At 59.8% G+C, this 115,343-nt stretch carries 99 protein-coding genes (2 of these 99 only partly in view); 65 read left to right on the top strand and 34 right to left on the bottom strand.

The window, feature by feature from the left end:
* Both ASB65_RS17390 and ASB65_RS17385 read left to right on the top strand, forming a co-directional pair.
* Nucleotides 1-591, top strand: partial view of a type I secretion system permease/ATPase gene (locus ASB65_RS17390; protein ID WP_060724828.1) — the 3' portion only. It extends 1,257 nt beyond the left edge of the window; the window shows 591 of its 1,848 coding nt (coding positions 1,258-1,848); its start codon lies off the left edge, out of view; it ends in the stop codon at nt 589-591.
* Nucleotides 578-1,891 carry an HlyD family type I secretion periplasmic adaptor subunit gene (locus ASB65_RS17385; protein WP_003506792.1) on the top strand — a complete coding sequence of 438 codons (1,314 nt, stop codon included), beginning with the start codon at nt 578-580 and terminating at the stop codon, nt 1,889-1,891. Before ASB65_RS17390 ends, ASB65_RS17385 begins: the two co-directional genes overlap by 14 nt.
* A 24-nt stretch (nt 1,892-1,915) precedes the next feature.
* Here ASB65_RS17385 and ASB65_RS17380 read toward each other — a convergent pair whose 3' ends face one another.
* Both ASB65_RS17380 and ASB65_RS17375 read right to left on the bottom strand, forming a co-directional pair.
* Complete coding sequence (locus ASB65_RS17380; protein WP_060724827.1) at nt 1,916-2,836, bottom strand: SMP-30/gluconolactonase/LRE family protein; 921 nt, start codon at nt 2,834-2,836, stop codon at nt 1,916-1,918.
* Between the two features lie 33 nt (nt 2,837-2,869).
* Nucleotides 2,870-3,583: a GntR family transcriptional regulator gene (locus tag ASB65_RS17375; RefSeq protein WP_060724983.1), complete on the bottom strand. Its 714-nt coding sequence runs from the start codon at nt 3,581-3,583 to the stop codon at nt 2,870-2,872.
* Between the two features lie 103 nt (nt 3,584-3,686).
* On the opposite strand from ASB65_RS17375, the gene ASB65_RS17370 reads away from it, so the two are divergent.
* From ASB65_RS17370 to ASB65_RS17325, 10 genes are read left to right on the top strand one after another with little or no spacing between them, the layout of a single operon-like run.
* The gene (locus ASB65_RS17370) at nt 3,687-4,739 is read left to right on the top strand and encodes a Gfo/Idh/MocA family protein (protein ID WP_060724826.1); all 1,053 of its coding nucleotides are present in this window, start codon (nt 3,687-3,689) and stop codon (nt 4,737-4,739) included.
* Nucleotides 4,732-5,748 (top strand): Gfo/Idh/MocA family protein, encoded by a 1,017-nt coding sequence (locus tag ASB65_RS17365; protein WP_060724825.1) that lies wholly within the window; start codon nt 4,732-4,734, stop codon nt 5,746-5,748. The genes ASB65_RS17370 and ASB65_RS17365 overlap by 8 nt, the downstream gene beginning before the upstream one ends.
* Nucleotides 5,745-6,818 carry a Gfo/Idh/MocA family protein gene (locus tag ASB65_RS17360; protein ID WP_060724824.1) on the top strand — a complete coding sequence of 358 codons (1,074 nt, stop codon included), beginning with the start codon at nt 5,745-5,747 and terminating at the stop codon, nt 6,816-6,818. The genes ASB65_RS17365 and ASB65_RS17360 overlap by 4 nt, the downstream gene beginning before the upstream one ends.
* A 22-nt stretch (nt 6,819-6,840) precedes the next feature.
* The gene (locus ASB65_RS17355; RefSeq protein WP_020808679.1) at nt 6,841-8,112 is read left to right on the top strand and encodes an ABC transporter substrate-binding protein; all 1,272 of its coding nucleotides are present in this window, start codon (nt 6,841-6,843) and stop codon (nt 8,110-8,112) included.
* 57 nt (nt 8,113-8,169) lie between these two features.
* Nucleotides 8,170-9,138, top strand: a complete 969-nt coding sequence (locus ASB65_RS17350) for a carbohydrate ABC transporter permease (RefSeq protein ID WP_003506778.1) — start codon at nt 8,170-8,172, stop codon at nt 9,136-9,138.
* On the top strand, nt 9,131-10,174 hold the full coding sequence (locus ASB65_RS17345) for a carbohydrate ABC transporter permease (protein ID WP_060724823.1): 1,044 nt from the start codon (nt 9,131-9,133) through the stop codon (nt 10,172-10,174). Before ASB65_RS17350 ends, ASB65_RS17345 begins: the two co-directional genes overlap by 8 nt.
* Nucleotides 10,175-10,196: 22 nt before the next feature.
* A complete protein-coding gene (locus tag ASB65_RS17340) occupies nt 10,197-11,276 on the top strand; it encodes an ABC transporter ATP-binding protein (RefSeq protein WP_060724822.1) in 1,080 nt (359 codons plus the stop codon).
* Nucleotides 11,277-11,313: 37 nt separating this feature from the next.
* Nucleotides 11,314-13,038, top strand: coding sequence for an L-arabinonate dehydratase (gene araD / locus ASB65_RS17335; RefSeq protein WP_060724821.1), 1,725 nt, complete (start codon nt 11,314-11,316; stop codon nt 13,036-13,038).
* A gap of 11 nt (nt 13,039-13,049) precedes the next feature.
* Nucleotides 13,050-13,847 (top strand): NAD-dependent epimerase/dehydratase family protein, encoded by a 798-nt coding sequence (locus tag ASB65_RS17330; RefSeq protein WP_060724820.1) that lies wholly within the window; start codon nt 13,050-13,052, stop codon nt 13,845-13,847.
* Between the two features lie 34 nt (nt 13,848-13,881).
* Entirely contained in the window at nt 13,882-14,592 is a 711-nt protein-coding gene (locus ASB65_RS17325) for a ribonuclease activity regulator RraA (protein WP_060724819.1), read from the top strand.
* A 3-nt stretch (nt 14,593-14,595) separates the two neighbouring features.
* Here ASB65_RS17325 and ASB65_RS17320 read toward each other — a convergent pair whose 3' ends face one another.
* A complete protein-coding gene (locus ASB65_RS17320) occupies nt 14,596-16,947 on the bottom strand; it encodes a helix-turn-helix transcriptional regulator (RefSeq protein WP_060724818.1) in 2,352 nt (783 codons plus the stop codon).
* A 136-nt stretch (nt 16,948-17,083) separates the two neighbouring features.
* Between ASB65_RS17320 and ASB65_RS17315 the strand changes: the two genes are divergently transcribed.
* The 16 genes from ASB65_RS17315 to ASB65_RS17240 all read left to right on the top strand — a co-directional run bounded on the left by ASB65_RS17315 (nt 17,084) and on the right by ASB65_RS17240 (nt 37,293).
* The gene (locus ASB65_RS17315) at nt 17,084-18,112 is read left to right on the top strand and encodes an ABC transporter permease (protein WP_060724817.1); all 1,029 of its coding nucleotides are present in this window, start codon (nt 17,084-17,086) and stop codon (nt 18,110-18,112) included.
* On the top strand, nt 18,112-18,993 hold the full coding sequence (locus ASB65_RS17310) for an ABC transporter permease (RefSeq protein ID WP_003506763.1): 882 nt from the start codon (nt 18,112-18,114) through the stop codon (nt 18,991-18,993). The genes ASB65_RS17315 and ASB65_RS17310 overlap by 1 nt, the downstream gene beginning before the upstream one ends.
* A 4-nt stretch (nt 18,994-18,997) precedes the next feature.
* Complete coding sequence (locus tag ASB65_RS17305) at nt 18,998-20,644, top strand: ATP-binding cassette domain-containing protein (protein ID WP_060724816.1); 1,647 nt, start codon at nt 18,998-19,000, stop codon at nt 20,642-20,644.
* Nucleotides 20,645-20,661: 17 nt separating this feature from the next.
* Entirely contained in the window at nt 20,662-22,218 is a 1,557-nt protein-coding gene (locus tag ASB65_RS17300) for a hydantoinase/oxoprolinase N-terminal domain-containing protein (RefSeq protein ID WP_060724982.1), read from the top strand.
* Complete coding sequence (locus tag ASB65_RS17295) at nt 22,211-23,344, top strand: DUF917 domain-containing protein (RefSeq protein WP_060724815.1); 1,134 nt, start codon at nt 22,211-22,213, stop codon at nt 23,342-23,344. The genes ASB65_RS17300 and ASB65_RS17295 overlap by 8 nt, the downstream gene beginning before the upstream one ends.
* A gap of 43 nt (nt 23,345-23,387) precedes the next feature.
* Complete coding sequence (locus ASB65_RS17290; RefSeq protein WP_060724814.1) at nt 23,388-24,983, top strand: ABC transporter substrate-binding protein; 1,596 nt, start codon at nt 23,388-23,390, stop codon at nt 24,981-24,983.
* 115 nt (nt 24,984-25,098) lie between these two features.
* Entirely contained in the window at nt 25,099-26,175 is a 1,077-nt protein-coding gene (locus ASB65_RS17285) for a DUF917 domain-containing protein (RefSeq protein WP_060724813.1), read from the top strand.
* Entirely contained in the window at nt 26,172-27,710 is a 1,539-nt protein-coding gene (locus ASB65_RS17280; protein WP_060724812.1) for a hydantoinase/oxoprolinase N-terminal domain-containing protein, read from the top strand. Before ASB65_RS17285 ends, ASB65_RS17280 begins: the two co-directional genes overlap by 4 nt.
* A 45-nt stretch (nt 27,711-27,755) precedes the next feature.
* Nucleotides 27,756-28,700 (top strand): isoaspartyl peptidase/L-asparaginase family protein, encoded by a 945-nt coding sequence (locus ASB65_RS17275; protein WP_060724811.1) that lies wholly within the window; start codon nt 27,756-27,758, stop codon nt 28,698-28,700.
* 116 nt (nt 28,701-28,816) lie between these two features.
* Nucleotides 28,817-29,722 carry a LysR family transcriptional regulator gene (locus ASB65_RS17270; protein WP_060724810.1) on the top strand — a complete coding sequence of 302 codons (906 nt, stop codon included), beginning with the start codon at nt 28,817-28,819 and terminating at the stop codon, nt 29,720-29,722.
* Nucleotides 29,723-29,902: 180 nt separating this feature from the next.
* The gene (locus ASB65_RS17265; RefSeq protein WP_060724809.1) at nt 29,903-30,847 is read left to right on the top strand and encodes an ABC transporter permease; all 945 of its coding nucleotides are present in this window, start codon (nt 29,903-29,905) and stop codon (nt 30,845-30,847) included.
* Nucleotides 30,844-31,662: an ABC transporter permease gene (locus tag ASB65_RS17260; RefSeq protein ID WP_003500526.1), complete on the top strand. Its 819-nt coding sequence runs from the start codon at nt 30,844-30,846 to the stop codon at nt 31,660-31,662. Before ASB65_RS17265 ends, ASB65_RS17260 begins: the two co-directional genes overlap by 4 nt.
* On the top strand, nt 31,659-33,293 hold the full coding sequence (locus ASB65_RS17255) for an ABC transporter ATP-binding protein (protein WP_060724808.1): 1,635 nt from the start codon (nt 31,659-31,661) through the stop codon (nt 33,291-33,293). The genes ASB65_RS17260 and ASB65_RS17255 overlap by 4 nt, the downstream gene beginning before the upstream one ends.
* Before the next feature lie 13 nt (nt 33,294-33,306).
* Nucleotides 33,307-34,143 (top strand): serine hydrolase, encoded by an 837-nt coding sequence (locus ASB65_RS17250; RefSeq protein ID WP_060724807.1) that lies wholly within the window; start codon nt 33,307-33,309, stop codon nt 34,141-34,143.
* A 36-nt stretch (nt 34,144-34,179) separates the two neighbouring features.
* Nucleotides 34,180-35,724 (top strand): ABC transporter substrate-binding protein, encoded by a 1,545-nt coding sequence (locus tag ASB65_RS17245; protein ID WP_060724806.1) that lies wholly within the window; start codon nt 34,180-34,182, stop codon nt 35,722-35,724.
* 126 nt (nt 35,725-35,850) lie between these two features.
* The gene (locus tag ASB65_RS17240) at nt 35,851-37,293 is read left to right on the top strand and encodes a M20 family metallopeptidase (protein ID WP_060724805.1); all 1,443 of its coding nucleotides are present in this window, start codon (nt 35,851-35,853) and stop codon (nt 37,291-37,293) included.
* Nucleotides 37,294-37,516: 223 nt separating this feature from the next.
* Here ASB65_RS17240 and ASB65_RS17235 read toward each other — a convergent pair whose 3' ends face one another.
* Nucleotides 37,517-37,828 (bottom strand): hypothetical protein, encoded by a 312-nt coding sequence (locus ASB65_RS17235; protein ID WP_060724981.1) that lies wholly within the window; start codon nt 37,826-37,828, stop codon nt 37,517-37,519.
* Here ASB65_RS17235 and ASB65_RS17230 point away from each other — a divergent pair.
* The 3 genes from ASB65_RS17230 to ASB65_RS17220 all read left to right on the top strand — a co-directional run bounded on the left by ASB65_RS17230 (nt 37,800) and on the right by ASB65_RS17220 (nt 41,575).
* Nucleotides 37,800-38,729 carry a sugar ABC transporter substrate-binding protein gene (locus tag ASB65_RS17230; protein WP_003506747.1) on the top strand — a complete coding sequence of 310 codons (930 nt, stop codon included), beginning with the start codon at nt 37,800-37,802 and terminating at the stop codon, nt 38,727-38,729. The genes ASB65_RS17235 and ASB65_RS17230 overlap by 29 nt on opposite strands.
* 240 nt (nt 38,730-38,969) lie before the next feature.
* Nucleotides 38,970-40,511 (top strand): sugar ABC transporter ATP-binding protein, encoded by a 1,542-nt coding sequence (locus ASB65_RS17225; RefSeq protein WP_060724804.1) that lies wholly within the window; start codon nt 38,970-38,972, stop codon nt 40,509-40,511.
* A gap of 32 nt (nt 40,512-40,543) precedes the next feature.
* Nucleotides 40,544-41,575: an ABC transporter permease gene (locus ASB65_RS17220; protein WP_003510336.1), complete on the top strand. Its 1,032-nt coding sequence runs from the start codon at nt 40,544-40,546 to the stop codon at nt 41,573-41,575.
* Between the two features lie 80 nt (nt 41,576-41,655).
* On the opposite strand, the gene ASB65_RS17215 is transcribed toward ASB65_RS17220, so the two are convergent.
* Complete coding sequence (locus ASB65_RS17215; protein WP_060724803.1) at nt 41,656-42,411, bottom strand: gamma-glutamyl-gamma-aminobutyrate hydrolase family protein; 756 nt, start codon at nt 42,409-42,411, stop codon at nt 41,656-41,658.
* Between the two features lie 305 nt (nt 42,412-42,716).
* On the opposite strand from ASB65_RS17215, the gene ASB65_RS17210 reads away from it, so the two are divergent.
* Entirely contained in the window at nt 42,717-43,814 is a 1,098-nt protein-coding gene (locus tag ASB65_RS17210) for a TRAP transporter substrate-binding protein (RefSeq protein ID WP_003510333.1), read from the top strand.
* A 387-nt stretch (nt 43,815-44,201) separates the two neighbouring features.
* Here ASB65_RS17210 and ASB65_RS17205 read toward each other — a convergent pair whose 3' ends face one another.
* Nucleotides 44,202-45,671, bottom strand: coding sequence for a TRAP transporter large permease (locus ASB65_RS17205; RefSeq protein WP_060724802.1), 1,470 nt, complete (start codon nt 45,669-45,671; stop codon nt 44,202-44,204).
* A 32-nt stretch (nt 45,672-45,703) separates the two neighbouring features.
* The gene (locus tag ASB65_RS17200; protein WP_003510329.1) at nt 45,704-46,243 is read right to left on the bottom strand and encodes a TRAP transporter small permease subunit; all 540 of its coding nucleotides are present in this window, start codon (nt 46,241-46,243) and stop codon (nt 45,704-45,706) included.
* Nucleotides 46,244-46,659: 416 nt separating this feature from the next.
* Between ASB65_RS17200 and ASB65_RS17195 the strand changes: the two genes are divergently transcribed.
* Nucleotides 46,660-46,884 (top strand): aa3-type cytochrome c oxidase subunit IV, encoded by a 225-nt coding sequence (locus tag ASB65_RS17195; RefSeq protein ID WP_060724801.1) that lies wholly within the window; start codon nt 46,660-46,662, stop codon nt 46,882-46,884.
* Between the two features lie 69 nt (nt 46,885-46,953).
* Nucleotides 46,954-47,487: a hypothetical protein gene (locus tag ASB65_RS17190; protein WP_174014769.1), complete on the top strand. Its 534-nt coding sequence runs from the start codon at nt 46,954-46,956 to the stop codon at nt 47,485-47,487.
* Nucleotides 47,488-47,502: 15 nt separating this feature from the next.
* Here ASB65_RS17190 and ASB65_RS17185 read toward each other — a convergent pair whose 3' ends face one another.
* The gene (locus tag ASB65_RS17185; RefSeq protein WP_060724799.1) at nt 47,503-48,756 is read right to left on the bottom strand and encodes an NAD(P)/FAD-dependent oxidoreductase; all 1,254 of its coding nucleotides are present in this window, start codon (nt 48,754-48,756) and stop codon (nt 47,503-47,505) included.
* A gap of 318 nt (nt 48,757-49,074) precedes the next feature.
* Between ASB65_RS17185 and ASB65_RS17180 the strand changes: the two genes are divergently transcribed.
* Nucleotides 49,075-50,808, top strand: coding sequence for a methyl-accepting chemotaxis protein (locus ASB65_RS17180; protein WP_060724980.1), 1,734 nt, complete (start codon nt 49,075-49,077; stop codon nt 50,806-50,808).
* A gap of 78 nt (nt 50,809-50,886) precedes the next feature.
* Here ASB65_RS17180 and ASB65_RS17175 read toward each other — a convergent pair whose 3' ends face one another.
* The 8 genes from ASB65_RS17175 to ASB65_RS17140 form a co-directional block, all read right to left on the bottom strand.
* The gene (locus ASB65_RS17175) at nt 50,887-52,206 is read right to left on the bottom strand and encodes an LLM class flavin-dependent oxidoreductase (RefSeq protein WP_060724798.1); all 1,320 of its coding nucleotides are present in this window, start codon (nt 52,204-52,206) and stop codon (nt 50,887-50,889) included.
* An 18-nt stretch (nt 52,207-52,224) separates the two neighbouring features.
* Nucleotides 52,225-53,571: an MmgE/PrpD family protein gene (locus ASB65_RS17170; RefSeq protein ID WP_060724797.1), complete on the bottom strand. Its 1,347-nt coding sequence runs from the start codon at nt 53,569-53,571 to the stop codon at nt 52,225-52,227.
* Between the two features lie 4 nt (nt 53,572-53,575).
* Entirely contained in the window at nt 53,576-54,376 is an 801-nt protein-coding gene (locus tag ASB65_RS17165; RefSeq protein ID WP_003510314.1) for an amino acid ABC transporter ATP-binding protein, read from the bottom strand.
* Nucleotides 54,377-54,388: 12 nt separating this feature from the next.
* On the bottom strand, nt 54,389-55,171 hold the full coding sequence (locus ASB65_RS17160; protein ID WP_020811963.1) for an amino acid ABC transporter permease: 783 nt from the start codon (nt 55,169-55,171) through the stop codon (nt 54,389-54,391).
* On the bottom strand, nt 55,168-55,911 hold the full coding sequence (locus ASB65_RS17155; RefSeq protein WP_060724796.1) for an amino acid ABC transporter permease: 744 nt from the start codon (nt 55,909-55,911) through the stop codon (nt 55,168-55,170). Before ASB65_RS17155 ends, ASB65_RS17160 begins: the two co-directional genes overlap by 4 nt.
* 279 nt (nt 55,912-56,190) lie before the next feature.
* Nucleotides 56,191-57,030 carry a transporter substrate-binding domain-containing protein gene (locus tag ASB65_RS17150; RefSeq protein ID WP_003510308.1) on the bottom strand — a complete coding sequence of 280 codons (840 nt, stop codon included), beginning with the start codon at nt 57,028-57,030 and terminating at the stop codon, nt 56,191-56,193.
* 306 nt (nt 57,031-57,336) lie between these two features.
* Complete coding sequence (locus tag ASB65_RS17145) at nt 57,337-59,625, bottom strand: NADP-dependent malic enzyme (protein WP_060724795.1); 2,289 nt, start codon at nt 59,623-59,625, stop codon at nt 57,337-57,339.
* Nucleotides 59,626-59,784: 159 nt separating this feature from the next.
* Nucleotides 59,785-60,759, bottom strand: coding sequence for a LysR family transcriptional regulator (locus ASB65_RS17140; protein ID WP_060724979.1), 975 nt, complete (start codon nt 60,757-60,759; stop codon nt 59,785-59,787).
* Nucleotides 60,760-61,084: 325 nt separating this feature from the next.
* Between ASB65_RS17140 and ASB65_RS17135 the strand changes: the two genes are divergently transcribed.
* Both ASB65_RS17135 and ASB65_RS17130 read left to right on the top strand, forming a co-directional pair.
* A complete protein-coding gene (locus tag ASB65_RS17135; RefSeq protein WP_060724794.1) occupies nt 61,085-63,514 on the top strand; it encodes a glucose/quinate/shikimate family membrane-bound PQQ-dependent dehydrogenase in 2,430 nt (809 codons plus the stop codon).
* Between the two features lie 281 nt (nt 63,515-63,795).
* Nucleotides 63,796-65,226 (top strand): mannose-1-phosphate guanylyltransferase/mannose-6-phosphate isomerase, encoded by a 1,431-nt coding sequence (locus tag ASB65_RS17130; protein ID WP_020811966.1) that lies wholly within the window; start codon nt 63,796-63,798, stop codon nt 65,224-65,226.
* A 65-nt stretch (nt 65,227-65,291) separates the two neighbouring features.
* On the opposite strand, the gene ASB65_RS17125 is transcribed toward ASB65_RS17130, so the two are convergent.
* On the bottom strand, nt 65,292-66,014 hold the full coding sequence (locus ASB65_RS17125) for a type II CAAX prenyl endopeptidase Rce1 family protein (RefSeq protein WP_060724793.1): 723 nt from the start codon (nt 66,012-66,014) through the stop codon (nt 65,292-65,294).
* Nucleotides 66,015-66,236: 222 nt separating this feature from the next.
* On the opposite strand from ASB65_RS17125, the gene ASB65_RS17120 reads away from it, so the two are divergent.
* The 6 genes from ASB65_RS17120 to ASB65_RS17095 all read left to right on the top strand — a co-directional run bounded on the left by ASB65_RS17120 (nt 66,237) and on the right by ASB65_RS17095 (nt 72,524).
* Nucleotides 66,237-67,469 (top strand): ABC transporter substrate-binding protein, encoded by a 1,233-nt coding sequence (locus tag ASB65_RS17120; RefSeq protein ID WP_020811968.1) that lies wholly within the window; start codon nt 66,237-66,239, stop codon nt 67,467-67,469.
* A gap of 144 nt (nt 67,470-67,613) precedes the next feature.
* Nucleotides 67,614-68,516, top strand: coding sequence for a carbohydrate ABC transporter permease (locus ASB65_RS17115; RefSeq protein ID WP_003506291.1), 903 nt, complete (start codon nt 67,614-67,616; stop codon nt 68,514-68,516).
* The gene (locus ASB65_RS17110) at nt 68,509-69,450 is read left to right on the top strand and encodes a carbohydrate ABC transporter permease (RefSeq protein ID WP_060724792.1); all 942 of its coding nucleotides are present in this window, start codon (nt 68,509-68,511) and stop codon (nt 69,448-69,450) included. The genes ASB65_RS17115 and ASB65_RS17110 overlap by 8 nt, the downstream gene beginning before the upstream one ends.
* A gap of 5 nt (nt 69,451-69,455) precedes the next feature.
* On the top strand, nt 69,456-70,544 hold the full coding sequence (locus ASB65_RS17105) for an ABC transporter ATP-binding protein (protein ID WP_060724791.1): 1,089 nt from the start codon (nt 69,456-69,458) through the stop codon (nt 70,542-70,544).
* Between the two features lie 57 nt (nt 70,545-70,601).
* Complete coding sequence (locus tag ASB65_RS17100) at nt 70,602-71,366, top strand: sugar phosphate isomerase/epimerase family protein (protein WP_003506296.1); 765 nt, start codon at nt 70,602-70,604, stop codon at nt 71,364-71,366.
* Nucleotides 71,367-71,390: 24 nt separating this feature from the next.
* Nucleotides 71,391-72,524, top strand: a complete 1,134-nt coding sequence (locus ASB65_RS17095; protein WP_003506298.1) for a Gfo/Idh/MocA family protein — start codon at nt 71,391-71,393, stop codon at nt 72,522-72,524.
* Nucleotides 72,525-72,627: 103 nt separating this feature from the next.
* On the opposite strand, the gene ASB65_RS28750 is transcribed toward ASB65_RS17095, so the two are convergent.
* Nucleotides 72,628-72,798, bottom strand: a complete 171-nt coding sequence (locus ASB65_RS28750; RefSeq protein ID WP_174014767.1) for a hypothetical protein — start codon at nt 72,796-72,798, stop codon at nt 72,628-72,630.
* Between the two features lie 353 nt (nt 72,799-73,151).
* Here ASB65_RS28750 and queC point away from each other — a divergent pair, with 353 nt between their 5' ends.
* The 3 genes from queC to queE are packed head-to-tail and all read left to right on the top strand — an operon-like array spanning nt 73,152 to nt 74,970.
* Entirely contained in the window at nt 73,152-73,862 is a 711-nt protein-coding gene (gene queC / locus ASB65_RS17090) for a 7-cyano-7-deazaguanine synthase QueC (protein ID WP_003506302.1), read from the top strand.
* Complete coding sequence (gene queD, locus ASB65_RS17085; protein WP_003506304.1) at nt 73,862-74,218, top strand: 6-carboxytetrahydropterin synthase QueD; 357 nt, start codon at nt 73,862-73,864, stop codon at nt 74,216-74,218. Before queC ends, queD begins: the two co-directional genes overlap by 1 nt.
* Nucleotides 74,215-74,970, top strand: a complete 756-nt coding sequence (queE, locus tag ASB65_RS17080) for a 7-carboxy-7-deazaguanine synthase QueE (protein ID WP_060724790.1) — start codon at nt 74,215-74,217, stop codon at nt 74,968-74,970. Before queD ends, queE begins: the two co-directional genes overlap by 4 nt.
* Before the next feature lie 180 nt (nt 74,971-75,150).
* On the opposite strand, the gene ASB65_RS17075 is transcribed toward queE, so the two are convergent.
* The 6 genes from ASB65_RS17075 to ASB65_RS17050 form a co-directional block, all read right to left on the bottom strand.
* Nucleotides 75,151-76,200, bottom strand: a complete 1,050-nt coding sequence (locus ASB65_RS17075) for a Gfo/Idh/MocA family protein (protein ID WP_060724789.1) — start codon at nt 76,198-76,200, stop codon at nt 75,151-75,153.
* 6 nt (nt 76,201-76,206) lie between these two features.
* On the bottom strand, nt 76,207-76,992 hold the full coding sequence (locus ASB65_RS17070; protein ID WP_060724788.1) for a ThuA domain-containing protein: 786 nt from the start codon (nt 76,990-76,992) through the stop codon (nt 76,207-76,209).
* 57 nt (nt 76,993-77,049) lie between these two features.
* Nucleotides 77,050-78,078 (bottom strand): ABC transporter ATP-binding protein, encoded by a 1,029-nt coding sequence (locus tag ASB65_RS17065; protein ID WP_060724787.1) that lies wholly within the window; start codon nt 78,076-78,078, stop codon nt 77,050-77,052.
* A gap of 11 nt (nt 78,079-78,089) precedes the next feature.
* Entirely contained in the window at nt 78,090-78,923 is an 834-nt protein-coding gene (locus ASB65_RS17060; RefSeq protein WP_003510927.1) for a carbohydrate ABC transporter permease, read from the bottom strand.
* Nucleotides 78,920-79,894, bottom strand: a complete 975-nt coding sequence (locus ASB65_RS17055; RefSeq protein ID WP_060724786.1) for a carbohydrate ABC transporter permease — start codon at nt 79,892-79,894, stop codon at nt 78,920-78,922. The genes ASB65_RS17060 and ASB65_RS17055 overlap by 4 nt, the downstream gene beginning before the upstream one ends.
* Nucleotides 79,895-79,958: 64 nt before the next feature.
* Nucleotides 79,959-81,224 (bottom strand): ABC transporter substrate-binding protein, encoded by a 1,266-nt coding sequence (locus ASB65_RS17050; protein ID WP_060724785.1) that lies wholly within the window; start codon nt 81,222-81,224, stop codon nt 79,959-79,961.
* Between the two features lie 268 nt (nt 81,225-81,492).
* On the opposite strand from ASB65_RS17050, the gene ASB65_RS17045 reads away from it, so the two are divergent.
* The 3 genes from ASB65_RS17045 (at nt 81,493) to ASB65_RS28835 (ending at nt 83,300) form a co-directional block, all read left to right on the top strand.
* Entirely contained in the window at nt 81,493-82,506 is a 1,014-nt protein-coding gene (locus ASB65_RS17045; RefSeq protein ID WP_060724784.1) for a substrate-binding domain-containing protein, read from the top strand.
* A 174-nt stretch (nt 82,507-82,680) separates the two neighbouring features.
* The gene (locus tag ASB65_RS17040; RefSeq protein WP_003506320.1) at nt 82,681-82,878 is read left to right on the top strand and encodes a hypothetical protein; all 198 of its coding nucleotides are present in this window, start codon (nt 82,681-82,683) and stop codon (nt 82,876-82,878) included.
* A gap of 227 nt (nt 82,879-83,105) precedes the next feature.
* Entirely contained in the window at nt 83,106-83,300 is a 195-nt protein-coding gene (locus tag ASB65_RS28835) for a hypothetical protein (protein ID WP_003506322.1), read from the top strand.
* Here the strand turns inward: ASB65_RS28835 and ASB65_RS17035 are convergent.
* Nucleotides 83,269-83,850, bottom strand: coding sequence for a DNA-3-methyladenine glycosylase (locus ASB65_RS17035; protein ID WP_003506323.1), 582 nt, complete (start codon nt 83,848-83,850; stop codon nt 83,269-83,271). The two genes, ASB65_RS28835 and ASB65_RS17035, sit on opposite strands and share 32 nt — an antisense overlap.
* 93 nt (nt 83,851-83,943) lie before the next feature.
* On the opposite strand from ASB65_RS17035, the gene ASB65_RS28545 reads away from it, so the two are divergent.
* The 4 genes from ASB65_RS28545 (at nt 83,944) to ASB65_RS17015 (ending at nt 87,145) form a co-directional block, all read left to right on the top strand.
* A complete protein-coding gene (locus ASB65_RS28545; RefSeq protein WP_003506325.1) occupies nt 83,944-84,327 on the top strand; it encodes a hypothetical protein in 384 nt (127 codons plus the stop codon).
* A gap of 2 nt (nt 84,328-84,329) precedes the next feature.
* Entirely contained in the window at nt 84,330-85,109 is a 780-nt protein-coding gene (locus ASB65_RS17025) for an SDR family oxidoreductase (RefSeq protein WP_060724783.1), read from the top strand.
* A 175-nt stretch (nt 85,110-85,284) separates the two neighbouring features.
* Nucleotides 85,285-86,340, top strand: a complete 1,056-nt coding sequence (locus tag ASB65_RS17020) for a L,D-transpeptidase family protein (RefSeq protein ID WP_060724782.1) — start codon at nt 85,285-85,287, stop codon at nt 86,338-86,340.
* A 19-nt stretch (nt 86,341-86,359) separates the two neighbouring features.
* Nucleotides 86,360-87,145, top strand: coding sequence for a L,D-transpeptidase (locus ASB65_RS17015; RefSeq protein WP_003506330.1), 786 nt, complete (start codon nt 86,360-86,362; stop codon nt 87,143-87,145).
* Between the two features lie 98 nt (nt 87,146-87,243).
* On the opposite strand, the gene ASB65_RS17010 is transcribed toward ASB65_RS17015, so the two are convergent.
* Nucleotides 87,244-89,064: a methyl-accepting chemotaxis protein gene (locus ASB65_RS17010; protein ID WP_060724781.1), complete on the bottom strand. Its 1,821-nt coding sequence runs from the start codon at nt 89,062-89,064 to the stop codon at nt 87,244-87,246.
* Between the two features lie 143 nt (nt 89,065-89,207).
* Nucleotides 89,208-90,542 (bottom strand): aspartate aminotransferase family protein, encoded by a 1,335-nt coding sequence (locus ASB65_RS17005; RefSeq protein ID WP_060724780.1) that lies wholly within the window; start codon nt 90,540-90,542, stop codon nt 89,208-89,210.
* A 145-nt stretch (nt 90,543-90,687) separates the two neighbouring features.
* On the opposite strand from ASB65_RS17005, the gene ASB65_RS17000 reads away from it, so the two are divergent.
* From ASB65_RS17000 to ASB65_RS16985, 4 genes are all read left to right on the top strand, one after another.
* Nucleotides 90,688-91,236: a cupin domain-containing protein gene (locus ASB65_RS17000; protein ID WP_060724779.1), complete on the top strand. Its 549-nt coding sequence runs from the start codon at nt 90,688-90,690 to the stop codon at nt 91,234-91,236.
* A 618-nt stretch (nt 91,237-91,854) separates the two neighbouring features.
* On the top strand, nt 91,855-92,535 hold the full coding sequence (locus ASB65_RS16995) for a sugar transferase (RefSeq protein WP_003506336.1): 681 nt from the start codon (nt 91,855-91,857) through the stop codon (nt 92,533-92,535).
* Nucleotides 92,536-92,729: 194 nt separating this feature from the next.
* Nucleotides 92,730-93,989, top strand: a complete 1,260-nt coding sequence (locus ASB65_RS16990) for a polysaccharide biosynthesis/export family protein (protein ID WP_003506340.1) — start codon at nt 92,730-92,732, stop codon at nt 93,987-93,989.
* Between the two features lie 7 nt (nt 93,990-93,996).
* The gene (locus ASB65_RS16985; RefSeq protein WP_060724778.1) at nt 93,997-95,265 is read left to right on the top strand and encodes an O-antigen ligase family protein; all 1,269 of its coding nucleotides are present in this window, start codon (nt 93,997-93,999) and stop codon (nt 95,263-95,265) included.
* Here the strand turns inward: ASB65_RS16985 and ASB65_RS16980 are convergent.
* The 5 genes from ASB65_RS16980 to ASB65_RS16960 form a co-directional block, all read right to left on the bottom strand.
* Nucleotides 95,262-95,756: a hypothetical protein gene (locus ASB65_RS16980; protein ID WP_003506345.1), complete on the bottom strand. Its 495-nt coding sequence runs from the start codon at nt 95,754-95,756 to the stop codon at nt 95,262-95,264. The genes ASB65_RS16985 and ASB65_RS16980 overlap by 4 nt on opposite strands.
* An 85-nt stretch (nt 95,757-95,841) precedes the next feature.
* Nucleotides 95,842-97,200 carry an HlyD family type I secretion periplasmic adaptor subunit gene (locus ASB65_RS16975; protein WP_003506347.1) on the bottom strand — a complete coding sequence of 453 codons (1,359 nt, stop codon included), beginning with the start codon at nt 97,198-97,200 and terminating at the stop codon, nt 95,842-95,844.
* Between the two features lie 8 nt (nt 97,201-97,208).
* Nucleotides 97,209-99,413, bottom strand: coding sequence for a type I secretion system permease/ATPase (locus ASB65_RS16970; protein WP_060724777.1), 2,205 nt, complete (start codon nt 99,411-99,413; stop codon nt 97,209-97,211).
* A gap of 81 nt (nt 99,414-99,494) precedes the next feature.
* Nucleotides 99,495-101,513 (bottom strand): hypothetical protein, encoded by a 2,019-nt coding sequence (locus ASB65_RS16965; protein ID WP_060724776.1) that lies wholly within the window; start codon nt 101,511-101,513, stop codon nt 99,495-99,497.
* A gap of 151 nt (nt 101,514-101,664) precedes the next feature.
* A complete protein-coding gene (locus ASB65_RS16960) occupies nt 101,665-102,621 on the bottom strand; it encodes a hypothetical protein (protein ID WP_003506352.1) in 957 nt (318 codons plus the stop codon).
* Nucleotides 102,622-103,532: 911 nt separating this feature from the next.
* Here ASB65_RS16960 and ASB65_RS16955 point away from each other — a divergent pair.
* Entirely contained in the window at nt 103,533-104,306 is a 774-nt protein-coding gene (locus ASB65_RS16955) for a helix-turn-helix domain-containing protein (RefSeq protein ID WP_020809646.1), read from the top strand.
* Nucleotides 104,307-104,365: 59 nt separating this feature from the next.
* Here ASB65_RS16955 and ASB65_RS16950 read toward each other — a convergent pair whose 3' ends face one another.
* Nucleotides 104,366-104,716 (bottom strand): hypothetical protein, encoded by a 351-nt coding sequence (locus tag ASB65_RS16950; protein ID WP_020011870.1) that lies wholly within the window; start codon nt 104,714-104,716, stop codon nt 104,366-104,368.
* Between the two features lie 394 nt (nt 104,717-105,110).
* On the opposite strand from ASB65_RS16950, the gene ASB65_RS16945 reads away from it, so the two are divergent.
* From ASB65_RS16945 to ASB65_RS16925, 5 genes are read left to right on the top strand one after another with little or no spacing between them, the layout of a single operon-like run.
* Entirely contained in the window at nt 105,111-106,133 is a 1,023-nt protein-coding gene (locus ASB65_RS16945; protein WP_060724775.1) for a UDP-glucuronic acid decarboxylase family protein, read from the top strand.
* A gap of 1 nt (nt 106,134) precedes the next feature.
* Nucleotides 106,135-107,118, top strand: a complete 984-nt coding sequence (galE, locus tag ASB65_RS16940; protein WP_003506360.1) for a UDP-glucose 4-epimerase GalE — start codon at nt 106,135-106,137, stop codon at nt 107,116-107,118.
* Nucleotides 107,115-109,052: a glycosyltransferase family 2 protein gene (locus ASB65_RS16935; RefSeq protein WP_060724774.1), complete on the top strand. Its 1,938-nt coding sequence runs from the start codon at nt 107,115-107,117 to the stop codon at nt 109,050-109,052. The genes galE and ASB65_RS16935 overlap by 4 nt, the downstream gene beginning before the upstream one ends.
* 14 nt (nt 109,053-109,066) lie before the next feature.
* On the top strand, nt 109,067-109,570 hold the full coding sequence (locus tag ASB65_RS16930; protein ID WP_003506364.1) for a DUF995 domain-containing protein: 504 nt from the start codon (nt 109,067-109,069) through the stop codon (nt 109,568-109,570).
* A gap of 13 nt (nt 109,571-109,583) precedes the next feature.
* Nucleotides 109,584-110,546: a glycoside hydrolase family 26 protein gene (locus ASB65_RS16925; RefSeq protein ID WP_060724773.1), complete on the top strand. Its 963-nt coding sequence runs from the start codon at nt 109,584-109,586 to the stop codon at nt 110,544-110,546.
* Between the two features lie 51 nt (nt 110,547-110,597).
* Here the strand turns inward: ASB65_RS16925 and ASB65_RS16920 are convergent, their stop codons facing one another.
* Nucleotides 110,598-111,782, bottom strand: a complete 1,185-nt coding sequence (locus ASB65_RS16920; protein WP_060724772.1) for an AGE family epimerase/isomerase — start codon at nt 111,780-111,782, stop codon at nt 110,598-110,600.
* Nucleotides 111,783-112,214: 432 nt separating this feature from the next.
* Between ASB65_RS16920 and bcsN the strand changes: the two genes are divergently transcribed.
* Complete coding sequence (bcsN, locus tag ASB65_RS16915) at nt 112,215-113,114, top strand: cellulose biosynthesis protein BcsN (RefSeq protein WP_060724978.1); 900 nt, start codon at nt 112,215-112,217, stop codon at nt 113,112-113,114.
* A gap of 94 nt (nt 113,115-113,208) precedes the next feature.
* Nucleotides 113,209-115,343, top strand: the 5' portion of a protein-coding gene (gene bcsA, locus ASB65_RS16910) for a UDP-forming cellulose synthase catalytic subunit (protein ID WP_060724771.1). It continues 55 nt past the right edge of the window; 2,135 of the gene's 2,190 nt are visible here — the first part of the coding sequence; it begins with the start codon at nt 113,209-113,211; the stop codon falls past the right edge of the window.

The following is a 115,343-nucleotide window of genomic DNA, read 5'->3' as shown; positions in this document are numbered from 1 at the left end:
GTTGAACTGTTCGACGGCACGATCGGTGAAAATATCTCCCGTTTCGAGGATAATCCCGATCCCGAGGCCATCATCGCGGCGGCCAGGGCTGCCGGCGCGCATGAGCTGATCCTGCGTTTCGAAAAGGGTTATGACAGCGATATCGGCGAGGCGGGTTCGGCGCTTTCCGCCGGGCAGCGCCAGCGCATCGGTCTTGCCCGGGCTCTTTATGGTGATCCCTTCATCGTCGTGCTGGACGAGCCGAACGCCAATCTCGACGCGGAAGGCGAAGCCGCCGTGGTGAAGTCGATTTCTTCGGTCAAGGCGCGGGGCGGTATCGCCGTCGTCGTCGCCCACCGGCCGAGCGCCATCGGTGCCGTCGATTTCATTCTGATGATGGAAGAGGGACGGATGAAGGCCTTCGGCCCGCGCGACGAGGTGTTGTCGAAGGTGCTGCGCGCTCCGCAGGCGCAGACAGCCAAGGGATTTACCGCATCCGCCCAGACGGTCTCGCCGCTGCGCGTCGTCGCCAATACCCAGCCTCAGGTTGCTGTGTTGGAAGAGGTCCGTGAAGAAAGCAGCCAGGAAGGAGATGCGGATGTCAAACATTGATCAGCGCAGCCATGTGTCCCACTCCATCCGCAAACATCTTCTTGCCGGTCTTGCCACTGGCGTTGTGCTGCTGGGTGGTGTCGGCGGGTGGGCCGCGACGACCAATCTTGCCGGCGCGGTGGTTGCCTCCGGCCATCTGGTGGTGGATTCCTACAGCAAGAAGGTGCAGCACCCGAGCGGCGGTGTCGTCGGTGAAATTCTGGTGAACGAGGGCGACAGGGTGAAGGCCGGCGATGTGGTCATGCGCCTCGACGCGACCCAGACCCGCGCCAATCTCGCCATCGTCACCAAACGTCTGGATGAGTTGAATGCGAGGATGGCAAGGCTGGAGGCCGAGCGTGACGATCTGCCGGAACTCGTCTTTCCGCAGACTCTCATCGTGCGAAAGGACGATCCCGATGTCGCCTCCGCCATGCGCAGTGAAACCAAGTTGTTCGAATTCCGCAAATCTTACCGCGAAGGGCGGAAAGCGCAGCTTTCGGAACGCATCACCCAGTTCGAACATGAGATCGAAGGGCTGAAGGCGCAGGAAGTCGCCTATGATAACGGCCTCGCCGTGCTGGAGGCGGAAATTACCTCGCAGAAATCCCTGCGCGAACAGGGTGTCGTGTCCGTGCAGCGGCTGAACAGCCTGCAGACACAGGCCGCGACATTCGGCGGTGAGCGCGGCGAAAAAATCGCTTATCAGGCGCAGACGGCGGGCCGCATCACCGAAACCAGACTGCAAATCCTGCAGATCGATCAGGAATTACGAACCGAGGTCGGTCGGGAACTGCGCGAGATACAGGCCCAGATGGGGGAATTCGTCGAGCGCAAGGTCGCCGCCGAAGACCAGCTGAAGCGCATCGATATCGTCGCGCCGCAATCCGGCATGGTGCATGAAATGGCCGTGCATACCGTGGGCGGCGTGGTGACCCCGGCCGATCCGATCATGCTCATCGTCCCTGACGGCGACGAGCTGGCGCTGGAGGTGCAGATCGTTCCGAAGGATATTGATCAGCTGCAGGTGGGGCAAAAGGCGATGTTGCGCATGACTGCCTTCAACCAGCGGGTCACGCCGGAACTGGAAGGCCATGTCAGCCGCATTGCGGCTGACATCACCACCGATCAGCGTAGCGGCCTCTCCTATTATCTGGCACGAATTTCCGTGCCGGTCTCCGAGCGGCAGAAGCTGAACAATGCGCCGCTGGTGCCGGGCATGCCGGCCGAGGCCTTCATTCAGACCAGCGAAAGGACGGCGCTGTCCTATATCGCCAAGCCGCTGACGGACCAGATCAGCCGCGCCTTCCGGGAGGAATAGGAGGCCGAACCCGGCTTCCGGGCTTTATCCATCGTCGCCAAAACGGAAGCCAGCGAACCCTTTTGTCTGTGTCGGGATCGCCCAGACGCCGCCCGAAAATGGTGCTTTGTTCAGCCGGTCCTCGGACATGTTGTGGCGGTGTGATGTCAGGAACAGGATATTGAAATCGGGCCCTCCGAAGCAGGGCATGGTGGGGTGCGGGACAGGGGCCGCGATGACCTCCGCCTGTTTGCCGTCGGGCGTGAAAACGTTCAGCAGGCCGGCGGAAACGCCTGCGCTGTAATAAGTGCCGTTGTTATCGAGACAGCCGCCATCGGGTCTTCCTGTCTCTTCCGTCATCTGGGCCACCAGCACGCCTTCATCGAACCTGCCGTTACTGCTGTCGAATTTTCGCCGTCGTATCCATTTCTGGACGGAATCGCTCTGCCACATGATCGATCCGTCCTGGGAGAAGGCCAGCCCATTGGGGCATGTCAGCCCGGTCTGCATGCGTTCGGCGCTCTTTTCGGTGATCCGCCAAAGTTCGCCATATGGCTGCATGTCCGGGAGCGGCACATTGTGCATGGTTCCAACCCAGAAAGCGCCGTCGGGGCCGATCCGGCCGTCGTTCAGCCGGCAGGGGATGCCTTCCGGTGCCGGAACGGAATGGAGGAAACGCGTTTTGCCGCTATCCGGATCGAGGATGATAATATCCATGCCGCAGGCGACGATAAGATCGCCGTTCTGACAAAGCCCGAGGCTTGATACCGTGTGCGGGAACGACCATTCGCGATAGAAGCCCGGCTCAAGCGCTGCAGATCGCACCGTTCTGCCGAGGATGTCACACCAGAAAAGCACCTGTCGCCGTTCGTCCCAAACAGGGGATTCCGCAAGTGTGCTCATCGTGTCGCAAAGAAGTTTCGCCTGCGACATGGCAAGCGTTTGTGCGGGATTTGCCGTATTCATGATGCTCGAACCGTTGAAAAAGATGCCGCAGAATTATTCGAAATAGTCCTGATGGTTCTCGAAAACCTGCGAAAGAATGCCGAGGACGCGCCTTAAGTGCTTGCGCAAATCGTCGGCCGCACGGGCTTCGTCCCCGGCCTTGATCGCGTCGTAAACCGCCTCGTGTTCGGAGAGCAGGCGTGCCATATGCGCCTCGTCGGTGATGGCGAGTGCACGCAGGCGATCCAGCCCCGCCTTTTCGCGGATCAATAGCGTTTCCAGTCTCTCGAGACCCGTCGCAGCAGCAAGCGCGCTGTGGAACTGGTCGTCATGTACGCGGAAAGCCTTTCTGTCTCCGCGGCGCATGGCTGCACGCTGGCCATTCAGGGCGTGTTCGATCTCCAGCTCGGCTTCCGCCGTCAGGCCGATCTGACACAGCCTGCTAACCGCTGCAACCTCCAAGGCCTCGCGGATGAATTGCGCGCTGCGAATGTTCTTTTCCGATAATCTCGAAACATAGGTCCCGCGGCTTGGCAGGGTGGCGATCAGGCCGTCATCCCGCAGGCGGCTCAGCGCTTCGCGCACCGGCGTTCGGCTGGAACTGAAGGATTGCCCGATTTCGTTTTCCGAAACCGCCTGGCCGGGAAAAAGCTCCCGCGAAAGGATGGCCGATTTCAGCGCGGAATAGATCTGGTCAACGACCGGACGGTGAAGGTCCAGTCGTTCCATCGTCGGCACGGTGCCACCTGTTACGGGAATTTTCGGCATATACCCTCCAGCGTTTTCATAACCGGTATACCGGAACACAAGTGTGTTGACAACCGGCATACCGGTATGCAAATGATTGCGCATTGGGAAGGAGGCTCCCGAAATGCAAAATATCAAGACCTGCGTCATCGTCGGTGCCGGAATGGTAGCGAAGACGCATGTGCTTGCCTGTGCGGCAAGCCCAGAGAAAATTCGCCTGAAGGGAATCGTTGATGGTGGTTCCGGCCGCGCCAGGGCGCTGGCCACGGAAGCGTCGAAACACACCGGATACGATGTCGTCGTTTATTCCTCTGTCGAGGAAGCGGCGCGCGATGCGGATGTCGATTTCGCCATCATCGCGACGCCACCGAATGCCCGCATCGATATCGTCGGACAGCTCGCGAAAGCGGGCAAACACATCCTGATGGAAAAGCCCGTCGCCCGGAATACGCAGGAAGCCAATGGTCTTGTGGCTCTCTGTCGTGACGCTGGCGTCACACTCGGCATCATCTTCCAGCACCGCATGCGGGCTGCATCGCAGAAAGCCCGTGAGCTTGTCGATGGCGGCACGCTCGGAGCGCTGGGGCTCTGCGAAATTTCTGTGCCGTGGTGGCGTGCGCAATCCTATTATGATGAACCGGGCCGCGGCACCCTGGCGCGCGATGGCGGCGGCGTTCTGATCTCCCAGGCAATTCATACGATCGATCTGGCATTGAGCCTCACGGGGCCGGTCGCCCGTGTTCAGGCCATGGCGGCGACGACGCGTTTCCATCGCATGGAAACCGAAGATTACGTTTCTGCCGGTCTGCGCTTCAAGAACGGCGCTGTCGGTTCGCTCGTCGCAAGCACCGCAAGTTTCCCCGGCGCTGCGGAATCGATCCTCCTGCATTTCGACAATGCCAGTATGCGGCTCGCCTCCGGCCTGTTGCATGTCGACTGGCGTGATGGCCGGCACGAGACTTTCGGCGGCGCGGCCGCCGGCACGGGCGGCGGCGCCGATCCCATGGCTTTCACGCATGAATGGCATCAGGGCGTCTTCGAGGATTTCGCAGACGCCATCTCTTCAGGACGCCCGCCGGTCGTCACCGGTGACGCGGCTCTTTTGTCTCACAGATTGATCGACGCGATCATCAACTCGGCCGACACCGGCAAGGAAGTGGAACTGCAGGATGACTAAAGCAATCAAGTTCGTCGCTCTTGGCATAGAGCACCGGCATATTTTCGGCATGGCCCAGAATCTGCTGGACGCCGGTGCGGAATTTGCCGGCTGGTGGACCGAAGGCGAGCCCGATGTCGTGGAGGGCTTCGTCAAACGCTTTCCGAATGTGCCGCGTGCCGCTTCCAAGGAAGCCCTGCTTGCAGATGGCACCATCGACCTCGTGGTGATTGCCGATATCCCCTCCAAGCGTGCCGATCTTGCCATCGCCGCCATGGAAGCCGGCAAGGATGTCATGTCCGACAAGCCCGGCTGCACCACCTTCGAACAGCTCGATCGCCTTCGCCAGACCGTGGCCAAGACCAAGCGCATCTGGACAGTCGATTTCTCCGAGCGTTTTGAAGTTCCGAGCGTGACCAAGGCGGCTGAACTCGTCGCGCAGGGCGCCATCGGCCGCGTTATCCAGACCGTCGGCCTCGGCCCGCATCGTCTGAACCGCCAGATCCGTCCGAAGTGGTTCTTCGAGCGTGAAGCTTACGGTGGCATCATCACCGATATCGCCAGCCACCAGATCGACCAGTTCATGTTCTTCACCGGCTCGACCGAAGTGGAGATCGTGGCTGCCACCGTTGCCAATTATGCCAACCCTGATGATCCGGGCCTGCAGGATTTCGGCGAAGTCGTGCTGCGCGGTGACAAGGGCCACGGTTATATCCGCGTCGACTGGTACACGCCCGATGCGCTGCCGACCTGGGGTGACGGCCGCCTGACGATCCTCGGCACCGAGGGTTACATCGAGCTGCGTAAATATGTCGATGTCGGCAATACGGAAGGCACCGACCGCCTCATTCTCGTGAATGGCGACCGCTGCGAGTATATTGATGCTTCCGGTGCTGGTCTGCCCTATTTCGCCCGTATCTGCGACGATATCCGCAACCGCACGGAAACGGCAATGACGCAGGAACACGTCTTCAAGGTCTGCGACCTCTCGCTTCAGGCACAGGCCAAGGCTGAGGGAGTCTCGAAATGATCGGTGTTGCCATCATTGGCGCCGGCATCGGCGCCCAGCATCTGAGCGGCTATCGCGCACTGCCCAAACGCTTTGTCGTCAAGGCGATCTGCGATCTCGATCTGGAGCGCGCCCGCTCTGTCGCCGGCGATGATACCTCCATTCGTCTGACCACCGATCTCGATGAGGTTCTGGTCGACGAGAGCATCCAGCTCATCGACGTCTGCCTGCCGCCGCACCTGCATTTCCCTGTCACGCTGAAGGCGCATGCTGCGGGCAAGGATGTGGTCTGCGAAAAGCCGCTGGTCCGCTCGCTGGAAGAGGCCAACGCGCTGATCGACTCCGTCAAGAAGACCGGTCGCGGTGTGTTTCCGGTCTTCCAGTACCGTTTCGGACACGCCATGCGGCAGCTGCGCGCGCTGATCGATGCCGGTCTTGCGGGCAAGGCCTTTGTCGCAAGCTCGGAAGTCCATTGGAACCGGGGCGCCAGCTATTACGACATTCCGTGGCGCGGTACGTGGAAGGGCGAGTGCGGCGGCGCGATCCTCGGCCACGCCATTCACGCCCATGATCTTCTCTGCCACGTTCTCGGCCCGGTCGACGAAGTTTTCGCCATGGCCGACACGCGCGTCAACAAGATCGAAACCGAAGATTGCGCGGCGCTCAGCTTCCGCATGAAAAGCGGTGCGCTGGCGACGAGCTCGGTCACGCTCGGTGCGGCCGAAGATACCTCGCGTCTGCGCTTCTGCTTTGAAGGGTTCACTGCCGAGAGCGGCACGCTGCCCTACCGCCCGGCTGAAGACACATGGCGTTTCATCGCCCGTGCACCGACGACGCAGGATCAGATCGACGCCGTTCTGGCAACGGTGGCCGATGGCGAAAACGGCTTTGCCGGTTTTGTCGAAGCCATTGCCGACGCGATGGAAGGACGCGGCGGCAAGGAAGTGACGGTTCATGACGGCTTGCAGTCCATCGAACTCGTCACCGCCATCTATCGCTCGGTCAGGGAAGGAAAGCCGGTTCGCCTGTCCGACGCCGCTGAAGGCGAGTGGATCAAGGGCTGGGCACCGCGCGCATCCGCCAACGCATAATCATCTAAAGGGAGGAAACCAGATGACCAGAAAATACAGCATGGCACTGGCGCTCGCCATTGGCGCAGCGTCCTTTGCTGGCGCCGCCCAGGCGGCGCAGGAAGTGCGCTTCACCTGTGCTTATGACGGAAACGGCTGTGAGATCCTCAAGGACATTCTCGCCCGTTACGAAAAGCAGCATACGGACGTCAAGATCGTCACTGACGTCGTGCCTTACAAGGCGCTTCTGGAAGGCCTGCCCGTGCAACTCGCCGGTGGCAGCGGCCCGGATTTCGCAACCGTAACCGACCTTGGCGGTCTCAACCGCTATTATCTCGATCTCACGCCCTATGTGGACGCGAAATATTGGGAAGACAATTTCTCGAACGTGCTGAAATGGTACCGCAGCGGCCCTGACGACAAGGGCATCTACGGCATGCACACCCAGCTCACCATCACCGGCGCTTTCATCAACCGCACCCTGTTCGATCAGGCCAATGTGGCCGTACCCGGCAAGGATGCAACGCTGGACGATTGGGCGAAGGCTGCTAGTGCCGTCGCCAAGGCAACCGGTACGCCCTATCCGATGGCCATCGACCGTTCCGGCCACCGCATTGCCGGTCCGGCCATTTCCTATGGCGCAAAGATTTTCGACGCCGATGGTAAGCCCATTCTCGTCGATGAAGGCTTCACGACCTTCGTGAAGAAATTCGTCGAATGGAACAAGGACGGCACCATGGCGCGCGACGTCTGGGCCGGACAGGGCGGTAACACCTATCGTGACGCCGCGCAGGAATTCATCAACGGCCAGCTGGTCTATTATTATTCCGGCAGCTGGCAGACCGCGCGTTTCGACAGCCAGGTCGGCGATGCGTTTGACTGGGAAGTCGTGCCGCAGCCCTGTGGTGGCGCTGCCTGCACCGGCATGCCTGGTGGTACCGGTGTTGTCGGCTTCAAGCAGACCAAGAACCCGAAAATCGTTGCCGACATCCTGAACTTCCTCGCTCAGGACGAGAATTATCTCGACTTCACCGTTCGCACCCGCAACGTTCCGGCCCACAAGGCCGTGGCCGACAAGGGCGTGACCTATACCGGTGCGACGCCTGCGACGCAGAAGGCCATGAACGCCTGGCTGGACCAGATCCCCGGCCTCAGCCCGATTGCCTACACCTATCAGGGTTACAAGAACAATCGCGCCATGTTCAACATCTCCGTCCAGCGCATCACGCAGGCCATCGTCGGTGAAAGCACCGTTGATGAGGCCATGGCCCGCGCGAAGACGGACCTCGAGGAAGCGTTGAAACAGGCAAAGTGATCCATCGCCTTCCGGCGCGGTGCATTCCGCGCCGCGCCGGATCGAAGGAGGACCCTCATGTATAAATTTCTTGCGCCCGTGATGGGCATCGTCGAACTGCCCTTTGCCTTCCTGCAGAAGGTTCTCGGCCATCGGCGGATCGCGTGGGTGTTTCTCACACCCAATCTGATCCTGTTCGCGGTCTTCGCCTTTCTGCCGATCGTGCTGAACATGGCCTATTCCGTGACCGGCAGCGAACACATATTGCTTTCCGAACGCCCTGCCGTGGGCGGCGAAAATTTCTCGGTCCTTCTTTCCTGTCAGAACTACCTCGACCCCAATTCCTGTGAGCGTGACCTGTTCTGGCGCTCCGTCTGGAACACGGTTTTCTTCGTGGTGCTGCAGGTGGGTTTCATGGTTGGCTTTTCGCTGATCACGGCCATCGTGCTCAACCGCGATATCCGGGCGCGGGGGTTCTTCCGTGCTGTCTTCTTCTTCCCCGTGCTGTTGTCGCCCGTCGTTGTGGCCTTGATCTGGAAGTGGATTCTCCAGCGTTTCGGCGTTCTCAACGCCGCGATGGAGGGCCTCGGCCTCGGTTCGGTCGACTGGTTGCTCGAAGCCAATCTTGCCTTCGGCTGGTCGGTCTTCCTCTCAGTCTGGGCGCATATGGGCTTCTACACGCTAATTCTTCTGGCCGGCCTGCAGGCGATCCCGCGCGATGTCTATGAGGCGGCGCAGCTCGACAAGGCAAGCCCTTGGCGCATCTTCCGGCGCATTACGCTGCCGCTGCTTGCACCCACCATGCTCGTCGTTCTCGTCCTGTCGCTCATCAAGGGCGTGCAGACCTTCGATGAAGTCTTTGCCTTCACGGGTGGCGGCCCGGGTTCGGCGACCACCTTCATCATTCAGTTTATCTATCAGACCGGCTTTGCCGGGACGCCCCGCAATTTCGGCCTTGCGGCTGCCGCTTCGCTGCTGCTCGCCGTGGTGCTCGTGGTGCTGACCGCCCTGCAATTCCGGGCAAACAGGAGCAAGGTCGATGGCTAGGATTGGCGCATTTCTGACCCGTACCCGCGGCCGCAACGGCAAGCTGCACTGGACCGACTGGCTGTCCTACGCCTATCTCGGCGTGGCCGTGCTGATGATGTTCGGCCCCGTCGTCTGGCTGGTGCTCTCCTCGTTCAAGACGGAAGCCGATCTGCAGCGTTTCCCGCCGCGCCTCCTGCCCTATACGCAGGAAACCGTGGTGGTGGACGGGCAGGCAGCGCCGCTGCCGGCCTATGTCGACAAGGATGGCCGCAAGTTCGGCATGATCAGGCGCATCGGCCTCGTTGCCCAGGTGGTTGACCCGGCAAAGCCCACTGAAGTCCTGAAGATGCAGTTCAACGAGCTGAAGCCTGCTGAAAAGGTGGCGCTCGCCACGGAAAACTACACCGAGCTTTTCCAGCGCTTCAATTTTCCGCTCTATTTCTGGAACTCGACCTTCATCACGGTGACGTCAACCCTCATCATGCTAATCGTCAATTCCATGGCGGCCTTTGCGCTCTCGAAATACCAGTTCAAGGGCAGGGGTGTGGTGCTGGCGCTGGTTGTCGGCACGCTGATGATCCCGCAGACCGTCGTGCTGGTGCCGCTGTTTCTCATCACCAGCCAGCTGGGCATGATCAACAGTCTCTGGGGCGTCATCATTCCCGGTGCCGCCACCCCGACGGGTGTCTTTCTGCTGCGGCAATATATGCTGACGATCCCGGATGAAATCCTCGATGCCGCCCGCATGGACAAGGCGAGCGAATGGAAGATCTACTGGCGCATCATCCTGCCGCTCTCGGCGCCGGCGCTTGCCGTTCTGGCGATCCTAGCGATCATGTGGCGCTGGAACGATTTCCTCTGGCCGCTGATCGTGCTGACCCGCAATGACAACTTCACCCTGCAGCTGGCGCTCAACTCCTTCCAGGGGGAGATGACGACGGAATGGAGCAATCTTCTGGCCATGACGGTGCTGACGCTTGCGCCGATCGCGCTGGTCTTCATGTTCCTGCAAAAATACATCGCCACCGGCATTGCATCGACGGGCGGCAAATAATCCTCAGGGAGGAAATACGACAATGGCAAGTATTCAGCTTCGTCAGGTCAAAAAGACATATGGTGCCCTCGATGTGATCAAGGGTGTCGATCTCGATATCAAGCACGGCGAATTCTGTGTTTTCGTTGGCCCTTCCGGCTGCGGCAAGTCGACCCTGCTGCGCATGATCTCGGGCCTTGAGGAATTGAGCGGCGGCGATATCGTCATCGGCGGCGATGTGGTCAACACGGTGCCGGCCGCAGATCGCGGCCTTGCCATGGTGTTCCAGTCTTACGCCCTTTATCCGCATATGACAGTTCGCGAAAACCTGTCCTTCGGGCTTGAGAATATCGGCACACCCAAGAAGGACATCGTTGAAAAGATCAACCAGGTGGCCAAGATGCTGCAGATCGACCAGCTTCTGGAGCGTCGTCCGAAGGATCTGTCCGGCGGTCAGCGCCAGCGCGTCGCCATTGGCCGCGCCGTCGTGCGCGAACCGCGCGTGTTCCTTTTCGATGAGCCGCTTTCCAACCTCGATGCGGAACTGCGCGTCGATATGCGCGGCGAGATTTCCAGCCTGCACCGGCGTCTCGGCAATACCATGATCTATGTGACGCATGATCAGGTGGAAGCCATGACCATGGCCGACAAGATCGCCGTTCTGCGCGCCGGCAAGCTCGAACAGTTCGGCGTGCCGCTCGATCTCTATAACCGCCCGGCCAATCTCTTCGTGGCGGGCTTCATCGGCTCGCCGAAGATGAACTTCTTCGCCGGCGAAGTGACTTCGGATGCAACGCCGTCCCTGAAGATCGCCACCGGCGAACTGATCCCCCTGCCGCAGAGCGGTTTTGCCTACAAGCCCGGTCAGAAAGTGACGCTCGGTGTCCGTCCGAACCATGTGCAGGCGGGTGGCGAAGGCGCACTGACCATGTCTGTGCGCACCGCCGAACAGCTGGGCGGAGAGTCCTATCTTTACGGCACTCTCGGTGATGGCACCCGGGTGACGCTGCATCTTTCCGGCCAGACCTCGACATCGGCTGACGAAGTCATCCGTCTGTCGGCGCCGCTGGAATACATCCATCTTTTCGATACGACGAGCGGGCTGACGCTCCGGCAGGACTGACAGCTCCAGGCGCAACCCGCAACGCAGGACCATTGAGATGACCGATAAAAAACTCCGTTCCGACCGCTGGTTCGCGCCCGACGACCTGCGCAGCTTCGGCCACCGCTCGCGCATGATGCAGCTTGGTTATGCGGAGGAGGATTTCGTCGGCAAACCCGTCATCGGCATCCTGAACACATGGTCGGAGCTCAACACCTGTCATTCGCATTTCCCAGAGCGGGTGAAGGATGTGAAGCGTGGTGTCCTGCAAGCGGGCGGCTTCCCCGTCGAAATGCCATCGCTCTCCGTCGATGAGAGCTTCACCAAGCCGACATCGATGCTTTACCGCAACATGCTGGCGATGGAGACGGAAGAAATGATCCGCTCGCATCCGCTTGACGGCGTGGTGCTGATGGGCGGTTGCGACAAGACGACACCCGGCCTCGTCATGGGCGCGATTTCGGCCGGCGTGCCGATGATCTATCTGCCTGCAGGCCCGATGTTGCGCGGCAATTATGCCGGCAAGGTTCTGGGTTCCGGTTCGGATGCCTGGAAATACTGGGACGAGCGACGTGCCGGTAACGTCACGGACGAGGAATGGCGCGGCGTGCAGGGCGGTATCGCCCGCTCCGCCGGTGTCTGCATGACCATGGGCACAGCTTCGACCATGACCGCCATCACCGATGCGCTTGGCCTCACCCTGCCGGGAGCCTCCTCCATTCCGGCGGTAGATGCCGAACACCAGCGCATGTCGGCAGGTTGCGGCCGACGTATCGTGGAGATGGTGGGCGAGGAGCTGACGCCGGACCGTATTCTGACCGCGACGGCGTTTCGCAATGCCGCCATCGTCGCCATGGCGACCGGTTGCTCCACCAATGCCGTCGTGCATCTGATCGCGATGGCGCGCCGCGCCGGCGTGCCGATGACGCTGGACGAGCTGGACGAACTTGGCCGGGTCACGCCGCTCATCGCCAATGTCCGCCCCTCCGGCAAAGACTATCTGATGGAGGATTTCTATTACGCTGGCGGTCTGCGGGCACTGATGAAGCAGCTGGAAAGCCGCCTCGACTGTTCGGCGCTGACCGTAACCGGCCGCAGCATGGGTGAAAATCTCGAAGGCGCGAAGGTCTACAACGACGACGTCATTCGCTCGCTCGACAATCCGGTTTATGCGGAAGGCTCGCTTGCGGTGTTGCGCGGCAATCTTTGCCCTGACGGCGCCGTCATCAAGCCCGCTGCCTGCGATCCGAAATATCATGTGCACGAAGGCCCGGCGCTGGTCTTCGACAGCTATCCGGAGATGAAGAAGGCGATCGACGACGAGAACCTTGATGTCACGCCGGATCATGTTCTGGTGCTGCGCAATGCCGGTCCGCTCGGCGGTCCCGGCTTTCCCGAATGGGGTATGCTGCCCATCCCGAAGGCGTTGATCAAGAAGGGCCACCGCGACATGGTGCGCATTTCCGATGCCCGCATGTCCGGCACGTCCTATGGCGCCTGCGTGCTGCATGTCGCGCCGGAAAGCTTCGTCGGCGGCCCGCTCGCGCTCCTGAAAACAGGCGATATCGTGCGCCTCGACCTGCCGCAGCGTCGTCTCGACATGCTGGTCAGCGAAGAGGAGATCGCCAGCCGCCGTGCCGCCTGGCAGGCACCTGCGCCGCGTTATGAGCGCGGTTATGGTTATCTCTTCTCAAAGCACGTCACGCAGGCCGATCAAGGTTGCGATTTCGACTTCCTGCAGACGGATTTCGGCCGCACCGCCGGCGAGCCCGATATTTTCTAAGGGGCACCATCATGTTGAAGCGATTGCTCATCACCGGTGCCGGCGGCAAGCTGGGCAGCATGCTGCGCGGGCGGCTTGGCCATGTCGCCGAAATCATTCGTCTTTCTGACGTCGTTGATCTCGGTTCACCAGCATCTCACGAAGAGCTCGTTCGTTGCGCGCTTGAGGACGAGCAGGCGGTCCATGATCTCGTGAGGGGCTGCGACGGCATCGTTCATCTCGGCGGAGTTTCCGTCGAGAGGGCCTTCGACCCGATTGAGTCTGCCAATTTGCGCGGGGTCTACAATCTCTACGAGGCGGCGAGGCTTAACGGCATGCCGCGCATTCTATTCGCCTCCAGCAACCACACGATCGGTTATTACCCGCAGGGCAAACAGCTTGCTCCCGACACGCCCTTTCTGCCAGACGGCCTTTACGGCGTCTCAAAGATTTTCGGCGAGGCGATGGCGAGCCTCTACCATTCCAAATTCGGCCAGGAGACTGCTATCGTCCGGATTGGCTCTTGCGAAGAAAAGCCCTCCAACTGGCGGATGCTGTCGACCTGGCTGAGCTACGGCGACTTCGTTTCGCTGATCGAGGCCACCTTCTGCGTGCCGAAGCTTGGATGCCCGGTCATCTGGGGCGTTTCCGCCAATGATGACAGCTGGTGGGATAATTCCCATGTCGATTTTCTCTGTTGGCAGCGGCGCGATAATGCCGCGCGCTACCGCGCAGAAATCGAACGCGATGTGCCGCGCCCCGATCCCGAGGCTGCGATCGCAAAATATCAGGGCGGCGTCTTCATAGACGAGCCCATTCACAGGACTTGAAACACATCCATCCGCCCATTGCGAGGAGACAGACATGAACAATGAAACGCGCGAAAAACTGATGACGATTTCCGTCGCTACCCTGGCGACGGCGCTTTACAAGCGCGGCCTGCGCAACCAGGTCATCCAGGGCGTGCGCCCGCTGGGCTACAAGGGCAAGAACATGGTCGGCCCGGCCTTTACCCTGCGCTACATGCCGGCCCGCGAAGACCGTAACCAGCTCATCGAATTCCGCAATCCCGCCCATCCGCAGCGCGTCGCCATCGAAACCTGCCCGCCGGGCCACGTGCTTGTCATGGACAGCCGCAAGGATGCCAGCGCCGCCTCGGCCGGCGATATTCTGGTGACCCGCCTGATGGTTCGCGGCGGTGCGGGCATCGTTTCCGATGGCGGTTTCCGTGATGCGGCCACCATTGCCGAGCTGGATATTCCGGCTTACCACACCCGTCCTTCCAGCCCCACCAACCTGACCAAACACGAAGCGATCGAAATCAACGGCCCGATCGGCTGCGGCGATGCGCCGGTCTTTCCCGGCGACATCATCGTTGGTGACGCGGATTGCGTCATCGTCATCCCCGCCGGCATTGCCGACGAAGTGGCGACCGAGGCGGTGGAAATGACGGCCTATGAGGATTTCGTGGTGGAGCAGGTCAAGGCCGGCCAGACGATCATCGGGCTTTACCCCTGCACCAAGGAAGAACACCAGACGGCTTTTGCCGAATGGCGCAAGAAGAACAACCGCTGAACCTTATAGCCAGCCCAGTGCTTTCGCCGCGCGGATCGCCTCCGCGCGGCGTTTGCAATCCAGCTTGCGGAACAGGTTGCCGAGGTGAAACTTCACCGTCACTTCGGAAATGTTAAGCGTCTGGGCGATCTTCTTGTTCGACATGCCGCTGGCCAGAAGTTGCAGCATCTGCGCTTCCCGCTGCGAAAGCCCGCCATGCAGGGCGCGTGCCTGCGGTGAATTCACCGAGGCGGCGAAAATCGACAGCGCGATGCGGACATCGGAAGAGGTTTCGATGAAACTGCGGATGCGGCGATTGTTGAGAAGCGGCGACAGGAAGACGCGCTCTTCCGACAGGACGCCGCTGCAGCCAAGGCGGGTTGCCGATTCAAGCGCGGTCAGAATATGGGCACGGGCGGCGGCATTGTCGCGACGCTGGTGCGCGGCATAGCTCTGCCATATTCTGAGCGCGACTTTCTCGCGGTTGGTGACCTTGGGGTTGGCGATCATCGCGTCGATCTGGCGGGAGAGATAGGCGCGCGGCGTGAAAAGATGCACCGCATCGCGCAGCCAGGCCATGACATAGGCGATTTCATCGCGCCGCGTCAGCCGGGAGAGGTCGTCATGTGCGCTCTCCACCCAGTTGCGGCCCATCGGCATGCGGATCGCGGAAAGGGTTGCAGCGGCATCCGCCCAGCGGTTGGCGTTCTGATAGGCGATGGCCGTCCTGATTTCCATCATCGCATGGAATTGCAGCCCTTCCGACAGATGAATCCACAGACCGTCTAGAAAACCCGGGCGAACGGTCATCGGAAAATGGTCGATCAGCACCTGCGAAGCATAATGCAGGGCGAACTGCATGAGGCTCGGCCATATCTCGGCCGCAGCAAAATGATCGAATTCATGTTCGACGAAATGCAGGAGATCGCGGGGCTTTCCGGCCTCATAGGCAAGGCAGGCTTCCGCCAGTCGCAGCATCCGGAACTCCTGCACCGCATCATGCGGCACCTGTTCCAGCCGCGCGCGGGCCTCCTGTGCTGCGTGACGCGCCAGAAGCACATCACCGCTCATCAGCCGCAACACGATCTGGTGCAGGTGGATGAAGAATTCGAGCAGGGGCTGCCCGCCCATCTTGCGCAGATAGATCAGCGCACGGGCAGCAGCCGCCTCCGCCTCGCGGAAATTGCGGCGGCGAATTTCAAATTCCAGCAGTGCATTGTAATAGGCCGCCCACTTGCCGTGATCGTCCATGGGATAATCGGCCATGAACTCGGCGAGACGCGTTATCACCGCGTCATTGGGCGTCAGATCTTCGGCAATCATCAGGTTCAGCCGGAAGGTGCGGGCGGCAAAGGAAAAACGCGAACCACGGGCGAGCACCTTCAGCGGATCGAGATAATCCGATCCGAGGCTTTTGCCGAGCAGATGGCGCACGCGCTGCAATTCACCCTGTTTCAGCAATGCGCGGGTAACGGCAAAGAGCACGGTTTCATTCGTTGCGATCATGTCCTGCGAAAACCGCATGATGATCTCGCGAAACCTGTCGACGCTGCTTCGGTAGATCAGTTCGCGGCCATGGGCGCGTTCAAGAATTTGCGCGGCATGGGTCTCATAACCGCGGTCGAGCAGCATCGCCATGGCCGGGAGCGCATGTCCAGCCTTTTCAAAAGCCGATGCGACCTCCACCACGGCGCTGCCGGCCTGCAAGGTGGAGAGACGTTCTCGCGCAGCCAGGGTGAGAAGCCGTATTAGGGTGGGGTGATTTTCGGGGGTTCCAGTCAGGAAGGGCGGCAGCAGGTCTGTCCATTCCGCCTCGGGTTCTGCGGAGGGGTTTTCGAGCCAGAATGAAAGCTCAACCGTCTGGGCGGGTGAAAGATGCGGCAGGTAGGTTTCCCGAAGATAGTCGGCACACAGCTTTTCGTCCGGATGCCGGGCGAGCGATAGAAAGGCCGGCCATCCTGCATAATCCTCCAGTACCAGACGCCGCTGTTGAGGGGGGAGGCTTTCGGTTTCATCTTGCCCTAGCGCCAGTTCATCTGGTCCGATGGTAAGCGAACCGCGATGCAGGATCTGCCGGGCCAGTCCGCTTATCCGTTGATCCGGGCGGCAGGCAATGACCATAAAACGCACCGTTTCCAGAATGGCGGCGGGCATGCGCACTGCCCGTGCGAAAACCGGCACGTCCCATAGAAGGCAGTCATTTGCTGCATCATCGCTTCGCGGCTGGTGCGTGCGGCATATCTGTGTTCCCAACTCCTTTGCGAGCATTTCCAGCAGCACGCTTTTTCCCGCGCCCGCCGGGGCGCGCAGAAAGATTATGCCGGCGGTTTCGCTGGCGATTCGGCGGCAAAGGCGGGTGCGGGGCAGGAGTGTCATTCACAACGGGATAGGGCGTTTAAGCATAAAAACCTATACTCATCTTTCAAAAAACTATACCTTTCAGAGATTGTTCAAAAGGGATGGTGGTGAAAACTTGTGCTCAGGCAACTGATGCACAAGGAACGCTCCAACGATGCAGCAACATCCGCTGGTCGCGATTTTGAACAGGCTCGGCGCTTTCGTGCTGGTCATGATCGCCCTGTCCATCATGATTTTCGTCCTGGCTCGCGTGGTGCCGGGTGATCCCGCCCGCATGGCGCTCGGCCCTGCGGCGACGCAGGAACAGGTGGATGCGCTGCGTGGTGAGATGGGTCTCGACAGGCCGCTCGCCGCCCAATATCTCGATTACATCAGCAACGCCCTGCACGGCGATCTCGGTTTCTCGCTGGTTTCCCAGCGCCCCGTCACCACTGATCTGGCGCAGACTGTTCCCGCGACCGTCGAACTGGTTCTGGTCTCGGTCATCTTCATGTTTGCCGTCGCCATCCCGCTCGGCGTCATCACCGCGCATTACCGCGACCGTCCGCTTGACCATATCGGCCGCATCCTGTCGCTCACCGGCGTGACAATCCCGAGCTTTCTTTTCGCCATCACGCTGCAATTGCTGGCCGCCCGCTTTGTCTCCGGCTGGCCGATTATCGGCAGGATCGATCATGCGCTCGGCTGGCAGGGTGGCCCGACGGATTTCCTCCTGATCGACGGTACGCTGGCCGGACGGTTCGATGTGGTGCTGGATGCGCTGAAGCACCTTGCACTGCCGGCTTTTGCGCTCTCCATGGCCGGCGTCGGCCAGATCACCCGCATCACGCGTTCCTCGATGATCGAGAACCAGCGCAAGGATCACGTGCTTACCCTGCAAAGCTTCGGCGTGCCGGAGCGGGTCATCATCTTCCGTTATCTCCTGAAGCTCTCTTCCATAGCGCCGCTGACGATCATGGGGCTCGAATTCGCCTCGCTGATCGGCAATGCCTTCGTGATCGAAATGGTCTTCGCCTGGGGCGGCTTCGCTTCCTACGGGCTGAACGCCATCCTGCAGAAAGACCTCAATGCCGTGACCGCCGTGGTGCTGGTGGCCGGCCTGTTCTTCATCGTTGCGAACCTGATCGTTGATGTCCTGATCTCGATCATCGACCCGCGCCTGCGCCGCAAGGAGGCTCGCTGATGGCTGATATGAAAATGCTCGAACCCACCGATCGCGGTTTAAGCGCCGGTTACATGATGTGGTACCGCTTCAGCCGCAATCCGGCGGCGGTCATCGGTTCGCTGATCCTGTTGTCGGTGCTGGTTCTGGCAATCTTTGCGCCCTGGCTCACACCCTATCCCAAACATATCGGCGCTGTCGTCGATTTCCGGGCGCGTCACATGCCGCCGGATCTGGAGCACTGGTTCGGCACCGACAAGGCCGGACGCGACATCTTTTCCCGTACCGTCTTCGGGCTCAGGGTTTCGCTTCTTCTTGTCATCGGTGTGCTCGGCATTTCGGTTCCCGTCGGCACGGTGCTTGGTCTGATGGCCGGTTATTTCGGCGGCTGGACTGAAAAAATCATCAGCGGCCTGACGAATGTGATGCTGGCCATGCCGCCGCTCGTCATGGCGCTGGCGGTCTCCAACCTTTTGGAACCGACGCTGATGAACGCCATGATCGCGATCACGCTTCTGTGGTGGACCTGGCATGCGCGACTGATTTATTCGGTATCGAAGTCCATCGCGTCAGAGGATTATATCGAAGCCGCGCGTCTTGCCGGTGCCGGGCCACTCCACATCCTCTTTCGCGAAATCCTGCCCAATTGTGTCTCGGTCATATCAGTCAAGACGACGCTGGATGCGGCTTTCGTCATCCTCTTCGGCGCGACGCTGAGTTTCCTCGGTTTCGGCGTCAAGCCGCCAACCCCCGATCTCGGCTCGATGGTTGCCGATGGGCGCCAGTTCATGCCGGATTTCTGGTGGGAAGTCCTCTGCCCCGGCGCGGCCGTGCTTTACGTGACGCTGGGTTTCAATCTGCTGGGCGACGGCCTGCGTGACATGTTCGACGTGGAAAGCTAAAACCATGACTGAACCGCTTCTCAAGGTCGAAAACCTCAACGTCACATTCACCAATTATGGCCGCACGCGGCAGGTGCTGCGCAATGTTGCCTTCACGGTTGCCGCCGGCGAGCGCGTGGCGCTGATCGGCGAAACCGGATCTGGCAAGTCGGTCACCGCCAAGGCGATCATCGGCACCCTGCCGAAGAATGCCGCAATCACGTCCGGCGCCGTCGTCATCGATGGCCGGGATGTGCTTGCCATGCCGAGAAGGGAGCGCGAAGCGCTGAAGGGAACGGCGTTTTCGCTGATCATGCAGGACCCGCTGTCGTCCTTCAATCCGGTCTTCAAGATCGGCACGCATCTCGACGATGTCATGCGCTTTGCCGACAAGCGTGACGGCATCAACTCGTCCAAGGCAGAGCGCCGTACTCGCATCGCGGCGGTTCTGCGCCGCGTGCAGCTTGCCGATACCGAGCGGGTCATGAATGCCTACCCGTCCGAGCTTTCGGGAGGCATGCGCCAACGCGTACTGATCGGGCTTGCGCTGTTGCATCAGCCGAAGCTCCTGATCGCGGATGAGCCCGGTACGGCGCTCGACGTGACCACACAAGATGAAATCCTCAATCTCATCAACCAGCTGGTTGCCGAAGAAAACATGGCGCTGTTGATGATCACCCACAATCTCGGCGTCGTGCGCAAGGTAGCCGACAGGGTCGTGGTCATGCACCATGGCGATATTGTCGAAACCGGTCCCTGCACGCAAATCCTTCATGCACCCGCTGCGGATTACACACGTTCGCTGCTGGATGCGGTGCCGCCGCTCTATGGCCCGCGTGTGACCGATCTGGCGCAAAGCACGCGCCCGCCGATCGTCACCATCGAAGGGCTGAACAAGATTTACGGCAGGCGTAACGGTTACCACGCCGTGCGCGACGTGAACATAACACTGAAGGATGGCGAGATTTTCGGCCTTGCGGGTGAATCCGGTTCGGGAAAAACCTCGGTTGCGCGCATGATCATGGGCCTTTCGCGCCCGACCTCCGGCAATCTCGTCATCGACGCCCCATCTCCGGGGCGTGGCAAACGGCTGACTCAGATCGTCTATCAAAACCCGGGCACTTCCCTCAATCCGAAGCGCACCGTCAGGCAGACGCTTACCCTACCGCTGAAATCCATCGGCATGGATGGGCAGGCGCGCGAAAACCGGATGCAGGAACTGATGGGGCTGGTGCGGCTGCCGCAATCCTATCTCGGTAAATATCCGCATGAACTTTCCGGCGGACAGAAGCAGCGTGTCGCCATTGCCCGTGCACTCGCGGCTGAACCGAAGATCCTCATCCTCGACGAGCCGACGGCGGCGCTTGATGTCTCCGTGCAGAAGACCGTTATCGACCTTCTGCTGCAGCTGCGGGAAGAGCTTGGCCTGACCTATCTGATGATCTCGCACGACCTGTCGCTGATGCGCAATTTCTGTTCGCGCATCGCCATCATGCTGCGCGGCGAGATCGTCGAGGAAGGGGTGACGTCTGCGGTTTTTGCCGAGCCGGAGCATCCCTATACCCGCGCGTTAATCGCGGCGATCCCCGTCGTCACCGACGAGGAAGAGCGTCTGAAACCCACCGTGACCGAGGAAGAGCGCATGCGCTTCCTCGTAAAAACGACCGATTGATAAAAGAGGAGCCTGACGTGTATCGCGTTGGAATTGACGTCGGCGGCACAAATACCGATGCCGTTGTGTTACAGGAAAAGACTGTTCTGGCGGGGGTGAAAGCCTCCACCACCGAAGATGTGACGTCCGGTGTCATCGAAGCCCTTGAAAAGGTGATCGAGGCGTCGGGCATCGACAGGGCACACATCGGTGCCGTGATGATCGGCACCACGCATTTCACCAATGCGGTGATCGAGCGGCGGCATATGGACGAGGTCGCCGCCATCCGGCTCGGCCTGCCTTCCGGTGCCGGCCTGCCGCCCATGGTCGACTGGCCGGATGATCTCAGGGAAATCGTCGGCAACCACGGTTATCAGGTGCGTGGCGGTTACGAATTCGACGGCCGCGAAATATCAGCCCTCGATGAGGACGAGATCGTCCGTATCGCCGCCGACATTCGCGCCAAGGGTCTGAAGGCCGCAGCCGTCACATGCGTTTTCAGCGGCATCAACGATGCGATGGAGTTGAGGGCGAAGGAAATCCTGCAGGAGCGTTGCCCCGGCCTGCCGGTGGTGATGTCCAAGGATATTGGCCGGCACGGCCTGCTCGCCCGCGAGAGTGCTGCGATCATGAATGCCAGCCTCCTGTCGCTTGCCGACCGAACCGTCGCCGCTTTCGGCGAGGCGCTGAAGGCAGCGGGCATAACTTGCCCGTTCTATATCACCCAGAACGACGGCACGCTGATGGCGGCGGATGTGGTACGCGGCTTTCCTGTGCTCACCTTTGCCTCCGGTCCGACGAATTCCATGCGTGGTGCGGCCTTCCTCACCGGCCTCAAGGATGCAGTTGTGGTCGATGTCGGCGGCACCACCTCCGATGTCGGTTCGCTGTCGCACGGCTTTCCACGACAGGCTTCCACGACGGTGGATATTGGCGGCGTGCGCACCAATTTCCGCATGCCGGATGTGTTTTCCATCGGTCTCGGCGGCGGCTCGCTGGTGGTCAATGGCGACCATGGCCTGACCGTCGGCCCGAAATCCGTCGGTTACCGGGTCCGCCGTGAGGCGCTCTGCTTCGGTGGCACGACCCTGACCGCGACGGATATCGCGGTCGCGTCCGGCAAGGCGGATGTGGGCGAAAAGGCGCTGGTTTCCACTCTCGACAAGCGGCTTGTGGATGCTGCGGTCGAAAAGATCAACGCCATGCTCGAGTCCTGTGTGGAACGCAGCCGCATCTCGTCCTCGCCGGTGCCTGTCATCGCGGTTGGCGGCGGCTCCATTCTCATGCCGGACCGTATCGGTGAACTGGAAGTCATCCGCCCCGAAAATTTCGCGGTGGCGAATGCCGTCGGTGCGGCGATCGCGCAGATCAGCGGCGAGACGGACCGCGTCTTCTCGCTGATCGAAGGGCGCACGCGTGAGAGTGCGCTTGCCGAAGCCGAGGCCGAGGCGCGCGAGAAGGCGCTTGCGGCAGGCGGGCTTGCCGAGACGCTGGAAGTGATCGAGCGCGAGGACATGCCGCTTGCCTATCTGCCCGGCAATGCCACCCGCATTCATGTGAAAGTTGTTGGAGAAATGGGAGCCAATCATGGCTGAAACACGCAAGCTGAAATATGACGAAGCGGTATTGCGTACGCTGACGCGGGAGGATCTCGACGCGCTGGAAATCGGTGCAGGCATTCTTGGCACGGGCGGCGGCGGCAATCCCTATCTGGGCAAGCTGCTCGCACTGGAAGCCATGAAGGCCGGTTACGAGATGAAGATCCTTGCGACCGACGCCATCGAGCCGGACGCGCTTTGCATGTCCATCGGCGGCATCGGCGCCCCCGTGGTCGGCGTGGAGCGCATTCGCGAAGGCCGCGAAGGCCTGCGTTGCCTGCGGGGGATGGAAGAACTGATCCGCACGCCCGTAGACGCGAGCGTCTGCGAAGAAATCGGCGGCGCGAACTCGATGAACCCGCTGGTGACGGCCGCACTTGGCGGCCTGCCGATCCTCGATTGCGACGGCATGGGCCGGGCCTTCCCCGAGATGCAGATGACGACCTTCTCCATCTACGGTCACAGTTCCACGCCATCGGTGATGTGCGACCTGCACGGCAATGCCGTCATCTTCAGTCACGCCGTTTCTGAGGTCTGGCACGAGCGCATGGCCCGCGCCTGCGTCGTTTCGCAAGGCGGTGGTGCAATGCTGGCGACCGCGCCGATGCAGGCCCACTACGTGCACCAGTACGGCATTCCGAAAACCTATACCAAGGCGATTGCCATCGGTGAGGCGGTTATCCGCGCCCGCAAGCAGCAGGAAGACCCGATTGCGGCTGTCTGCGCGCTCGAAGGCGGACGGCGCATTTTCAACGGCAAGATCACCGATCTGAAGCGCCATCTGCGCGGCGGTTTTGCGGTCGGCGATCTCACACTCTCCGGCTTCGATGATTGCGCGGGCCAGACGGCGGGCGTCGCCATCCAGAACGAGTTCCTGCTGTTTACCCGTGACGGCAAGGTGGAAGTGACGGTACCCGACCTGATCGTCCTGCTCGATGTCGACACCGGTTATCCGATCACCACTGAAGTGCTGCGCTACGGCCAGCGCGTGGCCGTCATCGCCATCCCCTGCCACGATCTGTTGCGCAGCGCCCGCGCGCTCGAGGTCGTCGGGCCGGCGGCCTTCGGTTACCCGGACATTCCTTTCTCACCGCTGCCCGTCCCGGTCAGCAAGGCTGCCTAACCATAAGCGGGGCAAATGACCCGCAATAAAGAGGAGAACGACAATGAAAATGCCAGGACTTTCTTCCCGCCTTGCCCTGCTTGCGCTCGGCACGGCAATCGCGTTGCCGCTTGGTCCTTCTGCTGCCTTTGCGGAAGACAAGGTGTCGGTCGCGGTCAATACCATGCAGATATTCAGCTCGCTCGACCCGGCGAAAGTGACTGATTATACCGGCTACATGGCCATCGTGAACATGTATGACGGCCTGACGACGGTGAACGCCAAGGGCGAAATCGTGCCGCATCTGGCGAAGTCCTGGGATGTTTCGGAAGACGGCCTGACCTACACCTTCCACCTGCGCGACGATGCGGAGTTTCAGGACGGCACGGCGGTAAAGGCTGCCGATCTCGTCTGGTCGATCCAGCGCCTGCTCGGCATCAACAAGGGCCCGTCGAACCTCATCGTCGGCGTCCTGAAGCCCGAAAACGTCACCGCGCCTGACGATGCGACGCTGGTCATGAAGATCGAACGCCAGTTCTCGCCATTCATGGCGGCCACGCCGCTGATGATGGCGATGAACAAGACGCTGATCGAAGCCAGTGCCAAGCCCGAAGACAAATGGGGCGAGGCCTATGTGGGCGAACATTCCGCCGGTTCCGGCCCTTACAAGCTCGTCAGCTACAACCGTTCTGCCGATATGGTCATCGCCCGCAATGCGGACTATTTCCTTGGCTGGACCAAGGGCAAGCCGATTGACGAAGTGCGCTTCGTTCAGACGAGCGACGACGCCACCGTCAAGGCGCTTGCGGAAAAGGGTGAACTTGGCCTTTCCTCGCACGGTCTTGGCAACGACACCTATGAATCCATCGGCCGGATGAAGGGTTACAAGCTGATCCAGACCCGCACCGCCGGCGGTTTCGTCATCAAGCTGAACACCAAGGTTTACCCGACCGACGACGTTCACGTTCGTCGCGCCATTGCCTATGCAACGGATTACAAGACGATCCAGGAAGTGATCTATCCCGGTTTCGACATGCAGGGACCGCTCTCCGACGCTTTCAAGGACGCGCATAACGGCGATATCCAGCCCGGCGTCTACGATCTGGAAAAGGCGAAGGAAGAGCTGGCGAAGTCGAAATATGCCGGCCAGAAGATCACGCTCGTCAACAGCTATGTCGCTTCGCTGGCCTTCGAGGCGGAAGTGGCGCTGCTTTTGCAGTCCAGCCTCGAGCAGATCGGCATCACGCTCGATATCAAGCCGGAGCCGTGGAACCGCATCGTGGAACTTTCCTCCAAGCCCGATACGACGCCCGCATCGACGCAGGTGAACATCTCGCCGACCTACCCGTCGCCGGATGCGATGTTCTACAACCAGTATCATTCCAAGGCTTCCGGCACATGGATGTCGATGGAATGGCTGCAGAACGCGGAAATCGACGGGCTGATCGACAAGGTTCGCGCCACCACCGATGTCGGCGAGCAGAACGCCACCTACAAGGAACTCCAGACGAAGATCGCCGATCTTCAGCCGGATGTCTGGGCGGTTGCACCGAACCGCCGTTATGCGGCGAACAAGTGCCTTCAGGGTTACGAGTTCATTCCCATGCAGAGCTGGGACCTGAACTTCTCCAACTTCCATTGGGACTGCAAGGCGGAGTGATCTCCGCCGTATGAAAACCGGTCCCGCCTGAGGGCGGGGCCGATGAGACTTGGAACGACAAAGGGAAGGAGCATCGCTTGCGCCGGAAAGGCTGCGGCATGCCCGAGGATGACGCATGATCCAGGAATTTTCCGAAGACGATATCGAACCTCTGGCCACCGGTGCCTGGATTCTGGGAACCGGCGGCGGAGGCAATCCCTATATCTCGACGCTCAATCTGCGCCGTCTTTATGCCGAGGGCAAACGAGTGAAGGTCATGGACCCGATGGCGCTCGCCGATGACGACATGGTCGCCGTCGTCTCCAAGATGGGAGCGCCGCTCGTTGGTCAGGAGCGGTTGGGAGACCCCGTTCATCTCGCCCGTGCTGTCGAGGTGATGGAGGATTATCTCGGTAAGCCGTTCCGGGCGATCATGAGCGTTGAGATCGGCGGTTCGAACGCGCTGTCTTCTTTCCTCGCTGCCGCCATGCTCGACCGGCCCGTCGTCAATGCGGATGCGATGGGACGTGCTTATCCCGAAGCGCAGATGACCTCATTCGCCATCGGCAACCTGCCGATGTTTCCGCTGTCGCTCGTCGATGTACGCGACAATGAGGTGATCGTGACGCGCGCTGCATCGTGGAAATGGATGGAGCGCATCTCGCGCAAGGTCTGCACCGAAGTCGGCTCTACCGCCGCCACCTGCAAGGCGCCGCGCACCGGCAAGGAAGTGAAGGAATGGGGCATTCATTACACCGTCACAAAGGCGACCGAACTCGGGCGCGCGGTGATGGAGGCGCGTGCACGCCATGATGACCCGGTTCAGGCGGTTCTCAACCATGAGGGTGGCAAACAGCTGTTCCGCGGCAAGGTGGTGGATGTCGCCCGCGAGACCACCGGTGGCTTTCTGCGCGGCAGTACGACCATTGAAGGCATCGATGCCGATCGCGGCTCACGCATGGAACTTGCCTTCCAGAACGAGTGGGCAGTCGCCTTCCGCGACGGCCAGCCGGTCGCCATGACGCCGGATTTGATCTGCCTTCTCGACAGTGTTTCGGGCAGCGCCATCGGCACGGAATCGGTGCGCTATGGCCAGCGTGTCACGGTTATCGCCCTGCCGGCGCCGGAACTCTTGACGACGCCTGCCGGCATTGCTGCCGTTGGCCCGCGTGCCTTCGGTTATGACATTGATTTCAGATCGGTATTCCCATGAAACGCATCGGTATTGACGTTGGCGGCACCAATACGGATGCCGTTCTGATCGATGGAGACGCCATCGTTGCCTCGATCAAGGTTCCGACCACGCAGGATGTCCTGTCCGGCGTGAAGGCGGCCCTCGCTCACGTGTCTGGCCATTTCGGCGCGGCAGATCGCCCGATCGATGCGGTCATGATCGGCACCACCCATTTCACCAATGCTGTCGTGGAGCGCGCCCGGCTGGAGCGAGTTGCGGCCATCCGCATAGCGCTGCCGACCGGTTCTTCACTGCCGCCCATGTGCGACTGGCCGAAGGATCTCTACGAGGCCGTCGATCCGCTGATCTTCATGGTTCATGGTGGCCATGAATACGATGGCAGTCCGCTGGTGCCGATGATCCCGGATGAAGTCCGTGAAGCGGCGATGAAAATCCGCGATGCAGGCATTACCTCGATCGCCATTTCGGCAACCTTCTCGCCGCTGACCACGGAGTGCGAGGTGAGGGCGGCAGAGATTGTCCATTCGGTGATCCCCGACGCACGCATCACGCTTTCCCATACGCTGGGCCGTATCGGGCTTCTGGAGCGCGAAAACGTCGCACTTCTGAATGCCGCCTTGCAGACGCTTGGCAGGACCACGGTACAGGCATTTTCGGATGCGCTGCGCGAAGCAGGTGTAAAGGCGCCGTTTTATCTTACACAGAATGACGGCACCGTGGCGCTTGCGGATGTGGCTGCCGCAAACCCCGTGCACAGCTTCGCTTCCGGCCCGACCAATTCGATGCGTGGTGCGGCTTTTCTCACCGGGCTTTCCGATGCCATGGTGGTGGATGTCGGCGGCACCACCTCCGATATTGGTTGCCTTGTCGGTGGTTTTCCGCGTGAGGCAAATAATATTGTCCATATTGGCGGGGTCCGCACCCTGTTCCGCATGCCCGATCTTCTACCTGTAGCACTGGGCGGCGGCACCATTGTCGACCCGCAGACAGGCAAGATCGGCCCGCGCTCGGTTGGGTATCGCATCCTGACCGAAGCCCGCGTTTTCGGCGGCGAGACACTGACGGCATCGGATATCGCCGTTGCGGCAGGCCTGATCGAGATGGGTGACAGGGATCGTGTGAAGGGCCTCGATCCGGCATTCGTGCAGGCGACGCTCGGCCGTATCCGCGACATGGTGGCCGACAGTTTCGACCAGATGAAGACATCAGCCGAAGACGTGCCGCTGGTTGCGGTCGGCGGCGGCGCATTCCTGATACCGGAGCAGGTGCCGGGCGCATCCGAGGTGCTGCGTGTGGAAAATGCGGGCGTTGCCAATGCGCTCGGCGCAGCGATGGCGCAGGTGTCCGGTGAGGTGGATCAGGTCTTTTCCGGGTTGAGCCGCGACGAGGCCCTTGCGAAAGCCGAGACCGAAGCGCAGAACGCAGCGGTCGCTTCGGGAGCGGAGCGCGCGAGCCTCAAGACGCTTGAGGTGGAGGATATTCCCATCGCCTATTTGCCAGGCGGCGCTCGCAGGGTCCGCGTGCGTGTTATCGGCGATATAGCCTTTCATTGATGGTAAGAGGCCCTGCCTGCGGCGGGGCAACAGTGGAGTGAGGATATGACGAAGATCGCACTGGCCATTCACGGTGGTTGCGGGGTTATGCCGGAAGACAGCATGACTCCGGAGGAATGGGAAGCGGCGCGCCACGATCTGGCGGCGGCACTGCGCGCCGGTTATGGTGTGCTCAAGGCTGGCGGAACTGCGCTGGAAGCGGTTGAGGCGGCAGTCGTCGTTATGGAGGACAGCCCGCATTTCAACGCAGGCCATGGGGCGGCGCTCAACGAGAATGGCATTCACGAACTCGACGCGTCGATCATGGATGGCAAGACCCTTGCGGCAGGCGCAATCAGCGCCTCCCGCGCCATCCGCAACCCGGTGAAGGCGGCCCGGGCGCTGATGGAGGATGAACGCGCAGTCTATCTCACCGGTGAAGCGGCTGACCGGTTTGCGAAGGAGAGAGGGCTTGCCACGGAGCCTCAATCCTACTTCACCACTCAAAAGCGTGTCGAGGCGCTGGCGGCCATGAAGGCCCATGCCACCGCAGGTACGGAAGCGACGGAAAACGAAAAACACGGAACCGTCGGTGCCGTGGCACTCGATGCTGCTGGGCATCTCGCAGCCGCGACATCCACCGGCGGCTACACCAACAAGCCTGACGGCCGGGTGGGTGACAGCCCGGTGATCGGGGCGGGCACCTATGCACGCGACGGCGCCTGCGCCGTTTCCGGCACCGGCAAGGGAGAAGTTTTCATCCGTTACGTCGTCGGCCATGAGATCGCGTCCCGTGTCGCCTATCTCGGGCAGGATCTGGAAACCGCCGCCGGCAACCTCGTCCACAAGGATCTGGCGCCCTACGATATCGGTGCGGGTCTTGTCGCCATCGATGCCGAAGGCGGCATTGCCGCACCCTATAATACGCCCGGCATGTTCCGGGGCTGGGTGACCCCATCAGGAGAGGCCCGCGTTGCCACCCACGACAGGGTCTATGAGGTGGAATTGTAACCGGCGACCGAGCGGACCGCATGACAATGCTAAAAAAACCGGTGACATGAAGGCTTATCGGCGGCAAAAGGTCTGAACCGAAACCGGCTCGTCTTTTCATCCATGGTGCTGGCCTCATGAATATCAAGCAGCTCGAAGTCCTGCGCACGCTTCTGTCCACCGGCTCGACCATCGCCACGGCCAAGGCCATGGGGCTCAGCCAGTCCGGTATCAGCCGGCTTCTGGCGCAGCTCGAGGCGGACCTGTCGCTGACGCTGTTTGCCCGCGACAAGGGGCGGCTGATCCCGACACCGGAGGCGGTGCTTCTCGCTCGCGACGCGGAAAATGTGCTGCTCGCTGTCGATCGCATGTCCGGCCACGCCGAGGATCTGCGCAATGGTGCGGCTGGCCCGGAAATCGTCCGCATCGGCCTGCCAAGCAGCATGTGGGAAAATTTCGCGCCCGCCATGCTGATCGATTATGTCAGGGATTTTCCCGGCGTCCGTATCGAGACCTTTTTCGAAACGACGACCGCCATCAACAAGCTCGTTGGCGAGCGGGTGATCGATCTTGGTTTCCTGCGGATGGAGGGCGAGATTGGCCCGGGCATCGATGTCGAGCGTGTCGCGACCGGCAAAAGCGTCTGCGTGGTCCGTGAGGATCATCCGCTGGCCGAGCTTGACGAAATCACCGTCAAGGACCTGCGCAACATTCCACTCATTCTGATCGGCCGCCAGCGGCCGAACCGCATGGCGCTCGATCAGGTTTTCAAAAAGGCCGGCGTCAAGCCGATGGTGAAGATCGAGACCCACACCAACAGTTCCGCCTGCGCCTATGTGGCGCATGGGTTGGGAGTAACGATCATCAGCAGTTTTTATGCTAACCTCTACCGGCATCTTCCCGTTGTTGCCCGACCATTCGCTCCCCAGGCGACGCAGGAGTTCGGTCTTGCCCGCGCTTCCGGCGCACCTTTGTCCATCGCCGCGCAGGCGCTGAGTGATGCCTTGAAGCGGGAAATCCAGCTTTCACAAAAAATCGACTGAAAACGGGATTTTGGACGGAAAATCTCATTGTCCTCATCAGAATCAAACGCGCCGGCATTCTGCATAGATATATGACGTTTATGCATAATATTGCGCCTTATTTATCAATCCGTCATAGTCACCAGCAACGAAACCGATAGAGGCGGGATACCATTCCCCGCCATCAATCGTGGGGAACCGATGATAAGATTCATACTGAGTCGTCTTTTGATGGCGCTGCCGACGATCGCATTCGTGTCGATCACGGTCTTCGCGCTCATCCGCTTTATTCCAGGTGATCCGGCTGCCCTGATGCTGGGCGACATGGCGCAACCGGAACAGATCGAAGCGATGAGGACCGAACTCGGCCTCGACAAGTCCATGCCGCAACAGTTCTTCATCTGGGCCGGCAATGTGGTGCAGGGCGATTTTGGCCGCTCCATCGTCAATGACGAGGCGGTGCTGCCATTGGTCGTCTCGCGCTTTCTCGTCAGCGCCGAGATCGTCGTGGTCGCCGTGCTCCTCGCCAGCATGATTGCGGTTCCGGCGGGCGTGATCGCCGCCTGGAAACAGAACAGCCTGACCGATCTTGCGCTGGTGGGAACGGCAACCCTGCTGCTGTCCATTCCGACATTCTGGCTGGGTCTTCTGCTTCTTCTGTTTTTCGGCCTCAAGCTCGGCTGGCTGCCGGTGCTGGGATATGTGTCGATCGGCGACAATCTGGTCGGCGGCATGCTTTATCTGGTCCTGCCTGTCATGACGCTGGTGATCCATGAAATGGGTGTTCTGATCCGCATGGCGCGCGCCTCGACGCTGGAAGTGCTGCGGCTGGATTACATCACCCATGCCCGCGCCAAGGGGCTTTCGGAAAGTGCGGTTCTCTGGCGGCACGCGTTCAAGAACGCCTTCGGCCCGACCTGGACGATGATCGGCCTCATTCTCGGCAATCTTCTTGGCGGCATCGCCGTCATCGAGACGGTGTTCACCATTCCCGGCCTCGGACGGCTGATGGTCGACAGTATTTTTGCCCGCGACTATCCGGTCATACAGGGCTGCCTGTTGTTCGTCTCGCTGTCCTATGTGCTGGTCAACCTGTTCGTCGACCTTCTTTATCCCCTCTTCGATCCGCGTGTGGTTGCCGAATGAAAAAGTTCACACTTAACGGGCTTATCGGCGGCTTTCTCATCGCCCTCCTGCTCATCACTGCCGTGACCGGCCTGTTCTGGACGCCCTATGACCCGATGAAGCTCGGCTTCGCCTCGCGTCTGGCCGCACCCGGTCCAAGCCATCTTCTCGGCACCGACGAATTCGGGCGCGACGTTTTGAGCCGGCTGATGGTCGGCGCGCGCGCCAGTGTCTGGATCGGTTTCCTGACGGTCAGCTTCGCGACGATCTGCGGCACGCTGATCGGTCTCGTCAGCGGTTATGCACGCGGCTGGGTGGATGGCGTTATCATGGCGATCAACAATGCGCTTCTGGCCTTTCCGGGCATTCTACTGGCGCTTGGCCTTCTCGCGGTTTTTGGCGCCAACCAGTACGGCATCATCTTCGCACTCGGCATCGCCTACACGCCATCCATGGCCCGCGTGGTGCGCGGTGCCGTGCTTTCTCTGCGTGAGCGGGAATTCATCGAGGCGTCGCTGGTCATGGGCAATGGCGAGATCTACACCATGTTCCGCCATATCCTGCCCAATTGCATCGCGCCGATCACGGTTCTCGCCACCTCCATGTTCGGCTGGGCCATCCTCTCGGAAAGCGCGCTGTCCTTCCTCGGCCTCGGCGTGCCGCCACCGGCGCCCACCTGGGGCAACATGCTGGCCGCCGGCCGGCCCTTCATCCAGCAGGCCGTCTGGCTCGGACTTTTCCCCGGTCTCTGCATCGCGCTGACACTGCTCGGCATCAATCTTCTGGGCGATGCCCTGCGTGACAGGCTTGACCCGCGCATGAGAGGTCTCAAATGACGGACAATACTCTTCTTACCGTTCGCGGCCTTTCGCTGGAGGTCGCCAGAAGCGGCCACCCAGTCGTCAAGGATGTCTCATTCGATATTGCCGCGGGCGAAATCTTCGGCATCGTCGGCGAAAGCGGCTCGGGAAAGACGCTCGCAACCCGCGCGCTTATCTCGCTTTTGCCGCCGGCCATCGCCGTCACCGGCGGGTCGATCATCTACAAGGGGCAGGATGTCATGTCCTTGCCGGTGAAGGAGCTTCGGCGTCTCCGCGGCGCGGAGATCGGCGTGGTGTTTCAGGAGCCGATGACCTCCCTCAACCCATCGATGACGATTGGCCGGCAGCTGGAGGAGGGGCTGATCCTTCACACGAAGTTGTCGCCCGAAGAGCGTCGCGAGAAAATTCTCGACATGCTGCGACGGGTGGGCATCCGCGACCCCGAAGGTGCGCTGGCGGCCTATCCGCACGAGTTTTCCGGCGGCATGCGCCAGCGCATCATGCTGGCCTCGGTCATGCTGTTGAAACCCGCTTTGCTGATCGCCGATGAACCGACGACGGCGCTTGATGCGGTCATCCAGCGCGATGTCATGGAACTGATGGTCGAGCTGACGCGGGCGGAAGGCACTGCCGTTCTCCTCATCAGCCACGACCTGCCCATGGTGGCGCGTTATACCAGCCGCATCGTGGTGATGGAAAAAGGCGCGATCGTCGAGCAGGGCCGCACCGAGGACCTGCTGGATGCGCCGCAGCACCCCTATACGAAAAAGCTGCTTTCCTCCCTGCCATTTCGTGGCGAGCCGCGCGCCGTCGACACGAGCAAGGCGCCGATGGTTTCGGCCCGGAATATCGTCGTTGATTATGCCGGTCGCAAGTCGCTGCTCAAGAAAGCCAAATCGAAGCGGGCGCTGCATGGCGTCAGCATCGATATTCATGAAGGCGAGGTCGTGGCGCTGGTCGGTGGCTCCGGTTCTGGCAAGACCACGCTTGGCCGCACCATCGCCGGTCTCGTCAAGGAAAGCGAAGGGCAAATCCGCTTTCAGGGCCGGGAGCGCAACGAGGACTGGAAAGACTACCGTCTGAATTGCCAGATGGTGTTTCAAGATCCCTATTCCTCTCTCGATCCGCGCATGACCATTCAGGCGCTCGTGGAGGAGGCTCTGCGCCTCGTGCCCGGTCTCGACCAGGCCGCCAAGCGCAAGCGGGCACTGGAAACGCTTGAGGAGGTGGGGCTTGGCGCTGACTATGCCGCGCGTTACCCGCACGAGCTTTCCGGCGGCCAGCGCCAGCGTGTGGCGATTGCCCGCGCCATTGCCCGCCGTCCGCGTTTCCTGATCGCTGACGAACCTGTCTCCGCGCTCGACGTGACGGTGAGGGCGCAGGTGCTCGATCTCTTTTCCGATCTGCAGAAACGTTACGGTTTTTCCTGCCTGTTCATCAGCCACGATCTCGGTGTGGTCGAGCAGGTGGCCGACCGTGTCGTCGTCATGCAGGACGGCCGCATCATCGAAGAGGGCGACCGCGATACGATTTTCGACAGCCCGAGAGAGGCCTATACGCGCCGGCTCCTCTCGGCCATTCCCGCCCTCGACCAGAATGAAAAGGGCGGTGTGACACTGAAATGGCGTCTGGAAGATGAAGTTTAACAGGAAGATGACAATGACTGTGGCTGCCCAACTGAATGCTATCTGTGATGCACAGCCTTTCGTGACACGTTTCATGGTGCGCAATCTCCTCACCGGCGAAGAGATCGGACGGGGAGAAAACGAGGAGACGCCATCGGGCAGCACCCGCAAGACGTCGATCATGATGGCCGTGCTCAAGGCCGCCAGCGAAGGGCGGATCGATCTCGACCAGCCCGTCACCTATGAAAAGAGGCTGGCGGAAGAAGTGGCGAGCGGCATGTTCCGCTATCTGACGCCGGGCATTGTCATTTCCCTGCGCGATGCGCTCGCCGGCATGATGGTGCTGAGCGACAATGTCTGCACCAAGATGGTGCTGGAGAGGCTGACGCTGGAAGAGGTGGATGGTTATTGCAAATCACTCGGCATGGCCAATACCCATCATCGTTTCCTCATTCCGCCGCTGACGCTGGCGGCCGATCATCCGCTGAAAACCGTCACCACCACCTCGGCGGCGGACCAGGTTCTGCTGCTTCAGACTATTCTCGATGCGCAATCCTCGCCGGAGGCACAGGCAAAACTCGGTTGCAGCCCGCAATTGTGCGAGTGGGCCATGCAGACGCTGAAGAACCAGATTTTGCGCTATGGAATTCGCTCCCGCCTGCCTTTCGAGGCCGTGGTGGCGAGCAAGAGCGGCCGCGGCAAACGTGGGCGCATGGATGCCGGCATCGTCTACAGAAATGGCGCGCCAGCCTTCATCATCACCGCCTATACGGATGACGTGCCGCAAACCATGCCTGACGGCACGCCGGGCTATACCATCGCGCTCGAAACGATCGGCCGGCTGGCGCAGGCCTGCTGGGGTGGCTTTTAATCACTCACAATCAACGACAACAATGAGGGTAGAACAGTGAAAAAACTTCTTCTTGCAGGCGTTGCCCTGCTCGTAACGGCCAATATCGCGGCGGCCCGCGACATCACCATCGCGCAAAGCTCGGATCTGCGCAGCAACAATCCGGGCGTGAACCGCGACGGCAATACGGACGGGGTTATCCTGCACATCGTTGAGGGCCTCGTCGGTTACAACAATGCCGGCGAGGTGAAGCCGCTTCTTGCCGAAAGCGTCGAGGTTGCGTCTGACGGCCTGACTTATTCGTTCAAGCTGCGCAAGGATGTGAAATTCCACAATGGCAAGCCTCTCACCGCGGAGGATGTCGTCTGGAACTGGATACGTTATCTGAAACCGGAGACCAAGTGGACCTGCCTCAACGATTTCGCGGAAGGCGGAGCCGCACACGTCACCGGCGTCAAGGCCACGGATGCATCCACGGTCGAGATCACGCTTGAAAAGCCGTCAGGCGTTTTCCTTGGCCTCATGTCGCGACCGGAATGCGGTTATACCGGCATGATCTCGCCGGAATCGGTTGCTGCCGATGGCAGCTTCGTCAAGCCGATCGGGACCGGGCCGTTCCAGTGGGACGAGTGGAAGAAAGGCGAATATATCCGCCTTGCCAAATTTGCCGATTATGTTTCGCCGGCAAATGACGGCAAGCCGGATGGTATGGTCGGCTCCAAGCGGCCGCTGGCCGACGGCATCAAGTTCATGGTTATTCCAGATGCTTCGACGGTGAAGGCGGGTCTTGAATCCGGCGTGCTCGATACGGCCGAGATTTCTCCCGATCTCATTCCGGAGTTCAAGACCAACGAAAAGATGCAGCTCATCGTCGCCCGCAACAACGGCAAGAACCTGTTCTATATCCAGACCCGTGACAAGGTGCTGAGCAATCCCGGTGTGCGCCGCGCCATGGCGATGGCGCTCGATCTCGATGAACTGGTTGCAGCCGCATCGAACGGCACGGGTGAGGCTAACGGTTCGATGGTCTCGCAGGATTCGGTCTATTACGACGAGGCCCAGAAGAAGCGTCCGGCCTATGACATCGAAGCGGCCAAGAAGGAGCTGGCCGCCGCCGGTTACAAGGGCGAGCCGATCTCGATCATCGCCAACAAGCGCGGCAACGTGCCGAGTTTCCCGGCCGCCGTCATGGCGCAGGCGATGATGCAGCAGGCGGGTCTAAACGTGCAGATCGAGGTGCTGGATTATGCGACGCAGGTGGATCGCCGCCGTTCCGGCAATTATCAGGTGATCTCGCAGTCGGTCGCTCCGCGTCTCGACCCGGCACTGATGTACGCCTTCTATGTCGGCAACAAGGATAAGAACGCCTCCCTGATGTGGGATGATCCGAAGGCGATCGAACTGATGAAGGCGGCCTATGTCGAGGCTGACCAGACGAAGCGCCAGAAGATTTTCGACGAATTTCACGAACTGATGCTGAGGGAAATGCCGGGCATCTTCCTTTACGACATGGTCGATGTCTGGGGCGCGACGAAAAAGCTGAAGGGCCAGCCGGTCTGGCAGTCGAACGCCCGTCTCTGGGAAGTCTCGGTCGACAACTGATCTACTATGACCGCGCCGGAGGCGGACTCTGGCGCGGTCTTTCCATCATAGAGCGTAAGGATTTGGCGGAGTTTCCGCCGAAGCGCTTGCGCGTGCCCGCAAAGGGCGGAAATGCGAGGACAAGCCATGAACCGTGATGCCGTGATGTCGATTGCCGCCGAAGTCGAGGCGATGAAGCCCGATTTCACCACCCTGAGCGACAGTATCTGGGATTTTGCCGAGCTGAAATTCGAAGAACGGCAATCTGCCGGCGTTCTGGCTGCAGCGCTTGAGGAAAATGGCTTTGCGGTTCGCCGCGGCGTGGCAGGCATGGAAACGGCCTTCATCGGCGAATTCGGCAGCGGCAAGCCGGTCATCGCCTTCCTCGGCGAATTCGATGCGCTGGCCGGCATGAGTCAGTTGGCCGATGTGGCGCAGGTGCAGCCGCGCGAGGCAGGCGCCACCGGCCATGGCTGCGGCCACAACCTGCTTGGCGTCGGCTCATTGATGGCCGCTATTGCTCTCGCCCGGCATCTGAATGCCAATCATCTTCCCGGCACAGTGCGTTATTACGGTTGCCCCGGCGAAGAAGGTGGTTCCGGCAAGACCTTCATGGTGCGCGCCGGCCTGTTCGATGATGTCGACGCGGCGCTGACCTGGCATCCGGCACCGTTCAACGGCGTACGCTCAACCAATAATCTTGCCGTGCTGGAATATTTCTACCGTTTCAAGGGTGTTGCAGCCCACGCCTCCAACGCCGCCCATCTCGGGCGTTCGGCGCTCGATGCCGTCGAACTCATGAATGTCGGTGTCAACTTCCTGCGCGAACATATGCCGCAGGATTGCCGGGTGCATTATGCGATCACCGATACCGGCGGCAAGGCGGCGAATGTGGTGCAGGCGAAGGCCGAAGTACTTTACCTGATCCGCGCCCCGGAAATGCGCCAGGCGCTCGATCTTGCCGCACGGGTGGACAAGGTGGCGCGCGGCGCGGCGATGATGACCGAAACGGAAGTGGAGATCGTCTTCGATACCGCTTCCACCAACCTTCTGCCCAACATCACGCTGGAAACGGCGATGCATGAAAACATGGTTGCGCTTGGCCCTGTCGCCTTCGACGAGGCGGATATCGATTTCGCCAAACGCATTCAGGATACTTTCACCGACGAGGCGATCAAAAGCAGCATCCGGCTCTACCAGATAAAGGGCGATGTTTTTTCCAACCGGAAGATCGACGGTTCGACGCCGCTGCATCTCGGCCTGCGGGATTTTGAGGGCCAGTCGCATTTCCGGGCGGGTTCCACCGATGTCGGTGACGTTAGCTGGGTCACGCCAACGGCGCAGTGCTGGACGCCGGCCTGGGCGATTGGGACCAATCCGCATACCTGGCAGGTGGTGGCGCAGGGCAAAAGCCCTGCCGCCCACAAAGCCATGGCGCATGCCGCCAAGGCAATGGCGTCGACAGGCCTTGCGCTGATGACCTCGCCGGAACTGCTCGCCAATGCCAGGAAGGAGTGGCAGGAAAAGACCGAAGGCAGCAACTATGTCTGCCCGATTCCCGCCGATGTCATGCCTGGCTCCCACCCGTAAGGCGCTACGCACTTCCATTTGCCGCCGTCCGTCTGCCGCCAGATTTCCACAGGCGGCATGGTGAATCGCATGAACGTTCCAAGGTGAAGAAATCCGATGCTCCGCCGGCCTTCTGAAGAGAGGGCCGGCGGATTCCGGTTTGGAATAAATCTTCCATCTCAGCCGAGTTCATCCTGGCTCCGAACCGGGAGCCGTAATTTCAACGGCTTATGGCTTCCCTGCCTCAAGGGCAGGACGAGGCAAACGGAGCTTCAGTACCTTCATCGGCAATCCCGTCTGGAACGCTCGTCCGCTTGAATGCCCAATCATCACAGCCTTGTGCGCCGCTCCACAGCTGGGCTGCGAAGAAAGCATTGACGTTCGAACCAAAAATGGAATAAATATATCGAACAGGCAGAAAATCGGTTTCATTATTCCGTTTTCTGAATGTGAGGAGGTTGCGGCGGGCTTTCGGGTTCGCCTCCGGCTGGGAGAGGCGGCGCCGGACGCCATGGAGGAGAAAAACAATGAGGAAATTTATCATCGGCGCAGCCATGTCTGTGCTTCTCGGCACTGCGGCCCATGCGGAGACAGTCGGTGTCTCGATGGCGCTGTTCGACGACAACTTCCTGACCGTGCTGCGCAACGGCATGCAGGATTATTCCAAGGAACTGAAGGGCGTCACCCTGCAGGTCGAGGACGCGCAGAACGACGTCGCCAAGCAGCAGAGCCAGATTCAGAATTTCATCGCATCCAAGGTCGATGCGATCATCGTTAACCCGGTTGATACGGATGCTACGGCGGCCATGTCGAAGCTTGCCGCCGATGCCAAAATTCCGCTTGTTTACGTCAACCGCCAACCGGTGAACGTCGACAGCCTGCCTGATGGCCAGGCATTCGTCGCTTCCGACGAAACCGTTGCCGGCACGCTTGAGGCCAAAGAGGTTTGCCGCCTTCTCGGTGGCAAGGGCAATGCGGTCATCATGATGGGCGAGCTTTCCAACCAGGCTGCGCGCATGCGCACACAGTCTGCGAAGGATGTTTTGAAGACCGACGAGTGCAAGGGCATTTCCGTGGTTGAAGAGCAGACCGCGAACTGGCAGCGCACGCAGGGTTCCGACCTGGTGACCAACTGGCTCTCCAGCGGCATCGAGTTCAACGCCGTCATCGCCAACAACGATGAAATGGCGATTGGTGCTCTCCAGGCGCTGAAGGCCGCGGGCAAGGACATGAAAGACTATGTCGTCGCCGGCGTTGACGCCACGCAGGATGCTCTCGCGGCCATGCAGGCGGGCGATCTCGACGTCACGGTCTTCCAGGATGCGGCAGGGCAGGGCAAGGGTGCTCTCGATGCCGCGCTGAAACTCGTCAAGGGCGACAAGGTCGAGAAGAAGGTCTACATTCCTTTCCAGCTCGTCACGCCTGAAAACGTCAAGGACTACGTGGCCAAGAACTAACGGCCCCTTCCGGCATCTGCGCCTGTTTCAGGTGATCCCGGATGCAGATGCCGGTTCCCGATAGCACTGAGGAGCAAGCTTCGGTGTGTGAGCGGATTGCGATGGGATTTCAGTGAATTCAAAGTGTTACAGCGCCCTTGTGTCGTGATCGGCACGGCGCTGTAAGCCTCCCCGGAGGCAAGGGTGCGCCCTCTGGCAAAACCCTATCTCCGGTCATTTTTGTCTATTGTGGAGGGTGAGATGGTTGTCAGTCCATCGACAATGGCCGCCGTGCGCGCCAGCGGAGCCGTGCCGAATGCGGAGTTTCTTCTCGCAGCGGATGGCGTACGCAAGGAATTTCCCGGCGTCGTGGCGCTCGATGATGTGCAGTTCCACCTCAAGCGCGGCACCGTGCATGCGCTGATGGGCGAGAATGGCGCCGGCAAATCGACGCTGATGAAGATTCTCGCCGGCATCTACCAGCCGGACAAAGGCGAAATCCGCCTGAAAGGCGCGCCGATCCGTCTCGATTCCCCGCTCGATGCGCTGGAGAACGGCATCGCCATGATCCATCAGGAACTGAACCTGATGGCTTACATGACGGTTGCGGAAAACATCTGGATCCGCCGCGAGCCGAAAAACCGGCTGGGCTTCATTGATCACGGCGAAATGTATCGCCGCACCCAGACCCTGCTTGAGAGGCTGGGTATCGATCTCGATCCGGAAACCCGTGTTGGTGAGCTTTCGGTGGCAAGCCGTCAGATGGTCGAGATCGCCAGGGCGGTTTCCTACGATTCTGACGTTCTCATCATGGACGAGCCGACATCTGCGCTGACGGAGCGCGAGGTCGAGCATCTCTTCCGCATCATTCGTGATCTCAGGGAGCGCGGCATCGGCATCGTCTACATCACCCATAAGATGAACGAGCTGTTCGAGATCGCCGACGAGTTCTCGGTTTTCCGCGACGGCAAATATATCGGCACTCACGCTTCCACCGATGTGACGCGTGATGACATCATCCGCATGATGGTGGGCCGGGAAATCACCCAGATGTTCCCCAAGGAAGAGGTTCCGATCGGCGACGTCGTTCTGTCGGTCAAGAACCTGAACCTTGATGGCGTGTTCCATGACGTCTCCTTTGATGTCCGCGCCGGTGAAATTCTCGGCGTTGCAGGTCTTGTCGGCTCGGGCCGCTCCAATGTGGCGGAAACCGTGTTCGGTGTGACGCCCGCTTCCTCAGGGACGATAACGATCAACGGCAAGCCGGTTTCGATCGACAGCCCGACGAAGGCTATCAGTCACCGCATGGCGTTTCTGACGGAGGACCGCAAGGATACGGGGTGCCTGCTGATCCTCAATATTCTTGAGAACATGCAGATCGCCGTCCTGCAGGACAAATATGTCGCCAATGGTTTCGTGCAGGAAAACGCGCTTTCGGAAGCCTGCGAGGAGATGTGCCGCAAGCTCCGGGTTAAGACGCCGCATCTTTACGAACGTATCGAAAACCTGTCCGGCGGCAACCAGCAAAAGGTTCTGATCGGTCGTTGGATGCTGACCAAACCGCGCATTCTCATTCTGGATGAGCCGACGCGCGGCATCGATGTCGGGGCGAAGGCCGAAATTCACAAGCTGGTTTGCGAGATGGCGCGCCAGGGCGTCGCCGTCATCATGATTTCCTCCGAAATGCCGGAGGTTCTGGGTATGAGCGACCGTGTCATGGTCATGCATGAAGGTCGGGTGACGGGCTTCCTTGATAGAAGTGAAGCCACGCAGGTGAAAGTGATGGATCTCGCATCGCGGTGAGGCGCGCCGGGATTTCTCGAGGAGGAACGATTATGAATACGAACGCCGCCGCCAACACGGAGTTGGATGCAAAATCCGGACGCAAGCCGCACCGGCGCATCCCGCCCGAGGCCAATATATTTTTCGTGCTGATCGGCATTGCGCTGGTTTATGAAATTCTCGGCTGGATTTTCATCGGCCAGAGCTTCCTCATGAACCAGCAGCGCCTGACGATCATGATCCTGCAGGTTTCTGTCATCGGCATCATCGCGGTTGGCGTGACCCAGGTCATCATCACCGGCGGTATCGATCTCTCCTCCGGCTCCGTCGTAGGCCTGACGGCGATGTTGTCCGCCAGCGTGGCGCAATCCTCCACATGGCCGCGAGCTCTCTATCCGGGGCTGACCGATCTGCCTTTCTTCATACCGCTCGCGGTCGGCATATTGGCCGGTACCCTGGCGGGTTTCATCAACGGACAACTCATCGCGCGTACCAAAATTCCGCCCTTCATCGCAACACTCGGCATGATGGTGACGGCGCGCGGTCTTTCCAAATGGTATACGAAGGGCCAGCCGATCTCGGGGCTCACCGACGGTTTCAACTTCATCGGCACGGGTATCTGGCCGGTCGTGGTTTTCCTCGTCGTCGCCGTCATTTTCCATGTGGCGCTGCGTTATACGCGCTACGGCAAGTTCACCTATGCCATCGGCGCCAACCAGCAGGCGGCCCGCGTTTCCGGTATCAATATCGAGGCGCATCTGATCAAGGTCTATGCGATTGCCGGCATGCTGGCCGGTCTCGCCGGCGTCGTTACCGCTGCCCGCGCGCAGACGGCGCAGGCCGGCATGGGCGTGATGTATGAACTTGATGCCATCGCCGCGGCCGTTATCGGCGGCACGTCGCTCGCCGGCGGTGCCGGGCGCATCACCGGAACGGTGATCGGCACCATCATTCTCGGTGTCATGACGTCGGGCTTCACCTTCCTCAGGGTGGATGCCTATTACCAGGAAATCGTCAAAGGCCTCATCATCGTGGCCGCGGTCGTTGCTGACGTCTACCGGCAGAAGAAACGCGCAAAGCGCTAAATCCTCCTCCCAGACTTGGGGCAGGCCTTCAGGCTTGCCCCTTTTTTGTGTTCTTGTGGGCCGAGGGGATCAGCGGCGGTTCAGACCTTGCTGTTTCGATAGTCGTGGACGGCCTTGCCGAAGGCCTCGAACAATGCCCGTGAGGGTGCGTCTGTCTCGGCCCAATATTCCGGATGCCACTGCACACCAACGGCGAAGCCCTTGGCGTCGATGACGGAAACGGCCTCGATCGTGCCGTCCGCCGCCGTTGCTTCCACCTGCAGGCGTGGTGCGGTCTCGGCAATCGCCTGCCGGTGCAGCGAATTGATCTGGATTTCGCCTGATATGCCAAGATGCTGCGCAATGCAGGAGCCTTCGCGCACATGTACCGGCTGGCGGATGGCGAAGGCCACGTCGCGGTCGTCATGTTCCGGCTTGCGGTGGTCCCATATGCCGGGCTGCTCCTGAATTTCCGAAGCAAGCGTACCGCCCAGTGCGACGTTCAGTTCCTGAATGCCGCGGCAGATGGCCAGCATCGGAATACCGCGCTCGATGGCGCGGCGGATGAGCGGCAGGCTGGTGGCGTCGCGAGCCTGATCGAACGGGCCGTCGCTCTCCTGCGCTTCTTTTCCGTAAAGGGAAGGGTGCACATTGGTGGCGGAGCCGGACACGAGCAGGCCGTCCACCCGGTCGAGAATGGCGTCAACCTCGTTTCCGTCCTCGAAGGCCGGGATGATGAAGGACATGACACCAGCCACTTTCAATGCGGCGGAAACATACTGGTTCTGCGCGGCGTGCCAGTCGGCCCCGGTGAAATGCCTTATGTCGGCGGGTACGGCGATAATTGGTTTTGGCATGGTGGCTCCGGGACGAATCTTCGAAATTTGTGCGACTGCCGGCTGGCCAAGTCAAGCACGCGTTTTGCGTTCTGACGATCCTGTATGCGCCTAAAGTATAAGGCGGTGCCGGGATATTTCAGTTGCAAATAAAAATGCGAAGCAGAGTTTCGGAAAATTCCCGGAAAGGCCGGTTTTTCCGTGATTAATTCTTGGCGCGGGTGCTTGTCAGCCGGGCGGTAACCGTGCTTACTTTGCTGCGATGCCTGAACAGCAACGAGGGGAATTCAAAGCTGCGGGCAGCGTTCATATCTGGGAGGATATAGATGGATCGCCGTTCCTTTATGAAAAAAGGTGCGCTTGCGGGAGCTGCCACTGCAGCTCTGGCTGCGCCCGCCATTGCACAGCAGAATACCAAGATCAACTGGCGTCTGACGTCGTCGTTTCCGAAATCGCTCGACACGATCTATGGCGGCGCCGAGGATATCGCCAAACACGTCGCCGCTGCCACCGACGGCAATTTCACCATCCAGCCCTTTGCTGCGGGCGAGATCGTGCCCGGCCTGCAGGCGGCCGATGCCGTGTCATCAGGCACGGTGGAAATGTGCCACACCTGCTCCTATTATTACGTCGGCAAGGATCCGACCTTCGCCATCGGCACGGCGATACCCTTCGGCCTCAACGCCCGTCTGACGAACTCATGGTTCTATGAAGGCAACGGCAACAAGCTACTCAATGAGTTTTACGCCAAACACAATCTCTACGGCATGATTTCGGGCAATACCGGCGCGCAGATGGGCGGCTGGTTCCGCAAGGAAATCAATACCGTCGACGATTTCAAGGGCGTGAAGATGCGCATTGCCGGTCTCGCCGGCAAGGTAGTGGAAAAGCTCGGCGTCGTACCGCAGCAGATCGCCGGCGGCGACATCTATCCGGCGCTGGAAAAAGGCACCATCGACGCGGCGGAGTGGGTCGGTCCTTACGACGACCACAAGCTCGGCTTCCAGAAGGTGGCGAAATATTACTATTATCCCGCTTTCTGGGAAGGTGGCCCGGTCATCCATTCCTTCGTCAATCTGGACAAGTGGAACAGCCTGCCGAAAAACTACCAGACGGCGCTGCAGGATGCCTGCGCTTTCGCCAACACCAGTATGATGGCGAAATACGACGCGAAAAACCCGATCGCCATCAAGCAGTTGGTGTCGGAAGGTGCGGTACTGCGGCCGTTCAGCCAGGAAATCCTCGAGGCCTGCTACAAGGCCGCACTGGAAGTGTACGCCAATATTTCGGCGTCCAATCCGGACTTCAAGAAGATCTACGAGGACCAGGTTGCCTTCAAGCGCGAAGGTTATTTGTGGATGCAGCTTGCGGAATACACTTTCGATACTTTCATGATGATCCAGCAGCGTAACGGCAAGCTCTGATTATTCGGTGACGGCGGACCGAGCAAAGGCCCTGGGGATTTCGATCTCCGGGGTTTTTGTTGTGCGCGCATGCCTTCACGTGTCCGACAACAAAGGATGATTTACGATCAAATCCGTTGTGAGCAAAAGCAGCAGGCTCCGCGACCAGCCGGAGTGTCGGCGGGGATTTGCCACGCCGACCTCGGCAAAGGCCCTGCTCTCAACTGTGGAGGTGATGCGATGTGGAAACCACTGAGCATTGCGTTTGCCGTTAGAAAAAAACCGAACAGGCTGGTCACTGACTGTCCGGCTTCATTTCAAACGATAAGCAAAACGGAAGGCAGGGCTGCAACCCTGTCTTCCACTCCGCAATCATAAGCGTTTCGCCAGGTCCTTACAAGACAGCTCTTACGGTCCGATCTTCGGTGGTTCGCCGAGATTAGGCATGCCTGGCAATCCACCCGGCTGACCGAAATTAGGCATGGTGTTGCCGCCCTGATTGCCAAATGAGGGTATCTCGATCTTGATGGAATTCAGATCGACTTCGGGTGCCTTGTCCAGCCAGTAGGTAACGGATTCCGGCCAGAAGATCACGATGGCGACGAGGATGAGCTGCATGCCGAGCCATGGAATGGCACCCATGTAGATATCCGACGTCTTGACCGTGCGCGGTGCGATGGAGCGCAGGTAGAACAGCGCAAATCCGAAGGGTGGATGCATGAAGCTCGTCTGCATGTTGATGCAGATCAGCACGCCGAACCAGATCAGGTCGATACCGAGCGCCTGTGCGATCGGGGCCAGCATCGGGATGACGATGAAGGCGATCTCGAAGAAATCGAGGAAGAAGGCGAGGAAGAAGATGAAGATGTTGACGAAGATCAGGAAGCCGATGGGGCCGCCCGGAATGCCCGACAGCATATGTTCGATCCACAGCGAGCCGTCCATGCCCTGGAAAACGAGCGAAAAGCAGGTGGCGCCGACCAGAATGAACACCACCATGGAGGTGATATGCATGGTGGAATGCATGCCCTGCTTGACGAGATCCCAGCTGAGGCGGCGGTGCGCGGCTGCCAAGGCCATTGCACCGACGACGCCGAGCGCACCGGCTTCGGTGGGCGTTGCGAGGCCGAGGAAGATGGTGCCGAGCACGAGGAAGATCAGCACGATGGAAGGGACCATGCCCGCCAGCACGCGGAACACCAGCTTGCGGTCGAGTTCGCCGCGCGCTTCCGGCGGCAGCGCCGGCAGGTCCTTCGGCCGTACGATCGACATGAACAGGATGAAGAGCATGAAGATGGCGACTTGCAGGATCGACGGGCCGATGGCGCCGAGATACATGTCGCCCACGGATTTGCCGAGCTGGTCGGCAAGAACGATCAGAACCAGCGAAGGCGGGATGACCTGCGTGATTGTTCCCGATGCGGCGATGACGCCGGTGGCAAGCCGCGGATTGTAGCCGTATTTCAGCATGATCGGCAGGGAGATGACGCCCATGGTGATGACCGAGGCGGCAACCGTGCCGGTAATCGCGCCGAGAATTGCGCCGACGATGATGACGGCATAGGCGAGACCGCCGGGAATGGCGCCGAACAGTTTGCCGGTCCCTTCAAGCAGATCTTCCGCAAGCCCACATCGCTCGAGGATCGCGCCCATGAAGGTGAAGAAGGGGATGGCCAGCAGAAGGTCGTTCGAGACGATGCCGAAGATGCGCAGCGGCAGCGCCTGAAGAAAAGCCGGTGAAAAATGCTCGGTGAAGATGCCGATGATGCCGAAAACGAGACCGACGGTGGCGAGCGAGAAAGCAACCGGAAATCCGTAAAGCATGAAGATGATCATGCCGAGGAACATCAGTGGCGGAAGAATACCATATTCGAACATGGGAAATATCCTGAAGGTTCAGATCGGTGTGATCATTGCAGGGGTTTTTCGTACTTCGTATCGAGCGCATAAAGCCCGTTAAGGGCCCCTATGCGCTTGATGAGTTCGGAAAAACCCTGAAGAACCAGAAGAGCGAAACCGGCGAAAATGATGAATTTCACCGGCCAGCGGATAAGACCGCCGGCATTGGAGGACATTTCGTTCTGATGCCAGGACAGGGTGAACATGGGCCAGGAAAGCCAGGCGAGGTAAAAGCAGCCGGGCAACAGAAACAGCACGATGCCGATAATATCCACCCAGATGCGGCTGCGCGGCGAAATCGCGCCATAAATGATGTCCACTCGCACATGTTCGTTCATGCGCAGCGTATAGGATGCGCCTATCAGCACGATGAAGGCGAACATGTACCACTGGATTTCCAGCCAGCCGTTTGAACTGTAGTTCAGGGCGTAGCGGACCATGGCGTTGCCGGCGCTGACGAGGCAGCAGATGAGCACGAGATAACCGGCGACCTTGCCCAGTGCTTCGCTTGCAAGGTCTATCAGCGCACTTAATTTTAAAAGCGACTTCATATAACTTTCCCCTCTTCCCTTTTCGGGCCCTTTGCGGGTTTATGGCGGAGAGCAAAGCCCGGTATCCCTGCTGCAGCCACGCCTCCACGTGCTTCCGCTGCCACAGGCTCCAGAGTTCCTCCCCACAGAATCCCGTGTATGGTCAGGCGGTTCGAAAAGCAACCAAAACCGCCATGAAACAGCTCGACCGAGTGCCCTTTTCAACCGTTTGCGAAAGAATGTTGCCCTATGGCATGTTTCGCCCGGTTGAGCGGTCGTGCTGCATGCCGTTGCCGCTCTTTCACGCAGAACGCATTGCGCTTTTCGGCGACTTCATGTTACCTCTGGCTACGGAGAATCCGGCATGGGTCCGTGATCGTCCGCGGGCAGATTTCCCCGTACGACGGGCATGACGGATGGAGCAAAGGGGAAGCGGAATGAGCGAACACCACACGGGTCCGGTCGAAGTTGGCGCCGAGATGAATTACGCCGAGCACGAAAAGACCTATAACGGTTTTCTGGCCCTGACGAAGTATGGCACCATGTTGCTGTGCGTGCTGATGCTGGCCATGGTCGCGGGGTTCTTCGCCGCCGCCGGCTTCCTTGGCGGTGTGGTCGTCTTCGCCGTGCTGTCGGCCGCGGGTTTCTTTCTGCTGCGCTGAACAATCCCGTTCATGAGCGGTTTCCGTTCGGGGAACCGGGCGATGCCGGATAACCGGAGAGGCCAAGCCATGAAGCGCCTGTTTTATTGTTTGTTTCTGCTGGTGGCGATTGCGCATCCCGCTTTGTCGCGTGATCTTTCGCCTGCCGAGCAGGATAGCCTTCGCACACGGATAGAGCGGTTCAGCACGGCTTTGAATGCACAGGATTTCGAGCTTGTCGGCACGACCGTGCCGCCGAAAATCTTTGAGTTCATCGCACGTGACGCGGGTGTTAGCGTGGAACAATTGCGCGGCGCCTTGACCACGCAGATGCAGATGGCGCTTGCGGCGGTCAAGATAACCGAATTCACCATGGATACGCAGGCAATCACCCTTGCGCAAACGCCTGATGGAACGCCCTATGCGCTCGTTCCGACGAAGACGGTGATGGAAACCGGCGGCCAGACGATCGAGGCGAAATCCCACACGCTGGCGCTGATGGATGGTGCGGACTGGTACCTGCTGAGGGTCAGCGACCAGCAGCAGGTAACTATCCTGCGCAAGGTCTACCCGTCCTTTGCCGAGGTGGAATTTCCTGATGATTCCATGCAGCCGGTAAAATAGACCGGCCTCTTTCGTTCAGGAGAAGCGTCCCGGACGGAATGGGTCGACCGAAATTGCCGTTTCCTCGCCGCTGGCCAGCTGCGTCACCAGACGGGCGGTGGCTGCGGATTGTGTCAGCCCCAGATGGCCATGGCCGAAAGCATAGATCACGGAGGGCGTGGCACGGGCCGTGCCGATGACGGGAAGACAGTCCGGCATCGACGGGCGGAAACCCATCCATTGTTTTCCATCCTCCAGCTTCAGTCCGGGCAGGAAACGCCCAGCCTTCTTCAGCATCGCCTCTGCACGGCGGAAATTCGGCTTCAGTTCCAGCCCGCCAAGTTCGACCGCGCCGCCGACACGGATGCCCGTTGCCAGCGGGGTGACGACAAAGCCATGATCGTTGAAGTAAAGCTGACGCGTCAGGTTGAAAGCGCCGGCGGGAAGGGTGGTGTTGTAGCCACGTTCGGTTTCCAGCGGCACGATGTTGCCGAGCGTCGCGGCAAGCTTTCTCGACCAGGCGCCGCAGGCAATCACCACCTTGTCGGCATCGATCTTGTCGCCGTTTTCGAGCGTCACGATCGTGCTTTCGCCAACGGCATCGATGCGTTCGGCTTCGCCCTTGCGCAGGCTTGCGCCACGGGCAATCACCAGATCGAAAATAGCGCGGGTGAAATCATAGGGGTCGGAGACCTGCAGGCCATCGGTAGAGAATATGGCGTGGCGAAACTGCGGCGCGAGACCGGGTTGCAGCTCTTCGATTTCGTTGCGGCCGACGCGCTCAAAGGTGAAGCCCGCGTTTTCCTTTTCGTCCCAGTCCTTGCGGGCAGCGTTGAGGCTTGCCTCACTGTCGTAAAGATCGAGCGTCCCGGTTTTTGAAACGAGGTGCGAAAGTTCCGGAATGGCGGTGATATGGGCCATTTCCATGGCCGCCAGCCGGTTGATTTCCGTCAGCGATTTCAGCCCGTGGCGGAAGTTGCGCTCGGCGCTGGCGCGCCAGAAACGCCACAGCCAGGGTGCGATCTTCGCCGCATAGGCAGGCGGCACGCTGAGCGGGCCGAGCGGATCGAACAACCAGCGCGGTGCTTTTTTTATGATGCCGGGAGCGGGAATGGGTATGATTTCGGGGAAAGCCAGAATGCCGGCATTGCCGGAACTCGCCCCCCGGGCAACCTCGCCGCGCTCCAGAAGCACTACCTCGCGTCCGGCATTCTGCAGATAAAGCGCCGCCATGGAACCGATAATGCCGGTGCCGATCACCAGCACATCGCATTTCAGGGTTTTGGTCATCGGCGCTCCTGCAACACAAATCTTTCAACCCCGCCATAACAATGAATGCCGCCCGGATGAAAGGCCGCATCGTGTCGCTGACGCAGAAATATCAGCACTGTGGCAAATAAGCGGTCCCAAATAGACAAGACGAATATAGTCGCGGTGAAGCATACCGGCAGTCGATTTAGGCTCAGGATCGATAGTTATGGAACATCATTAATCGCTATTTAACGGTGTCCGGCTAGTTTCGCGCCCAGGCGGACCGACCGTTTTTCATCTTTATATTTCGGGGATGGAGGAGGTCTGCACATGGATTACAGTCGGGGTTCAAAAAAGATGTCTCACCTTTCTAAACTCGGTCTGGACGCTTATGCGGTGCTTGATGCGCTCAGCCGCTCGCAGGCCATCATCGAGTTCGATCTGACCGGCAAGATTTTGAAAGCGAACGATAATTTCTCCAAGGCTGTGGGTTATCAGCAGTCTGAAATCGTTGGGCGCTCCCACAGCATGTTCCTTTCTTCCGAAGATGCGACTTCGCCTGAATACAAGGCCTTCTGGGCAAAGTTGTCGCGCGGCGAATACGATCAGGGCCAGTACCGGCGTCAGGCCAAGAATGGCGACGAAATCTGGATTGAGGCCTCTTACAATCCGGTGTTTCGTTTCGGTAAACCTTACAAGGTGATCAAGATTGCAACCGACATCACCGCGATCAAGCGCAAGAGCGCCGAGGATGAGGGCAAGCTGGCAGCGCTTTCCCGCGCGCAGGCCATGATCGAATTTACGCCCGACGGGAAAATCCTCAGCGCCAACGAGAATTTCCTCGCGACGCTCGGTTACACGGCGGAAGAGTTGATCGGTAAGCATCATCAGATGTTCTGCGAGCCGGCCTATGCCCAGTCTCAGGACTATCGAGATTTCTGGAAGGAACTCGGAAAGGGCCACTTCTCGACCGGGCAGTTCATGCGCCTTGGCAAGGATGGCAAACGCGTTTTCATTCAGGCTTCCTATAATCCGATCATTGATGATCGGGGCCGCGTCTTCAAGGTGGTGAAATTTGCTTTCGATGTGACGGACCGGATGCGCGCAGTCGAAGAACTTGGTGCTGCGCTCGAGCGGCTTTCTCAATGCAATATCCGTATTACGCTGGACAAACCTTTTGTCGGCGAGTTCGAAAGGCTGCGTTGCGATTTCAATAAATCCATCGCGGAATTCCAGAAGACGCTGGAAAATGTTCTCGGCCAGACCGGAGACCTGACCCGCAGCAGCCAGGAGGTCAGCGAAGCCTCGGTCAATCTTGCCGAACGCTCGCGCGAGCAGGCGGTGGCGCTTGAGGAAACGTCGGCAGCGCTCGAAGAAATCACCGCGACGGTCCGATCTTCGACTGAGAATATGAAAGAGACGCGCAAGCTTGTTCAGAGCGCGCGGGCATCCACCGTGGCCTCCACCGAGGTCGTGGAGCGGACAGTCGATGCGATGCAGCGTATCGAGACGGCATCGCGGGAAATCAGCCAGATCATCGGCGTGATTGACGAAATCGCCTTCCAGACCAACCTGCTGGCGCTGAATGCCGGCGTGGAAGCTGCGCGTGCGGGCGACGCGGGCAAAGGTTTTGCCGTGGTGGCGCAGGAAGTGCGCGAACTGGCGCAGCGTTCCGCCAATGCCGCAAAGGAAATCAAGGCGCTGATCAACAATTCCGGCACCGAGGTTCTTGAAGGCGTCCGGTTGGTGGGCGAGACCGGCACGGCGCTGAAGCAGATCGACGCGCTGGTCAGGCACATTGACGGCAACGTCGACATGATCGCCAAGGCGGCGGACGAACAGGCTGTCGGCATCAGTGAGATCAACAAGGCGGTCAATCGGCTGGATCGGATGACGCAGGAGAATGCGGCGATGAGCGCCCGCACCACCGTGATCAGCACCACGCTGGCGCAGGGTGCCGATGCGCTGGCGCAGCTTGTCAGCCTGTTCAAGTTGAACCGCCGCACGACGCAGCGCGAAGACGGATCTTCCGTCCGGTCGGAGTCTCCGAATACCGCCCGGCGGGATCGGACGTCGGCGCGGGCGGCATAAAGATCGGGCCCAGGTCCTCTTAGGGGCACTAACCAGATTTGGCGGATGCGGATGCCTTTGATCGGGCATCCGCAAAGGTTATCCCCGCAGAACCGGTCGTGCGATACCGAGATGGTCGCGCAGGGTCGAGCCTTCGTAGTCCTTGCGGAACAGGCCGCGTTCCTGCAGGAGCGGCACGACCTCGCGGTTGAATTCCTCCAGCCCGCCGGGGAAGAAGGGCGGCATGACGTTGAAACCGTCGGCGGCGCCGTTTTCGAACCATTGCTGCATGCGGTCGGCCACGTCTTTCGCCGTGCCCATGACGATGTGGTGGCCGCGGCCGGCGGCGACACGCAGCGCCAGTTCCCGGATCGTCAGCTTTTCGCGGCGCGCCAGTTCTGTCAGAAGTTCGGCGCGGCTGCGCAGCTGGTCGGAGATCGGCAGATCGGGCAGCGGGCCGTCGAGATCGTAATCGGCAAGGCTGTGGCCGATGCGTTCTTCAAGCAGCGGCATGGCGCTCTTGATATCCGTCCACCGGTTCAGTTCCTTCAGCTTTTCACCGGCCTCTTCAAAGCTTCTGCCGATGATCGGCATGAAGCCGGGCATCACGGCGACGCTGGCCGGATCGCGGCCGAATTTTTCCACGCGCGCCTTGAGGCTGGTATAGAAAGCCTGCGCTTCGGAAATCGCCTGCTGGGCGGTGAAGACGATATCGGCGGTGCGGGGGGCGGGATCCTGTCCCGGGGCGGGGGGGCCGGCCTGGGTGGGAACCGGGGGGGCCCGCGGCGGGCGCGGGATATTGAGCGGTCCCTTGACCGTGAAATATTTGCCTTCGTGGTTGAGGATATGGACCTTTTCCGGATCGACGTAACGGCCCGCCTGCTTGTCCTTGACGAAAGCATCGTCATCCCAGCTGTCCCAGAGGCCGCGCACCACATTCACATATTCTTCCGCCACGGCATAACGCTCGTCATGCTCAGGATGGTCCTTGGAAAAATTCGCCGCCGTGCGGGCGTATGAGGTGGTGACGATGTTCCACGCCGCGCGGCCGTGGCTCAGATGGTCGATGGAAGCGAAGGCGCGGGCGGTGTGGTACGGCTCGCCATAGGTGGTGGAGGCTGTGGCGGCCAGCCCGATCTTGTCGGTGACCATGGCAAGCGCGGCAAGCAGGGTCAGCGGCTCGAAACGCGCGATCATTGACGGATGGGCGTCGACGCCGCTGGTGAGGCCGTCGGCGAGGAATACCATGTCGAATTTCGCCGCCTCGGCCATTTTCGTAACACGGGTGAGCAGATCGAAATTCTCGCTGCCGGCCTCCGCGTCGGGGTGACGCCAGCCGGAAACGTGGTGCCCGGCGCCCTGCAGGAAAAGGCCGAGATGCATCTGTCTTTTGCGTGTCGTGGTGGTCATGGGGATCATGCCCTCATGTCAGTCGAGTTATATTTGCGATACCAGAAGCGTTTCAAGCTTCCTGAGGTCGGCTGCGGTTTTCATGGACCGCACCAGTGCCGGAATGCTGGCGAATTTTTCATTGCCGCCGGTCGCGTCGGCAAATTTTTCGGTCGGGTCATCAATGCCGGGGAGGCCGTCGACACGGCGCGAGAGCACCGTGCCGTCCTTCTTCGTTACGTCGATGACCACGAAACGGGTGGTGGGATCGGGCGAGAGGCGGCGGGCGGTCTCATCATGCCGGCGTGAGATCTTGGCGGAAAGGGCAAGCAGGTCGGCGCGTGTCGGGTGCTCGTTGAAATGGCCGATCCCGAGTGCTCCATCTGTCAGTGCTGCGGCAAAGACATATTCGGCGCTGAAGCGCGCATCGATGCCGGTGGTGGGCGTGGCCGGTCCAACGAGCGCGGCATCGCCACCGGGCGGGAAGGTGATGGTGACCGCCTCGACCTCATCCGGTGTCAGACCATTGCTGTTGCGGAGCGCCAGCGCACCGACGGCAACGGGATGGCTCGCGGTGCAGCAGGGAAAGGCCTTGAGGGTGAGGCCGGGCGAGACGATCTGCCAGGGTGCGCCCCAGCCGGAGAGAACGCGTTTCGGCTGTTCTGCACCGAAGGCGAAAGCGGAATAAAAGCCGATGGGATTTTCCAGAAAATCCGGCGCGCCCTGAAAACCGGATCGCGCCAGCCGCGCGGCGGTGAGGCCGGCACGCGTGGCAAGCCCGGCATGCAGCGGCTTGGCTTCATAACCGAATTGCAGGCGAAGTCCGGCCGATTGCGTGGCGGCAAGGCCGAGCGCCACGGCCGTGGTCTGAGGATCGAATTTCAGGATATGCGCAATTGCTGCCGCAGCGCCGATGGGGCCGAGTGTGGCGGTGGCGTGGAAGCCGTTTTCGTAGTGTTTGGTTCCGAGCGACAGGCCGAGACGCGCCATGGTTTCCAGCCCGACGATATAGGCCGCGATGAAGGCGTCCGCCGTGGAGCCTTCCTCGACCGCGATAGCCAGCAAAGCGGGAATGATGGCGACGGTCGGGTGGCCGCGCACGCTGCCATGGACGTCGTCATAGTCAAGCACATGCCCCGCATGGCCGTTGATGAGGGCTGCGGTAAAGGCATCCGTGCGCAGATCATGGCCGATAATACCCGCCGTGCCTGACGCGCCCGGTGTAAAGCTGTCGATCAGGATTTTCGTGCTTCTATCCGCAGCGCCGCCCAGTACGCAGGCGAAAAAGTCGATCAGCGCCGTGCGGGCGATGGCAACCGCCTCGTCGTCGCGCAACGGATCGGAGGCAGCGATGGCCTCGGCCAGATGAAGCGTGAGTTTCTCGTCGGCGGTCATGACATCAGATCCCTTCGCCGTCAGCGACCCGCGCTACCTGTCCTCCGAGACCCTTGACGAAGGCGTTGATGCGGGGATTGGTCGACCTGTAGAAGATGTGCTCCGGCGTGCCCTGATCGACGATCAGGCCGTTTTCGGTGAAGACGATATTATCACTGATTTCTTCGGCAAAACGCATTTCGTGGGTGACGAGAATGCTGGTCATACCGTCATTGACGAGATCACGGATGACGGCGAGCACCTCGCCCACGGTTTCCGGGTCGAGCGCGGAGGTGACCTCATCGAAGAGCACCAGTTCCGGCCGCATGGCCAGCGCCCGGGCAATCGCCACGCGCTGCTGCTGGCCGCCGGAAAGCTGGCCGGGATAGGCATCGACTTTTTGGGAGAGGCGCACTTTTTCCAGCAATTCGCGGGCATGGCGCTCGGCTTCAGCCTTCGGCGTGCCGAGAATCTTGATTGGTGCGATGGTGATGTTTTCCATGACAGTCAGATGCGGGAAGAGATTGAACTGCTGGAAAACGATGCCGATACGCTTGCGCAGTGCGATGCGTTCAGCCTCGGTCTTCAGCTGGTCGACACGGGTGCCGCCGACGGTGATCTTGCCCGATTGCGGAATGAGCAGGCCGTTGATGCAGCGCAGGATGGTGGACTTGCCGGAGCCGGAAGGGCCGATGATGGAGACGGCGTCGCCTTTGTTGACCGTGAGGTCGATGCCCTTCAGGACCTGATTGTCACCGAAGGACAGGTGTATGCCTTCCAGTTCGACCAGAGCTTTTGCGGCGGTTTGTGGTGCGGGTGCGGACATGGCTTGTTCCAATCAGCGGGAGGCGAAGCGCCGCTCGAGGCGCTGCGTGAAACGGGAGACGGGATAGCAGAACAGGAAGAACGCCATCAGGACAGTGAGATAGACCACGACGGTAAAATCGTTGCGCTGCACGGCGGTGCTGGCGTCTGTCGCGGCATGCAGAAGCTCATGCACGCCGACCAGCGAGGCGAGCGCCGTACCCATGGTGATCGACGCATAGAGGTTCATCCATGGCGGCAGCGAGCGCTTCACGCATTGCGGCAGGATGATCCAGCGCAGTGTCTGGTTGCGCGAGAAGCCGAGCCCCTGCGCCGCTTCCCATTGTGCGGTCGGAATGGACTGGATGGCGCCGCGGGTGATTTCGGCGATATGGGCGCTGGCCGGAATAGCAAGGCCGACCACGGCCTTGATCCAGTCCGGAAACGGGATGTAATTGCCGAAAGCGACGATCTCGAAGGGGAAGATGTAGGTCGCGGCAAAGATCAGCACCAGATGCGGGGCGTTGCGGAAGATCTGAACATAGGTCAGCGCCGGCGCGCGCACGAGACGGTAGGGCGCAAGCTCCATGATGCCGAGCAGGACGCCGATGAAGGTGCCGATGGCGATCGCCAGGATGCTGATCAGCACGTTCATGGCAAAACCCTTGGCCAGATAGGGCAGCCATTGCAGCAGCACCTGGCCGAGCGAGGGATCGAGGATCAGCCACAGGATGACTGATATCGCCACGCCGAGCAGCAGAATGGTGCCGAAGGGCGGCTTCTTTACCGCCTGTGTTGGAGAAACCACCGCACTCATTGACCGAACCCCGGAACCGCAAGACGCCGTTCAAGCCACAGACCGGCCTTTGCGACGATAAAATTGATGACGCTGAAGAAGATGAGGATGACGATCATCAGCTCGACCACATTGTCGCGCTGCGTCCAGATCAGGATCGAGGCATAGGTGATTTCACCCACTGCAATTGCCGAGCCGACAGTGGTGAGCTTCACCAGATTGACGAGGTTATTGATGATGGAGGGCAGCGCTGTACGGATCGCCAGCGGAAACTCCACATAGCGTAAAATCTCGAAGGAGCTGAAACCAATCGCGCGGGCCGCCTCGATGGTAGTGGCCGGCACCGCCTCGATACCGCCGCGCAAGGCTTCCGCGTGGAAAGCGGCAATGTGCAGGCCGGTAATGGCAACGACCCAGAAGAAGGGTGTCAGCGGATTGTTCTGTGCGCCGCCGAGTACGTTGGAAATCAGCATGTTAAGCACGAGAAAGCCGCACATCAGCTGCACCAGCGTCGGCGTGTTGCGCGTCAGTTCCACATAGGCGCGGACGGGGCCGGCAAGCCAGGTTTTGCCTGATGTCAGCATGGCTGCGAAAATGAAACCGAAGACGAGGCTGAGCGGCAAGGTGACGGCGACGAGGATCAACGTCATCTTCATGCCGTCGAGCCAGATCTGAACCTCGTAACCGCTGTTCAGAAAGTCATAGTTAAGGCCGAGATGCGCGGCCAGTTCTATGAAGCGCGCTGTAAATGAATCCTGCATCGGAAATCCATGCTGTTATTGCGGGTGCCGTCCGGCGGGCGGCGCCAGAATGGCCTGCCTTGTTATAAAGCAGAAAAGAACGGCAGGCGAAACCGGCCGTTCTTGATGGTTGGGGGAAATCGCGATGATAGCCGCCGCCCTTTCCGTCATGCCGGTCCCCGGAACAAGCCCGGGGATGATCCGGCATCCAGCCGCGGCACGTCCGCGCCGCGAAGGAGACTCTCGTGGTCAAGGACTAGATCGCGCTGGACCCAGACCCGAGCGGGGTTGCCCCGGTCCTTATTGCGCGGCGGAGAGCTTCTTCTTCTGCTCTTCCATATAACCGATGCTGGGCAGGCGGTTGGCCTTGGCGAATTCGATCATCTTGCCGGAAGCGTGCAGTTCCTTGACAATCTTGTCGAGAGCGGCCTGCGTGTCGGCCTCGCCCTTGCGCAGCCAGATGACGGAATCCGACGGGATGAGGTCGGTCGGGATCAGGATGCCGTAATCTTTCCACTCGTCGGCGCGGTCCTGAAGCATCAGGCTCAGCGTACCGTTGACGTGTACGGAAACATCGCAATTGCCGCCCTTCAGCGCCAGAAGCGATTCTGGCTGGCTCGGCAGCGCCTTTACCTGTGCGCCATATTGTTCGATCAGCGGCTGCGTGTAGTTGGAACCTTGCGAAACGCAGGCGATCTTGCCCTTCAGGTCCGGCCAGTCCTTGATGCCACTGTCCTTGCGGCCGATTGCGGCGCCGCCCTGGCGGTCATAGGGGGTGGGCACATAATCGAGCGTTTTGGCGCGCTCTTCGGTGTACTGCATGTTGGCGATCAGAATATCGACCTTGCCCTGCTGCAGGAACTGCACGCGGTTGGGCGGCGTCACGGTCTCAGTCACCAGTTCGACGCCGAGACCGGCGGCCAGCGCCTTGGCGACGTCGATGTTGAGACCCTTCTGCTCCTGCGTCTTCGGATCGATAAAGCCGAAAGGCGCGCCGGAGAGGATGACGCCGACGGTGAGCTTGCCGCGACCCTTGATCCGGTCGAGCGTTGCATCCGCGTGAGCGGCGGTTGCCATCGAAGCGATGACGACGGTTCCGGCGATGAGTTTTGCGGCAAATCTGGAGAAAGAAAGGGCCATGGGTATTTCCTTTTGATTGTAGGTGGAAACTACATGAGGCACCCGCCAAGAGCGAGAATTGGCATTGCGCAAAAAATACTATGAATAGAAACGGGTTCCAAGAAAGTCTTTCAGCGGAAAAAATATCCTAATAACCGGAAATCGTAGAATCCTGTTCTTTGTCCCGCCGCTTCGTGTCCTGCCATGGGGCGGGAGAGTAATCCAGATGTTGCTGAGGACCGGATGGCCATATGCGGAGCGAGCGCATCCGGCTTGTTTCTTCTCCCCGCCGGGGAGAAGAAACGTGCTGCAACGTCCCAGCCTGTCTCAACGACCGGCGTTATAGGCCGCGATTGCCGCCATGTTGACGATATCGCTGTCCTTCGCGCCCATCGAGGTGATCTGCACCGACTTGTCGAGGCCGACAAGAAGCGGGCCGATGACGGTCGCGCCGCCCAGTTCCTGCAGCATCTTGGTGGAGATGGAGGCGGAATGGATGGCGGGCATGACCAGCACGTTGGCCGGACCGGAAAGCCGGGCGAAGGGATACTGGCTCTGCATGCGGTGATGGGTGAGCGCCACATCGGCCGACATTTCGCCATCGACCTCGAAATTGACATTGCGCTTGTCGAGGATTTTCACGGCCTCGCGCACTTTGTCTGAGCGCTCGCCGGTCGGCTGGCCGAAGGTGGAATAGGCAAGCATGGCAACGCGCGGCTCGTAGCCGAAACGGCGCGCAAGGTGGGCTGCTTCTTCGGCGATGTCGGCAAGGTCCTCCGCATTCGGCATGTCATGCACGGCGGTATCGGCCACGAAGACGGTGCGGTTGCGCGAAACGACCAGCGAAACGCCGATGACGCGGTGGCCGGGCTTGGTGTTGATGCAGCGGCGGATATCCTCGAGCGCCGTCGAATAATTGCGGGTAACGCCCGTCACCACTGCGTCCGCATCACCCATCGCCACCATGCAGGCCGCGAAATGGTTGCGGTCGTTGTGGACCAGGCGCTGCACGTCACGCAGCAGGAAACCGCCGCGTTGCAGCCGCGCATAGAGATAATCGACATAGGCATCGACACGGGTGGAGAGGCGGGCGTTGGTGATCTCGATATTGGCGCGGTCGAGATCGATGCCGGCGCGTTCCGCGTTGGCCTTGATGATGTCGTCGCGGCCGAGCAGGATGGCGGTGCCAAGCCCCTGCGCGGTAAACGAAATCGCCGCGCGCATGACCTGTTCTTCCTCTGCCTCCGCAAAGACGACGCGCTTCGGCGAGCGGCGCACGCGCTCGTAAAGGCGCTGCGTGGTCGATGCCATCGGGTCGCGGCGGGCGGAAAGCTCGCGGGCATAGGCGTCGAGATCGGGCAGCTCCCGGCGGGCGGCGCCGGTTTCGATGGCGGCCTTCGCCCCGGCCACCGGGATGGCCGGGGTCAGGCGCGGGTCGGAGGGAACCGGAATGATATATTGCGATCCGAAACGCGGACGGTTGCCCTGATAGGCGGCGGCCACATCATCAGGCACGTCTTCGCGGGCCAGATCGGCGAGCGCCTGTGCAGCGGCGATCTTCATCGCGTCGTTGATCTGGCTGGCGCGAACATCGAGTGCGCCGCGGAAGATATAGGGAAAGCCGAGGACATTGTTGACCTGGTTCGGGTAATCCGAACGGCCGGTCGCCATGATGGCGTCGTCGCGAATGCGCGTGACTTCTTCCGGCGTGATTTCCGGATCCGGGTTGGCCATGGCGAAAATGATCGGCTTCGGCGCCATGGAGCGGATCATCTCTTCGCTGAAAGCGCCCTTCTGCGACAGGCCGAACACCACATCCGCACCCTTCATGGCTTCGGCCAGCGTGCGGTTGTTGGTTTTTACCGCGTGCGCGGATTTCCACTGGTTCATGCCTTCGGTGCGACCCTGGTAGATCACGCCCTTGGTATCGCAGAGCGTGATGTTTTCAGGGTTGAACCCCATCGCCTTGATGAGGTCCATGCAGGCGATTGCCGCAGCACCCGCGCCGTTGCAGACGAGCTTCGTGGTCTTGAAGTCACGCCCGGTCAGTTCGATGGCGTTGATGAGGCCGGCGGCGGCGATGATGGCGGTGCCGTGCTGGTCGTCATGGAAAACAGGAATATCCATCAGCTCGCGCAGGCGGCTTTCGATGATGAAACATTCCGGCGCCTTGATGTCTTCCAGATTGATGCCGCCGAAGGAGGGGCCGAGGTAACGCACGCAATTGATAAATTCATCAGCGTCTTCGGTGTCGACCTCGAGATCGATGGAGTCGACGTCGGCGAAGCGCTTGAAGAGAACGGACTTGCCCTCCATGACCGGCTTGGAGGCGAGCGCGCCGAGATTGCCGAGACCGAGGATGGCGGTGCCGTTGGAGATGACCGCCACCATGTTGCCGCGCGTGGTGTAGTCGTAAGCGGTCGCCGGATTTTCGGCGATGGCTTTCACCGGTACGGCCACGCCAGGCGAATAGGCAAGCGACAGATCCCGCTGCGTCGCCATCGGTTTGGTCGGGGTGATTTCCAGTTTCCCCGGTCTGCCTTCCGCGTGGAAATCCAGGGCTTCCTGATCCGTAACCGATGTTCTTGTGCTGGCGGGTTTCGTCGTGTCGGACATGGGCTGAGCGTGCTTTCCTGTCGATAATAGTGTAAAAATATCCGCCGTTGTTATTGTATTTTTCGCGCGCCTGCCAAGCCTTGAATGTTGTTCAGTGCAGCAAATTTAAGCGTGATGAAATTTGTGGCCGATTCAATCGATTAATTCCTGTCTTTCGTGTCAGAGGCTCGGCCGATAGGCCTGACGTGCCATGTTCACAAAGGCTTCGACATGCAGGGCGAGGGCGCCGCGCCTGACGACCAGCACACAATCGGACCACGCATCCGCGCTCTCCAGTGGCACGCCGGCAATGCCCCTTGCGGAACGCACGGTGGTTTCCGGCAGGATGGAAATGCCCGCACCCGCCTCCACGAGTGCGAGGATCGTATTGACGTTGGCGATACGCATGCCGATTTCCGGCGTGCAGCCGGCATCCTCAAAAAGCGAAAGCGCGCTGCTGCTGAGGCCAAGGCCAATCTCGTCAACCGGCAACAGCAGTTTTTCGCGCACGATATCGCCGACCGAAATCCGCGAGCGGTGGGCGAGTGCGTGCCGTTCCGGCAAGGCGACGCAAAGTTTCGAGCGATCAAAGGGCATGGCGCGCAAGGTCTGCGGCAGCGAGGGAAGAGGGGCGCGAATGAAGGCAACGTCGGTCTTGCGGGTCGCCACCTGCTCGATCAGTTGTTCCATCGTCATGCCGGGCAACAGTTCAAGCGTCACATCAGGGTGTTCGTCGCCATAGCGGGTAATCAGCGCCGGCAGTTTGCGCTCCGCCATTACACTGGTGCCGTAACCGATGCGCAACGTTCCGAGCTGGCCGCGCCTGATCTGCTGCGCCTTTTCCAGCGCGCCTTTGGTGCGGGCAAGGATTTCCTCCGCCTCGATGAGCATGGATTGGCCGGCAGGCGTGAGTTCCACACCGCGATTGATGCGGTGAAAGAGCTTGAAGCCCAGATTTTCCTCCAGCTGCCGGATACGCTGGGTCACGGCAGGCTGGGCGATGCCGAGCTGCAGGGCGGCGGCGCGAAAGTTTCTGGCCCTTGCGGCTTCCACGAATATTGTGAGTTGGCGAATATCCATCGGCGGACAGGTCTTTGTGTTGTCGGGCTTGGGGTGGTATAAGTATAGCTTATCAAAATTGCCCGTCTTGCGCATTGTCATCTTGTCGCAGGCGACGTTATACCGCAGCCAGTGTTTCGGTCGTCTTTGCCGCTTATGCGGGCATTGGCGATACGAACCGGGGAGGATTTGTTCAAGCACCTTGTCCGCCGTCCATGGGGCCGGCGGTTACCTGCAGTGAATGGGTCAAAATGACAGTCACGACGGAAGTCTTCCCCACCATTGTTCCCCGTTCAGCCGCGCCGCCTCCGGCGCATCTTCGCCTGGCCGCAATGGCCGCGAACTGTCCCGGCTTTGCCGGACACTGAACGATCATCGGGCTTCAGCCTTTTTGGCGGCTCTTCTAACCGGACATTCTTTCATGGGTAATCCAGCAACTTCACTATCGCTCCCAGCCAGATTATGGCTGTTGGTGCTCGGCGCGGTCATCATTGCCGCAGGCCTGTTCTTCGCCATTGGCGGCGGCCAGCTCGCGGCCCTCGGCGGCAGCCTTTACTTCATTGTGGCGGGCATCGCGTTGATCGTCTCCGGCCTGCTCATCCTGTTGCGCAAGCCTGCCGGCGCGCTTCTCTTCGGCCTTGTCGTCGTCCTCACCGGCGCCTGGGCGGTGTGGGAAGCCGGATTGCACTTCTGGCCGCTCATTTCCCGCCTTCTGGCGATAGGTGTCGGCGCCACGGTCGTTGCGCTCTCCTATCCGCTTTTGCGCCGTGCGGCAGGCAAGGCCCCGGCATATGGCACTTCCTTTGCCATTGCCGCCATTCTCGCCATCGCTTCCGGTGCAGGTTTTGCCGGCATGTTCGTGCCGCATCCGACCGTCGCCTTCAATGGTGAGGCGGCCGCGCTGACGCCGGTAACCCCGGAAACCGAGCAGAAGAACTGGGAGCATTACGGCAATACATCCGGCGGCAGCCGCTTTGTCGCGCTCGACGAAATCACCCGTGACAACGTCAAGAACCTCGAAGTCGCATGGACTTACCATACCGGCGACACCCCGATCAGCCCCGGCGCGAATGGTGCGGAAGATCAGGAAACGCCGCTGCAGGTTGGCGACACCGTGTTCCTTTGCACGCCGCACAACAATGTCATCGCTCTCGATGCCGATACCGGCGCTGAGAAATGGAAGACGGAAATCAACGCGAAATCCTCCGTCTGGATGCGCTGCCGCGGTCTTGCCTATTTCGATGCCAAGGCGCCGCTGAAGCAGCCGACCGCACCGGGCTCAACGCCTGTCACGCCGGCGGTGGTTGCCGAAGGCGCGCTTTGCCAGCGCCGTATTCTGATGAACACCATCAATGCGGAACTGATTGCGCTTGATGCCGACACCGGCGCGTTTTGCCCTGACTTCGGCAACAATGGCCGTGTCGATCTGAAGATCGGTCTCGGCAATGCGCCGGACCCGCAATATGTGCTGACCTCGGCGCCTACACTGGCGGGAACGACCGTCGTTGTCGGCGGCCGTATCGCCGACAACGTACAGGTGGATATGCCTGGTGGTGTCATGCGCGGTTTCGATGTGGTGACCGGCGCGCTCCGCTGGGCCTTCGATCCCGGCAACCCCGAGATCACCGGACTGCCGCCCGAAGGGCAGACCTACACGCGTTCCACGCCCAACGTCTGGGCGTCCATGTCTTACGATCCGGAGCTGAACACGGTCTTCATGCCGGTCGGCAGCCCTTCGGTGGACTTGTATGGCGCGACGCGCACGCCGCTCGACCATAAATATGGTGCTTCGATGCTGGCGCTCGATGCCACTACCGGCCGGGAAAAATGGGTCTATCAGACGGTTCATAACGACCTCTGGGACTTCGACGTGCCGATGCAGCCAAGCTTCATCGATTTCCCAAAAGCGGATGGAACGACTGTTCCGGCACTGGTCTTCGGCACCAAGGCGGCGCAGATCTATGTTCTCGACCGGGCGACCGGCCAGCCGCTGACGAAGGTTGAAGAAGTTCCGGTCAAACCCGCCAATATTCCGAACGAGCCCTATGCGCCGACACAGCCGCGCTCGGTCGGCATGCCCGAGATCGGTGCGCAGACCCTGACGGAAGCGGATATGTGGGGCGCCACTCCGTTTGACCAGCTTCTTTGCCGTATTGCCTTCAAGGGAATGCGCTACGAGGGGCTTTATACGGCGCCGGGTACGGACCTCTCCCTGTCATTCCCGGGTTCGCTCGGCGGCATGAACTGGGGCGGTCTTTCGACTGACCCGACGACGAACACCATTTTCGTCAATGACATGCGCCTCGGTCTCTGGATTCAGATGAAGGAAGCCGCACCCAGCAAGGCAACGGCAAGCGGCGGCGAAAGCGTTAATACCGGCATGGGCCTCGTGCCTATGAAGGGTACGCCCTATGCCGTCGACAAGAACCGTTTCCTTTCGGCTCTCGGCATTCCCTGCCAGGCTCCGCCCTATGGCACGATGACCGCGATCGACATGAAGACCCAGAAGATCAAGTGGCAGGTGCCTGTTGGTACCGTCGAGGATACCGGGCCGCTCGGCATCAAGATGGGCCTGCCAATCCCGATCGGCATGCCGACGCTTGGCGGCACGCTTGCCACACAGGGCGGTCTCGTCTTCATCGCCGGCACGCAGGATTATTATCTGCGCGCCTTCGATACGGCGACCGGCAAGGAAGTCTGGAAGACCCGCCTTCCGGTCGGCAGCCAAGGGGGTCCGATGAGCTACAAGTCTCCGAAGACCGGCAAGCAATATGTCGTCATCTCGGCCGGTGGTGCGCGCCAGTCGCCCGATCGCGGCGACTATGTGATCGCCTATGCGCTGCCGGATTGATCTTGGCGGTTTATCACTCTGAAAAAGGAACCCCGGGGCATGGTCCCCGGGGTTTTTCTTTGCCTTTGGCCGGAGTGCGAGGCCATTCCGTGCGGAACCTCGCGCTCGCCCTTGCGTTAGGAAAACGGTCCTGCCGGCAAACACCCCGCCGTTCACCAAGCTTTCACAAGGCGAATTTATGAGCTTGCGCTTATCCGCCCGTGAACCGATGATGGCGGCATTTCGAAATATGTATATTGTCCGGCGCGCCGGGAAATTTTTAGAGTTGGAAAGGTTTTGTTGTGAAGGAACAATCTCGAAAGATCACGCCGGTTCTTCTTGCCGGCGGTGCTGGTTCCCGGCTTTGGCCGGTATCGCGCGATCAGTTGCCCAAGCAGTTCCAGCCGCTGGTCGGCAATCTTTCGACCTATCAGCAGACGCTGCAGCGGGTGGGCGACAAGAGCCTTTATGCCGAACCGCTTGTGATCACCAACGAGGATTTCCGTTTCTTCGCTCGGCGCCAGGCGGAAGAGATCGATCTGCCGGCAACGGTGGTGCTTGAGCCCGCCCGCCGCGACAGCGCCGCCGCGATGGCCGCCGCCGCCGTGCTTGCCGAGCGCCGCGAGCCCGGATGCCTGGTGCTGGCGCTTGCCGCCGACCATGTGGTGCTCGATGCCCAAAAGTTTTCCGATGCCGTGAAGCTCGGCGCAAAAGCCGCCGATCAGGGCAATATCGTCGTCTTCGGCCTCGTGCCGACCGAGCCGCGTACCTCCTACGGTTATATCAAACCGGGCGAGGCGATCGACGGCGAGGAAGACCTCAGCACCGTCGATGCTTTTGTCGAGAAGCCGGATGTGAAGACGGCGATCTCCTACTTGGAAAAAGGTTATCTCTGGAACTCCGGTAACTTCCTGTTCCGTTCCGATGTGATGATCGCCGAACTGAAGGCCTTCGCGCCGGAGATCCTTGCCGCGGTGACGCAGGCGGTCGAGCAATATGAAAGCGACCTCGGTTTCGTGCGCCTGCATCAGGAAAGCTTCGAGGCTTCCCCGAAAAACTCCATCGACTATGCGGTGATCGAGAAGACCAAGCGTATGGCGGTGGTGCACGGCCATTTCCGCTGGTCGGATATCGGCAGCTGGGATGCGATCTGGGAGATTGCCGACAAGCGCGGCAACGACAACGCACTGGAAGGTAACGGCGTCTTCATCGATTCCGAAGGCTGCCTCATCCACTCCACGCAATTGCTGACGACGGTGGTGGGCGCGAAGGACATGGTGGTGGTGGCCACCAAGGATGCGGTTCTGGTGGTGCCGAAAAACCGGGTGCAGGATGTGAAGGGTCTGGTGGAAAAGCTGAAGGACAGCGAGCACGCGCCACAGACGCAGACCCACAAGCGCGTCTATCGCCCCTGGGGTTATATCGAACACATGTATGTGGACGAGCGTTACCGGGTGGGCCACATCACGGTCGATCCCGGCCACCGCATTTCGTTCCAGAAACACTATCACCGCTCGGAACACTGGATCGTCGTGAAGGGAACCGCGACTGTCACGATCGGCGAGGAAACCCGGCTGCTGACGGAAAACCAGTCGGTTTATATCCCGATCGGCCAGCCGCACCGGCTGGCAAATGAGGGGCAGATTCCGCTCGAACTGGTCGAAATCCAGACCGGGGCCTATATCGGCGAGGACGATGTCATCCGCATCGAGGATGATTACAAGAGGCAATAGGGGCGCTGCCTACGCAAAGGGAACATAAGGCGAGGTGGACATAAGTCCGCTTCGCCTTTTTTGGTTCAGGCAGCCAGCGCGTTCACGCAATGGGCAAAGCCATGGGACAGTATCGCCGCTTCCAGTCCCCGACGCCAGAATAGCCACCCGAAGATGAGGCCGGGAATAAAGTTGCCGAGCAGCACCGCAAGGACGAGCGCCGGTTGCGGCTGAGCGGCGATCGTGAACAGAAACGGCAGATGGCCGGCGGCGAAGAGAGCTGCGGCGATTATGATGGCAGCCCATACAAGAGATGATCGGATTTCCCCGCTTCCTGTCATGCGCCAGAGGGCCCATGCGAAAAACGACATCAGGCCCCACCGGGTCAGCAGCTCTTCCGTGATGCCGCCATATAAAATCCGGGTCGCCAGCGGGACGTCAAATCTGGTCATTTTTGCCAGGGTTGCCGCATCCGTGATCAGGGGCAGGATCACCGACGAATAGATGATCATCAACACGGCGACGGCAATGCCCGCCGCAAGCGCAGGCGGCAACTGTCTTCGCAGCACTGCGCGCGTATTGTCACCCTGCAACCAGCTATCGATCAACGGGGCGCCAAGCCCGAGTTTCGCGGCAAGAGCCTGACCGGTTGCCACCGCTGTAACGGTCAGGATTGCCGGCTGGACGAGGATCAGCAGGCGCATAGCCAATGAAGCTTGCTGCCCCGGTATAAGCTGCTCAAACGTTGCCAGTAAAAGCGATGCGACACCGGTCAGTCCGATGATCAAAAGAATATGCCAGCGTTTCATGGTCTCTTTCGCCTGTTTTCCTCACCATGGGGTCTGTAAATGACCGGCATTGCGTTTGGATTACGCGGTCCAATCCCCTGCGTCGCCTGGCTGTTCGGCATATTTCCTGCCCGTTCGAAATGCCTCCTGACGGTGGTGGCGAGATTCGTATTTTAGGCGGTTGCCTAATCAAAAATCTTCGCATACGTTCCAACTGCAACGTTTCAGTGAGGGAGGAGACTCATGCGAATGCGTGTTATTTCTGCGGCTTTTCTGGCCAGCGTCATGATTCCGGCGGGTATTGCCGGGGCCACCGATCTTGAGGTGACCCATTGGTGGACATCGGGCGGCGAAGCCGCTGCCGTCGCCGAACTGGCCAAGGCTTTCGACGCGACCGGCAATAAATGGGTGGACGGCGCGATTGCCGGTTCGGGCGGCACGGCCCGGCCGATCATGATCAGCCGCATCACCGGTGGCGACCCGATGGGTGCCACCCAGTTCAACCACGGCCGGCAGGCGGAAGAGCTTGTCCAGGCAGGCCTGATGCGCGATCTTTCCGATGTTGCCGCAAAGGGTAACTGGAAAGATGTGATCAAGCCGGCAAGCCTGCTCGACAGCTGCACCATCGACGGCAAGATTTATTGTGCGCCGGTCAATATCCATTCCTGGCAATGGCTGTGGCTTTCCAATGCGGCCTTCAAAAAGGCGGGCGTAGAGGTTCCGAAGAACTGGACGGAATTCGTCGCAGCCGCACCGGCGCTGAAAAAGGCGGGCATCCAGCCGCTCGCGCTTGGCGGCCAGGCATGGCAGGCGAACGGCCTGTTCGACACGCTGACGCTTTCGATTGGCGGCAAGGACCTTTATCAGAAGGTCTATGGCGACAAGGATGCCGAAGCGGCAGCCGGTCCTGATATGGCGAAGATTTTCGCAGCTGCCGTCGAGGCCCGCGACATGGCCAAGGGCACCAATGTTCAGGACTGGAATCAGGCCACGAATATGGTGATAACGGGCAAGGCCGGCGGCCAGATCATGGGCGACTGGGCACAGGGCGAATTCCAGCTTGCCAATCAGAAAGCCGGCACGGACTATTCCTGCCTTCCCGGTCTGGGTCTCAGTGAATACCTCACCACGGGTGGCGACGCCTTTTATTTCCCTGTTTTGAAAGACGAGGCGAAAACCAAGGCGCAGGACGTTCTTGCCGCAACCATTGTTGATCCGAAAACGCAGGTGGCCTTTAACCTGAAAAAAGGCTCGCTGCCGATCCGCGGCGACGTCGACCTCAATGCAGCCAATGACTGCATGAAAAAGGGTCTGGCAATTCTGGCCAAAGGCAATGCGCTGACCAGCACCGACCAGCTGATTTCTGCCGATACGCAGAAACAGAAGGAAGACCTGATGGCGGAGTTCTTCGCGGGCTCGATGTCGGCGGAAGACGGGCAGAAGCGCTTCGCGGACATTATCGGTTCGGCTGACTGATTGTAATCTCTCCGGATCGGGGAGCGGTTCGCTGCTCCCCTTTCCAACGTCCGGCTTGCGCCAGAACAGTTGGCACTGGTCGGGGTTTCACGCGGCGGGGCTTTTTGCTCGGTCGTTGACTGTAACGTTACAGGAGGAGGTAACATGGCAGGTCAAACGCGCTCAGGGCGTCCCAACCAGCTTTTCCGCAATCTCAATTCCAAGATTGCCTCCATTCCCATGATCCTAACCGCCATGGTGATCTTCCTCGGCGGAACGATCTGGACGGTGATTTATTCCTTCACCAATTCCAAGCTTCTGCCGCGGGCAAGCTTCATCGGTTTTGACCAATATGAGCGTCTGTGGGCCGCGCCGCGCTGGATCGTGTCCATCCAGAATCTCGCGATATACGGCGTGCTGTCGCTGATCTTCAGTCTCGTCATCGGCTTCGTGCTGGCGGCGCTGATGGATCAGAAAATCCGGTTTGAAAACACCTTCCGCACGATATTTCTTTATCCCTTCGCCTTGTCCTTCATCGTCACCGGCCTCGTCTGGCAATGGCTGTTGAACCCGGAATTCGGCATCCAGTCCGTGGTCCGCTCGATGGGTTGGGAAAGCTTCACCTTCGATCCGCTCTATAATTCCCAGATCGTCATTTATGGCATCTTGATTGCAGCGCTCTGGCAGGGCACGGGGCTCGTCATGTGCCTGATGCTTGCCGGTCTTCGCGGTATCGATGAGGATATCTGGAAAGCTGCACGCGTCGACGGCATTCCGATGTGGAAGACCTATATTCTCATCATCATTCCCATGATGCGGCCCGTCTTCATCACCACGCTCGTCATCATCGCCAGCGGCATCGTCAAGGTTTACGATCTGGTGGTGGCGCAGACCAGCGGTGGGCCGGGCATCGCCTCCGAAGTGCCGGCGAAATATGTCTATGACTATATGTTTCAGGCGCAGAACCTGGGGCAGGGCTTCGCCGCCTCGACCATGATGCTTCTGACCGTCGCCATCATCGTCATCCCATGGGCCTACCTCGAATTCGGAGGCAAGAAGCGTGGCTAATATCAGCACACTGAACACGGTCGCCGCCGCAACCGATGCGGTTGCCCAGGACCTTTCCGGCCCGCGCGGCAAGAAGCCAAGGAAAACCTTTTCCCGCCGCAACATCATTCTTTACGGCACGCTGTTCGTTGCCGCCGCCTATTACCTGCTGCCGCTATACGTGATGGTTGTCACCTCGCTGAAGGGCATGCCGGAAATCCGGCTGGGCAACATCTTTGCGCCGCCGGTGGAAATCACCTTTGAGCCCTGGGTGAAGGCCTGGGCCAATGCCTGCACGGGATTGAACTGTGACGGGCTTTCGCGCGGATTCTGGAACTCGGTGCGCATCCTCGTGCCGTCGGTCGTCATCTCGATCATCGTCGCTTCCGTCAGCGGTTACGCCATCGCGAACTGGAAGTTCAAAGGGTCAGAACTGTTCTTCTCCATCCTCATCATCGGCGCCTTCATTCCCTATCAGGTGATGATCTATCCGATCGTTATCGTGCTGCGCGAAATGGGCGTCTATGGCACGCTGACCGGCCTCGTCATCGTTCACACCATCTTCGGCATGCCGATCCTGACGCTGCTGTTCCGCAACTATTTCGCCTCGCTGCCGGAAGAGTTGTTTAAGGCGGCGCGTATCGATGGCGCCAATTTCTGGCAGATCTATCTCCGTATCATGCTGCCCATGTCGCTGCCGATCTTCGTTGTGGCGATGATCCTGCAGGTGACCGGCATCTGGAACGACTTCCTGTTCGGCGTGGTGTTCACGCGGCCGGAATATTATCCGATGACCGTGCAGCTCAATAACATCGTCAACTCCGTGCAGGGCGTGAAGGAATACAACGTCAACATGGCCGCAACCCTTCTGACCGGGGCCGTGCCGCTGATCGTCTATTTCGTCTCCGGCAGGCTTTTCGTCCGCGGCATTGCTGCAGGCGCAGTAAAAGGTTGAGTTATATGAACAAAAGCGTTTCCATTCGCGATCTTTCCCTGTCGTTCGGTGCCGTCACCGTGCTGAAAGACCTCAATCTCGATATTTACGACGGCGAATTCCTCGTGCTGCTCGGCTCGTCCGGCTGCGGCAAGTCGACCCTTCTCAACTGCATTGCCGGCCTTCTGGAACCGACCGACGGGCAGATATTCATCAAGGACCGCAACGTCACCTGGGAGGAACCGAAGGATCGCGGCATCGGCATGGTGTTCCAGTCCTATGCGCTTTATCCGCAGATGACGGTGGAGAAAAACCTGTCCTTCGGCCTTCAGGTCGCAAAGGTGCCGAAAGAGGAAATCGACCGGCGCGTGAAACGGGCGGCGGGCATCTTGCAGATCGAGCCGCTGCTGAAACGCAAGCCTGCCGAACTGTCCGGCGGCCAGCGTCAGCGCGTGGCGATCGGCCGGGCGCTGGTGCGGGATGTGGATGTGTTCCTGTTCGACGAGCCGCTTTCCAACCTCGACGCCAAGCTGCGCTCGGAACTGCGCGTCGAAATCAAGCGGCTGCACCAGTCGCTGAAAAACACCATGATCTATGTGACGCACGACCAGATCGAGGCGCTGACGCTGGCGGATCGCATCGCCATCATGAAAAGCGGTGTCATCCAGCAGCTGGCCGATCCCGTCACCATCTATAACAAACCGCGGAACCTCTTCGTCGCCGGCTTCATCGGCTCGCCCTCGATGAATTTCCTGCGCGGCGAGTTGATCGAAAAGGACGGCAAGGTGGTCTTCACCACCAATGGCGTGACTTTCGCGCTGGACGGTTATCATCCGGAGAGGTTGCTTGCCGCCGGCCGTGCCGTGGTTCTGGGTGTCCGCCCGGAACATGTGCGCGTCGATGCCGATATTGTTGGCGGTGAGGTGCACGAGGCGATCGTCGATATCGAGGAGCCGATGGGCGCCGACAATCTGATCTGGCTGAAACATGCCGGGCATACCATGTCCGTGCGTGTCGGCGGCCATAGGCGGTTTTCACCGGGCACCAAGGTGCGCCTCGGCCTCGACATGACGATGGCCTCGCTTTTCGATGCGCAAAGCGAGGAACGGCTCTAGAACAGCTTCGATTTCCCCCCACACAATCCCAAGACCCAGATCTCTATGGAGGAGACAATGACAGAACTCGGTTTCCAGCTTTACAGCGCCCGCAATTTTCAGCCTTTTTCCGATATTCTGAAAAAGCTTTCGGCGGCGGGTTATAAACATGTCGAAGGCTACGGCGCGATGTATGCGTCGCTGGATGAAGCTGGTCTGAAAGGTCTGCGCGCCGAACTCGATGCCAACGGCTTGACCATGCCAACTGGCCATTTCGGTCTCGATCTTCTTGAGGGCGATCCGAAAAAGGCGCTGAACATCGCGAGAGTTCTGGGCGTGGAGGCGATCTATTGCCCTTACCTGATGCCTGACCAGCGCCCGACAGATGCCGCAGGCTGGTTCGCCTTCGGCAAGCGCCTGCAGGAGGCGGGTAAGCCCTTCGTGGATGCCGGGCTGATCTTCGGCTGGCATAACCACGATTTCGAGTTCAAGACGCTTGACGATGGCTCGACGCCGCAGGAGCAGATTTTTGCCGGCGGCCCGGACCTGAAATGGGAAGCGGATATAGCCTGGATTATCAGAGGCAATGCCGATCCGCTCGCCTGGATCGAAAGCTACGGCAAGCGCATCACAGCCGTGCATGTCAAGGATATCGCGCCTGCGGGAGAGAATGCGGATGAGGATGGCTGGGCCGATGTCGGCCATGGTACAGTGGACTGGAAGGGCCTCGTTGCTGCGTTGAAGGCGAAATCCGCCACGAAACATTTCGTGGTCGAGCACGACAACCCGAAAGACATCGACCGGCTCATCACCCGCTCGATCGCATCGTTCAAAACCTATTGAGTTTCAATTTTTCGGAGTTTCATCATGGCCAGAGATCTTGGCGTCGGCATCATCGGATGCGGCAATATCTCGTCTGCTTATTTCTCGTTGGCGCCGCTCTTCAAGGGCATCAAGGTGCTTGCCTGCGCCGACCTCAACCGCAATGCAGCGGAGCTGAGGGCGGAAGAATTCGGCGTTGTCGCGCAGTCCATCGAGGACCTGCTCGCCAATAAGGATATCGATGTGGTGGTGAACCTCACCATTCCCGCAGCGCATTTTCCGGTGTCGAAAGCCGCACTTGAAGCGGGCAAGCACGTCTATTCGGAAAAGCCGCTGGTGCTTTCGCTGGAAGAGGGTGAAGAACTGCGGCGTATCGCCCGGGAGAAGAACCTCTCCGTTGGTTGCGCGCCGGACACCTTCCTCGGCGGCGCACATCAGCTTGCCCGGCAATATATCGATGAGGGCAAGGTCGGGCGTATCACGTCAGGCACCTGCCATGTGATGAGCCCCGGCATGGAGATGTGGCACCCCAATCCGGGCTTCTTCTTCCTGAAGGGCGGCGGGCCGATCCTCGATCTCGGCCCCTACTACGTCGCCAATCTCATCAACCTCATCGGCCCGGTCAAGCGTGTCGGCGCATTGACGTCAATGGCGAACCCCACCCGCACAGTGACCAGCCAGCCGCTGAACGGTGAGATCATCCCGGTCGAAACGCCGACCAACATCCATGCGCTGCTGGAATTCGTGAACGGAGCAACGATCACGCTTTCGGCGAGCTGGGACGTGTGGTCGCATCGCCACGCCAATATGGAGCTTTACGGCACGGAAGGCTCCATCTACGTGCCGGACCCCAACTTCTTCGGCGGCGTGGTGGAGGCGAGCGGGCGCGACAAGAATATCCAGCCGCTGGAAGACTGGGCGCATCCCTTCGGCATCGCCAATCAGGAAAGCCCGAACGGCCCGCGCGCTAATTACCGCACTGCCGGCCTTGCTGATATGGCGATTGCCATTCTGGAAGGCCGCGATGCCCGCTGCTCGCTGGATCGTTCCCTGCACGGCATCGACGTGATGACCTCAATCCTCAAATCCGGGGAAGAAGGGCGCTTCATCGAGATGAGAACCACCTGCACCCAGCCGGCAGCACTCGGCATCGAGGAGGCGCAGGCGCTGCTGCGCTGAGCGTATAGTCAAAGAAAAAAGGCCCGGCGCACTGCCAGTTCGCCGGGCCTTTTCCGCTCATCAGCCTTTTGAATGACGAGCGTCGCGTGTTCATAGCCGATTTTTAACGGCCGATAAAAAGACCGAGCCAGCGTGTAACCGTCCTGACCATCCAGATCAGAAAGACGAACGGGGCGATGCCGATTGCGGCGACGAGCGCTGCCGATGCGACGACGAGGCCAGTCGCGAGATAGCGTCTGAGCCGGTGACGTTTCGGCTTAAGAGCCTCATCCATGTCGTAGAGCGGCGATCAGCCCGCGAACGGTGAGTGTGACATAAAACATACCCGCAACAACTATTAGGATACCGGTGCCAAGCGAGCTGAGATTGTTCAGCGAAAACAGAAACGTATCAGCCGCCATCATTGGCACGACCCTTCAAGAACAGTGAATTCGTCATCGTTCTAGATCGCGCCGGTTTCCGGCATATGTCCCGATTGTTTCGTCTTGTTTCTGCGGCGGGGCGATTTCGTGATGGAGCGGATTTCCCGCGAATTCGGTAAAGCCCTTCACAAGACGGCCCGTTTGGTTTAAAGCCGCGCCGTAATCCGGTCGCAGCCCACCCGGTCAAAACAAGGGATCCCAACTTATGAAAACCATCGTCATCTGCTCCGGCGGATTGGACTCCGTTTCGCTTGCGCATAAAATCGCGGCGGAACATGAACTTCTCGCTCTCGTCTCCTTCGATTACGGCCAGCGCCACAAGAAGGAACTGGATTTCGCCGCCGATTGCGCAAGGCGTCTCGGCGTGCCGCATCATGTCATCGACATCAGAGCCATCGGTGCGCATCTCACCGGCTCGGCGCTGACGGACGACATTGCGGTGCCGGACGGACATTATGCGGAGGAGACCATGCGCTCCACCGTGGTGCCGAACCGCAACGCCATCATGCTCACCATCGCCTTCGGCCTTGCCGCCGCCCAGCAGGCGGATGCGGTGGCAATCGCCGTGCATGGCGGCGACCATTTCATCTATCCCGATTGCCGGCCGGGCTTCATCGACAGTTTCAACGCCATGCAGGCGCATGCGCTGGAAGGTTACGCCGACGTCAAGCTCTTTGCGCCTTACGTCACGGTCTCCAAGGCGGCGATCGTTACCGATGGCGTGAAATACGGCACGCCCTTCGGCGAAACATGGTCCTGCTACAAGGGGGGGCTACGCCATTGCGGCCGCTGCGGCACCTGCGTGGAACGGCGCGAGGCCTTTCATCTGGCGGGCGTCACCGACCCGACCGACTATGAGGACCCCGATTTCTGGGTGGCGGCGACCCATGCCTATGCGGCGCAGGAGGTGCGCTGATGTTCCGCATCACCAAGGAGTTTCATTTCTCCGCCTCGCACCAGCTGAAAAGCCTGCCGTCTGATCACCAGTGCGCCCGTCTGCATGGGCACAATTACATCGTCGAGGTCGAGCTTACTGGTGAAGAGCTGAACGAGCACGGTTTCGTGCGCGACTATCATGAGCTTGCGCCACTGAAGCACTATATCGACAGCCATTTCGATCATCGCCACCTGAACGACGTTCTCGGCCATGACCGGGTGACGGCGGAATGTCTGGCGAAGCATTTTTATGACTGGTGCAAGATAAGCCTGCCGGAAACCAGCGCCGTGCGGGTGAGCGAAACCGCCAAGACCTGGGCGGAATACCGGCCATGACGGCGGCTGCACGGAAGGTTGCAGCGAAGGAAACGGCGATCCGCATCAGCGAAATCTTCGGCCCGACCATTCAGGGCGAGGGGCCGCTGATTGGCCTGCCGACCGTATTCGTGCGCACCGGCGGCTGCGATTACCGCTGTTCCTGGTGCGATACGCTGCATGCCGTCGACAGCGAGTACCGCGACACATGGAAACCGATGCCTGTCGAGGCGATCTGGCAGGAGGTGCGTCGGCTTTCCGGCGGCGTACCGCTGACGGTCTCACTGTCAGGCGGCAATCCCGCCATCCAGCCCCTCGGGGCCTTGATCGCGAAGGGGCAGGGCGAGGGCTATCGTTTCGCGCTGGAAACGCAGGGCAGCATCGCGAAAGACTGGTTCGCCGATCTCGATCATCTGGTGCTGAGCCCGAAACCGCCATCGAGTGGTATGGAAACGGACTGGCAGGCATTCGAAAACTGTCTTACCGCCGCCGGCGACGGACCGCAGGTGGCGCTGAAGATCGTGGTTTTCGACGATGCGGATTATGCCTATGCCAAAGCGGCATCCGCGCGTTTCCCACGTCTGCCGGTCTACCTCCAGCCCGGAAACCACACCCCGCCGCCGCCCGATGATGACGACGCGCGCGTGGATATCGAGGGGGTCATGGACCGGATGTTGTGGCTGGTGGACAAGGTGAGCGAAGACCGCTGGTTTTCCGCTCGTGTTCTGCCGCAGCTGCATGTGCTGTTGTGGGGAAATAAGCGGGGCGTTTGAAGGGATGCGGATTGGCACATGCCTTTCCCCATCATCCTCGCCTTTGAGGTGAGAATCCACGCGCCGTTGAAGGATATGCATCCTCGGGTCAAAGCCCGAGGATGACGTCGATTGGGAGGAGCGATGTGGAGGAACATCACTCCTCCCTACCAGCGACTTGCGCCGCCGCTCTTCTGCAAATCAGGCCGAAACGGCCAGCTCGCGCCGTTCACGGTCGGCGATGATCGAGAGATCAAGCACCTTCTGCAGATTGGCGGCATGGCGGAAATCGGGGTCGGCAACGCCGCCTTCCATCACCGCCTTGGCGAATTTTTCGTAGTTCGTCGGCACCGGCTCCACATTAATCGTCTTCCAGATTGCCTTCTCCACATCCTCGCCAATGCAGACCCGCAGGCTGGAATAGTCAGGCGTGTGGATGACTTCGAGCGCGCCCTTGTCGCCATGGATGCGCAGACGAAGTTCATTCAGATGCCCCGTTGCCCAGCGGCTGGCATGGATGACGCCCATGGCGCCGTTTTCCAACTCGGCGGTCATGGTGAAGCTGTCATTGGCGTCGAGATCGTAGGCGCCGATCTTGTTGCCCTCATATTTGTCAAAGGTCTTCAGGCGCGTGAAGATGCGCTCCACATCACTGCCCGCGCCATAGGAGGCGAAGTCGAGAATGTGGATGCCGACATCACCCAGAACACCGTTTGAGCCGTGCTTGGTGGAAAGCCGCCACAGCCACTTGCTCTCCGTCATCCAGTCGCCCCAGGCCTTGGAAACGAGCCAGCTCTGGAGATAGGAGGCTTCCAGATGGCGCACCTTGCCGATCTTGCCGGCCAGCACCATTTCGCGTGCCGCCTGCAAGGGGGCGACATTGCGATAGGTGAGGTTGACCATGGCCACGAGGCCCGCTTTCTCTGCGGCATCGGCCATTTCGGCGGCCTTGGCGTAGTTTTCCGCCAGCGGCTTTTCGCAGAAGACATGCTTGCCCGCCGCCAGCAGTTTAAGGCTGGTCGGGTGGTGGATGGCGTCAGGCGTGACGTTTGCCGCCGCGTCGAACTCGCCCCAGGCAATCGCGTCATCCAGCGAGGTGAAGGAGAGCGGAATGTTGTGGCGCAGCGCGAAGCCCCGCACCACCACATCGTCCACATCCACCGCAGCCACCAGTTCGACGCCGGGGATTTGGGAGAAATATGTGGCATGGTTGTTGGCCATGCCGCCGGTTCCGAGAATGAGAAGTCTCATGGCTTTTTACCTGTAACCTGCTTCGCCAGCCTTGTGCAGCTTGGGGCCGCGTTCTTCGATCGGCTCCAGCGCCTTGTCGACGGGAACATTGGGGGCAGCGTGGATGCTCGTCAGTGCGCCGGCCGGATTATAGGCCCATTTCACCGAGTTGCTGATGACCTTTTGCACATTGGCGTCGTGATAGGTCGGATAGGTCTCGTGGCCGGGGCGGAAATAGAAGATGTTGCCCGCGCCGCGACGCCAGGTGAGGCCGGAACGGAAGACTTCGCCGCCCTGGAACCAGGAGATGAAGACGGTTTCCAGAGGTTCCGGCACGGAGAACCGCTCGCCATACATTTCCTCGTTTTCCAGCTCGAAATGCTCGGGCAGGCCGGCTGCGATCGGGTGGCGCGGATTGATCGTCCACAGACGCTCGCGTTCACCGGCCTCGCGCCATTTCAGTGCGCAGGGCGTGCCCATCAGTCGCTTGAAAGGTTTGGAGAAGTGGCCGGAATGCAGGACGATGAGGCCCATGCCTTCCCAGACGCGCTTGGCGACGCGCTCGACGATCTCGTCCTGAACCGCGCCATGGTCCTTGTGGCCCCACCAGACGAGAACGTCGGTCTTGTCTAGACGCTCCTGCGAAAGACCGTGTTCTGGCTCCTGAAGCGTCGCGGTGGTGGCGTTGATCTCAGGGTTCTGGTTCAGCGCATCGGCAATGGTGTTGTGCATGCCGTTTGGATAGATCGAACGCACTGTCTCATTGATGTGTTCGTGGATATTTTCGCCCCATACAACGGTGTTGATGGTCATTTTCATGCTCCTCGGTGAAAGCCGGTATCTTGGGTGATCCCGGCGAAAGTTGAATGTTCAGGCAGCACCCCGGGCGGGGTTGCGGGCTAATGCCCGGCCTTGCGCGTCAAAACGGTGGATCTGCACCGCATCCGGTATAATGGCGATGCGTTCGCCCGCCTTGCGATCAGTCACACCCTCTTCGCGAACGACGATGGGCTCGCCGGCACCAATCTCGACATAGATGTAGCTGTCCGATCCGAGCATTTCCGAATGCACGATCTCGCCGGCCCAACCATTTTCACTGGTGGTGATGGTAATGTGTTCGGGACGGATGCCGATGGTGGCGGCACCTTCCGTCTCGGCATATTTGCCGGTGAGGATGTTCATCTTCGGCGAGCCGATGAAGCCGGCGACGAAGGTGTTGACTGGGCTTTCGTAAAGTTCGAGCGGCGTGCCGATCTGCTCGACGCGGCCGTCGCGCAGAACGCAGATGCGGTCGGCGAGCGTCATCGCCTCCACCTGGTCGTGGGTGACGTAGATCATCGTCGTGTCATGCATCGAGCGATGCAGCTTGGCGATTTCCAGACGGGTGGCGACGCGCAGCGCCGCATCGAGGTTGGAAAGCGGCTCGTCGAACAGGAAGACCTTCGGATCGCGCACGATGGCGCGGCCGATGGCGACGCGCTGGCGCTGGCCGCCGGAAAGCTGCTTCGGCAGGCGTTCCAGATAGGGCGTGAGCTGCAGCATCTCGGCCGCGGCTTCCACGCGCTTGCGGCGCTGTTCCTTGTCAGCACCTGACAGCTTCATGCCGAAGGCCATGTTTTCGAACACGGTCATGTGCGGATAAAGCGCATAGGACTGGAAGACCATGGCGACGCCGCGCTTGGCGGGCGGCAGGCGGTTGACCGTCTCACCGCCGAAGGAAAGCGTGCCACTGGAAATTTCCTCCAGCCCGCAGATGAGGCGCAGAAGCGTGGACTTGCCGCAACCGGAAGGACCGACGAAGACCATGAATTCGCCGGAGCGGATGTCCATGTCGATGCCCTTGATGACATCGAAAGCGCCGAAGGATTTGCGAAGATCGCGCAGTTGGATGGTGGTCATTTGGTTTTCTCCTAGCCTTTGACGCCGCCGGCGGTGAGGCCGGAGATGATGCGTCGCTGGAAGATCAGAACGAGGACGACGAGCGGGGCGGTGACGATGACGGACGCGGCCATGATCGTTCCCCAGGGGATTTCAAACTGCGAACCGCCCGAAAGAAGTGCGATGGCGACGGGCACCGTGCGCTGTTCGTTCGATGAGGTGAAGGTGAGCGCGAAGAGGAACTCGTTCCACGCCGCAATGAAGGCGAGGAGCCCTGTGGTGACGAGCGCCGGCCACATCAGCGGCATGAAGACCTGGGTGATGATGACCCATGGCGTTGCGCCATCGACGATTGCCGCTTCCTCGATTTCGATCGGCAGGTCGCGCATGAATGTCGTCAGCACCCAGACAGTGAAGGGCAGGGTGAAGATCATGTAGGAAAAGATCAGCGCGAGCGGCGTGTTGAAGATGCCAGCCCAGCGGATAAGTTCGAACAGGCCGGCGAGAACGGCGATCTGTGGAAACATCGAGACCGAGAGGATGGTGAGCAGAAGCAGCGAGCGGCCCCGGAAACGGACACGGGCCAGGGCATAGGACGCCGTTACCGCAAGGAACAGCGACAGTACCACGACTGAAGATGCAACGAACAGCGAATTGCCGAGATTGCGCAGGAACGTGCCGTTGCCGATGACGAAGTTGTAATTGGTCAACGAGAATTCACGCGGCCAGTAATTCACCTGGAACAGCGCTGAGCCGGATTTCAGGCTGGTCAGTATCGCGTAATAGAACGGGAATACCGAAATCACCATGATGACGGCGACCAGCGCATAAAAGGCGGTGGTTTTCAGGATGCTTGGCAGGGTCATCGCGAAGCTCCATCTGTGTTGACGCGCCCGAGCCACATATAAACGACTGTTATCGAGGCGATGATGAGGAACAGCATGGTGGAAGCGGCTGCGCCATAGGCGAACTTGTCGAAATCGAACAGGTTCTCACGCGCCAGCACCGACATCGTGCGGGTCTGGGCGTTATTCGGCGTCAGAATGTAGATGAGGTCGAAAACGCGCATCGCATCCAGCATACGGAAGATGACGGCAACCATGAGCGCTGGCCGGATCATTGGCAGGGTGACGCGGAAGAACACCTTGACGGGGTGGATACCGTCCACCTTCGCCGCCTCATACATGTCCTTCGGCACCATTTGCAGGCCGGCGAGAATGAGCAGCGCCATGAAGGGCGTCGTCTTCCAGATATCGACAATAAGAACGGCGACCATTGCGGTGTCCGGATTGGCGGTCCATGCGATCTTGTGGGAGATCAGGCCGAGACTGAGGAAGAGGTCGTTCAATATGCCGAACTGGTCGTTCAACATCCACGCCCACATCTGCGCCGAGACGATGGTGGGAATGGCCCATGGCACGAGGATGGCGGCGCGCACGAGGCCGCGTCCCTTGAATTCGGCATTCAGCACCAGCGCGACGATGAGGCCGAGCACGGTTTCGAAGCTGACCGAGAGGATGGTGAATTTCAGGGTGTTGAGAACCGCACCCCACCAGGCGGGATCGGCCAGCAGGCCACGATAGATGGTGCGGCCGCTGCTGAGCGTGATCCAGGTGAGGTAGTTCTTGAGGCCGACGAATTGTGCGCCGTCGAGATTGGTCAGCGACGCGTCGGTGAGGCTGAACCAGACGGTGCGCACCAGCGGCCAGCCGGCCACCAGTGCCAGCACCAGAAATGTGGGGGCAAGAAACAGCCAGGCGGATTTCAGTCGTTCCGATTGAAGGTCGGAGCCGGTGCCGGATGCCGCAACCGGTCTTTGAAGGGTGGTGTCATTCATGGGGACATCTCGCGGTTGGGGCGCGGGAAACGATCGGGCAAGACCGCCTCCCGCGCGAGCCGGATTACCAGCCGTTGCCTTTGAGATCGGTCAGTTCGACCTCGAGCAGCTCGAGATTTTCCGCTGCCGAGCCGTTGCCGGAGAGCGTGTTGTGCACGGCGCCCCAGAACTTGGCTGAAACCTCGTTATATTTCACCTTGGCCGAAGCGGAAGGACGCGGAACGGCGGTCTGGAAGATCGGCTTCCATGTCGGCATGAAGGGCTGGGCGGCGGCGACATCATTGTCGTCATAAAGCGAGGCGATCGTCGGCATGTTGGAGAGCTGGATCGCGCGCATCTTCTGGGTGTCTTTCGATGCCAGGAATTTCACGAGCTGGATGGCCGCGTCCTTGTCGTCGGAATATTTCGAAACGGCGAGGTTCCAGCCGCCGAGCGTCGAGGCAGAGGCCGCACCTTCTTCGCCGGCCGGCAGCGGGGTGACGCCGAACTTGCCCTTGATGGCGCTGTCGGCGCCATTTCCAAGTGCATAGGCATAGGGCCAGTTGCGCATGAAGACGGAATTACCAGTCTGCCACACGCCACGCGCTTCCTCTTCCTTGTAAGCGAGCACACCCTGCGGCGCGATTGTGCCGACCCAGCCCTTGGCGGCTTCGATCGCGGCTGCGGCTTTCTCGTTATTGATGGAGATGTCGCCGTTGGTCTCGACGATATGGCCGCCCCCGGCGGATGCGATCCATTCGAGCGCGTTGCAGGTCAGGCCTTCATAGGCGCTGCCCTGGAAAACGAAGCCCCAGAGGTCCTTCTGCCCGCCTTCGCGTTCCTTGTCCTGAATTTCCTTGGCGGTCTCGCCCAGCTCCTTCCAGGTTTTCGGCGGCTGCTTGCCGTATTTTTCCAGAAGGTCCTTGCGGTAGAACAGAGCGGGTGCGTCGGTGAACATCGGCATGGCGACAAGTTTGCCGTCCACGGTCTGCGACGCAACGATGGAGGGGAAATGATCGCCGATGACGTCCTTGGTCGCTTCGGTCAAATCCACGAACTGGTCGGAGAGCTGCGGTGCCCAGATCACGTCCGTCTGGTAGACGTCAACGTCCTTGTTACCGGCGGCAAGCCACAGCCGGTACTGGCTGAACTGTTCACTGGACGACGATGGCATGGTGACGAGATTGACCTTGTGGCCGGTCTCTTTCTCGAAGGCGGCGATCCGCTCGCGGAAGAACGCGATGTTCTTGCCGGTGGAATTGGCGGCGATGGAAAGTTCGGCCGCCTGCGCTGAAACGGCGGCAGAAAGTACGCTGCCGCACAGGAACAAAGTCTTCATGGAAATATTCATTGTCAAACTCCTCCGTTGACGCTTCCGATTGTCCTCAAAATTGAAAGCGCTTTTGACTGATGCGAGGCTCTCAAAAGCGGACCAATCTGTCAATACTCTTTCTAATTGTGTGAAAATTCGGCATTTCCGACGGCAGTTTTGTGGTGTTTGCATTTCGAAATGACCAACTGTAAGGTTTCAGTTGGATAAAAATTGAAATCGTTTTCAATTATTGTCCGCTTGAAAAATCTGCGGCGGCAACGCATGCAGGGGCAAATTGGCGAAAAACATGAAACTCAAGGAATTCGCAGAAAAGGTCGGGCTGTCGCCCACCACCGTCAGCCGGGCGCTTGGCGGCTATCCCGAGGTGCGCGAGGAAACGCGGCAACGGGTGATGGATGCTGCGCTGAAATACGGCTACCGGCCGAATGCTAACGCCGTCAGGCTGGCAACCGGCAGGGCGGGTGCCATCGGCGTCGTCATGGGCCGTTCGGGCGGCGGACATTTCTTTTCGGAATTCATGGGGGGCATGGCGACCCGTCTGGAACAGGAAGAAACCGACATTCTCGTCAGCGTCACCGTCGACAATAATCTCGATGAGGAGCTGGCGATTTTCAGCCGGCTGGCGGCGAGCGGCCGGGTGGATGGCATCATCGTGCATTCGCCGCGCCCCGAGGATGAGCGCATCGCGCTGCTTCACCGGCTGGGCGTGCCCTTCATCGTGCATGGCCGCTCCAAGACGCCGTTCGAACATGCCTGGCTTGATATCGACAACCACGATGTAACCTATCGACCAACGATCCATTTTCTGGAGCGCGGCCATCGCCGCATCGCCCTGATCAACGGTCCCGTCGGCCGCACCTTCGTTCAGGACCGCGAGCAGGGGTTCAGGGATGCGCTGGCCACTCATGGCATCACGCCCGATCCGCGTTTCATGATGAACGCGCATTTCAGCGAAGATACCGCCTTCCGCTTTGCCCGCTCGCTGCTGGAACAGACGCCGCGCCCGACGGCCTTCGTCGCGGGCGCGATGATGACGGCGCAGGGTGTCTATCGCGCCGCCACGCAGATGGGGCTGGTGATCGGCAAGGACGTTTCCGTCATCGCCCATGACGACGTGTTTCCCTATCTGACGCCGGAAAGCATGATGCCGCCGCTTTCCACCACCCGCTCGCCCATGCGCATGGCGGGCATTCGGGTGACGGATCTGTTGTTGCAGATCATCGGCGGTCGTCCCGTGCGCGAGGTTCAGGAATTGTGGCCGGTCGAACTGATCCTGCGGGAATCGGTCGGCCCTGCCTGAGCTTCTCGTCATAGCTCACTGATTCCACTCCGTTTTGTGAACGTCAGTTGATAACGTTCGCCTTTCGTCATCTATACGTCCGCGCCGTCTCATGTATAATCGGAACAGTTACGGGTGTTATGGAACAGGACCCGGGCCGGCGCGTTGAGGGGACGTGTCGAAGGAGGTGGACGGATGTTTGAATTTTTAAAACCGCAACAGCAGACTGTGATCGATGACGTCGAGGCAACCGGCACCTATGCCGATGCGCTGCTCAACGTTCCGAGCCCGGAACTTTCCCGTTCGACCGCGCGCGAGCATGGTCACGAGGCTCATTCCCGCGATTATTGCGAAAACCGCGATATTTCCCGCAGCGCGCTCGGTTTCGCCTGAGCGTCGCAAAAACCTCCTTAAAAAACGGAACGGACAGGCCGTGCCCGCGTTTCCCTGTACGACCCGCTGGGCGGCGCAACCGGACCGAGGGGACCTGACCGGCATTTGACCGATGGGCGAATTGGGTGTCGCGCCGCCCGATTGGCGACGGCGCGAAGGCGTTGTCCCGAGAGATAAAAACGCAGCTTGTGTCCATTGCGGCAAAGCGTGTTTATCAGGAGGCCGCGATGCCAGCCGTTCCCGTCGAACCCTATCCCGAACCGCCGATGCCCGTGCCGCCGCAGCCGGACATACCGCCGGTGGAAGAGCCGGAACCCGATAGGTTGCCGGACGAGGTGCCGGTACCCAACCCCGACGAAAATGACGGGCCGCCGAAGGTGCTCTCGTCTTTCACGGGTCTCCAGTCTGGAATTTCTTGCTAACGAAAGCCGAGCCCTTGAGCCCGAAGCGCCACGGGTATTCCGTCGCGCGGCTGATGCCGATTCGCCTGCCGCTGGCGATGGCGGCGGCTTCTTTCGGCAACCGCAGGAAAAACGGCGGTGCGTTCAACGGCGCGCCATCCATCTCTCCCGTAATCGCGAGCGCCTGGCAAAGTCGGCCCGGGCCTGAACATAGAAGTTTCGGCTTGTCAGTTCCCCGGCGCAGTTTCATCATGTCTATACCGGTGATCGGTTCGATGGCGCGCAGAAGCACGGCGGAGCCCGGAGCGCAGACAAAGTTGGCGCACCAGTGAATGCCGTAGGACCGGTAGACATAAAGACGGCCGGCCGGGCCGAACATCGCCCTGTTGCGCGGGGTCTGCCCGTTGAAACTGTGGGATGCCGGGTCGTCCGGATGATAGGCTTCGGTTTCCACGATGATGCCGCCGGTATTGCCGATGCGGAACTCCGCGCCGATGAGGGCGCGGGCCACATCCACCGCATCGCGCAGGAAGAAACTCTCCTGCATTTCCGGGCCAAAGGCCTCATCCATCCGGAACCCCTTCCGCTCTGTGTCGTTCTGAAGTCAGCTTATTCGTTTCCCCGCACCGGTTTTGCCGGTGCTTTCCAAGCCGGAGGGCATGTCATGCAACTTTCGACGACCTATGTAAAACGCAATAACGGGGTTATCTCCGTCGAGTTCGTCGGCAGCGACGGTGATCAGGTCTCTGTTCGCCTTGCCGATGGTCTTGAAGGGATCGACGATGCGGAGGCCATCAAGCGGGCAAGTGCGGTGATGGTGCAGCTCACCGCCTTCGGAACACGCCATGGCGCGGATGCGCCTTCGCAATTTTCCGCTCTCGGCACGGCGCAGGATGAAGCTCCGCACGGCCAGGCGAGCGCCCGCACATCGAAGGATCGCGACATTCTGGAGGAAGAGTTGGAAGAGGGGCTGGAGGAAAGCTTTCCAGCCAGCGATCCCGTCTCGGCGATCGGCACCTCCATCGCCTCCAGAAAGGGAGGCCTGTAACATTGGCTGACGGCAAAGTCGCTCTCGTCACCGGTGCCGGCTCCGGCATCGGCCGCGCTGCCGCCCTTCATCTGTCCGCGGAGGGGTTCTCGCTCGGCCTGCTTGGCCGCACCGAATCGGAATTGAACGATGTCGCGCGGGAAATAGGCGCCGCATCCGGTTCGTCGAAGGTCCTTGTGGCCGATGTGGCGAATGAGGAGGCTATGCGTCATGCGGTCGCAGCACTGGTTGGGGCTTTCGGGCGGCTTGATGTCGTGGTGGCGAATGCTGGCGTCAACGGCGTCTGGGCACCCATCGATGAATTGAAACCGTCCGAATGGGACCACACGATCCGCATCAACCTGCGCGGCACCTATCTCACCGTTCATGTAAGCGTGCCGCATCTGAAGGCGGCCGGCGGCGGATCCATCGTCATCATCTCGTCGATCAATGGTACGCGCACCTTCACGTCGCCCGGCGCTACCGCCTATTCCGTGACGAAAGCCGGACAACTTGCCATGGCGCAGCAACTGGCGCTGGAACTGGGGCGTCACCGTATCCGCGTCAATGCGGTGTGTCCCGGCGAAATCGAAACGGCAATCGACGAAAATACCGATATACGCGGGCGGGAAAAAACGGAGGTTCCTGTCCGTTTTCCAGCCGGGGACATTCCTGTGACCGGCGGCGTGGCCGGAACGAGCGACGACGTCGCCGCGCTGATCGGTTTCCTGGCGTCGGATGCATCCCGTCACATTACCGGCACGCCCGTATGGATCGATGGCGGCCAGGGGCTGCTCCGATAATCACGGCATCCAAGCTCAGCGCCAACGGCATCACGGGCTTGTGTCCCTATGATTAACGAATGGGTAACGTCTGTTCACGAGACTTTGTACATGGGCGAGGTTGCCGTGTTGTGGCCACCTTCGATAGTTAAGCGTCTGCCGGAAAGGCGGGCAAATCAGGCGGGCAGAACAATCCATGGGCATGCAGGCATTGCTGGATTTCGCGGTTGCGGGGTTGCGGCATAAGGTAAAGGCAGGGGCAAGAATGGCTGCGGTCGTCGCGATCGGCGGCGGTCTTGCGGCGTGCACCTCCATGGGCCTCGACAGTGTCAAGAAAGACCCGCCGAAACTGTCGTCCAAGATGATGGCGCAGATGTCGGCCAAGAGCATGCGCCCGGAAAGCCCGGTCCTCGTTCGTATTTTCAAGCAGGAAAGCGAACTCGAGGTGTGGAAGGTCGACAAGACAGGAAATTACGCGCTCCTCAAGTCCTATCCCATGTGCCGCTGGTCGGGAAAGCTCGGCCCCAAGATGAAGACTGGTGACCGGCAGGCGCCGGAAGGTTTTTATCATGTCTCGGCCGGCATGCTGAACCCGAACTCACAATATTACGTTTCCTTCAATCTCGGTTATCCCAACCGGCTGGAATCGGCGCTCGGTTACACCGGCGAGGCGCTGATGGTGCACGGCGCCTGCTCCTCTTCCGGCTGCTACGCCATGACGGACGCCCAGGTGGGTGAGATTTACGCTATCGTCGCGCGTGCATTGCAGGGCGGACAGGACCGCTTTCAGGTGCAGGCCTATCCCTTCCGCATGAGCGCCCGGAATATGGTGGCGCATCGGGATGATCCCAACATGCCGTTCTGGAAGACGCTGAAGGAAGGTTACGACTATTTCGAGGTGACGCGCCGGCAGCCCAAGGTTTCCGTCTGCGGCCGCCGTTATGTCTTCAACAGTGAATTTGCCGGCGGCGAGCCTGCCGATCCGCTGGCGGCGTGTCCGCCGGCCGTCAACCTGCAGGATCCGCTGGTGGCGTCGAAACTCGGTGAAGAGCAACAAAAACTTGCCGCTGCAATGAGCGAGGGAACTTCTGCCCCCCTCAGCGCGTATGTGGACGGCGGCATGCATCCAAGCTTTCGGGCCATTCTGAAATCCAGCGGCGCCAAGGCCATGGCATCGCAGGTTTCCGGCACGAAGTACCCTATCAGCCGCCCGGAGGCGGCGCTGGCAGATCCCTTTGCCAGCGTGAGATGACGTAAATGAGGTTTTTCAATTGAACGAGACGACAACGACCCGGCGGGGTTTCCTGCTTGGAGCAGGTGGACTGGCGCTTGCCGGCCTTGCGGGCTGCAACACAACGGCGCGTGAGGCCGCCCGGCCCGCGGCACCTGCCGAAGACCCGATGTATGCCGCCATGTACGGTCCGAGGCCTGACGAGCAGTTCCCGCTGCCGGAAATCCCCTATAAGCGGATTCCGCGCCAGTTCCTGCGGCAGATGGTGGCGAACCCGACCGGTGAACGCCCCGGCATCATCGTGGTCGATACGGCCAATCATTTCCTCTATCTCACCTATGAGAATGGTCAGGCCATGCGCTATGGCGTCGGTCTCGGCCGTGCAGGCTTCGAATGGTCCGGCCGCGGCGTCATTCAGTACAAGCGTCAATGGCCGCGCTGGACGCCGCCCGATGAAATGGTCGCCCGCCAGCCGGAACTGGAACCCTATAGCAGCCGTAACGGCGGTATGGAGCCGGGCCTCAAGAACCCGCTCGGCGCGCGTGCGCTCTATATCTTCAAGGATGGCAAGGATACGATCTACCGCCTGCACGGCTCGCCTGAATGGTGGACCATCGGCAAGTCGGTCTCATCAGGCTGCGTGCGCCTGCTGAATCAGGATATCATCGATCTTTATAACCGCGTGCCTGACGGTACGCCGATCGTCGTGACGGCACTCGGCCCTGCGCAGCAGGGCGTGCCGATCGGCCAGGAAGGTGTGCCCGTGGCGCAATACGGCAATGGCGTGATCGGCGACGGCCTGTCGCAGCCGACACAGGCTTATTGATCAAGAAACGTTCACCTCACGGCGCAGGCGCGCCGTGAGGTGGCCCGCCTCAAGGACTGTATGATGCGAGGCGATGTTCTCGCGTTTCACCATTGCTCTCACGCAACTCGGCGTGTCTCTTCCCGGCTGCCAGTAATTTCCATCTCAAGACGGAAACGCGATACCAGCGCGCGCAGCTTTGCCGTTTCGGCGGCAAGTGTTGCGGAAGCGGCGGTGGATTGTTCCACCATGGCCGCATTCTGCTGGGTGGCGTGATCCATCGAGTTTACGGCCGCGTTGATCTCCGCAAGGCCGGTCGATTGTTCGGCGGCCGATGTGGCTATCGCATTCATATGGCGGTCGATGCCGGCAATGCGTTCGCCGATATCCTTCAGCGCCGTGCCGGTATCGAGAACCAGCTTCACACCGCTTTCCACCTCGACGGATGACTGGCGGATATGATCGCGGATTTCACTTGCGGCCTTTGCCGCGCGCTGGGCGAGATCGCGCACCTCCTGCGCCACCACGGCAAAGCCCTTGCCGGCCTCGCCGGCGCGGGCGGCTTCAACGCCAGCATTCAGCGCCAGAAGATTGGTCTGGAAGGCGATCTCGTCTATGACGCCGATGATGCCGGTGATCTGCCGCGACGAGGTCTCGATGCGGCGCATCGCCTCTTCGGCATGGCCGACCACTTCGACCGATTTCAGCGCGCTTTCGTTGGCGTCTGTGGCGGCGAGCCTTGCTTCTGCGGCGCGCTTGTTGGCGTTCGACACGTTGACCGTGATTTCATCGAGCGCAGCGGCCGTCTGTTCAAGGGAGGCGGCCTGATTTTCCGTGCGGCGGGAAAGATCGCCGGCGCCGGCGGCGATCTCGCGGCTGCTACCGTCGATGGTGCCGATGCCATCGGAAATGGCGAAGAGCGTTTCGGCCAGTTGCCGCACCGAGCTGTTGAAATCGTGGCGCAGGGCTTCAAATTGCGGGGCAAAGGCATCGTCGAGCTGGAAGGCCAGATCACCCGATGCGAGCCGCTTCAGGCCGGCCGCGAGGCCGGAGGTGGCGATGCGCAGCCGCTCGGAAGCATCTTCCTCCGCCTGCCGCCGCGTTTCCTCCTGGTCGGCTTCCGCCTGCCGGCGGGCGGAAGCTGCCTGCTCTTCGAGCGCCCGGTTGGCGATGGCTGCCTGCCGGAATATCTCGACCGCGCCGGACATGGAGCCGATCTCGTCCCTGCGGTCGGTGCCGGAGGGCGGTTGCGACGTATCGCCGGCCGCCAGGATTTCCATATTCTTCGACAATTGCAGAACGGGGAGGATGATTGACTTGCGGGTGAGGAGGAAAAGTCCGGCGGAGAAAAGCACGGCTAGAACCAGCAGCCCCTTCAAAACGACGTTGATGGTCGCCTTGGTCTTTTCGCTTTCGGCCGAGGCGGCGTCGGAAAGGGCTTCGATCTGGTCGCCGGCTGTTTCCATCGCTTTTTCAAGCGCCGAAAATTGCCGCGTGAATTCGGGCATCAGTTTGAGAGCCTCTTCCTGACGGGCGCCGGCAAGGCCGACAACCGCATTTGCGGCATCGATATAAGCAAGAAGCGGTTTTTCGGCGCCGTCGATGACGGCCCTGACGTTCGTACCGGCTGACAGAGACCTGTTTTCCTCGATCATTTGCCGGAAGGTGGATTCATGTTCCGCGAGATCGGCTTTTACCGCATTCAGCTCCAGGCCCATCCCTTCATCGGAAGAAAGGATGGCGGCGAGCACGTCGGAACGCAGCGCGTCGTGCATCATGTCCGCTTGCATGTGGTTGCGAAGTACATGGGCCGAAAGCGCCACATATTCGCTATTACGGTTGAGCGTTTCCGTTGCCCACATGCCGACACCTGTGGCGCTGCCGGCGATGAAAAAGATGGCGACGCTTGCCAATATTGTCTTCTGCTGTATCGACGCCATGGAACGCTCCCGCGCTGTTGGTTATGCTGTGAAAAAATAATAGAATATGCTTAATAAATGATCTATTTCGCTCTGCTCTTGATAAAAGCAAAAAAAAGGCTGCAATTTTTATTGCAGCCTTTGCTTTATTAGAAGTTTATACTTTAATTTGCGCGTTTCAGTGCATCGCCGAGGATTGAGACAATATCGTCGAAATGGGATTTTTCGGCGATCAGCGGCGGTGAAAGGGCGATGATATCGCCGGTGACGCGAATAAGCAGGCCGCGCTCGAAGCAATCCGTAAAGACATCATAGGCGCGTGCGCCGGCAGCACCTTCGCGTGACTGCAGCTCGATACCGGCGATGAAACCGATGGTGCGGATGTCGATGACGTTGGGCAGGCCCTGCAGGGAGTGGATGGCGTCGTGCCAGACATCCTGTAACTCCGCCGCGCGGGTGAAGAGGCCCTCATCGCGGTAGATGTCGAGCGTCGCGATGCCGGCGGCGCAGGCGACCGGGTGGCCGGAATAGGTATAGCCGTGGAACAACTCGATCTGGTTTTCCGGCCCATGCATCAGCGCATCATGCACCTTGCGGCTGGTGAAGACCACGCCCATGGGGATCGCGCCGTTGGTCAGGCCCTTGGCCGTGGTGACGATATCTGGCGTAACGCCGAAATAGTTGCTGGCGAAGGTGGAGCCCATGCGGCCGAAACCGGTGATGACCTCATCGAAAATCAGCAGAATGCCGTGCTTGTCGCAGATGGGGCGCAGGCGTTCCAGATAACCTTTCGGCGGCACCAGCACGCCGGTGGAGCCGGCCACGGGTTCGACGATGCAGGCGGCGATGGTTTCCGCGCCATGCAGGGCGACCAGGCGTTCCAGATCGTCCGCAAGCTCTGCGCCGTGCTCGGGCTGACCCTTGACGAAGCTGTTCTTCGCCGGATCATGCGTGTGGCGCAGATGGTCTGCGGGGATCTGCGGGAAAACGCGGCGATTGTTGACAAGGCCGCCCACGGAGATACCGCCGAAACCGACGCCATGATAACCGCGTTCACGGCCAATCAGCCGGCTGCGGGTGCCCTGGCCGATGGCACGCTGATAGGCGATGGCGATCTTCAGCGCCGTATCGACCGATTCCGATCCGGAGCCCGTGTAGAAGACGCGATCAAGCTTCGCTCCTTCCGGGCCGGGCGCGATTTCGGCCAGCCGTTCGGCAAATTCAAAGGCAATCGGGTGTCCCATCTGGAAGGAGGGTGCGTAATCCATGGTCGAAAGCTGGTGCTTTACGGCGGAGGCGATCTGGTGGCGGCCGTGGCCGGCATTGACGCACCACAGGCCGGCCGTGCCGTCGAGAACCTGGCGGCCGTCATTGCTGGTGTAATACATGCCTTCGGCGCTCGTCAGCAGGCGGGGATTGGCCTTGAACTGCCGGTTGGCGGTAAACGGCATCCAGTAGCTGTCGAGTGAGGCGGAATTGGATCGGCTCGGATTGTCCATGGTGGTCTCCTGTTCGTTACCGGTGATTGAAAGCTATTTTTGCGACTGAACAAGCCCTTTTCTCTCTGTGTCCAAGTCATTGAAAATGCTATAGGCCTCAACATGGATTTTCGATATTTCGAACAAGGGCAACGGGGGCTCGGGCATGTCGGTGGATATAGGCGGACGTTTGCGGTATTTGCGGCTGCGCCATAATATTTCCCAGCGGGAACTGGCAAGACGTGCCGGTGTCACCAATTCGACGATTTCGCTGATCGAATCCAACACCTCCAATCCATCCGTCGGTGCGCTGAAGCGCATTCTTGACGGTATACCGATCGGCCTTGCCGAGTTTTTCGCTTTCGAGCCGGAGACAAGCCGGAAGGCCTTTTACCGGGCGGATGAACTGGTCGAAATCGGCAAGGGGCCGATCTCCTTCCGGCAGGTAGGGGAAAATGTTTTCGGCCGCAGCCTGCAAATCCTGAAGGAATGTTACCAGCCGGGCGCCGATACCGGCAAGGTGCCGCTGGTTCACGATGGGGAAGAGGGGGGCATCATTCTCTCCGGGCGTCTGGAAGTGACGGTCGATGATGAGAGGCGGGTGCTCGGGCCGGGGGATGCCTATTATTTCGAAAGCCGCAGGCCGCACCGATTCCGTTGTGTGGGTCCCGTGCCGTGCGAGGTCATCAGCGCTTGCACTCCGCCAACCTTCTGATTCCAGCGGATTTGGCGCTTAGCGCCGCTCGTGAAACGGCTCAGAGGGTGAGGTGGAGAGAATTCGATTGTCAGCTCTTGCATTTTTGCGTAGCTGCCATGATCAGAATGCACTGTCGCGCCACTATTTTGCCGTCTTTGAGCCCTTCTTGCGATTTTTCCATCGTTTTTTATTGGCGCAGTGGCAATGTCAGACAAAAAAATCCCAGCCAATATGTCAAATTTTATATGCATTGCCACAATCTTGCTGCGCTGCAACAAACTTTAATAGTCTTTTACGGGCATGTCTGTTCTTGGCGTTCCTGTCTCATCTGCGCAAGTCATAAGAAACACATAAGAAAAGACTGTAGACGGCACAAAACCCAATACATGCCGGCGCGACACCCATGCTCTCAACACATGGCCGCCCGCCCATTTGTTGCTTTTTTATGCAACCGTTAATATTGCCCGGACGTTAATCGGCCGCTCGCGCAAGAAATCGCATAGACGGTTATGGGCAATGTGCCTTACAAAAAATCCATTAGCATCAAATTCCGAACACAGACTTGTTATCTCTTTTAGACGGAAAGACGCGCCTCCGGGCACCGACCAATCGCAAAACATAAATGGAGTTCTCTCTATGAAGTCCGCGACCCAATCGGCTGAACAGACACTCAGCAGCTCCGAAGATTTCGATGTCAGTTTCCCTATCGGGGGCATCGCAAAACGCAGCTTCGATATGACATCGGCTGCACTTGCGCTGCTCATCTTCAGCCCGATATTCCTGTTGATCGCCGCGCTGGTGAAATTGTCTGATCCCGGCCCGATCTTTTATGGCCACCGGCGTGTGGGACATAATGGCCGCTATTTCCATTGCCTGAAATTCAGGACGATGGCGATGAACGGCGATGAGATTCTGCGGCAATATCTTGCTGCCAATCCGGAAGCCGCCGAAGAATGGCGCGCAACCCGCAAGCTCAAGAACGATCCGCGTGTTACGGCCGTCGGCGCCGTGCTGCGCAAGCTCTCGCTTGACGAACTGCCGCAGCTCCTCAACATCATCCGCGGCGAAATGAGCGTGGTTGGCCCACGCCCGGTCGTCGATGAGGAACTGAGCTATTATGAAAGTGCTGCCGCTTATTATCTCAGCACCCGTCCAGGCCTGACCGGCCTGTGGCAGATCAGCGGCCGTAACGACGTATCCTACAAGACCCGCGTCGCTTTCGACACGCAATATGTCCAGAACTGGTCGATGCGGCAGGATGTCTTCATCATCGTCAAGACCATTCCCGCCGTGTGCCTTTCACGCGGAAGCTACTGAAAACCGATATTGAGTTCGGCTTTATCGATCTTCGTTTCGACACGCACCCCGACCGGGATCCCAAGTCCGGTCTTTGGGTGCGTCATTGGTGCTAATCATACCGGCCGCTTTTTGCGGCGCTGCGCAGCCGGCCTTGCCCGGTTGCGCGACGGCCGGACCGCCTGCATGGCGATCCGCTAACAGGGAGTTTCCCGATGAACGGCCTTATTGCTGCCGCCCACCGCCCGTTTGTGGCCCTCGTTCTTGCCGCTTCCGTCGCCCTTGCCGCGCCGCTCTCCGCACTGGCTGCGGATGGCGCTCAATATAAGCTCGGTACCGCCGACAAACTGCGTATCCGCGTTGCCGAGTGGCAGCCGGCCGATGGCAGCATCCGCAACTGGGACGTCATCAACGGCGATTATTCCGTCGGCCCGTCTGGTGCGTTGTCTCTGCCTTTCATCGGGCAGCTGGATGTCGCGGGCAAGACGCCCTCGGAGGTCAGCGAACAGATCGGCGCGCAGCTTCAGAGCAAGTTCGCCCTTCGCAACCTGCCTTCTGCCTCCGTCGAAATCGCCCAGTTCCGGCCGATCTTTCTGAGCGGTGATGTGCAGACGCCGGGTGAATATCCCTATGCCGCCAATCTTACCGTGCTGAAGGCCGTCAGCCTTGCCGGCGGCCTGCGACGCTCCGACGCCGGGCAACGTTTTGCCCGTGACTTCATCAATGCCCGTGGCGATGCCGCGGTTTACGACAACCAGCGGGCAAGGCTGCTCGCGCGTCAGGCGCGGCTGGTGGCCGAGGTCAAGGGTGACACGACCATCGCCAAGACGCCTGAAATGGAAAAAATCAGTGAGATCGACGTGCTGCTGGCCAGCGAAAGCGCGCTGATGAAATCGCGAACCGACCGTTACACCCTGCAGCTCAAGGCGCTGACCGACCTGCATGCGCTTTTGCAGAGCGAAGTTGAATCCCTGAAGAAGAAATCAGAGACACAGAACCGCCAGCTGCAGCTTGCCAATGAGGACCGCGACCGCGTCAACCGGCTGAACGAGCAGGGGCTTGCGTTGTCGCAGCGGCGTATTTCTGCGGAAGAACGTGCGGCGGAGGTGGAATCCACCCTGCTTGATATCGATACGCAGTCGCTGCGCGCCAAGCAGGATATCAACAAGGCAACCCAGGACGAGATCAACCTGCGCAACGACTGGGTGGCGCAGCGCTCCAAGGAATTGCAGGACACCGAAGCGGAACTCGACAAGCTCAATCTGCAGCTGACCACCAGCCGCGAATTGATGTCGGAAGCACTGGCGCAATCGGCCGAAGCGATCCGTTTCGATCCGTCGGGCAAGTCCGCGACGATCAGCTATGTCGTGGTGCGTGAGGAAAACGGCAAGCCGAAGGAAGTGAAGGTGGATGAAAACGCACTTCTCCAGCCCGGCGACGTCATCAAGGTCTCGTCCGAAATCCTGATGCAGTGAGGTTTTCATGCGGATCGCCAAATCGGCGCTGATCGATCCCGAACGCAATGAAATCTACGGAATGACGGCGGTTGCGCTGTCATTCTTCGTTTTCGCCTATTCGTCGCGTTTCGGGCAAATCTCGGTTCTGGCCTATTATGGCATGTGGCTGCCGCTGGTGGTGGTCGATTACCGGCGCGTGCTCGGCAACTATCCGCGTTATTTGTGGATTTTCGCCTTCGGCATTTTGACCGTTCTGTCTAGCTTCTGGTCGGAAGCTGCGTCGGTGACCATGCGCGCCTCCATCCAGTATATGACGCATATCGTCTGCGCGCTGATCGCGATGCGGGTGATCTCGATCCGAACGCTGACGCGTGGCGCGCTTATCGGCATCGCCGTCGTTCTGCTCTATTCGCTGCTGTTCGGCATCTACCTCTTTGATGCGCTTGACGGCACCTATAGTTTCGTCGGCGCTTTCTCCTCCAAGAACCAGCTCGGCTTTTATGCCTCGCTCGGCGTCATCTTTGCCGCCGCGTCGGTGCTGGTGCTCAAGCAAAGGGGCATCTGGCTGCCGATTGCCGGCGTCACCGGGCTCCTGTCGGCCTATAGCCTCCTTGCGTCGCAATCGGCCACATCCACTATTACCACGGCGGCGGTGGTCGCCCTCATCATCGGCTTCATTCCCATCGGCATGCTTTCGCCGGCGAACAGAAAGATGACATTTTTCGCGCTCGGTGGACTCGGCGCATTGCTGGTGGTCGCTTCCCTGCAATTCGGCCTGCTCGACGCCATTCTCGGCATTTTCGGCAAGGATTCGACGCTGACCGGCCGAACCTATCTCTGGCAGCAGGGCATCGAGGCGGCGAAACAGACGCCAATCCTCGGCGTTGGTTATCAGGGGTTCTGGGTCGCGGGTTTTCCCGATGCCGAACGCCTCTGGAACGATTTCTTCATTACCGGCCGCACCGGCTTCCACTTCCATAATACCTATATCGAAACCGTGGTGGAAAACGGATTCGTTGGCATGCTCCTGCTTGCCATGGTGCTTTACGGAACTTTGCTCGGGCATCTGCGCTCGGTGCTGATGCGCAAGAGCGACCCGCAAGGCGTCATCCTGTTTGCAATCTGCGCCCTGTTTGTCGTGCGTTCCTTCGTGGAGATCGACATCATCTTCCCCTACCAGATCGGTTCGTTCCTGCTTTATTTCGCAGCCGGGAAACTGTGCCTCCCGGCAAGGGCCGCAGAGGGTAGCGAGCCTCACCCGGCGATCGGCATGCGGTTACAGACGAGAGCCTAGAGATAATCCGCCGAGACATGCGGACTGGCGTGGATGAAACTCCACATGTCCTTGCTGACCTCGACGATATCGGCGATCGATTTTTCCAGCTGGCCGATTTCCTTCTCGTCCATGCGCTCGACCTTGCCGTAACGCACCTGGCTGTCGTCCTCCACCAGCCGCATCAGCTGTGTGCTGGCGATTTCGCCCTTCTCGTCGAAGGAATAGATGCAGTGATTGTATTTGTTGCGCGTCTTCGCTTCCTTCTTCAGCCGCGCCATGATGGAGAGGATCGTCTTGCGATCCTTCGCATCGGTGGAGGGAAGCTTCGCCAGGCGCTCGATGAGATCCATACGCGCCCGCGTGGTGTTGAGGGTCAGGAATACGACGATGGCCGCTTCCTTCTCCACTTTCAGGAGATGGACGATCAGATAGATCATCAGGCTTTCGGTGTTGGTCCACACGTAATTCAGCCTGCCGACCAGCAGCAATACGTCCGACATCACCGCCATGCCCGCTTCTCCCACCCCAAAAGAATTATACGGGCATTATATGCCGACAGGGGCAGGATTGACAGTGTAAATCCCTGTTATCTCTTCATCTTTCCTTGAAGGCGCGGGACATGCTGTCGGAGATCGGCTTGGTCAGATATTCGAAGAAGGTACGCTCCGAGGTCTGGATCAGCACGTCGGCGGGCATGCCGGGCACGGGATGGAAATTATGGACCTTGGCGATCTCTTCGTCAGGTATCTGGACGCGCACGATATAGACGTCCTTGACCTGCAGGCCGGCATTTTCCTCGATGCTATCGGCTGAAACGTAGAAAACCTTCCCATTCAGAACCGGCGTGGTGCGGCGGTCGAGTGCCGAGAGGCGGATCGCGGCGGTCTGCCCCTCATGCAGCTGGTCGATGGAGGTCCTGAGCACCTGTGCCTCGAGGATGAGGGGAACATGGGCGGGCAGGATTTCCATGATCGGCTTGCCTGTCGTGATGACGCCCCCAGGCGTGTGATAATAGGCGCGTACCACGGTGCCGTTGACGGGAGAGCGGATGATGGTGCGTTCCAGCACTTCGGCTGCGCCGCGCACCTGTTCGCGTACGCTGTCTAGATCGGATTCAGCAATTTCCAGCGCGTCGAGCGCCGCCTGCTTGTTGGCGTTGACGGCGATGATCGCTTCCTGCCTGAACTTGGCGATCTCCGCCTCACTCTGGTTCATTTCGCCGCTCAGCCGGGCGATGTCACCCATCACATCGGCAATGGCGCGCTCCAGCGCCAGCATGTCGGTCTTGCGAATGACGCCATCCTTCGCGAGCCTCTCCTTGGAATCGCGCTCCTGCGTCAAAAGCGCCAGTTGCCGGTCGAAGGACTGTTTTTGTCCGTCATAACCCGCATAGCGGAACTCCAGCGACCGGATGTTCTTGTCGATCAGGTTGAGCTGTTCCTCCAGCTTGACGAGCTTGCTGTGGAACACGATGTTCTGGCTCTGGATGATGGCGTTGATGTCAGGATCGCCGGCTTCCTTCATGACGATATCAGGCACCTTGAAGCCCTTTTCCCCCTGCGCTTCGGCGCGCAGGCGCGTGACGATGGTTTCGAGGCGAAGCCGTCTCATCTGCAACATGCGTTCATTGGCAAGTGCCGTCGTCTTGTCCAGCGTCAGAAGAACGTCGCCTTCCTTGACTGTCTCACCTTCGCTGATCATCATTTCCTTGATGATGCCGCCTTCGAGATGCTGGACGACCTTGTTGTTACCGGTGGCGACGAAACTACCCTGGGCGATGATGGCAGAGGAGAGCGGTGCCGTGCCGGCCCAAAATCCGAAACCACCGAAGGAAGCGAGCAGCACGGCAAGACCGATCGAACTATGCAGGCGGATCGAGCGCGGCACTTCGCTATACCATTCGAGCTGGCCCTGGGGTTTGATTTCGGCAACGGCGTTTTTCTTCTTGAACATGACGGTCCTCAACCCTCGATCTGCGGGGACTGGCTGGCCGGGCGGCCATTGCCGGAAAGCGCCTTCAGCACATCCATCCTTTCGCCGAACATGGCGACCGATCCGTCCTTCAGCACCATGATCTTGTCGACGCATTGAAGAAGCGCCGGGCGCTGGGTGATGGTGACGGTGGTGATGCCCTGTCTTTTGGCGTGCAGCAGGGCTTTGGCCAGCGCCTGTTCGCCCTGCGTATCCAGGTTGGAGTTCGGCTCGTCCAGCACCACGAATTTGGGGTCGCCGAAGAAGGCGCGGGCAAGCGCGATGCGCTGTTTCTGGCCGCCGGAAAGCGGCGCGCCGTCGGCGGCGACCACGGTCTCATAGCCCTGCGGAAAACCGGCGATCAGCTCATGCACATCGGCCAGCACCGCTGCCTCGTAAATCTGCCGGTCCTCGATATCGTCGCGCATGCGGCAGATATTGGCCTTGATGGTGCCCGGAAAAAGCTGCACGTCCTGCGGCAGATAGCCGATGCTTTCACCGAACTGCCGCTGGTCCCAGTTACGCAGATCCATGAGGTCGAGGCGCACATTGCCTGAAGTAGGCAGGATCGAGCCGACCAGCATCTTGCCGAGCGTCGTCTTGCCGGAGCCGGAATTGCCGATGATGGCAAGCGATTCCCCCTTTTTCAGCGAAAAGGAGATGCCGTTCAGGATCACCTTCTTCTGCGGCGGCGGCACGAAGAGGATGCGCTCCACGTCGAGACGCCCTTCCGGATTGGGCAGGCGCAGGCGCGGGAAATTCAGCGGCGAATTGACGAGAAGCTGCTTAATGCGGCCATAGGCGGCGGCCGATTTGTTGAATTGGTGCCAGCCCTCGATTGCCCCTTCGATGGGCGCCAGCGCACGGCCGGAAATGATGGAGGCCGCAATCACCATGCCGCCGGTCAGTTCACCTGATAGCGACAGATGCGCGCCCCAGCCAAGCAGCGCCACCTGGGTGATCATGCGCGCCGCCTTGGAAACGCCCGAGAACATGATGTTGCGATCCTGCGCCGCGACATGAGATTTCAGGGACCCTGCGGTTTCGCGCCCCCACATCTTCACCGCTTCCGGTATCATCGCCAGCGCATTGATGATCTGCGAATTGCGCGACATGGAGTCGAGGTGGAAATTGGCGCGGCTGAGATAACCGGACGCCTCGGAAAACTGTCTCGCGGTGAAGCGCTGATTCAACCAGGCGATAATGAACAGCACGGCGCAGCAGACCATGATGATGATGCCGAGATGCGGATGGACGAGATAGACCACCACGATAAAAAGCGGCATCAGCGGTGCGTCGAGAAAGGCGATGAGGGTGCCGGAGGTGATGAACGAACGCAATTGCTGCAAGTCCTGCAATGTCTGGTAGTCCTTGCCGCTGCCATGCAGGGAGGCGCGGGCGGCGGCCGAAAGGATTGGCGCGCCAAGCTGTACCTCAAGTTCGACGGCGGTTCGCATCAGGATGAAGCGGCGGATGGCGTCCATGAAGGCCTGCAGCAGAACCGCGCCGAGCACGGCAACAGTCAGCATGACAAGCGTATCCATCGAGCGGCTGGTCAATACTCGGTCGGAAATCTGGAACAGATAAAGGGGGATGGCGAGCAGCAGGACGTTGATGGCGACGGTGAACAGCATCACCACCACCATGTTGCGTCGCACGGCGGCGATGCCCTTGGCGAGACTTGCGGCGAAGTTGATCGGCTCGCTGCGCTTATGGAAACCGCTCTTGCTTCCGCCACCACCACCGCCGCCGCCACCACCGCCATTGTCCGTCGGTTCCTTGCCGCCACCACCCGTTACCGGTCGGCGCTCGTTTTCACGGATCGGCCCCTCATTGTTATCGATGGTCTTGACGAAAGGCAGGTCGGTATTGTCGATCTTGGCATGTGGTTCCGGCGGGGAGACGGGTTGCCGGTCCTGCTGAGGCGCCGGCTTTTCCGGGGGAACGTCGCGCAGCTGTTCCGCCTGTTCTGTTTTTGCATGAGGTTGGGGAAGAGATTGTGGGGGAATGATCTGCGTTGGTGATGAAATGGTTTTTGCGGCCTGTTCCGCGCCGGATAATTGGCGCAGGTTTTCGACGGCTTCATTGATGGCTGAAATACAGGCGTCCGTCAGTTTGCTGTCTTCCGCCTCCTGATCCAGCGGCAAATCCAGCGAGCGTCCGTCGGCAATGGTTTTTCTTGAAATATGATCCATTTTTTATCGGTCCCCTCGGTGATCTCACGGTGTTTGCGGTTCGGCCGTGACGGGACGCGATTGTCGCCCCGTCAGCCAAATCTACGCGGTCACCGCCTGCATGACGTCGGCCGAATGTCCGTTCGACCATGACAGGTCGTGACCGGCATTGATGACGCCATCGGATTCGTTTTCGATGGTGGCGGGATCGTCGTGAAGAAAGGCGATGACCTCGTTTGCCAGCTGACCCTGCTGGGGTTGCGACGTGTCGTTTTCGATGATGCCGCCCTGAATAAGGATGGCATCGGAATAAACGCCGCCGGCGACATAGGTGGTGGAGCCAAAGCTGTCGTAATCGACGATCTGCGCCAGATTGACGACGGCGTTGCTGCCGGTATCGATGTGGACGGTGGCGTCATCGTTGTTTTCGAGAACCTTGGCGGCTGCCTGCGTCACGTCGTCGGAATCGCCCAGCACGCTCACCTGCTTGATGATGCTGACATCATAAAGATTGCCGGTGATATAGAGGACGTTCAACCCCTCATAGCCGGCGAAATTGACGTCATGAGCCAGCGCATCCGGCATGTTGGGGTCGCGCGCGTTGATCGCGTTGACCGTCTGCGTCATGTAGTCAGGCATGGTTTCAAAACGGTCGTTGCTGCCAACATTGTGAATGGCGGCATCGTTCCACAGAAGGTTGTTGCCGGACTGGATGGTGGCGCCATCAGGCGCATCGGGATTGGCGCGCGCCCAGTCATTGTCGTAAAGCACGGCGATCTGGCTGATCAGGTTCATGTCCAGCACATTGCCGCCGACGATGATCAGGTCGTATTGCATGCCGATGCCGAGGAAATTCGCAATGTTGAGCGCGGCGTTGCCGCCCGTCAGCAGACTGACGGTAGCGCCCGAGGTGGTTATCGTCATCGTGTCGTTGTCGCTGACGAACTGGTATTGCTCGATCCAGTGCACGAAGGAAACGTCGCCTTCCAGCACGCTGACACGCCAGGCGGTGGGGAATATTGGGGGGGCGCCCGTTTCCTGGCTGTCCGCTGCGGCGTTTTCCGCGCCGGGATAGATGGTGCGCTCGAAGCTGGCGATGTTGAAGGCAACCGTCGCCGCCTGATCTTCCGAGTGTGTGAACACGGAGTCGATCTCGTCCCGGTCGCTATAGATATAGGCCTGGGTGATGGCGTCGATCTGATGATAATCGCCCATGACGGCGGTCACCGAAGTCATGACGCCTGTATTGACCAGAGTAGCGATGTTGGCGACGACGTTGGCGCCTGCGGCGACATCAAGGCTGTTGCCGGCCGGGCTATCCTCATGCAGCGAAACATCGCTCTTTTCCGGCTCTTCCGGCGGCTTGGCGATACCGCGATCGGGCATGTAGTCATCAAGCATCGGCTTTTCGCTGGCTGTCGAGCCATTGACGTAAAGACCGTCGATATCGTTGCCGGCCAGAACGAAATCCTGGTCCGCACCGGTGCCAAGAGAGGTGACATCGTTTTCACGGGCATGGTCGATATAGTCGTGTGCGGATTTGGCGAGCGCCTGCAGCGCATCGTAACTATCGGTGCGCTGGAAAACGGAAAAAGGCGTAAAGATAGCTGCTTCATTGTAGAACTCGACGGTACGCTCTGTCACGAAGCTGGTGTCGCGCCACACATAGGGGCCATCAGTCATGTTCAGATAGTCGTCGTCCTGAAGAATATTGACCTGCGCTACATGCGCGATGACCGAGCCGGGGCCGGGGTGAACCACCAGTTCATATTCTTCCTCAAAGGAAAGGCGGCCCGGGAAGCGGAAATGTGCGGCGGAAATATCGACCGGAATGGCATTTGCAAGCTGCTGCATGTCGTATTCGACAGCGCGGGCGAAATGCGGTCGGATATAGTCAAAATCATAATAGCCGGCGCTGTATTTGACGCCGGGGTCGTAGTCCTGCAGCGGCACGTCGTAGTTCTTGTCGAGCAGCTTTGCCGCTTCATCGTCCGGCAGGCGGTCCGGATCAGAACGTGCCGGGCCCTCGCTATAGTTGGTTCTCAGACGCGCATCCTCGATCACCGTGTCGAACAGGCCGATGAAATGCGCAATCATGTCCGAAATCTTGTCGATATGCATTGGAGGTCCCTCCCTGATCATCGCGGCAGAGCCTGGGGCTGCGCATGGCACACGTCTCAGAGGCGGTGCTTCGTTTTACGCAAACCCGGTCCTTCAACCGCGAACTGCACCGGCGGGTGCCGGTGCAGCTCTTTTCGTCAAGAGGTGGGTATCAGGAGTGATCCTCACCGACGTCAGAAACATGCGAGTTACCGCCTGTGATCGTGGCGTCAACTGCGTTGGAGAGCATGTTGGCACCCTGCACCAGTTCCAGATGGAAGCCGGAATTTGCAAGGATTGCCGATGCATCTGCAGTGCTGGTACCTGCGGCGTCGTCGCCGGCCTTGAGGTCCCATCCCTTGCCGTCGATGCCTTCGGCGCCGAAGGCGTCACCGGCATTGGCGCTCAGATGGTTTTCCGCACCGCCATTCTGCATCTTGATGTCATAGGCCTCATCCTGATCTGCCAGGTGGTTGGCCTGCACCATGCTGAAGCCGGTGTCGTTGCCGTCGCCATTGAGCGAGCCGTTGAGGATGTTGTCAACGTCCAGCGTGAAGGAGAAGTCGTCACCGAGGTTGAAGGTGAGGTCTCCGCCGGCGATGCCGAGATTGCCGACATCCTTGACGCCCGTGATGTTGCCGAAGTCGTCATCCGACTTGTAGAAACTGTCAGCGGAGTTGAAGCTGTCGGAGGTCGTTGTGGTCTTGGTGGAGGTGTCGTTGTCGGAATAGTTGGACGTCTTCGTGTCCGTATCCGTAATGGTCTTCACATTGGTGTCGTTGTCGCTGTACGACTTGCTTTCATAGCTCCAGTCGTAGTCGACCTTGATATCGGTGTTGGTTTCGGTGCTCGTCTTGGTGCTCGTGTCGTTGTCGCTATAGGACTTGCTGTCATAGCTCCAGTCATAGTCGTTGTCGCGATTGTCACCGTTATTGGCGGAAACATCGACCTTGGCGTCAACATCCACATTGGTGCTGTTGTCGCTGTTGTCGTTGTTGCGGTTTTCACCGTTTGCGGTACCGACGTTGCTGTCTTCCACCTTGGCGTCGTTGGTCGCCGTGTTGGCAAAACCATCGGAAAGCGCGCCGATCTTGGTGATATCGTCGCCGGACTTTGGATTATAACCCATTTCGATTTCCTCCGAAAAGCTCGGAGCAGCTTTCGAAATCCCTCTCATCTCAAACGGGATTTTTTCGCGCTTGCTCCGGGTAGCATTAAGATTGAGGTTTTGCAGATGCACTCGGTACGCATCATCTGCGGTTCGGTATTGACCCGTGACCGGGCTCTTTTCGTTCAGCCCTTGTGCGCTACTCGGTAAAACGGCGCACAAATCCGTTCCTCGCTCCGATGGGGAGCGCGGTGGCTTCGTCTTTTTCGCTTGGCATATTTCTTGAAAAGGAACCGGCGTTTTCAAACACACGTCAAGGCCGGAGGTGTCTTTCCATCGGCCGCCGTTCAGCGACGGTCAGACTGTGCCGCAGAAAAATTGCGCTTCCTAGATATCAATTCGGGCTAAACACATCGGCGCTTATCCCGAATATATATGTCACGAGTGGTGGGCCGGCGGTCCGTTTGCCGGTTTGGCCATAGAAAAATGCCGCAGCGCCGGGAGAAACACTGCTTTTCGAAAAACATGGTTTATTTCGGTGGGAAAAGGCCATTATCCCGAAAAGGCACAGCTCCGGGGGGCCTTCGCCGGTGAGCTATGTAAAGTGACATCAACTAAAAGTTATATTTTCCCGGATTGCAAAACCACAGCGAAAGCTTTTCCGACGTGTTTGTTTTTGCGGCGGTTACCGGATGAGTGATTCTATCTCTGCGTAACCAATTTTGTATGTCAATTGTAAAAAATAACCCGTTTGGGCCATTTATTTACAAAGCTTTTCGTATTAGCGTGTGTTAATTAACGGGTGATTAATAATAATTGACATGACCTGAGGCGGGGAATCGTCCCTAAAGATCGAGGGAGAAAGATACCCGGCGGACAACAGACTGCACAACCAAAAGAACGTAATGCGTAAGCGCTTTAGGGAGGCGTCAATGTTCATGGGAACTTCAGATTATGCGGCAAAACAAAAAAACGCCGTTGCTCCTATAAATGGAACTTTATTGGTCATCGCGGATCCGGACCTGTTTTCCGAGTGCCTCATGGAGGCGCTGGGCAAAAAGTTCCCTACATTCGCGGTGGTGAGTATAACCTCGTCAGGGGGGATCGAGGACGATTACGGTAACAATGTGCGGTTGGTTTTGCCTTACCGGATGTCCGGTGAGCGCCTTCATGCCGTTCTTTCGGAGGTTCGGGAAAAGCATCCCGATGCGCCGATCGCGCTCGTCGTCGAAACCATCGACAAATTCGAAGAGCCGCTGAAAAGGCTGGTGGGAATGCGCGTCATTGATGGCGTGCTGCCGCTCAATCTCAGGCTCGATGTCTTTATGGCGGCCGTCGATCTGCTTATGAAGGGCGGGGAACATTTTCCCGCAGCTCTTCTGGGCAAGCTCACGCCCTATTCGCCTTCCATCAACGGCAAGAGCGTTCAAAGCAATGCCGTGATCGCCAACCGCGCCGATGCCCTTGCTGCGAGCAGGGGTGACGTGGCCGCGCTGACGACGCGCGAGGTGCAAATCCTCGACCTGCTTTGCAAGGGGACGCAAAACAAGATCATCGCTGATCGGCTGCATCTGTCCGAGAACACTGTCAAGGTTCACGTTCGCAATATCTATAAGAAAATGAACGTGCGCAACCGCACGGAGGCGGCGTCGCGCTTCTTCAACAAAGACGAAGACACGACCTTCTCCGGCGGCTGGAAGAACTGAGCGTCGGGGCGGCTAGAGCCGTCCGGACGCCAGTTCCCTCCGGTTTCTCTCCAGGAGGCTCAGGGCCTCAGGAAGCAGCGGGATTTCTGCCCGAATCCGCTCGGTGAGCAGATATAGGGAGAAGAACCCGAATAGGACTGCCGCGATGCCGCGGGTGTGCCCGAGGCATCGGCAACAAGCGTAACGGCTGCGTTGCCGGTTTTTTGATAACCGTAGGACGCCTTCGCCGGAGCAACCCGGCTGTTGATCGTGGCGGTATTGGCCGACGCGGTCTTGATGAGAACGGCGTCTTCGACCACTGAGCATGAAGCCGTCGCGAAAGTGAAAGTTACAAGTGCTGCGGCAACAAGCGCAAAACGACAATGGCGGGCTGCTTTGCCGCCATGGGAATAAGGCATTTCATTCATCATGTGTGTCCCCTGAAATCGACTGTCTGTCGCATCTCGCCGGGCGGTTTTGTTCCCGGTGGACCGAGCCTTACAAAACCAGGATAGCCCCGACTGGTTGAGCGAAGCTTGCGCTAATGCTCAATAAGAAAGGCATAATGGAGGCGTAGTTAAAAAGTATTAAATCAAGAGGATATTTTGAGTAATTTTGGGTAATCAATTGTAATATTTTGATGAAATTAAGTTGACCAGTTTTCTGCCACGCCTATCATGAAAGTTGAAATTTATCGAATCGAAATATTAAAACATCCAGAATAAGTAAAAACCGGAAGGTGATATTCAAGATATCGTACAATCGGGAGTTTGATCCAGTTTAGTTGAATCAGCTGCGCTGATTCATCATGGGGAGGAGTGTGTAATGCGTAATTTCGTTCCCAACGAAAATGACAACGGCGTCACCATCTACTCCGAGTGGAGGCCTGGCCAACGTGTTCTCGTCAATGGCGGCGCCGGTTTTCTCGGTTCCCATCTTTGCGAACGCCTGCTGAGTTGCGGTCACGAGGTGATCTGTCTCGACGATCTCTCGACCGGGCGCACTGCGAATGTGGCGCATTTGCGGGACAATAAGCGTTTTTTGCTAGTCGAACACGATGTGCGCAAACCCTATGACATCGATGTCTCGCTGATCTTCAACTTCGCCTCACCGGCCTCACCGCCAGATTATCAGCGCGATCCCGTCGGCACGCTGCTCACCAATGTGCTTGGCGCCGTCAACGTGCTCGAGGTAGCGCGCAGATGCGGTGCAACCGTAGTGCAGTCGTCGACCTCGGAAGTCTACGGCGATCCGCACGTCAATCCGCAGCCGGAAACCTATTTCGGCAATGTAAATACAATCGGGCCGCGAGCTTGTTACGATGAAGGGAAACGCAGCGCCGAAACGCTGTTTTTCGATTATCACCGTAGCTTCGGTGTCGATATCAAGGTGGGACGCATCTTCAACACCTATGGGCCGCGTATGCGCCCGGATGACGGACGTGTGGTTTCGAACTTCATCGTCCAGGCGTTGAAGGGCGCTGACATCACCATTTACGGCGATGGCAGCCAGACCCGTTCCTTCTGCTATGTCGATGACCTGATCGACGGTTTCCTGCGCTTCTCGGCCAAGCCGAAGGATTGCACCGGGCCGATCAATCTCGGCAACCCGACGGAAATTCCGGTGCGGCAGCTCGCCGATATCGTCATCCGCATGACGGGTTCCCGGTCGCGCATCGTGCATCTGCCCGCCGCGATCGATGATCCGCAGCAGCGTCGCCCCGATATTTCGCGGGCAAAGGAACTGTTGAGATGGCAGCCGCGCGTGCCGCTCGAAATCGGCCTGGAAAAAACCATCGTCTATTTCGATGCACTGCTGGCAGGCAAGACTGTAGCGGAGGCCGTATGAGATGCCCCGCACAATCCTCGTCACGGGCGGGGCCGGATTCATAGGCAGCCACATCTGCAAGGCGCTGGCCCAATCCGGCTTCAAGCCCATCGCTTATGACAATCTCTCGACGGGTCACGCGGATTCTGTCCGCTGGGGTCCCTTCATCGAGGGGGATATTCTGGATCGTGGTCTCCTGAAGGCCACGCTCAGGGAATTCTCGCCGGCCTTCGTCATTCATTGCGCCGCCAATGCCTATGTCGGCGAATCCGTCGAAGATCCGCGCAAATATTACCGCAACAATGTCGGCGGCAGCCTGGCGCTCCTGGATGCCTGTCTCGACCAGAATATCGGCGGGCTGGTGTTTTCTTCCAGCTGCGCCACCTATGGCGTTCCGCCGCAATTGCCGATCCGCGAGGAAACGGCACAAATGCCGGTCAACCCTTACGGGCGCACCAAGCTGATATTCGAAATGGCGCTTGATGATTATGCTGCGGCCTATGGTCTGCGGTTCGTTGCCCTGCGTTACTTCAATGCCGCCGGTGCCGATCCGGACGGTGAGCTTTACGAACGGCATGAGCCTGAAACCCATCTGATCCCGCGGGCGCTGATGGCGGCTGCCGCACGGCTGCCGCAACTGGATGTCTTCGGGGCGGATTACGACACCAGCGACGGCACCTGCATTCGCGATTATATCCATGTCAGCGACCTGGCCGATGCCCATGTCGCCGCCGTCAACTATCTTGCCGAGGGTGGCGAGACGTTGCGCGTCAATCTCGGCTCCGGTCACGGCACATCCGTCGGTGACATCATCCGGGCGATCCACCGCGTGACGGGGCAGGAAGTGCCGGTTCATTTCGGTGCGAGGCGTGCCGGCGATCCGCCAGCCCTGTTTGCGGATATAAAGCGTGCGGAAGAGATGCTCGGCTTTATCCCGAAGCGTTCGGATATCGATACCATCATCCGGACGGCCGGTCCCGGTTTCGGACTGGAGGTGCGGTCATGAAAGCGCGTTCAACCCCTTCCGTTCCCTCGGCCCGCGCCGTCGCAGTCACCAGCGATCTGCGGATGCTGCCGGTCTTTGCCGGCTGGAACCGCATGGCCTATCTTCTCGGCATCGGCGGATGGATGGTGACGCTCGCCTATTTCTGGATCTGGTGGCTTGATCGCGATCGCGTCATCGACTGGCCCTATTATACCGTCGTCACGATCACGCTCGCGTGGATCACGCTTCTGCCGTCCTATTTCATCTTCATCTTTCTCAACGCAAGGGTCGTCGACCGGCGCTCCCCTCTGCCACGGGGCAGGGTGGCGATGGTCGTCACCAAGGCGCCGTCGGAACCTTTCGCTGTGGTGAAGAAGACGCTGCTCGCGATGCTGGAGCAGAAGGGCCTGGAGTTCGACGTGTGGCTTGCCGATGAGGCTCCGGATGCGGAAACGCTGAAATGGTGTGGCGCGCACGGCGTTTTCGTTTCCACCCGACAGGGTGTCGCCGAGTATCATCGCAAGAGCTGGCCTCGGCGCACGCGCTGCAAGGAGGGCAATCTTGCCTATTTCTACGACCATTACGGGTATGGGCGTTATGATTTCGTCGCGCAGTTCGATGCGGATCATGTGCCGGAACCGGATTATCTGAGCGAGATCATCCGTCCCTTTGCTGATCCGAAGGTGGGATATGTTTCGGCCCCGAGCATTTGCGATGCCAATGCCGGTGAAAGCTGGGCGGCGCGCGGCAGGCTATATGCCGAGGCGAGCCTGCATGGCGCGCTGCAGCTGGGTTACAATAATGGTTGGGCGCCGCTCTGCATCGGCTCGCACTACGCCGTGCGCACGAAGGCCCTGCGTGAAGTGGGCGGCCTGGGGCCGGAGCTTGCCGAGGATCATTCCACCACGCTTCTGATGAATGCCGGAGGCTGGCGCGGTGTTCACGCCGTCAACGCCATCGCCCATGGCGACGGACCGGTGACGTTTGCCGATCTCATCGTGCAGGAGTTTCAGTGGTCGCGTAGCCTTATGACCATTCTGCTGCAATATTCGCGGCACTATGTGCCGAAGCTGTCGCCGCGGCTGAAGTTCCAGTTCCTGTTTTCGCAGCTCTGGTATCCCCTGTTTTCCGGCTTCATGGCGCTGATGTTCGTGCTTCCCGCCGTTGCGCTGATGCGCGGTGATGTGCTGGTCAACGCGTCCTATCCGGCGTTCCTGGCGCATTTCCTGCCGGTTTCGCTGATCATGATCGTCTTTGCGTTCTTCTGGCGTGCCACGGGCGCATTCCGTCCGCATGATGCGAAGCTCTTCAGCTGGGAAGCTATAGTGTTTCTGTTCCTGCGCTGGCCCTGGTCGCTGATGGGTGTGTTGGCGGCAATACGCGACACGATCCGTGGCGATTTCGTCGATTTCCGCATCACACCGAAGGGCACGCAGGCAAAACCGCCGCTGCCGCTGAGGGTAGTCGCGCCTTACATTCTTCTGGCAGCGCTCAGCCTTGTGGCCATGGTTCTGGCGCCGCGTGAAAACGGGGCGGAGGGCTTCTTCGTCTTCGCCGCCCTCAATGTGGCGATCTATGCGGGCCTTTCGGTGTTTCTGCTCATCCGCCATGCGATGGAAAACGGGGTGCCAAGGCTGCCGGCATTGCGTGGGGGAGCGACCGCTGCTGCCTGTTCGCTGCTGCTGGTGGCGGGGAGTGCCGCAGAACTCAGCTCCCATGCGATCGGCGGGCTGGAAGCCCTGTCGCACGGGCAACCCTATGTCAGTTTCACTGAAACGCGGTTCACGGTCGCCGGCGCGGGCGTGGAGGGTGCCAGATCGGTACGTCTGAAACTGCGCATCGCCGTGCCGGGACTGCGTGGACCGCAGGAAATGCAGGCGGAACCCATGGTGGTGCCGCCGCCGGCGGTGACAACCGGAGAGATCATGCTGGCCGACAATAGGGTCGGACAATGAAGGAGGAGGCTGTGATGAAAACAACAATAAGCAAATGCGGATTCTCCGCTTTCGTACTCTGTCTTGCGGTGGTCGTGCCAAGCGCCGTCCACGCTGCAGGCGGCACGAAGACGCCGAAACCGCTCAGAACCAGCGAAGTCGTGGACATGTACTTCGACAAGACCTGGAAATGGGAAACGGGCGGCGGACGCTTCATTGCCGATGGCCGCAAATTCGTCGCCGCAACGGAAGAAAAGGGCAAGAAGTCCATCGGTGAAGGCCGCTGGACCGTCGATGCCAATGGCACCCTGTGCATGCGCGCCACCTGGAAAAGCGCGGCAGGAAACGGCAAGGCCGATACCTGCTTCGACCATGGCCGCATTGGCAAGGTGCTCTACCAGCGCAAGCAGGGCGGGCCATGGTACGTGTTCCGGCACAACCCACCGCGCCCTGGCGATGAGTTCCTCAAACTCGTCCGCAAGGACGATGTCACGCCGCAGATCGCCGCTTACGACAAGGCGATGACGGCAACAAGGTAGGGAGTAAGGTGTCATGCAGATAACAAGAAGAAAACTTCTGTTCGCAGGTGGTGCCGCCGCAGCCTTTACCGCCGGTATGTATCCGGTGCTCAAGCTCGACGCACAGGGTGTCGCCCCCATGACGTCGACGGGCATGAAGACACTTGCCGACAAAAGACCGACATTGCATGCGGACGGTATCCGTTTCGGTGCCTACGATCCGCACGGCGATTTCACGGCCCAGACCGGGGTGGCGTCGGAACATCTGTTCCTGCCCTGGGAAGACGTGGATCTCGACAGTCTTGCACTTGCGGATGCCTACGCTCTGGAGCGCAAGCGCAACGTGTTGATCACGGTCGAACCCTGGTCCTGGGACGTTAACTGGCGGCTCACCTCCGACGAGTTGCGCCGCAAGGTGATGAGAGGTGACTATGACCAGAACATGCAGGCGATCGCCGCGCGCATGTCGGCGATGAAAAGCCCGCTGATCCTGCGCTGGGGGCAGGAAATGGAAGACACGTCCGGCCGCTTCTCGTGGTCGGGCTGGAACCCGCGTGATTACATCACGGCGTATAAACGCATGGTGGACATGACCCGCAAGGCGGTTCCCAGCGTCAAGGTGATGTGGTCACCGAAAGGTCTGGAGGGTCTGCAGGCCTACTACCCCGGTGATAGTTACGCCGATCTGGTCGGCCTTTCGGTCTTCGGTCTCGAGGAGTACGACAAGATCGAATATGGCGGACCGAAGACCTTCACCGATCTGCTGCGCAAGGGCTATGGACTTGTCGAAACCTTCAACAAGCCGGTCTGGGTTGCCGAACTGGGTTATGAAGGCGGCGATTCCTATGTTCGTCCGTGGATGAACGACGTGACGCTGAAACAGGCGGATTTTCCAAAGCTGGAAGAGGTCGTCTATTTCAACGACAAGGATGTTCATTCCTGGCCGCACAATCTCGGCAGACCGGACTGGCGCGTCGTGCGCCCGGCCAAGGCCTGATCGACGTCGAAAACCGGCGAGCGGCGATGTCGCTCGTCCGGTGGTCCGATGCTAGTTAGCCGTCGCCAGCACGGCCTCGGCCTCATAGATGGCGCAGACGATGTGATAAAAGGTGCTTGCCGGCGCCGGCTCGTCGAGCATCGGCCTGTCGGCCGGCCATTTGTCGAACCAGAGACCCTTGACCGGCGTGTCGAGGAAAGGCTGCAGCGCGCCGATGGCGCTGAGACCGGAGGCAAGGTAACGCTGCCGTTCCTCGCCGTTCGTGACGCTCGCCAGCCGCACCGAAGCCTTCAGCCATTCCGTCTGCGGCCATAACCGCGCCAGCCCGTCATGCACCGAAAAATCGTCGTAGAGGCTCATCACCGCCACCTTGCGGCGCGGGCAGATGCCGTGCTCTTCGCCGATCTGGAACAGGCGTTTTGCCTTGTCGATCGCTTCATCGTTTCCGCGCAGGCTGCCCCAGCGCACCAGAAGCCATGCCCATTCGAACTGGTGGCCCGGCTCCATGATCCGGCCCTTGTCGCTGTCGTGGGGTGTCCAGTCATGGGCGAAGAACTCGCGCAGCCCGCCATTGCCGCTATCGATGAAGCGGGTTAGCGCCAGACCGGCAATCTCATCGGCAAGCGCCGACCATGGGCCTTGCGGGTCCTGCTGCTCCCAGGCCAACATCGCCTCGAAAAGATGCATATGCGGATTGGAGCAGAGCGGTGCGCGCGGCGGGTTTTCTTCCTCGAAGCCCGCAATGGGATGTCTGTAGTCGCGCTCGAGGATGGCAAGAATATCGAGCGCCCGGCCGCGCATCTCGTCCCTGCGCTCGGGAAGGCTGGCGGCCGTCTGTGCGGCGGCGAAAAGCGCAAAGGCCTGATTGTAAAGATCGAAGGAGGGGTCGATCAGCCTGCCGGTCTGGTCGGCAAGGTTGCCGTAAAGGCCGTTTTCAAGGCGATAAACCTTCTCGAACCAGAAGAGACCGTGCAGGAGCGCATCTTTCCACGGCCCCTGCCATCCGTGCTGGCCGGCGGCGGCAAAACAATAGGCCTGACGCGGCTGCACGCGGGCGCGGCGGTCAGCGGAAAAAACCGGCTTCGCATCCTGGCCGAGACGCGCGTAAAAGCCGCCATCCGGGCGGGCCGAACCCGCCTCCCACCACAGGGGCAGGGCGTCTTTATCCAGCCATTTGCGCAATGTTCCGATCTCTTCGGCAAGCGTCTGCGCGATGCTCGGAAATTGCACTGTCATATGGTAACTCTCTGTTTTTACAGTTGAATTAAAAATTTGACCAATAAAAATACGTAATAATAGACGCAAGTAGACCATGGGACATATTGCGCTGCAACCGTAAAATTATCGGCCTGACAGGACGCCAGCCCCTGGCGGCGTCATTAGTTCCCCTTCTTTCGTGGGAGATGAGGGCCGCAACGGCGATTCGCGAGTCATAAAGTGTCAGAAATTACAACGCAAATTTGAGATTGCTTATTCGTAGTCCTCACGTATTTCGTAGCAATGGTCTGGTCATTAGTGATTCGGTCTCCTTTTAACCTGGGCGGCGTTGGGGAAACAAAGGGGCGCAAGGCAGTGAAATTTTCTGCCTATACTTCATTGCTGTTCTCCGTTGCGGTTCTTTCGGGCTGCAATACTCCCGCGGGCGTTCGGTCGTTCGGCGGCGCGCAGATGGCATCTCCTTCCGAGGCGCTGGTTTTCCCCCCTCCCGGCGGTCCCGAAATCGTCACCGTGGTCAACCGAACCTATTCCAACGCCGTGGCGCAGCAGGTCATTTTGCGCTCTGAGGCGGCGACCCCCGGGCAGAACTACATCAAGGCGGAGTTTTTCGGCCCGCAACAGGCCGGCGATACCGGTGGCGACGCCCTGGCTTTTTCCGGTTTCCGGGCATCTTCCGTCGCGCGGGAAATCCGCGCCGAGTTTCCGGGCGAAAACATAGCCATGTCGGCAAATTACCTGCAGAACGGTTATGGTGCGTTTTCCTATGCCGCCGGCCACGGCCGCGGCGACGATAGCTGCCTTTATGGCTGGCAGGACATACGCTCGCCGGAAAGCATGCGGCAGGATTTCCGCAATCTCGGACGCATCAAGGTGCGGCTGCGCCTTTGCCAATCGGGCGCAAGCGTCGAGCGGCTGCTGGCGGTCATGTATAATTACACCATTACCGGCACCTATGCCTCGCCAAGCTGGAACCCCTACGGCACGCCGCGGGCCGTCGATCAGAACCTCGGGCGACCCGGAAGCCCGGTCTATCCCATGAAGGCGGAGGATGTGCCGATGCGGCCGGGCGGCGAAGTGACCGCCAGTGTGCCCGTCCGGCCAGTCCGCCGCGTGGCGGCCGTCATACCCGCGCAGCCGGAACCACAGCCGCTGCCACCCGTTGCTGCAGTCAATATCCCATCGCCAACATCGGCGGGTTCGCCGGTCCAGCCTGTTCGACCTTCGGTGGCGGGCAGGCGGATGGATGGCGGGCCGGTGGAAAGCAGCCGGCAACCGTCGCAGGTGCCGCAGGTGTCCATTCCCTCGCCAGCTTGTCTGTCCGGTTCGGGAGCGTCACCAGGATGCAGGTGATCGTCGGAACCAGCGGAGAAGGAAGCGCCGAGGCGCATATCGCAAAATTTCCGGGCCGAAATTCCGGATGGGGACGAGAACGGAAAGTTTCTGGATGAACAAGGCCATCACAGTCATTGTCTGGTTGCTTGTGTCGCTTTGCGTTCTGGCCATCGTCACGATGCCGGTCAGCCTGCAGACGCATCTGGTGGCGACCGCGATCTCGCTCATCCTTCTGGCAACGATCAAGAGCTTCAACGGGCAGGGCGCGTGGCGCCTGGTCGCGCTCGGTTTCGGCACCGCCATCGTTCTGCGTTATGTCTACTGGCGTACCACGAGCACGCTGCCGCCCGTCAACCAGCTCGAAAACTTCATCCCCGGTTTTCTGCTTTATCTGGCGGAGATGTACAGCGTCGTGATGCTGGGCCTCAGCCTTGTCATCGTGTCGATGCCGCTGCCGTCGCGCAAGACGCGGCCCGGTTCGCCCGATTACCGGCCGACGGTCGATGTCTTCGTTCCGAGCTACAACGAGGATGCTGAACTTCTCGCCAATACGCTGGCGGCGGCCAAGAACATGGACTATCCCTCTGACCGTTTCACCGTATGGCTGCTGGACGACGGCGGGTCGGTGCAGAAGCGCAATGCCAGCAATATTGTCGAGGCGCAGGCGGCGCAGCGCCGCCATGAAGAGTTGAAGAAGCTCTGTGAAGATCTCGACGTGCGTTACCTGACGCGCGAGCGCAACGTCCATGCCAAGGCCGGAAATCTCAATAACGGTCTTGCCCATTCGACCGGCGAGCTTGTGACCGTGTTCGACGCCGACCACGCACCCGCCCGCGACTTCCTGCTGGAGACGGTGGGATATTTCGAAGAGGACCCCCGGCTTTTCCTGGTGCAGACGCCGCATTTCTTCGTCAATCCCGATCCAATCGAGCGCAACCTGCGCACCTTCGAGACGATGCCGAGCGAAAACGAGATGTTCTACGGCATCATCCAGCGCGGTCTCGACAAATGGAACGGCGCTTTCTTCTGCGGTTCCGCCGCCGTGCTGCGGCGCGAGGCGCTGCAGGATACGGAAGGTTTCAGCGGCGTCAGCATCACGGAAGATTGCGAAACGGCGCTCGCGCTGCATTCGCGCGGCTGGAACAGCATCTATGTCGACAAGCCGCTGATCGCCGGCCTGCAACCCGCCACCTTCGCAAGCTTCATCGGCCAGCGCAGCCGCTGGGCGCAGGGCATGATGCAGATCCTGATCTTCCGCCAGCCGCTGTTCCGGCGCGGTCTCTCGTTTACGCAGCGTCTCTGCTATATGTCATCGACGCTGTTCTGGTTGTTTCCGTTTCCGCGCACGATCTTCCTGTTCGCGCCGCTCTTCTACCTGTTCTTCGACCTGCAGATTTTCGTGGCCTCGGGCGGCGAGTTCCTGGCCTATACGGCGGCCTATATGCTCGTGAACCTGATGATGCAGAACTATCTCTATGGCAGCTTCCGCTGGCCGTGGATTTCTGAGCTTTACGAATATGTGCAGACGGTTCACCTTCTGCCCGCCGTGGTTTCGGTGATCTTCAACCCCGGCAAGCCCACCTTCAAGGTGACGGCGAAAGATGAATCCATTGCCGAGGCGCGGCTTTCGGAAATCAGCCGGCCGTTCTTCGTCATTTTCGCGCTACTGGTGGTGGCGATGGCCTTTGCCGTATGGCGCATCTACAGCGAACCCTACAAGGCGGATGTCACGCTCGTGGTTGGCGGCTGGAACCTGCTCAACCTCATCTTTGCGGGCTGCGCGCTCGGTGTCGTTTCCGAGCGCGGCGACAAGTCGGCATCGCGGCGCATCACGGTCAAACGGCGTTGCGAGGTCAAGCTTGAGGGCAGCGACGCCTGGGTGCCAGCGTCCATCGATAACGTGTCGGTGCACGGGCTGCTGATCAATCTCTTCGATAGCGCGACGAATATCGAAAAAGGCGCGACGGCCATCGTGAAGGTCAAGCCGCATAGTGAGGGTGTGCCGGAAACCATGCCTGTCAACGTGGTGCGGACGGTCAAGGGCGAGGGTTTCGTCTCGATCGGTTGCACCTTCTCGCCGCAGCGCGCCGTCGATCACCGCCTGATCGCGGACCTGATTTTCGCCAATTCGGAACAGTGGAGCGAGTTTCAGCGGGTGCGCCGCAAGAACCCCGGCCTTATCCGCGGCACGGCGATCTTCCTGGCCATCTCGCTCTTCCAGACGCAGCGTGGCCTCTATTATCTGGT

This window comes from Agrobacterium tumefaciens str. B6 (genome assembly GCF_001541315.1).
Classification (GTDB): Bacteria; Pseudomonadota; Alphaproteobacteria; order Rhizobiales; family Rhizobiaceae; genus Agrobacterium; species Agrobacterium radiobacter.
Note: the sequence above shows the minus strand (reverse complement) of the source record. Positions and strands in the feature narration are given on the sequence as shown.

What these genes read in the sequence shown, in the direction of transcription:
- ASB65_RS17385 (WP_003506792.1), top strand. Translation starts at nt 578, where the DNA reads ATGTCAAACATTGATCAGCGCAGCCATGTGTCCCACTCCATCCGCAAA.
- ASB65_RS17380 (WP_060724827.1), bottom strand. Translation starts at nt 2,836, where the DNA reads ATGAATACGGCAAATCCCGCACAAACGCTTGCCATGTCGCAGGCGAAA.
- ASB65_RS17375 (WP_060724983.1), bottom strand. Translation starts at nt 3,583, where the DNA reads ATGCCGAAAATTCCCGTAACAGGTGGCACCGTGCCGACGATGGAACGA.
- ASB65_RS17370 (WP_060724826.1), top strand. Translation starts at nt 3,687, where the DNA reads ATGCAAAATATCAAGACCTGCGTCATCGTCGGTGCCGGAATGGTAGCG.
- ASB65_RS17365 (WP_060724825.1), top strand. Translation starts at nt 4,732, where the DNA reads ATGACTAAAGCAATCAAGTTCGTCGCTCTTGGCATAGAGCACCGGCAT.
- ASB65_RS17360 (WP_060724824.1), top strand. Translation starts at nt 5,745, where the DNA reads ATGATCGGTGTTGCCATCATTGGCGCCGGCATCGGCGCCCAGCATCTG.
- ASB65_RS17355 (WP_020808679.1), top strand. Translation starts at nt 6,841, where the DNA reads ATGACCAGAAAATACAGCATGGCACTGGCGCTCGCCATTGGCGCAGCG.
- ASB65_RS17350 (WP_003506778.1), top strand. Translation starts at nt 8,170, where the DNA reads ATGTATAAATTTCTTGCGCCCGTGATGGGCATCGTCGAACTGCCCTTT.
- ASB65_RS17345 (WP_060724823.1), top strand. Translation starts at nt 9,131, where the DNA reads ATGGCTAGGATTGGCGCATTTCTGACCCGTACCCGCGGCCGCAACGGC.
- ASB65_RS17340 (WP_060724822.1), top strand. Translation starts at nt 10,197, where the DNA reads ATGGCAAGTATTCAGCTTCGTCAGGTCAAAAAGACATATGGTGCCCTC.
- araD (WP_060724821.1), top strand. Translation starts at nt 11,314, where the DNA reads ATGACCGATAAAAAACTCCGTTCCGACCGCTGGTTCGCGCCCGACGAC.
- ASB65_RS17330 (WP_060724820.1), top strand. Translation starts at nt 13,050, where the DNA reads ATGTTGAAGCGATTGCTCATCACCGGTGCCGGCGGCAAGCTGGGCAGC.
- ASB65_RS17325 (WP_060724819.1), top strand. Translation starts at nt 13,882, where the DNA reads ATGAACAATGAAACGCGCGAAAAACTGATGACGATTTCCGTCGCTACC.
- ASB65_RS17320 (WP_060724818.1), bottom strand. Translation starts at nt 16,947, where the DNA reads ATGACACTCCTGCCCCGCACCCGCCTTTGCCGCCGAATCGCCAGCGAA.
- ASB65_RS17315 (WP_060724817.1), top strand. Translation starts at nt 17,084, where the DNA reads ATGCAGCAACATCCGCTGGTCGCGATTTTGAACAGGCTCGGCGCTTTC.
- ASB65_RS17310 (WP_003506763.1), top strand. Translation starts at nt 18,112, where the DNA reads ATGGCTGATATGAAAATGCTCGAACCCACCGATCGCGGTTTAAGCGCC.
- ASB65_RS17305 (WP_060724816.1), top strand. Translation starts at nt 18,998, where the DNA reads ATGACTGAACCGCTTCTCAAGGTCGAAAACCTCAACGTCACATTCACC.
- ASB65_RS17295 (WP_060724815.1), top strand. Translation starts at nt 22,211, where the DNA reads ATGGCTGAAACACGCAAGCTGAAATATGACGAAGCGGTATTGCGTACG.
- ASB65_RS17290 (WP_060724814.1), top strand. Translation starts at nt 23,388, where the DNA reads ATGAAAATGCCAGGACTTTCTTCCCGCCTTGCCCTGCTTGCGCTCGGC.
- ASB65_RS17285 (WP_060724813.1), top strand. Translation starts at nt 25,099, where the DNA reads ATGATCCAGGAATTTTCCGAAGACGATATCGAACCTCTGGCCACCGGT.
- ASB65_RS17280 (WP_060724812.1), top strand. Translation starts at nt 26,172, where the DNA reads ATGAAACGCATCGGTATTGACGTTGGCGGCACCAATACGGATGCCGTT.
- ASB65_RS17275 (WP_060724811.1), top strand. Translation starts at nt 27,756, where the DNA reads ATGACGAAGATCGCACTGGCCATTCACGGTGGTTGCGGGGTTATGCCG.
- ASB65_RS17270 (WP_060724810.1), top strand. Translation starts at nt 28,817, where the DNA reads ATGAATATCAAGCAGCTCGAAGTCCTGCGCACGCTTCTGTCCACCGGC.
- ASB65_RS17265 (WP_060724809.1), top strand. Translation starts at nt 29,903, where the DNA reads ATGATAAGATTCATACTGAGTCGTCTTTTGATGGCGCTGCCGACGATC.
- ASB65_RS17260 (WP_003500526.1), top strand. Translation starts at nt 30,844, where the DNA reads ATGAAAAAGTTCACACTTAACGGGCTTATCGGCGGCTTTCTCATCGCC.
- ASB65_RS17255 (WP_060724808.1), top strand. Translation starts at nt 31,659, where the DNA reads ATGACGGACAATACTCTTCTTACCGTTCGCGGCCTTTCGCTGGAGGTC.
- ASB65_RS17250 (WP_060724807.1), top strand. Translation starts at nt 33,307, where the DNA reads ATGACTGTGGCTGCCCAACTGAATGCTATCTGTGATGCACAGCCTTTC.
- ASB65_RS17240 (WP_060724805.1), top strand. Translation starts at nt 35,851, where the DNA reads ATGAACCGTGATGCCGTGATGTCGATTGCCGCCGAAGTCGAGGCGATG.
- ASB65_RS17230 (WP_003506747.1), top strand. Translation starts at nt 37,800, where the DNA reads ATGAGGAAATTTATCATCGGCGCAGCCATGTCTGTGCTTCTCGGCACT.
- ASB65_RS17235 (WP_060724981.1), bottom strand. Translation starts at nt 37,828, where the DNA reads ATGGCTGCGCCGATGATAAATTTCCTCATTGTTTTTCTCCTCCATGGC.
- ASB65_RS17225 (WP_060724804.1), top strand. Translation starts at nt 38,970, where the DNA reads ATGGTTGTCAGTCCATCGACAATGGCCGCCGTGCGCGCCAGCGGAGCC.
- ASB65_RS17220 (WP_003510336.1), top strand. Translation starts at nt 40,544, where the DNA reads ATGAATACGAACGCCGCCGCCAACACGGAGTTGGATGCAAAATCCGGA.
- ASB65_RS17215 (WP_060724803.1), bottom strand. Translation starts at nt 42,411, where the DNA reads ATGCCAAAACCAATTATCGCCGTACCCGCCGACATAAGGCATTTCACC.
- ASB65_RS17210 (WP_003510333.1), top strand. Translation starts at nt 42,717, where the DNA reads ATGGATCGCCGTTCCTTTATGAAAAAAGGTGCGCTTGCGGGAGCTGCC.
- ASB65_RS17205 (WP_060724802.1), bottom strand. Translation starts at nt 45,671, where the DNA reads ATGTTCGAATATGGTATTCTTCCGCCACTGATGTTCCTCGGCATGATC.
- ASB65_RS17200 (WP_003510329.1), bottom strand. Translation starts at nt 46,243, where the DNA reads ATGAAGTCGCTTTTAAAATTAAGTGCGCTGATAGACCTTGCAAGCGAA.
- ASB65_RS17195 (WP_060724801.1), top strand. Translation starts at nt 46,660, where the DNA reads ATGAGCGAACACCACACGGGTCCGGTCGAAGTTGGCGCCGAGATGAAT.
- ASB65_RS17190 (WP_174014769.1), top strand. Translation starts at nt 46,954, where the DNA reads ATGAAGCGCCTGTTTTATTGTTTGTTTCTGCTGGTGGCGATTGCGCAT.
- ASB65_RS17185 (WP_060724799.1), bottom strand. Translation starts at nt 48,756, where the DNA reads ATGACCAAAACCCTGAAATGCGATGTGCTGGTGATCGGCACCGGCATT.
- ASB65_RS17180 (WP_060724980.1), top strand. Translation starts at nt 49,075, where the DNA reads ATGTCTCACCTTTCTAAACTCGGTCTGGACGCTTATGCGGTGCTTGAT.
- ASB65_RS17175 (WP_060724798.1), bottom strand. Translation starts at nt 52,206, where the DNA reads ATGATCCCCATGACCACCACGACACGCAAAAGACAGATGCATCTCGGC.
- ASB65_RS17170 (WP_060724797.1), bottom strand. Translation starts at nt 53,571, where the DNA reads ATGACCGCCGACGAGAAACTCACGCTTCATCTGGCCGAGGCCATCGCT.
- ASB65_RS17165 (WP_003510314.1), bottom strand. Translation starts at nt 54,376, where the DNA reads ATGTCCGCACCCGCACCACAAACCGCCGCAAAAGCTCTGGTCGAACTG.
- ASB65_RS17160 (WP_020811963.1), bottom strand. Translation starts at nt 55,171, where the DNA reads ATGAGTGCGGTGGTTTCTCCAACACAGGCGGTAAAGAAGCCGCCCTTC.
- ASB65_RS17155 (WP_060724796.1), bottom strand. Translation starts at nt 55,911, where the DNA reads ATGCAGGATTCATTTACAGCGCGCTTCATAGAACTGGCCGCGCATCTC.
- ASB65_RS17150 (WP_003510308.1), bottom strand. Translation starts at nt 57,030, where the DNA reads ATGGCCCTTTCTTTCTCCAGATTTGCCGCAAAACTCATCGCCGGAACC.
- ASB65_RS17145 (WP_060724795.1), bottom strand. Translation starts at nt 59,625, where the DNA reads ATGTCCGACACGACGAAACCCGCCAGCACAAGAACATCGGTTACGGAT.
- ASB65_RS17140 (WP_060724979.1), bottom strand. Translation starts at nt 60,759, where the DNA reads ATGCGCAAGACGGGCAATTTTGATAAGCTATACTTATACCACCCCAAG.
- ASB65_RS17135 (WP_060724794.1), top strand. Translation starts at nt 61,085, where the DNA reads ATGGGTAATCCAGCAACTTCACTATCGCTCCCAGCCAGATTATGGCTG.
- ASB65_RS17125 (WP_060724793.1), bottom strand. Translation starts at nt 66,014, where the DNA reads ATGAAACGCTGGCATATTCTTTTGATCATCGGACTGACCGGTGTCGCA.
- ASB65_RS17120 (WP_020811968.1), top strand. Translation starts at nt 66,237, where the DNA reads ATGCGAATGCGTGTTATTTCTGCGGCTTTTCTGGCCAGCGTCATGATT.
- ASB65_RS17115 (WP_003506291.1), top strand. Translation starts at nt 67,614, where the DNA reads ATGGCAGGTCAAACGCGCTCAGGGCGTCCCAACCAGCTTTTCCGCAAT.
- ASB65_RS17105 (WP_060724791.1), top strand. Translation starts at nt 69,456, where the DNA reads ATGAACAAAAGCGTTTCCATTCGCGATCTTTCCCTGTCGTTCGGTGCC.
- ASB65_RS17100 (WP_003506296.1), top strand. Translation starts at nt 70,602, where the DNA reads ATGACAGAACTCGGTTTCCAGCTTTACAGCGCCCGCAATTTTCAGCCT.
- ASB65_RS17095 (WP_003506298.1), top strand. Translation starts at nt 71,391, where the DNA reads ATGGCCAGAGATCTTGGCGTCGGCATCATCGGATGCGGCAATATCTCG.
- ASB65_RS28750 (WP_174014767.1), bottom strand. Translation starts at nt 72,798, where the DNA reads ATGGATGAGGCTCTTAAGCCGAAACGTCACCGGCTCAGACGCTATCTC.
- queC (WP_003506302.1), top strand. Translation starts at nt 73,152, where the DNA reads ATGAAAACCATCGTCATCTGCTCCGGCGGATTGGACTCCGTTTCGCTT.
- queD (WP_003506304.1), top strand. Translation starts at nt 73,862, where the DNA reads ATGTTCCGCATCACCAAGGAGTTTCATTTCTCCGCCTCGCACCAGCTG.
- queE (WP_060724790.1), top strand. Translation starts at nt 74,215, where the DNA reads ATGACGGCGGCTGCACGGAAGGTTGCAGCGAAGGAAACGGCGATCCGC.
- ASB65_RS17075 (WP_060724789.1), bottom strand. Translation starts at nt 76,200, where the DNA reads ATGAGACTTCTCATTCTCGGAACCGGCGGCATGGCCAACAACCATGCC.
- ASB65_RS17070 (WP_060724788.1), bottom strand. Translation starts at nt 76,992, where the DNA reads ATGACCATCAACACCGTTGTATGGGGCGAAAATATCCACGAACACATC.
- ASB65_RS17065 (WP_060724787.1), bottom strand. Translation starts at nt 78,078, where the DNA reads ATGACCACCATCCAACTGCGCGATCTTCGCAAATCCTTCGGCGCTTTC.
- ASB65_RS17060 (WP_003510927.1), bottom strand. Translation starts at nt 78,923, where the DNA reads ATGACCCTGCCAAGCATCCTGAAAACCACCGCCTTTTATGCGCTGGTC.
- ASB65_RS17055 (WP_060724786.1), bottom strand. Translation starts at nt 79,894, where the DNA reads ATGAATGACACCACCCTTCAAAGACCGGTTGCGGCATCCGGCACCGGC.
- ASB65_RS17050 (WP_060724785.1), bottom strand. Translation starts at nt 81,224, where the DNA reads ATGAATATTTCCATGAAGACTTTGTTCCTGTGCGGCAGCGTACTTTCT.
- ASB65_RS17045 (WP_060724784.1), top strand. Translation starts at nt 81,493, where the DNA reads ATGAAACTCAAGGAATTCGCAGAAAAGGTCGGGCTGTCGCCCACCACC.
- ASB65_RS17040 (WP_003506320.1), top strand. Translation starts at nt 82,681, where the DNA reads ATGTTTGAATTTTTAAAACCGCAACAGCAGACTGTGATCGATGACGTC.
- ASB65_RS28835 (WP_003506322.1), top strand. Translation starts at nt 83,106, where the DNA reads ATGCCAGCCGTTCCCGTCGAACCCTATCCCGAACCGCCGATGCCCGTG.
- ASB65_RS17035 (WP_003506323.1), bottom strand. Translation starts at nt 83,850, where the DNA reads ATGGATGAGGCCTTTGGCCCGGAAATGCAGGAGAGTTTCTTCCTGCGC.
- ASB65_RS28545 (WP_003506325.1), top strand. Translation starts at nt 83,944, where the DNA reads ATGCAACTTTCGACGACCTATGTAAAACGCAATAACGGGGTTATCTCC.
- ASB65_RS17020 (WP_060724782.1), top strand. Translation starts at nt 85,285, where the DNA reads ATGGGCATGCAGGCATTGCTGGATTTCGCGGTTGCGGGGTTGCGGCAT.
- ASB65_RS17010 (WP_060724781.1), bottom strand. Translation starts at nt 89,064, where the DNA reads ATGGCGTCGATACAGCAGAAGACAATATTGGCAAGCGTCGCCATCTTT.
- ASB65_RS17005 (WP_060724780.1), bottom strand. Translation starts at nt 90,542, where the DNA reads ATGGACAATCCGAGCCGATCCAATTCCGCCTCACTCGACAGCTACTGG.
- ASB65_RS17000 (WP_060724779.1), top strand. Translation starts at nt 90,688, where the DNA reads ATGTCGGTGGATATAGGCGGACGTTTGCGGTATTTGCGGCTGCGCCAT.
- ASB65_RS16995 (WP_003506336.1), top strand. Translation starts at nt 91,855, where the DNA reads ATGAAGTCCGCGACCCAATCGGCTGAACAGACACTCAGCAGCTCCGAA.
- ASB65_RS16990 (WP_003506340.1), top strand. Translation starts at nt 92,730, where the DNA reads ATGAACGGCCTTATTGCTGCCGCCCACCGCCCGTTTGTGGCCCTCGTT.
- ASB65_RS16985 (WP_060724778.1), top strand. Translation starts at nt 93,997, where the DNA reads ATGCGGATCGCCAAATCGGCGCTGATCGATCCCGAACGCAATGAAATC.
- ASB65_RS16980 (WP_003506345.1), bottom strand. Translation starts at nt 95,756, where the DNA reads ATGGCGGTGATGTCGGACGTATTGCTGCTGGTCGGCAGGCTGAATTAC.
- ASB65_RS16975 (WP_003506347.1), bottom strand. Translation starts at nt 97,200, where the DNA reads ATGTTCAAGAAGAAAAACGCCGTTGCCGAAATCAAACCCCAGGGCCAG.
- ASB65_RS16970 (WP_060724777.1), bottom strand. Translation starts at nt 99,413, where the DNA reads ATGGATCATATTTCAAGAAAAACCATTGCCGACGGACGCTCGCTGGAT.
- ASB65_RS16965 (WP_060724776.1), bottom strand. Translation starts at nt 101,513, where the DNA reads ATGCATATCGACAAGATTTCGGACATGATTGCGCATTTCATCGGCCTG.
- ASB65_RS16960 (WP_003506352.1), bottom strand. Translation starts at nt 102,621, where the DNA reads ATGGGTTATAATCCAAAGTCCGGCGACGATATCACCAAGATCGGCGCG.
- ASB65_RS16955 (WP_020809646.1), top strand. Translation starts at nt 103,533, where the DNA reads ATGTTCATGGGAACTTCAGATTATGCGGCAAAACAAAAAAACGCCGTT.
- ASB65_RS16950 (WP_020011870.1), bottom strand. Translation starts at nt 104,716, where the DNA reads ATGATGAATGAAATGCCTTATTCCCATGGCGGCAAAGCAGCCCGCCAT.
- ASB65_RS16945 (WP_060724775.1), top strand. Translation starts at nt 105,111, where the DNA reads ATGCGTAATTTCGTTCCCAACGAAAATGACAACGGCGTCACCATCTAC.
- galE (WP_003506360.1), top strand. Translation starts at nt 106,135, where the DNA reads ATGCCCCGCACAATCCTCGTCACGGGCGGGGCCGGATTCATAGGCAGC.
- ASB65_RS16935 (WP_060724774.1), top strand. Translation starts at nt 107,115, where the DNA reads ATGAAAGCGCGTTCAACCCCTTCCGTTCCCTCGGCCCGCGCCGTCGCA.
- ASB65_RS16930 (WP_003506364.1), top strand. Translation starts at nt 109,067, where the DNA reads ATGAAAACAACAATAAGCAAATGCGGATTCTCCGCTTTCGTACTCTGT.
- ASB65_RS16925 (WP_060724773.1), top strand. Translation starts at nt 109,584, where the DNA reads ATGCAGATAACAAGAAGAAAACTTCTGTTCGCAGGTGGTGCCGCCGCA.
- ASB65_RS16920 (WP_060724772.1), bottom strand. Translation starts at nt 111,782, where the DNA reads ATGACAGTGCAATTTCCGAGCATCGCGCAGACGCTTGCCGAAGAGATC.
- bcsN (WP_060724978.1), top strand. Translation starts at nt 112,215, where the DNA reads ATGGCATCTCCTTCCGAGGCGCTGGTTTTCCCCCCTCCCGGCGGTCCC.